We start from the raw sequence: 85,249 nt of genomic DNA on the forward strand, positions 1-85,249 counted from the left end.
ACGACGTTGATAGGTTGGGTGTGTAAGCGCTGTGAGGCGTTGAGCTAACCAATACTAATTGCCCGTGAGGCTTGACCATATAACACCCAAGCAATTTGATGCTCCTAGCTGAAAAGGCGAAAGAGACCAGATTGCGGTGTGTGAAGACGCAATGAACCGAAAGTTCGACGCTCACAAAACACCGAAAGCTGTCACATACCCAATTTGCTGAATCGTCGAAAGACGCTTCGGTACCCGAATTTCTTGACGACCATAGAGCATTGGAACCACCTGATCCCATCCCGAACTCAGCAGTGAAACGATGCATCGCCGATGGTAGTGTGGGGTTTCCCCATGTGAGAGTAGGTCATCGTCAAGATTAAATTCCAAAACCCCTATCTGCGCACGCAGGTAGGGGTTTTGTTTTTGTCCTTGGGAAATCGAAACTACTGCCCCAACCGCTCCAGCGTGTGCGTCAACGGTTCCAGCGACACACAGATAAACCCATCCGCGTCAGGCTGTTGGACCTGAGTCGGATAGACGGCAGTCGCGCCAGCTACCTAAACTGTCAGCAGGTTTGGACATCGGGGGCAGTGGATGAATCGCAACGAACTTCGCAAGGCGGATATCAACCTGATGGTGGTATTCGAAACACTGATGCTCGAGCGCAATGTCACTCGGGTGGCGGAGAAGCTGTTTCTCGGCCAGCCGACCATCAGTTCGGCGCTCAACCGCTTGCGTGCGATGTTCAATGATCCGCTGTTCATACGCGTTGGCCATCGCATGGAACCGACAGCGCGGGCAGAGGAGATCATCAAGCACCTGTCGCCGGCGCTGGACTCCTTGTCCGTGGCCTTGAGTCTGACCCATGATTTCGATCCGGCCAGCAGTACGATGTCGTTCCGCATCGGGCTGTCCGACGATGTCGAGTTCGGCCTGTTGCCGCCGTTGCTGCGGGCCTTGCGCCAGGAAGCGCCCAATGTGGTGTTTGTGGTGCAGCATGTCGATTACTGGCGGATCCCCGACTTGCTGGCGTCTGGTGATATCACGGTAGGTATCAGCCAGACCCGTGGCTTGCCGGCCAATGCCAAGCGCAAGTTGCTGCGGCACATCCAGCCCAGCATATTGCGCGCCGATGCTTCCGACACACCGCTGACCCTCGATGAATATTGCGCGCGACCACACGTGCTGGTGTCCCATACCGCCAACGTCAGTGGCTATGCCGACGAGTGGCTGGCAGATATCGGTCGCACGCGCCAGGTAGTGCTCTCGGTACCGCAATACAGTGCGTTGCCAGCCTTGCTCGCCGGGACGGACCTGATTGCCAGCCTGCCGGACTACACCGCCGAGGCGATGGCTGCATCGGGAATGCTGTTCAAGGAACCCTTTCCGTTCAAGACGCCGACCCTGGACCTGTCCATGGTCTGGCTCAGTCATGTCGACACCGACCCCGCCGAGCGTTGGTTACGCTCGCGCCTGGAGGCGTTCATGAGTGAGCGTGCCGTTTTGCCGCTGCCCGAATGAACAGGGCGACGCTGTGTTATATGTACGACCTGCCCCCCTACCTACAGGATCTGACTCATGCCTCACCTGCACATGGAATACACCGCCAACCTGACTGACTTGAATGCCGATGTGGCATTGATGCGGTTGAACAATACGTTGGTGGGCTCCGGTCAATTTTCTGCCGAATTTGACATCAAGAGCCGCGCGGTCATGGTCGAGACATTCAAGGTTGGCACGGCATTGGCTGAGCGGGCATTCGTGCATGTGAAGCTGGCGCTGCTGAGCGGTCGTTCCGCACAGATCAAGAAACAGCTCTCCGAAAGCCTGCTGGAGGTGGTTCAGGGCCTGTGTGAGTGGCCGACTGGCGTTGAAGTCCAGCTGTGCGTGGAAATTCTCGACATCGATCGCGATTCCTACAGCAAGACCGCCATCAGCAACTGAGTATCAGGCCGTTTCCTGCTCGACGCAGGCCTGGATCACTTGCTCTCGCAGCCAGGTGTTGGCGCTGTCCTGATCAACACCCTGGTTCCACTGCATGTCGAGGGTGAAACCCGGCAAGCCTTCGGGCGCTTCACAGTGATTGAAAGTGTCTGCACCGGCCAGCAATCGCTGGATGCGCCGGGGCAGGGTCAGGGCATAGTCGGTGCCGGTAATCAGCTTCAGCGCTGCACTGTAACTGTTGGCGCGTGCGACGATCTGGCGTTGTTGGCCCTGCTGCGCAAGCCAGCCGTCGACCATGTTGGTGGCGGACGTCCAGGGTGTCGGGAACACGTGTCGACGTTCGACATAGGTTTGCAGACTCAGGCGTGGTTCCGCCGGCGTGGCGCGTTTGTCGAAAACACACACCAGATCGTCTTCGAGCAGCGTCCGGGATTTGAAGTCGACATGACTGCGATGAAAGTGCGGGCCGAAGCACACCGCCAGGTCGAGGCTGCCGTCGCGCAACGCTTCGGCAGGGACATCGGCCTCGAGCTTGAACACATTGACCATCACTGGAAGCTCGGCGAGGTCGAAGCGTTTCAGCAGGCGCGGCAGGATCAACTGTTCGAAATATTCCGGTGCGCAGATGTTGAAGGTCACGGGTTTCAGGCCGGGGTCGAACGTGGGTGGGCCGGCGTGACACAGGTTGATGCTTTCGAGGACTTTCAGCGCGTGAGGGTACATCGCACCGGCCTTGCAGGTGGGCTGCATGCCGCCGGTACGGGTATTGATGAATAGCTCGTCCTCGAAACTGCGGCGCAGTTTTTTCAGGCAGTAACTCACCGTGGACTGGCTGATGCAAAGCGTCTCGGATACGCCGGTGACGCTGTTTTGCTCATACACGGCGACGAACACCATGAGGTCCTGCATGTCGAGTTTTCTGAGCGAATTACTGTTCAGCATCCATTGCGTCTCGCTGCGTCCCTTGCGCTGACCGTGCGCGAAGGTGAGCGAATGATCCTAGCGGAATGAGCGAGCAGGGAGAATGCCTTGCAGGACGTTTCGCCCAAGCCCGTGTCAGCCCTGGACCATCGCCGACACGGCGCGGCGGCTGGACATCAACAGCGCGAACATGCCGATGCCCACCAGCATTGCGCCGGCCAGTTCCAGCGGCAGGGGCATCTGGCGCCCCCATAGCCAGTGAAACAGGGTGATGAACAGCGTACTAAGGTAGATGTAGGAAATCACCGAGGACGGGGCGATCACGCCGATGGCCCGATGCAGCAGCCAAAACGTCGCCAGGGTGGCGAATACCGCCAGGTACATCAGCCAATAGAAATCGTTGAGCGTCAGCAATGATGCCGAGCGCCAACCGCCACTGAATCCACAGAACACCAGCAGAAACAGCGCCCCGAACAGCATGTTCCAGAACGTCATGGGCACCGGCCCACGCCCCTTGAGGCTGTTGGCTTTCAGGCGCTGGCTGAGGGGAGCGTAGAGCGCCATCGCCAGGCAACCGATGCCGTACACGGTCAACGCATACAGCGATGGCAACTCGCCGGGGCCGGTGCCTTTCATGATCAGCAAAACCGCCCCGGCAGCGGCGAGCAGCATCGGCACAATCCGTTGTTTCAGGCTGCTGTCAGGTGTCAGCACGGCCTCGAAAACCAGGGTCATCAGGGGCACCAGCGTGAACATCGTCCCGGTGTTGACGGCCGAGGTGTAGCGCAATGCTTCGAACAGCGAGCCGAAGTACAGCGCCAGCAGCAGGCCGAGCACCGCGTGACCGAGCAGCCCACGAGCGGTCATGATTGCATCGCCTTTTAGCAGCAACAGCGGCAGAAACACCAACGCACAAAACAGCAGGCGCAAACCGGTCAGCAGGATCGGGTCGATGGCCTGGCTGACTTGCGCCGCCGCGGAAAACGACGCGGCGATCAATAAGGCCCAAAGCAGCATGCTGGCGTGAGCGGCGGCGAAACCGATGGTTTTCATGGCAGGCTCCGGATCAATGGATGTGGCGGGTGTAGTGCCTTGGATTGAAGCGCAAAACCATCAACATCATCAGTGCCATGACCACTGTCAGCGACCACCAGGCCCATTCAAAGCTGCCGAGCCGGTCGCGGATTATCCCCGCCAGCAGCGGCGACAGGCCGGCGATCAAGTAGCCAATGCCTTGAACGAAGGCGGTCAGGCCACCAGCGCGCAAGGGATTGTCCAGGTGATCCAGCGATACGATCAGGCTCATCGGGAACAGGCCGCCAATGCCCAGCCCCAGCAGGCATGGCCACATCAGGCTCAAATATTGTGGACTCAGAATCAATCCGCAGAAGCCAGCGATGATCAGTGCAAGCAATACCATCAGCACGACACGGCGGTCGGGGCTGCGATTGGCGATGACGGGCGTCAGCAGACCCGACAGCACTTCCATGGCGGTTAGAAATCCGAGCAGCAATCCGGCGTGCTGTTCGCTCCAGCCCTTTTCCACGTAGTACGGCGCCAGCCAGGCCAGGACACAGGTGTAGGACGCAGTGCCCAGACCAAAGAAAATCGCGAGTAACCACGCGCGGGAATTGGTGAAGAACGAACCATTACTGGAGGCCTTTGAATCCCGTGTCGGCATCTCCGCCCGTTGGGTTCCCCAGAGCAGCAATGCCAGCACGGCGAGAACCGCCCAGATCGCCAGACCCGTACGCCAGCTGCCGGTACCCTCCATCACCAGTGGCGCAAAGGAAGCGGCAATGGCGGCGCCGCCCATGATCGACGTGACATAGAGACCCATGCACAGGGCAACGTGGTCGCTGAAGCGGGATTTGATCAACGCTGGCATCAGCGCCTGGATCAGGGCGATCCCGATACCTGCCAGCACTGCGCTGAGGATCAACTCCGCGGCTGAATCAAGGAACAACCGCGAAAGCGTGGCCACACAGATGATCAGCAACGAGAACACCACCGTGCGCTGGTCGCCGAGTCGCTGACTGACGCGCAGGCCGACAAACATCGCCAGCCCCATGGCCATCACCGGCAACATGGTCAGCAGTGAAGCCAGGCTGAAGCTCAGCGGGATGTCGTCGCGAATCGCCGAGAGCAGCGGCCCGACAGCGGCCATTGAAGGGCGCAGGTTCAGTGCAACCAGGACAATGCTGAACATGAACCAGACGGCAGGGCGGGAGGTGACTCGGGTGTTTTCCATGAGCGGACCTTGAAGAATATGCAGGCGATTAACGCGCGCTCGACCCGAAGGGCGCAAATCAGAAAGTCCGGGGTGGTATTTAGAAATCAAATACAAGCCGCTTCCACAGGGGGCCCCCTGACAGTCAAATGTTTAGTCACGCCTTATCCAAGGTTCTTCAAATCCCGATTTAACGACTCAACCCATCGTGTGACGCTGCGGGTCACCTGTTTTCTGCGGTTCTCTCTATGGACGGTTGGCCAGTCGCAATCCACTTCAAGGCATCCATCGACGCGCGAGCGTCGAGCCTTGGTCGTCGATTCACGCCCGCCACCGCGCCAAACCTCTCTGCGCTTCCATCTGAACTGGCCTTCTGGGCGCTATGGCATTGCCGCCATGCGCGCCCGCCGGACTCCTGCTTTTTCCGCTGATTGTTCCTGCCTGTTCCGGTTGATGCCGGGATAAAAGTTCGGGTGCTTTTGCGTACCCGTCTGACACGGAAAAAGAGAATTCCCATGAGTTGTGCCACGACCTCGTTTGCCACCAGGCTTGAAGCCCAGACATTTCTGGAGCAGAACCCGGACATTGAAATGTTCGAGCTGTTCATCCTCGACAACAACGCAGTACCGCGCGGCAAACTGCTGCATCGTGACGAGTTGCTGGCGGTATATGAAAGCGGGCGGCCATTGCCGAGCACCATCCTCGGCCTGACCATCAATGGCGATGACGTGGAGAACTCCGGGCTGGTCTGGGATGTCGGGGATATCGACTGCCGGGCCTACCCGATCAGCGGCAGCCTCACGCGTATGCCGTGGCGTCTGATACCGACCGCAGCCGTGCAGGTCAGCATGCACCCGACGCAAGGCATGCCCGCCACCGTTGCCGATCCCCGTCATTTGCTGGTGAAAGTCATCGAAGGCTTGCAGGTTGACGGTTATTACCCGGTCATGGCGGCGGAATTGGAGTTCTACCTGCTGGATCAGCAACGTGACAGCAATGGCCGACCGCAACCGGCACGGGATGTCGATGGCGGGCGTCCGCGCGGTACTCAGGTCTATGGTTTGCGCGAGCTTGAGCAGATCGAACCGTTCCTGGCTGATCTCTATAACGCCTGCAAGCTCCAGGGGATTCCAGCGCGCACGGCCATTTCCGAATACGCGCCGGGGCAAGTGGAAATCACCCTCGAACACCGCACCGACGCATTACAGGCAATGGACGAAGCGGTGCGTTACAAGCGTCTGGTCAAGGGGGTGGCGCACAAGCACGGCATGACCGCCTGTTTCATGGCCAAGCCTTTCGAAGACCTGGCCGGCACCGGGATGCACATGCACGTGAGCCTGGCCGACAAGGACGGCAACAACCTTTTCGCCAGCGAAGCTCCGGATGGCACGCCACTGCTCAAGCAGGCCGTCGCAGGCATGCTTGGCACCCTGCTCGATTCGCTGTTGCTGTTCTGCCCCAACGCCAACTCTTACCGTCGATTCCAGGCCAACAGCTATGCGCCTCTGGCGGCAACCTGGGGTGTGGACAATCGCACCGTGAGTTTGCGCGTACCGGGCGGGCCGGCGTATTCCCGGCACATCGAACATCGAATTTGTGGCGCCGACGCCAACCCCTATCTGGCGGCTGCGGCGATTCTGGCCGGTATTCATCGCGGTATCCGCGAACGACTCGACGCTGGTGCGCCAGTGGAGGGCAATGGCTACGCCCAGGCTGCGAAGCTGTTGCCGACAGACTGGCTGACCACATTGCGATCACTGGAAGGTTCGAGCTGGGCCAGGGAAGCGTTCGGCGAGGAATTCCTCGGTGTCTACCTGGCGGTGAAACGCGCCGAATATCGCCAATTCATGGGGGAGGTCGGTGAGCAGGACTGGCGCTGGTATTTGCACCAGGCTTGAGTCGATGCTGAACCGGAGCTGAAACCTTCTCAAATAGTCTGAAAGTCTCAGGCTGGTTTTATAAGCCAACTAATTGTTGGCTTCTTTTTCACAAAAAATTGATGGTTGGCTACCTAAAATTAGAGCTGTCTCGGTCAATGAAATTTTCACATTTACCGAAGGCACTTATTTACAGGACCCACCGAACCTCATGCTTAAGATTAAAGCCGTGCGCCCCGAATGGGTGACACTGATTGCCAGTGCACTTTTATTAGTTGGCTTCAATTTTGTGCTCTGGCAACACCTGTTCGAAATCACCACGTCCGATGGCAAAGGCATCGTCATGCGCGTGGCCTTTGGGATGATGATCTTCGCGGCCTTCAATATTGTGCTGACCCTGCTGGCGTTCCGGCCGGTGCTCAAGCCGGTCCTGACCCTGCTGTTCATGATCAGCGCAGGCGTGGCGTATTTCATGAGCCAGTATGGTGTTCTGATCGACACCGGCATGTTGCGTAACTTCGCTGAAACCAATGCCACGGAAGTGCGCGACTTACTGTCGCTAAAGATGTTTGTTTATATTGCACTGCTCGGCGTTTTACCGACTTGGTTGTTGTGGAAGACGCCGATTGATTATCGTCGTTGGCACCGTGAACTACTCAGTAAAGTCCTGGTGATTTTTTTCTCGGCAGCGGTCATTGGTGGTGTTGCACTGGTTAACTATCAAGGCCTGTCTTCGCTGTTTCGCAATCACCACGAGTTGCGCCTGATGGTGGTGCCAAGCAACTACATTGGTGCCTCGGCTGGTTTATTGCGCGAGAAAGTAGCGACTGCACGGCAACCCTTTGTCAAAATCGGTGAAGATGCCCAGCGCAATCCGGCCTGGCAAACTCACGGGCGCAAATCCCTGACGGTTCTTGTCGTGGGTGAAAGTGCCCGGGCGGAGAACTTCGGCATCCTTGGCTACAGCCGCGACACCACGCCGAAACTGAGTAAGGAAGATGGCCTGATCGCCTTCACCGATGTGCATTCCTGCGGGACTGAAACCGCCGTATCGGTGCCTTGCATGTTTTCCAATATGGGGCGCAAGGACTACAACGCCAGCAAGGCAAAGAACGAAGAAGGCCTGCTGGATGTGCTCAAGCATGCGGGTATCGACGTGATCTGGCGTGACAACCAGTCAGGCTGCAAAGGTACGTGCGATCGCGTCACTATTGAAGACGTCAGCAATCTGAAAGATCCGGCGCTGTGCGCCAACAGTGAATGCCGTGACGAAATCCTGCTGCAGGGACTGCAACATTTCATCGATACCCTGGACAAGGACACTGTATTGGTATTGCACCAGATGGGCAGCCACGGTCCGGAGTACTTCAAGCGTTATCCGAAAGCGTTCGAGCGCTTCACCCCGGTTTGCGAGAGTAATGCCCTGAACAATTGCAGTCGCGAAAGTATCGTCAACGGCTACGATAACACCCTGGTATATACCGACCATGTACTGTCGACCTTGATCGATCTGTTGCGCAGTAACCAGGACAAAGTGGATACCGCGATGCTGTATCTGTCGGACCACGGCGAGTCCCTGGGTGAATACAACTTGTTCCTCCACGGCACGCCTTACATGCTCGCACCCGAGCAGCAAAAGCATGTAGCCATGTTTGCGTGGTTCTCCGACAGCTATAAAAAGTCGTTTGCGGTAGATACCCGTTGCCTGCAACAGAGTCGTGAAAAGCCCCTGAGCCAGGACAACCTGTTTCATTCGATGCTTGGCCTGCTGGAGGTCAACAGCAAGGTCTACAACCAGGATCTGGACATGTTTGCCGGATGTCGTGGTCCAGTGGTCGACGGTGTGTTGGCCAAAGAATGAGTGCTCCGGCTTTGTTTCACGCGGCGGCCGCCGACTTGCGGCCTGTAGAACCTTCATCAAGAGCCATTGCACATGTCCGCTCAGCCTCCATCCGCCATCGAGCTTGAGATTGCCCGACGCTACGACCGGGAGCACGCGCGCGTCTGCCTTCAGCCGCAAGCGCCGGGCCTGGCCGGGCGTCTGGCGCTTTGGCGCGAGGAACGTCTGGTGCGCAATGCGCTCAAGGTCGCCGGCGAGCCGGGCCTGATCCTTGATGTGGCCTGCGGTGTGGGGCGTTTCTGGTCGGTGCTGGCCGAGCATGCGAATCGGGTGATTCTCGCGACAGATCCGTCTCAAGACATCCTTGATCACGCCCGCACCCATCACCCTCAGAGTCTATTGAAGCGGGTCAAGACCTTTCAAAGTTCCGCGTTCTCGATTGGCTTGTCCGAGAACGCGGTTGACTGCATTTTTTGCATGCAACTGTTTCAATACCTTACTAACCCGGAACATCGCCTGGCGATGCTTGGCGAGTTTTACCGGGTCAGTCGCGATACGGTGATTGTCGCGGTGCGCCTCGACGGTCGTTTCAAGGCCGCGCGCTCACGTGTGGAAGGGCCATTACCGGGCAAAACCGAGGTGGAAAGCGAGTTCAGGCAGGCGGGTTTCCGTTTGCTCAGCCATCAGGACTTTTTCCCCGGTTGCGCGCGGATGCGGATCTACGTGCTGGGTAAGACCAGCTAGCCCGGCTTTGTAGGACTATTCTGTATGTCACGCAGTAATTTTCGCTAACGCTCTTGTTCAGTGGATGCGCGGAAATCGCCGGGGGCGATATATACTGCGCGCCATTCTTCAAGGGAGAGCCGTGTGGCCATCGATATTCACTGGATTCGCGACAACGATAGCCTCGGACGGTTGTGTGCCGAGTGGCAGCAGTTGCCATTCGTTGCCCTCGACACCGAATTCATGCGGGTCGACACCTTCTACCCAATCGCCGGCCTGCTGCAGATCGGTGATGGCGTTCGCGCCTATCTGATCGACCCGCTGACCATCGACAACTGGCAACCATTGGCCGCGTTGCTGGAAAACCCGGCGGTGGTCAAAGTAGTCCACGCGTGCAGCGAAGACCTCGAAGTCCTGCTACGCCTGACCGGCAGCCTGCCGGCTCCACTGTTCGATACCCAACTGGCTGCCGCTTACCTGAACCTCGGTTTTTCCATGGGCTATTCGCGGCTGGTGCAGGAAGTGCTCGGCATTGACCTGCCCAAGGGTGAAACCCGTTCCGACTGGCTGCAACGTCCGCTTTCCGAAACCCAGATCAGCTATGCCGCCGAAGATGCCGTGCATTTGGCTGAAGTCTTCGTAAAGCTGCGTCCAAAGCTGTCAGACGACAAATACGCCTGGGTCCTGGAAGACGGCGCCGAACTGGTGGCCAACCTGCGCCGCGAGATCGATCCGTACGAGGTCTATCGCGATGCCAAGCTGGCCTGGAAGCTGTCTCGCGCCCAGCTCGCCGTTTTGCGTGAGCTCTGCGCCTGGCGCGAAAAGGAAGCCCGCGCCCGTGACCTGCCGCGCAACCGGATTATCCGCGAGCATTCGTTGTGGCCATTGGCGCGCACGCAACCGGACAACCTCGGTGCCCTGGCGAAAATCGAAGACATGCACCCGCGTACCGTGCGTCAGGACGGTGAGTTTCTGCTTGATCTGATCAAGCGCTCTGGCAGTGTGTCGCCTGATCAATGGCCACCAGCCGTGCCGGAGCCATTGCCGGTGGACGCTGCCGTACTACTCAAACAGATGAAAGCCATCGGCCAGGCCGAAGCCGAGCGCCTGAACATTGCGCCGGAACTGATGCTGCGCAAGAAAACCCTGGAAGCACTGCTCAAGAGCGGCTTTCCCAATGGTCCCTACCAATTGCCTGATTCGCTGCGTGGCTGGCGCCGCGAATTGATGGGCCAGGCGCTGCTCGACAGCCTGGCCACCGCCGGAGAACAGCCTTGAAACGTATTTGCTCCATCTACCGCAGCTCGAAGAGAAACGAAATGTACCTGTATGTGCTCAAGAGCGATGCTCTGGAGCGCGTGCCAGATCCCCTGATGGCAGCCTTCGGCAAGGCCATCCACGCGTTCGACCTGGTGCTGAGCCCCGAACGCAAGCTGTCGCGCGAGGACATCACGGTCGTGCTGGAAAACCTCGACAAACAGGGTTATCACCTGCAAATGCCGCCTGCCGAAGACGAGTACATCGAGCACCTGCCGGAAGAATTGTTGCGTCGCAACGATCCGATGTGAACGGCAGACAGGCTCTGTTAAGAGTGGTTATGAAACACTGATTGATTTTTGCGATGGCAGCATCGACGGAGCACCGCTCTGTCGGCGGCCGTCTGCACCGTTTTTGAAAGGTTTGAAGCATGCGCGTCCTGATTGCTGAACACGACCACCCCGTGTACGCCCAACTGTTGCGCGAGGCGGCACCGGACCTGGAGGTGCTGACCAGCGGTGATTCCGCCGAACTGGCCAGCCAGGCCGCCGATTGCCCGGTGTGGCTCGGCCAGCCAGATTTGCTGGCGACCCTGTTACGCCAGGGCCATCAGCCGCAATGGCTGCAATCGACCTGGGCCGGCATCACGCCGCTGCTGGCCGATGGCTTGCCGCGGCACTATCGCCTGACGCGTGCCGTCGGCATCTTCGGCCAGGTCATGGCCGAGTACGTGCTCACGTATATGCTCGGTCACGAACGCGAAGTGCTGGCGCGACTGGTCAGCCAGGTCGAGCGCAAATGGGACAGCCGCCATGGCCAGAGCCTGGCGGGGCGTAAGGTGCTGATCGTCGGTACGGGCGATATCGGTCAAAGTGTCGCGCAGTTCCTCGTGCCGTTCGGCGTCCAGTTGTATGGCGTTGCCAGCAGCGCGCGGGAACAGGCCCCGTTTATCGAAGTCGGTTCACTGGCGGATTTGCCGCGGCTGGTCGGTGAAGTCGATTACGTGGTCAATCTGCTGCCGAACACGCCGGACACCCACGATATCTACGACGCGGCGTTGTTCAAGCAATTCAAGCCGAGCGGATTGTTCATCAACGCCGGGCGCGGTGTGGCGGTGGTCGATGCGGATCTGGTGGATGCCTTGAAGGAAGGGCATCTGGCGGGTGCGGTGATCGACGTGTGCCGTCAGGAGCCGTTACCCCAGCGTCATCCATTCTGGACAGCCTGGGGCCTGCTGCTGACCGGCCACAGCTCGGCACCGACTTCGCCTTCGATGATGGTGAAGCTGTTTGTCGAGAACCTGCGGGCGTATCAGGCGGGAGAGGCGTTGCGCGGGGAAGTGGATTTCGATCGCGGTTACTGAAATCACCACTACCCAATGTGGGAGCGAGCCTGCTCGCGATAGCGGTGTGTCATTCGCATTAACGTTGACTGACACGACCTCATCGCGAGCAGGCTCGCTCCCACAGGGTTTTGTGGTGTGGCTTAGAGGGTGAAATCGCCTTCAGCCGCCAACTCGCTCAATGGGCGACGCGGGCTGGGTTCTTCACGGGCTTGCAGGTAATCCGCCAGGCTTGCCTTGTCCCCCAGCTTGCCCACCGCGACGGCGGCGTGCAGGGCGTAGCCTTCAGGAATGTTCAGCTCCTTGCGGGTCAGTTCCTGGTCGAAACCGGCCATGCCATGGGTGTGCCAGCCGCTCAGGCTTGCTTGCAAGGCCAGGTGACCCCAGGCGGAACCGGTGTCGAAGGTGTGCCACAGGGCCGGGGTTTCTTCACTGGCGCCAGGCGCGGTGAAGGTGGTTTTCGAAATCACGATCACCAGGGCCGAAGCATGTTGCGCCCAGCTGCGGTTGAATTCGTTCAGCAGGCCCAGGTAACGCTCCCAGTTCGGCGTGTCGCGACGTGCGTACAGGAAGCGCCAGGGTTGCGAGTTGTAGGCCGAGGGTGCCCAGCGGGCGGCTTCGAAGAAGCTCAGCAGGGTTTCCTCTGGAATCGTTTCGCCAGTGAAGGCGCGGGGCGACCAGCGATCGGTGAACTGAGGGTGAATGGCGTAATCGGCAACGCGTGGGTTGGCACTCATCAAGAGATTCCTTGCTACGTTTGAAAGTGGGAGCGACGCAAAACCCTACTTGGCAGCGCAAAAACTGACAAGCCCGTTCTACCGACAGTCGCCAATGCTTGGCCCGCGGGCGTTCGGGCACTAGACTGGCGGCCTTTTCACCACCTGATGTCGATACTCGAACCATGGCCGCCAAAGTAGAACCGTTCTGGATACGCAAGACCCTCGATCAACTCGATCGGGAGGAGTGGGAGTCGCTGTGCGACGGCTGTGGATTGTGCTGCCTGCAAAAGCTCGAAGACGAAGACGACAACAGCGTTTATTACACGCGCATCGCCTGTAAATTGCTGGACCTGAAAACCTGCCAGTGCACGGATTATCCCAACCGTCGTGACTCTGTGCCGGACTGTATCCAGCTCACGCCGGGCAAGGCCGACGAATTCAAATGGCTGCCGCCGACCTGCGGCTATCGCCTGGTCAGCGAAGGCAAGGACCTTCCGTTGTGGCATCACCTGGTGTGCGGTGATCGCGATGCTGTGCATCACGAGAGGATTTCCCAGTCCGGGCGCATGCTCGCCGAAGGCAGCGTGCCGGAAGATGATTGGGAAGATCACCTGATTTTCCGCGCCGGCTGATTGCCCAAGGTTCAACGTTTCACGAAGGAGTGTGTATGGCTGTGGGATGGCGGCAGGCGTGTGTCGTTGGACTACTGGTCGTGAATTCGCCTGTATGGGCAGCGAACAAGGTCAATCTGGATTATCACGTGCGCCTGTTACCCCAGAGCGATCAGGCCGAAGTGCGCCTGACGCTCGCCCAGGGTTCGGCGGTACGCAGCCTGGATTTCGACCTCGGCGACGGCAGCCACTACAGCGATTTCAAGGCCGACGGCCAATGGCAACTGACCCCTGGCAAAGCGGCGCGCGGCATCTGGCGTCCGACGGCCGACAAAGCCAGCCTGACTTACCGTGTGAATATCAACCACGGGCGCAAGAGCGGCAGCTTCGACACGCGCATGACACCAAAATGGGCGTTGATGCGCGGCGACGATCTGGTGCCGTCTGCCAGACTCGATCAACAGGACGGCATCGAACTGGTTTCGCGCCTTGAATTCGAGCTGCCCGGTGGCTGGAAAAGCGTTGAAACCGCTTGGCCACGAATCGGCCCGAATAAATTCCGTATCGACAACCCTTCCCGATTGTTCGACCGACCCACGGGCTGGATGCTCGCCGGCCAGCTCGGTAGCCGCCGTACTCGTCTGGGCGAGACTGAAGTGACCGTCGCCTCGCCACTGGGGCAGGGTATGCGCCGCATGGATGTGCTGACCCTGCTGACCTTCGTCTGGCCACAAGTGCAGGCGCTGTATCCGCGACACCCTGGCAAACTGCTGATCGTCGGGGCCAATGATCCGATGTGGCGCGGCAGCCGGTCGGCGCACGAGTCGATCTATCTCAACAGTCACCTGCCGTTGGTCAGCGAAAGCGGCACCAGTGCGCTGGTTCGTGAGTTGGCCCAGGTGTTCGGGCGGATCAACGGCACGCAGCGCAGTGACTGGATCAATGAAGGCTTTGCCGAGTATTACGCCATCGAACTGGTGCGCCGGGCGGGCGGCATGAGTGATGAACGCTACGAGAGCCTGCACGGCAGACTGGTCAAGAGCAGCCAGAAAGTCACCACGCTGCGCGGTGAACAGATCACAGCGGTTCAGGTGGCCAGGGCGGTGGTGTTGCTGCAGGAGCTGGATCGCGAGATTCGCCTGAAAACCCACAACAAGCGTTCGCTGGACGACGTATTGCGCGGGGCGATGCGGCTGGGGGATATCGATACCAAGGCATTTGTTCAGCTCAGCGAGAGCGTGATCGATGGTTCTTCCAAGGTGCTCAGTACCGAGTTGCTTCAGTAGCACCGCCATTCGCTGGCAAGCCAGCTCCTACATTGGTTTTGTGTACGGCACAGATCACATGTAGGAGCTGGCTTGCCAGCGAAGAGGCCGGTTGCCTCAGCACAATTCCAGGATCAAACCCCGGCTTTCGGCGACTTCAACGAATCATTGCCGGTAACGGTCGCAGTTTTGGTCGCCGCTTCGGCATTGGCCTTCAGCGTCTTCAAGTCTTCACCCGCCCGCTGGATTTTCGCCCGCACGTTGTTCATGTCCTGACGGCCTTTCTCCAGCAGGCTTTTCGCCGAGCTGTGGCCGGTAATGCCGCGCGCCAGGGCCACGCCGCCGATGGCCACCTGGATCAGGCCAAAGATCCCGCCACGACGCAGGCCCTTGCCCACCATCACCACGCCGCCGGCCAGGGAGCCGATGCGTTCCCAGCCCTGCACGTTTTGCTCGGAGGGGCTCTGGAACGGGGTGGATTCGATACGCTCGACGCGTTTGAGTTCGCTCATGGTCTGTCTCCAGGCTTGGGGGATCGATAGTCAAGCTGACCGCCTGGGCGGGCAGCTCGTTCAATCGGATGTGCGGCGATTCAGCGGAATTTTGGCCCCGATCGGGTATTGAGCCCCTTGGACATGCGGTCGTAGAGCACGACGTTGACCGTGGCGGCCAGGTTCATGCAACCGGTGGTAGGAATGTAGACCACGTCTTCGCACCAGTCGCGAATCTCTTTATCCAGCGATCCGTCTTCCGGGCCGAAGATGTAGAGCGCGCGATCCGGGTGAGTGTATTCCGGCAACGGGCGCGCGCCCTCGACCAGCTCCACGGCGACCGGCACGCAGTTGAGCGGCAGGATCTTCTTCAGGTCGTCGATGCCGATCAGCGGGATGTCGTAGTGCACGCGCTTGGTATCGGTGACGAAGTCGGCGGCGCGCTCATAGCGCTTGCCGGTGTAGAACACCGACGCCACGCCATAACAGCCAGCGGCGCGCATCACCGAACCGACGTTCTCCGGTGATTTGGGGTTATACAAACCAATGCAGCTGTACCGTTTGTCTGCCACGAGCGGGGTGCCTTTCGGGAAAAAAGCGCGATTATACGGGGATTGGGGCAGGGGTGGTCAGTTTGAGATTGGTGGTGTCTGAGCGATTGCTATCGCGAGCAGGCTCGCTCCCACAATTGACCGAGGTGTCCAGACGGACGCAGAACAATGTGGGAGCGAGCCTGCTCGCGAAGGGGCCGGTTCAGGTACCGAAGACTTCAGTCTTCTTTTTTCATGAGGCCCGCCAACGCCGCAAATGGATTATGCGTGGCCTTGGCGATTTTCGGTGTGCTCAACGAGCCTTCGTCGAAATACTGCTGGTCGGTATACCGCGAGTGTTCGTTATCGTGACAGTACAGGCACAACAACTCCCAGTTCGAGCCGTCCTGCGGGTTGTTGTCATGGTTGTGGTCGCGGTGGTGCACGGTCAGTTCGCTCAGGCGCTTGCCGGAGAACTCACGGGCGCAGCGGCCACAGACGTGCGGGTACATCTTCAGGGCTTTGTCGCGGTAGCCCATTTCCTTGTCGCGCTGGTTGTCGGCGAGGATGCGATCCAGCTTCGAAGTGTTGGTCGGGGTGGACGAACTCATGGGTTCACCTTTGTAAAATGACTAATGACGGTATTAAGCGAAGTTTAGCTCAGCCCTTGAGCTTCTCGGCAATCCAGATGGTGTGGCGGGTGCCCTTGTTGCCATGGGCGAAGACCTGCACTTCTTCGGCCTTGAAACCGGCTTTCTTCAGTTTGTCGGAAAAATGCCGGTCAGCGCTGGCCGACCAGACCGCCAGTACACCTTTGGGTCTCAGGGCCTTGGCGCAGGCACTGAGGCCGCCGGCAGAGTACAGCCAGCTGTTGGCTTTCTGAGTCAGGCCTTCGGGGCCGTTGTCGACGTCGAGCATGATCGCATCGAAACCCTGGGGCTCGGCCTGCAGGACTTTGGCCACGTCTTCCATGCGAATCACGGTCCGCGGGTCTTGAAGCGGGTTTCCGGCTTTCTCGCCAAGTGGCCCGCGATTCCATTCCACAACCCCAGGCACTAATTCGGCGACCACTACTTCGGCGGTCTTGCCCAGGTGCTTGAGCGCCGAAGCGAGGGTGAAGCCCATGCCCAGGCCGCCGATGAGCACCCGTGAATTCGGTCGACCGGCGACTTTGCGACACGGGATCTCGGCCAGGGCATCTTCGGAGCCATGCATGCGTGTGTTCATCAATTGTCCGCCATCGCCGCCCTGGATCTTGATGACAAAATCCTCGCCGTATTCGAACAGGCACAGGGCGCCGCCGTTTTCAGGAATGGCGGTGGTGTCCAGCAGAACGAAACGTTTCATGGGGCTCACTTGAAGAAAATTGGCAGAACACGGGAGGGCAAACAGGCGCAGTTGGGAGTAGCCTGTTTATGACGACAAGGTCAACGGAGCCATTGATGAAGCGCACCATTCTAACGGTCATTGCCCTGGCCGCGCTCTCGATAACTGCAGTGCAAGCTCAACAGCTGCAATCGATTCCCGTCAGCCCCGCACCGATACCCGGTTCGCCCGGCACCGCGACGCCCACGCCGTACCCGCAAATCAGCCCGGCGCCTTTGCCTAAAGTCGGCCCCGGCAGTAGCGGTCCGCCGTTGGTGCCCATTGAAATGCCGAGCCCGCCGACCAAGGACCAGCCGATACCGGGCCTTGCGCCCAATCCGCCGAAACCCAAGTCGCCGGGTGGCTAGACCTGCTGCGAAAGCAGTTGGCCGTCAGCCATGCGCAGGCGTTTGGACAGGGATACGGCGAGGGCGCGGATGATCTTGGCGGCGATTTTCGGTGCGTCGTTGAGCATCTTTTCCAGCGAGTCCTTGCCCAGGTTGAGCAACTGGCAGTTGCTTGCGGCCACACAACTGGCCGAGCGCCGTTCGCCGTCGAGTACGGCCATTTCACCGAACGAGCGACCGCTGCGCAACGTGGCGATGGTGACGCGTTGCCCGTCGGCGGTGGTTTTCTGCACGGCCACCTGACCTGTGTGGATGATGCACATGAAGGTGCCGGCATCGCCCTCCTGGAAGATCTCCTCGCCCTGGGCAATGGTGCTGATACTGAAGTAACCGGAAGCCGCGACGAAGTCCGCCGGCAGCAATTGATTGAACAGGCCGCAATCCATCAGCCAGTCGCGAATTTCGTTGTTCAGAAAGGTGGGTTCAGGCATGTCGTCACGGTCTTTAGTGTTGTGTCGGCTTCCTGTGTCCGGAACTATGACCCGCACACCCAGCCAGGTTCCTCAGGCAATGCCCAGAACCTTGAACAAAAATGCATATTCGAGTGCTACGTCACGCAATCCTTGATATCGACCGCTCATCCCGCCATGCCCGGCACCCAGTTCCGTCTTGAGCAGCAGGGGATTGCTGTCGGTCTTGGTCGCGCGCAATTTCGCCACCCACTTGGCGGCTTCCCAATACTGCACACGGCTGTCGTTGTAACCGGCGATCACCAGGGTCGCCGGATAAGCTTGCGCGGTAACGTTTTCGTACGGGGCGTAGGCCTTGATCCGGTCATGGACGTCCGGTTCTTCCGGGTTACCCCACTCGTCGTATTCCGTGACGGTCAATGGCAGGTCAGGGTCGAGCATGGTGTTGAGTACGTCGACGAACGGTACTTCGGCGATGGCGGCGCCAAACAGCTCCGGCCGTTGATTGAGCACCGCGCCGATCAGCAAGCCACCGGCGCTGCCGCCGCTGATCGCCAGCTGCGGTGCAGTGGTGAAGCTCTGGGCGATCAGGTGTTCGGCGCAGGCGATAAAGTCGCTGAAGGTGTTGTGCTTGTGTTCCTGCTTGCCGGCGCGATACCAGGCTTCCCCCAGTTCGCCACCGCCACGCACGTGGGCAATGGCAAAGGCCATGCCGCGATCCAGCAGGCTCAGGCGCGCGTGGGAAAACCACGGGTCGAGGCTTTCGCCATAGGCGCCATAGCCGTAGAGGTACAGCGGTACGGGTTTGCCCAGGTCTGCGCGCTTGATCACCAGGCTGATGGGCACTTGCGTACCGTCCGGCGCAGTGGCCCACAGGCGCTGGCTGACGTAGGCATCGGCATCGAACGGGCCGAGCACCGGAGTTTGCTTGAGCACTTTCTGCTCGCCAGAGGCCAGGTCCAGTTGGCGGATTTGCGCCGGACGGTTCAACGCTTCGTAGCGCAGGCGAATCCGCTCGCTTTCGAATTCCAGGCTGTTCTGCACGTGCAGACTATAGGCCGCATCCGGCAGTTGCACTCGATAAGGCGTCAGGCCCTGTGGGTGCACCTCGATGACCGGCAAGCCGCCGACCCGCAGGCTGAGGGTCATGGCCCCGGTGTTCAGGCTGATGCCGTCGATCATCACCGTGTCGCTGTGGGGGATCAGGTTCTGCCAGTCGGCTTCGGTCGGCGCGGCGCCGGTATCGGTGGCTGTGTACAGGGCGAAATTGATGCCGTCACGGTTGCTGCGAATGAACCAGGTCCATTGACCGTCGAGTACGCCGTGGTCGACGTCGTACTCATGCTCCTCGACCCGTGGCGCGATGCAGGTGAAGGATTGCTGCGGCTGGTTGGCATCGAGGGCCCAGACTTCGCTGGTGGTCTTGCTGCCCACGGACAGCAGCAATTGCTGCTCGGAGCTTGAACGGTAGCAATGCATGAAGAAGCGACCGTCCGGCTCATGGAACACCTCTTGCGCCGCCGTGCCGTCCAGGCGATAGCGATACAGCTTGTGCGGGCGATGGGTGTCGTCCAGTTCACCAAAGAACAGCGTCAGGCTGTCGTTGGCCCAGGTCATGCTGCCGTCGCAGTCTTGGAATTCCAGTTCACTGACACGGCCGTCGGACAGTTCCTTCACGAACAGCGTGTAAATCTCGTCGCCGCTGGAGTCGATGCTGTAGGCCAGACGCTGATGGTCCGGGCTGATGCTGAACGCCCCCAGGGAAAAGAAACCGCCATTGGCCAGCTCGTTGGGGTCCAGCAGCAGTTGTTCGCGGCTTTCGTCGAGGGTCAGGCTGTCGTCGGCCGGACGCGGGCAGCGGTAGTGCCGGGCATACTCGTCGCCCGCCATGGTGCGGGTGTAGTACAGATAGGGTCCCCACGGCGAGGGCAGGGACAAATCGGTCTCGAGAATCCGCCCTTTGATCTCCTCGAACAGGGTTTCACGCAGCCCGGCCTGGTCGGCAGTTTGCGCTTGCTGGTAGCTGTTTTCGGCTTTCAGGTAGTCGAGCACTGCGTCGGTGTCGCGCTCCTGCAGCCAGGCATACGGGTCGGAGCCTTCAGCCTTGTGGGCGATCGGGGCGTCGCAAAAGTTGGCGGATATGGGCATGAAGGGCTCTCGAACAATTTATTGAATAAGGATTGGCGACCTGTAGGAGCTGCCGAAGGCTGCGATCTTTTGATCTTGATTTATTAAGATCAAAAGATCGCAGCCTTCGGCAGCTCCTACATACCGCTTTCGCGAGCAAGCCCGCTCCCCACAGGGGTTGCGCGTTGCTGGCTGGATTTGAGCAGCCTGACGGGCGAAAAGCCGTTATCATAAGCGCCTCTTTGCCTGCCTTGCCATGGACACCATGACCGAGAACGACTATCTGATCGCTTGGGGCCTCTACGCCTTCGCCGCTTTGGGCTGCCTGTTGGTGTGGATGCGCTTGACCCGCTGGATGTGGCGCTGGCTGCGTGAGCCGCTGCGGCTGGCGATGGCCGTGCTGCTGTTCAGCCCGACCATCATCGACCCGGTCAAGGACAAAGTCGCGCCGGCCGTCGCCATTACCGCCCTCGACCTGCTGTTCAAGGTCGGCAACAACGCCTGGCGGGCGATTTCCGATCTGTTCATGTACGGCATGATCGCGTTCGGCCTCTATCTGGTGCTGGTGGCGATCCGTTTCCCTATCGAACGCGCCTCCAACGCCCGCAAGGAGCGTGAGGCTGCCACCAAAGCCGCCGTCCGCGCTGACGAGCCTGAGGACGATCAACCGTTTGGCGGTGCCGGCGATGATCGCTACGGTCGTCCTCCCGTGCCGAGCAGTCCTCAGCGGATGCGAGTCGAACCCCGTCTGTAACCTTGCCCCTGCGATTGAGCGAGAGTCCGAGCATGTGTGAGTTATTGGGCATGAGCGCCAATGTCCCGACCGATATCGTGTTCAGCTTTACCGGGCTGATGCAGCGCGGCGGTCGCACCGGCCCACACCGCGATGGCTGGGGCATTGCCTTCTATGAAGGCCGTGGGCTGCGACTGTTCCAGGACCCGGCGGCAAGCTGCGAGTCGGAAGTCGCGAACCTGGTGCAGCGCTATCCGATCAAGAGCGAAGTGGTGATCGGGCACATCCGCCAGGCCAACGTCGGCAAAGTCTGCCTGTCCAACACGCATCCGTTCGTCCGTGAGCTGTGGGGGCGCAACTGGTGTTTCGCCCATAACGGCCAGTTGGCGGATTTCCAGCCTGCGGCCAGTTTCTATCGCCCCGTGGGTGATACCGATAGCGAAGCGGCCTTCTGCGATTTGCTCAACCGTGTGCGTGCGGCGTTCCCCGAACCGGTCGAGGTCGAAGCGCTGCTGCCGGACCTGGTGGCCGCGTGCGCCGAATACCGCAGCAAAGGCGTATTCAACTGCCTGCTCAGCGATGGCGACTGGTTGTTCTGCTATTGCTCGACCAAACTGGCGCAAATCACCCGTCGCGCACCGTTTGGCCCGGCACGCTTGAAAGATGTCGACGTGATCGTCGACTTTCAGGCCGAAACCACGCCTAACGACGTGGTCACCGTCATCGCCACCGAACCCCTGACCGAAAACGAAACCTGGACCCGTTACGAACCGGGTCAATGGAGCCTGTGGCGGCGCGGCGAATGCGTCAGCCAGGGCAAGACCGAATAAGGACTCCTTGCATGTTGCTCAGTTATCTACGGCTGGTGTTGTTTGCGGCCGGCTTGTTGATCGGTGTACAGGTGCCGGGGTTCATCAGCGATTACGCCAAGCGGGTCGAAGCCCATCTGATCGAGGCGCAAGCCGGGTTGAGCGGGTTCCAGAACACGGCCAATCAGTTTTTCAAGGGTGACATGCAGGCTCTGGTCGCGCATTACCGCGCCAGCGAAGACCCGATCTTCCGCAGCGATGCCGACAGCCTGAGCAACCTGCTGACCCGCCAACTGGCGCTGGACAAGCAGTTCCAGGCGATGCAGGGGCCGTGGTACATCCGCTTCCTGCAAGTGGTGCTGGCTGCCGATCCGGACATCCGCAAGGAAACCTGGAATGGCTACAGCTACCAGATCCTGTTGACGCCCGAAGCGATGAGCTGGGGCATGAGCGGCGCATTGTTGCTGTCGTTGGGCCTCGAATGCCTGTTCCGGCTGATCGACTGGGTGGTGCTGGGCGGCAAGCGTCTGCGCCAGAGCCGGCCGATCGAAGAGCGGGATTTGCGCGGCTTGTAACACCGTCGAGCGTCAAGGAGCCGGCAAGCCGGCTCCTTGCTTGATTACCAATCGATCGAATAGGTCATGCTCAAGGTACGGCCTTCGGCGTTGGGGAATGGCGCTCTGGCGTTGGCCTGGGCGAACAGGTTGACGTACGTGCGGTTGGTCAGGTTGTACACACCGCCTTCCAGGCGACCGACCGGCAAGTACACGGAGCCGAGCAGGTCCACCAACGTATAACCATCGATGTCGCGCCCGTTGTTGTCCTTGGCGGCAGCGTCGTAACTGGACAGGTGCATGCCTTGCAGGCGCAGGGTGTAGTCGTCTTCGGCGTAGCCGACGAACAGCGTGGTTTTGGCCGGTGAAATGCGTGTCGCCGGCAGATCGATCCATTTCCCGTTCTGCTGGGTCTCGCCTTTGGCCCAGGCATAGGTGCCACCCACCGACCAGTGATCGGTCGCGAGGTAGGTCAGGCTGTTTTCGATGCCGCGAACCCGCTCCTTCTGGTTGATCAGACGCAAGACACGGTCATTGGCATCGTAGAACTGAGTCACGTCCGAGGTGTTTTCATAGACGGTGACGTCGGCCTGCCACCGGTCCCAGTTACCGCGCCAGCCCAGCTCGTAGCTGTCGACCTTGATGGCCTGGGCGTTGAGGCTCTGGATGTCGAAGGTGCTGTTCACGTCACGCAAGAAACGCTGGATGTCCGGCAGCGAAAAACCCTGGCTGTAATTGGCGAAGACGTCCTGATGTTCACTCAGGTGATAGACCGCGCCCAGGTTATAGAGCGTCGCGTCGTATTTGAGGGTGTCACCGGGCAGGATGGCGCGTACGCCGGTCTGGACGATCTGACCGTAAGCGATGCTGTCGGAGACCTCGCTTTCGATCCATTCGCGGCGCACACCGCCACGCAAGGTCCAGTCTCCGATGTCCCAGGACATCTGCCCGAACAGCGCCTTGGTGGTGGTTTCGATATCCGGGCCCAACTCGTAAGTGGTGCCGGTCTTGGTGTAGGTCAGCCCATTGAGGGTGTATTGGTCACCGCGCTGGCGGGAGCGTTCGTGATCATAGTCGGCGCCCCAGACCAGGTTGCCAGTGGCGCTGCCGATGGCCGGCAACGGCGTGTCGATGGCCGCACGCAGGCCGTAGACATCCTGCACGCTGTTGTTGTCGGAGATCCCGGCCTTGCCCCGCGACAGGTCCGGGAAGAACAGCGCGTCGGCCCGGCGCCAGTAGCTTTCCAGTTGCAGGCCCTGGCCGTAGAAGTCGTTGTCGGTGTAGTTGAGGTTGGCCGCCTGGTTATGGGTGTAGGGCTGGTCGTCGAGTTTCAGTCCTTTGACCGCCACGGCCTCTTGTCGGTTGTTCGGGTCTTTTGTGTAGCCAGTGTCCTGCTGGTCCTTGTAGTCCTGCAGTGACAGGCTGAGTTTTTTATCGGCATCCAGTTCGTAACCGAAACGACCTTGCAGGTCATAGGTGTCGGTGTCCATGTTGCTGCCCTGGGAGGTGTCCTGAGGGATGCGATTGCCGTTGCCGTCGTACTGATCGTTGCGCTGGGTCAGGTCGGCGGACACGTACCAGTCCAGGGCATCCTTGCGCCCGGTCGCACTCTGAAAAGCCTCGTAGGCGAAACCCTTGCTGTTGAGGTTGTTGCCGGTGGTCAGGCCCAGTTTGCTGCTGTAGGCAAGGTCCTGACCCTGGTTGCGCTTGGTGATGATGTTGATGATGCCGCCCGAAGCACCGGCGCCATAAATGCTGCTGGCGCCGGAAACCACCTCGATGCGTTCGATACTGGCCGGTGCGATGCTGTTGAGCTGGCGGAAGTTGTCACGCGTGGCGTTTTGCGACACGCCGTCGATCAACACCAGCATGTTGCGCCCGCGCAGGGTCTGGCCGAAGTTGCTCATCCCGCCGCTGGACGGCGCCAGGCCGGGAACCAGTTGCCCCAGGATGTCGGAGACTCGGCGCCCGGCGCCACTCTGTTGGCTGATCTGTTGTTCGTCGATCACCTGGACCGAGCCGGGAATCGAGGCAATGGTCGCTTCGCTGCGCGTCGCGGAAACGACGGTGGCTTGCATGTTCAATGTGCCGGGTTGCTGGTCGGTGTCCTCGGCCCAGGTTTGGGCGCTGAAGGAGCCGAGCAGCGGAATCATCAAGGAAAGTTTGGTTCGGGTCATGAGTTGGTCTTTTTTTTAGTCGTGATAAGTGTGGGTAGACAAGATTGCGGGGGCCGGTGTGGAGGTGAATGAGCGCACCCAGCGGATCCCGATGGCGGCCAGTGCGTAGGTCAACGCCACCAGCCAGAAACTGTGGGCCAGCCCGACCAGCCCCATGCCGATCCCGCCGAGGACGGCACCGAGCAGAGCGCCAGCCTTGGCCGCGCTGTTGCCCAGGCCGAGGGCAAAACCCTGCTGGCTTGAAGACACGGTGTTGGCGATCAGCGCATAGGCGACGGGGAGCAGCGCGCCTTGCCAGATGCCCCAGACCAACCGGCTGACGAGAAAACCCAGCCATTCGCTGGCCAGTGCCGTGGCCGCGAGCGTCAGGGCGCAGAGCCAGGCAACGCCTTCGATGACGCGCAGGGTGTAAGCCGGCTGCCAGCGGTCGAACAGACGCCCCCACAGGGGAGCGGAGATGGCCAGGGTCGCGGCGCTCGCCGCGTAAGTCGCACCGATCAGCCAGCCCGGCGCATGCAGAATGTCGGCGACATACAGGGCGTAGAAGGGTTGCGGCATCATCTTCGCGGCTTGAATCAATACGATCACCAACAGGATTCCACCGAGCCAGCCTTTAGGCAGGGCCACCGGTGCAACCGGTTTCTTCGTCGAGGCTCGCGCCTTGTCGGCCGGCAGGAATAAACTCCCCAGTGCGCACAGCAGGCAAATCGCCGTCGCGCCATAACAGAGCAGGGCAAACCCCGAGATGTCCATCAGCCAGCCGCCCAATACCGGGCCGATCAACGAGCCGACGGCGGTCGCCGATTGCAGACGGGCCAGGGTGTGACCGCGCCGGGAGCTGTCGCAGCAGGCCAGGGCATAGGCTTGCGCGGCGGCGATAAACCCGGCCAATGCGCCTTGCATCACGCGAATGCCCACCAGCAGCCACGGATCGAGGGTAATCGCCGCCAGCCCCTGGCACAGCGCAAGTGCCAGCAACGCCCGAACGATCATCGGCTTGTGCCCGGTGCGATCACCCAACCGTCCCCACGCCGGCGTCAGCAGCATGGCCGCCAGCATCGGGCCGGCATAGACCAGCGCCGATAGCAGTGCGGTGTAGCCAGCGCCCTCTGGCCCAAGCAGATGCTGGATCTGCAAGGGCCAGAACGGGCCGCTCATTTCCATGGCGCCCATGGAGACAAACTGGATGACGATCAGCAGTCGCAACGCACGACCATCAGCGAGCATCGGCGTTGGTTCGCAGCGGATTACTCAGGCGTCCGACGATGTCGGCGTGGCTGTCGTGCAAGCGCATGCGCATGAACGATTTGGCCGGCCAATCCTGCTCCAGCAGGGCCTGACGCTCGCTTTCCCAGCGTCCCGGTTCGACGTGCTCGCGCACGCTCTCGAAGCACTGTTCAACGTGCGTGGCCAAGCGCTCCCAAAGGCTGTTTTCCGGCACATTCCAGTGGCGGGCGCAGAGCAACGTCAACTCACCGAGGTGGCACATGAACGTGGTGTGCAGGAGCTTGTCGCGAACAAAACCGGCGTCGTCGTACAGGGTCATTTTCGGATCGTGCAGCTGGATATCCAGACCCTTGGCGTGCAGGGTTTTGCGATCGATGCGAATGTCGCCGAAGTCACGCAGCAGCAACCGATTCAACTGCCCGTCAGCGCCCATCACCATGAAGCTGTTTTGCTGGTGCGCTTCGAACGCCACGCCATACATCAGGTAGATGCCCAGCAGGCTCGGGACGGCAATCGACAGGTAATCGTCGAAGAACGCCAGCATGGCGTCGCTGTCGTCACGGCCCTGAGCCAGTTGCACCCAGTCACGCAGCAACGGTTGTTCGAATTCGTTGACGGCGAACAGGCTGCCGACCGGCACGGCCAGTTCGCCTTCTTGCAGCAGGGTCAGCGGGTTGTCGCGGTACAACACGGCGGCATGCCGGGACCGTTCGTCATTGGCCGGTTGTGGCGCGTAGTGTACGCCGATGCGTTCCGGCACGATGTTCAGCAGGCGCTGAATCTGCGGTTCGTGATCGAGAATCTGCAGTAGCAGTTGGCTGATGCGCGGTCCCATCCGGGCCGAGCGCGGCGACACGGTGCGCTGCACGCTGGTCAGGCGCAGGGCCACCGGCAACTTGACCATCGGCGCAACGCGGCTGGCCTCTGGTACGACGGTGCGGAAGGACATGGTCGGATGGCCAGTGAAGGCAACGATGTCGGTGATGATCAGCAGGTTGTCGGCGATCTCGCCGGCGAACGAATTGGGCAGCTCTTCATTGACTTGCCATGGGTGCGACGGCAGCGGGAGGTAGTCCGTTGCCTCCAGGCCCCGTTGCTGCAAATGCTGCCGCAATTGTTCGGCGGCCTGCGGGAAGTGGCCTTGCCACCAGTCCCAGTAATCGGCAGTGCCGGCCAGTGATTCGACGTGGGTGTACTGACGGTGCAGGGCGCACAGCACAATCGGAAAACTCGCTTCGAATTCCGGCGAGAAAGCGATGACCTGCGCAGCGCTCAAGCCCAGTTTGGTCTTGTAGTTAGGATGCCAGGGGTGGCCGAGCGTGCCCCACTGTTCGAGCAATGACGTCGGGTTCTGGTGGTCGGGGCTGGCTTTGAGCCAGGCGAACAGATTGTCGTTGTGCTCGCTGTCGATCTGCTCTCTCAGGCGCTCGGTCCATCCACGGTGGAACGCCAGGCACAGGGTGTCGTTGCTGTAGCTATCGTCCAGCTCGCGGGCCAGACGTTCCAGTACTTGCGGGGAGGCGGGCGGGTTGAGCTGAGTGCTGAGGTGGGCGAGCAGTTCGCTGGGCAACTGGATTTTATGTGGCAGGCTGTCGGGGGTGTGCAGGACGATGCTGCCACGCACGTCCCAGCTGTTCATTCTTCCGCCCCTCAGGTGGTCGAAGCAAAGTTGCGCACTGTCGCCAAGCGGCAGCCAGCAACGACTGTTGTCGTCGTACTCGCAGGCGTCGGGGTTGATCAGACCTTCGCGAAACAGCGCCTGGATCAGGCGTTGGAAGCAGCGCTGGGCGGCGGGCTCCAGGGCATTGCTCAAATGGTCGAGGGTGATGCGGTGGGACTGGAAGGCAGGAGTGCCGAGGGCTTCGCTCCAGTTTGAGAGCAATTGCTGCTGTTTTTGCGTGTAAGCGCGCATCGGGTCCGACTCCTTCTGGACGGTGGTTTAACTGAATGCGCGCAGAGAATACATTTTTCAAATTATAATGCAAATGATAGCAATTCCTACTTGTAGTGTGGAAAACTCCTTTTCAGAGGCCAGCCAGGGGTTTGCTCAAGACCATGTAGCGCTCTCCCACCTTCCGCGCATACTCCTCCAGCACCTGCTGACACAAGGCCACAATTTCCTCGACCCACTCAACACCCACCCGCCACGACACCACCACCTGCAAGTCGGGTGGTCGCTGATCGATATCCAGCAAGGTCAATTCGCCACGCGCCAGTTCCTCGGCCACCAGCACCGGCGGCAACGCGCCGATGCCAAAGCCATCGCGCAGCAGCCGGGTAATGGCCGACACCGAGTTCACGCAGTTCAACCGTGGCATCATCACGCCATTGGCCTGCATCAGGGCGAGCACTTCCTGATGCGGGTGGGAGTTTTTCGAGTAGGTGATGATCCGCTCTTTCGCCAGATCGGCGACGCCTGAATACTCACGGTTGTACAGGGAGTTGCTCGCGACAATCCAGCCCATGGGGTGGCTGGCCAGTTCCAGGCTGCGCACGCTTTCCTGGCGCAGCAGGTCGGTTTGCAGAATCACATCGAGAAAGCCTTTTTGCAGCTGATCGCAGAGGTTGAGCGAGGTATCGGCCACCAGCTCGATTTCCACCAGCGGGTAGTGATCAGTCATCTGCGCCACCAACGGGCTGAGCCAGGTGTGGATCACCGTATCCATCACGCCGATGCGCACCCGTCCGGCCTTGCTCGATCGGGTCTCGATCGACTGCTTGAGTGCCTGCATGGTGTCCATCATCTGCTCGGCGTAATCGAGCACTTTGAGGCCTTCGGGCGTCAGGCTCACGCCGCGCGAATCCCGCAGAAACAGCTTTACCCCGAGCTCGCCTTCAAGCACCGCAATTCGGCTGGAGATCGAGGCCTGGGTGGTGAAGAGCTTGTCGGCGGTCAGGCGAAAACTCTTGAGTCGGGCGACCCAGACGAAAGTCTCGAGAAACTTCAGGTTCATGGGATAAAGATTTCTTATGTCTAAGGCGGGTTTTTATTAGTTGGACGCAGCAGGGACGCGCGTCCAAGAATCGACGCATCCGGTTCCCCACGATAGGCGTCGTCGGGGCTCAGAACAATACCAATAAAATCAGCGCGGAGATTTGCCATGAGTGCGCCCGACACCCCCTTCATCCCGAAAGTCTCGGCCCGTCCGGGACCTTTCGACTGGTATCGCAACATCAATCAGCAGGAACGCCGCACCTTCTGGAGCTGCAAGATCGGCTATGGCCTGGACGGTATGGACACCCAGATGCTCAGCTTCGTGGTGCCGACCCTGATTGCCATGTGGGGCATCACCACCGGCCAGGCCGGGCTGATTCATACCAGCACCCTGATCGCTTCGGCCATCGGTGGCTGGGTGGCGGGGATTCTCTCCGACCGCATTGGTCGTGTGCGCACCTTGCAACTGACGGTGCTGTGGTTTGCCTTCTTCACCTTCCTCTGCGGCTTTGCCCAGAGCTACGAGCAACTGCTGATTGCACGGACCTTGATGGGCTTCGGTTTCGGCGGTGAGTGGACGGCCGGCGCGGTGCTGATCGGCGAAGTGATCCGTGCTCAGGACCGCGGCAAGGCAGTGGGCATGGTGCAGTCCGGCTGGGCGCTGGGTTGGGGGCTGACGGCGATTCTGTATGCGCTGCTGTTCTCGGTGTTGCCACCGGAAGACGCCTGGCGTGCGCTGTTCATCCTCGGCATCGTGCCGGCGATCTTCGTGATTTTCGTCCGCCGTCTGGTCAAGGACCCGGAAATCTATCGTGAAGCCAAAGCGAAACAGGAGCCGGGCAACCCGTCGAAGTTCTACGAGATCTTCGCCCCCGGCATGCTCTTCACCACGATTCGCGCTTCGTTGCTGACCACCGGTGCGCTGGGCGGTTACTACGCGATCACGTCCTGGCTACCGACTTTTCTGAAGAACGAACGCGGTTTGAGCGTACTCAATACCAGCGGTTATCTGGCAATGGTGATCATCGGTTCCTACGTGGGTTATGTCATCAGCGCCTATTTGACCGACATCCTGGGGCGTAAAAAGAACTTCATCCTGTTCGCCGTGGGCTCGTTCACCATTGTGTTGCTGTACACCCAACTGCCGGTCAGCAACGGCGTGATGCTGTGGCTGGGCTTCCCGCTGGGTTTCTTCGCCTCGGGGATCTTCAGCGGCATGGGCGCATTCCTGACCGAGTTGTTCCCTACACGCATTCGCGGTTCGGGCCAGGGTTTTTGCTACAACATCGGCCGGGCGCTGGCGGCGTTGTTCCCGCTGCTGATCGGCCTGCTCAGCCAGACCGTGCCGCTGAGTGTGGGCATTGGTGCCTTTGCGGCGGTTTCCTACGGAGTGGTGATCCTCGCGGCCCTGAGCCTGCCGGAAACCCGTGGCAAGCAACTCGACGCCCGGTAACTGATAACCTGCGGGCTTGTCTTACAGATATGTCCCGCAGCTAAAAAGATTAATGCCTACAGGAGTGTTCAGCGTGAGCCGCCTGCTATTGAACTGCGACATCGGCGAGAGTTTCGGCAACTGGACCATGGGTCTGGACGCAGAAATCATGCCCTTTATCGATTGCGCCAACATTGCCTGCGGTTTTCACGCCGGCGACCCGAGCGTCATGCGCAAGACCGTCAGCCTGGCCCTCAGCCACGGTGTGCAAGTTGGCGCGCATCCGGCCTATCAGGACCTGGTGGGGTTCGGCCGTCGCTCCATGGCGTATGCCACCCAGGAGCTTCAAGACATTCTGCATTACCAGATCGGCGCCCTCGACGGTATCTGCCAGGCCCAGGGTGGTCGGGTCAGTTACGTCAAACCCCATGGCGCGATGTACAACGACATGATGGCCAACCCGGCGCAGTTGCGCGCCGTGCTGCAAGCGGTGGCGTCCTATGACCGCAACCTGCCGCTGATGTTGATGGCAACCCGCGACAACAGCGCCGCCCAACAACTGGGTGATGAATACGGCGTGACGCTGTGGTTCGAGGCCTTCGCCGACCGCGTCTACGACAGCGCCGGCAGGCTGGTGTCGCGACAACTGCCGGGAGCGGTGCATCACGACCCGCAAACAATTATCGAGCAAGCGCTGACCATTGCCCGTGGTGACAACCTGACCGCCAGCGACGGCAGCGCCCTGTATTTGCGGGCCGACACCCTCTGCGTGCACGGCGACAACGCCAGTTCGGTCGCTGCCGTGCAACGCATCCGTGAAGCCTTGAACCGGCAGAGCGCGTCATGAAACTGCGGGTGGAAGTGGTGGCGCTGGATTGCCTGATGGTGCGCCTGTTCGATGAAATTGCCGAAACCAACATGCCGTGGATGCTGGCGGCCAGTGAAAGTCTGCGGGCGGCGTTCGCCGGGCATCTGATTGATCTGGTGCCGTCCTACACCACCTTGATGGTGCATTACGACTTGACCGCGCTGAATCCCGCCCGGGCCCGGGAGTTGATTGCCCAGGCGCTGATCGATCTGTCGCCCAACGCTCATGCCAGCGGTAAATGTCATGTGTTGCCGGTGTGGTACGACTTGAGCGTCGGACCGGAGCTGAACCTGTTGTCGCAACGCAGCGGGTTGGCGGTGGAGGAGGTGATCCGTCGTCACAGCGAGCGTGAATATCAGGTGTTCGCCCTGGGCTTTGCGCCGGGCTTCGCCTTCATGGGGCTGGTGGAAGAGATACTTGCCACGCCGCGTCTGAACACGCCACGCAAGAAAGTCGCGGCCGGCAGTGTCGGCATCGCCGAACGGCAGACGGCGGCTTACCCGGTGGTGTCGCCGGGCGGCTGGAACCTGATTGGCCGCACGCCGGCCAAACTGTTCGATCGCCACCGTGACGGCTACAGCCTGATGCAACCCGGTGACACCGTACGGTTCGAAGCGATCGGCCATGCCGAGTTCATTAACCTGGGCGGTGACGACACGCCACTGGAGGCCCGGGCATGAGTCGTCTGGCGATTGAAGCGAGTACGCCGCTGTGCCTGTTGCAGGATGCCGGTCGATTCGGCGTGCGGCATCTGGGCGTGACCCAGGGCGGAGCGGCCGATTGGCGTTCGATGTCCTGGGCCAACTGGCTGCTGGGCAACGGGCTGGATGCGACGGTGATTGAAATCACCCTCGGCGGATTCACCGTGGTGGCCGAGGAAGACTGCGTGCTGGCCTTGGCCGGAGCGGATCTGGGCGCGCTGGTGGACGGCGAGGCACTGGCACCGTGGCGCAGTTTCAGGCTGCACAAAGGTCAGCGTTTGCAATTCACTCGGCCGTTGCTCGGCGCCCGGGCCTATCTGGCGGCGCCGGGTGGGTTTGATGCACCGAAAGTGCTGGGCAGCAGCGCGACGGTGGTCCGTGAGGAACTCGGCGGCCTGGACGGTATGGGCCATGCGCTGGGTAAGGGCGCGTCATTGAGCTATTCCGGCAACTCGGTGATGTTGCTGCGCGAAATGACCGCAGACCAGCGGCCGGACTTGAACCTTGATGCCCCGTTGGACCTGGTCCTCGGTGCACAGATCGGTGAGTTCAGCGGGCAGAGCCTGTTCGACGCGTTCAATAGCGTGTGGAGCCTCGACAGCCGGGCCGACCGCATGGGCATTCGCCTGTTGGGTACGGCGCTGCAGTACCAGGGCAAACCGATGATTTCCGAAGGCATTCCGTTGGGGGCCGTGCAGGTACCGCCCGACGGGCAGCCGATCGTGTTACTCAATGATCGGCAGACCATTGGTGGTTACCCGCGTCTGGGAGCGTTGACGCCGTTGACGCTGGCGCGATTGGCGCAGTGTTTGCCAGGGGCGCGGGTGCGGTTGCGGCCGGTGGTGCAGGAGGTTGCGCACCGGGAGCATGTCGAATATTTGCTCCGTTTTACAGTTTGAAGATCAAAAGATCGCAGCCTGCGGCAGCTCCTACACCGATCTCTGTAGGAGCTGCCGCAGGCTGCGATCTTTCAGGGCCGTCACGCGGTCATTTGGACAAAAACCGCATCCCTTCCTCCAACCCGCGAAGGGTCAACGGATACATCTGGCCCTCGATCAAATCGCGCACGATGTTGGTCGAGGAGGTATAGCCCCAGGTGTCCTTCGGGTACGGGTTGATCCAGATGAGCTTCTTGTACTTCTCCTTGAACCGCTGCATCCACACGTAACCGGCTTCTTCGTTCCAATGCTCGACGCTGCCGCCCGGCTGGGTGATTTCGTAGGGCGCCATGGCGGCGTCGCCGATGAAGATCACTTTGTAGTCGGCGCCGTACTTGTGCAGCAGGTCCATGGTCGAGGTGCGCTCGGAAGTGCGGCGCATGTTGTTCTTCCACACCGATTCATAAATGAAGTTGTGGAAATAGAAGTACTCCAGGTGCTTGAACTCGGTCTTGCAGGCCGAGAACAGCTCCTCGCAAATCTTCACGTGGGCGTCCATCGAGCCGCCGATGTCAAACAGCAGCAACAGCTTGACGGTGTTGCGCCGCTCCGGCCGCATCTGGATGTTCAGCAACCCGGCATCCCTGGCGGTGTGGTCGATGGTGCCATCGATGTCCAGTTCTTCCGCCGCGCCCTGACGGGCGAATTTGCGCAAGCGGCGCAGGGCGACCTTGATGTTGCGCGTACCCAGCTCGACCGAGTCGTCGAGGTTCTTGTATTCGCGCTGGTCCCAGACCTTGGCCGCCTTGCCCTGGCGCTTGCCGGCATCGCCGACCCGAATGCCTTCCGGGTTGAAACCGCCGGAACCGAACGGGCTGGTGCCCCCGGTGCCGATCCACTTGTTGCCGCCGGCGTGGCGTTCCTTCTGTTCTTCGAGGCGTTTCTTGAACTCTTCGATCAGCTTGTCGAGGCCACCGAGGGACTGGATCGCCGCCCGCTCTTCATCGGTCAGCGAGCGTTCGAACTCCTTGCGCAGCCAGTCTTCGGGGATCAATGCCTGAAGATGATCGTCGAGCTTTTCCAGGCCATTGAAGTAGGCACCGAACGCCCGGTCGAATTTGTCGAAATGCTTTTCATCCTTTACCAGGATCGTCCTCGACAGGTAATAGAACTCGTCCATGTCGGCGAAGGTCACGCGCTGTTTCAGCGCGTTGATCAGGTCCAGCAGTTCACGCACCGAGACCGGCACCTTGGCTGCGCGCATTTCATTGAACAGGTTGAGCAACATGGCATCAGCCTCTTAGCGGGTGCCGCGACGGCTCATGAACGCCAGACGCTCCAGCAATTGCACGTCCTGTTCGTTTTTCACCAAAGCACCGGCCAGCGGCGGGATGGCCTTGGTCGGATCGCGCTCGCGCAGCACCGCTTCGCCGATGTTGTCGGCCATCAGCAGCTTCAACCAGTCCACCAGCTCGGAGGTCGAAGGCTTCTTCTTCAGGCCCGGCACTTTGCGCACGTCGAAGAACACGTCCAGCGCTTCGCTGACCAGGTCTTTCTTGATGTCCGGGTAGTGCACGTCGACGATCCGCTGCATGGTCACGCGGTCGGGGAAGGCGATGTAGTGGAAGAAGCAGCGACGCAGGAAGGCGTCCGGCAGCTCTTTCTCGTTGTTGGAGGTAATGATGATGATCGGGCGCTTCTTGGCCTTGATGGTCTCGTCGATCTCGTAAACGTAGAACTCCATCTTGTCGAGTTCTTGCAGCAGGTCGTTGGGGAATTCGATGTCGGCCTTGTCGATTTCATCGATCAGCAGGATGACCCGCTCTTCGGATTCGAAGGCTTCCCAGAGCTTGCCCTTTTTCAGGTAGTTGCGAACGTCGTGGACCTTTTCCGTGCCGAGCTGCGAATCGCGCAGGCGGCTGACCGCGTCGTACTCATAGAGGCCCTGGTGAGCCTTGGTGGTGGATTTGATGTGCCAGGTGATCAGCTTGGCGCCAAAGGATTCGGCCAGTTGCTCGGCGAGCATGGTCTTGCCGGTGCCCGGTTCGCCCTTGACCAGCAACGGCCGTTCCAGGGTGATGGCGGCGTTGATCGCCAGCTTCAGGTCATCGGTGGCGACGTAGGCCTGGGTGCCTTCGAACTTCATCTGCTAATCCTCGAACGGTAACGCCGACCTGTACGAGGCAGGGCGGGGGCGCAATAAAAGAGTCAGCCCCGACTATAACGCGGTGCCCGGTCGACTGTGAACGCAGACGGCTTATTCAGTCTCTGAATGGAGCGTCACATCTTGACTCGGTCTCGGTTGCTGGCCAGTATGGAGATATCGCCATTTTGGCGATAGCATGTCGGTCATGTCTACTAAATACCGATTTCGAGATACGTATCGCATTCAGTTGCGCGAAAAGGATCATCCACCGCCACACGTTCATCTGACGGGTGGCGGGCTGGACGTCATGCTGAGCCTGGAAACTGTCGAAGTGATGGTGGGCAAGGCGCCGCCGCTGATCATCAAGGAGGCGCTGGAGTGGGTCAGGGCTCATCAGGCGTAATTGCTGGAGGATTGGAAACGATGCTACCCATGAAACGACCACGGCTATCGGCAGTGCAAGCGTTGCCGGATTATCGTTTGGCACTGACGTTTATCGATGGGCAGCAACTGATGCTCGATTTGAGCCGCGACCTGCATGCCTATCCAGGCCTGCAACCTTTGCAGGGAGTCGCTTTTGAATATGCAGCGTTGGGTGATGATGGCTGGAGTGTCGAATGGCCTGAACTCGATATCCAGATGGGTGCAGATACCCTCTACCTGGATGCCCTGGCGCAAAATGCAGCCGACGAAAACACCCGGATCTTTATCGATTGGCGTGCTCGCACCGGGTTACCGCTCAATCAGGCCGCTGAAGCGCTGGGGGTCAGTACCCGCAGCATCACCCGATACAGCAGTGGCCGAGAAGCGGTGCCGCGATCGTTAGCCTTGGCCTGCCTGGGTTGGGATTTCCTGCAACAGCAATCGAATTCGTCCCGTGCGGCGCAGGATACTGGCCGGTACATCGTCACGCGCAAAAGTTAGCCTGCATACAGCTTGAGCCGTTCATATCGCGCATTGAACGCAGGGATGAAACCGTTGCGTAAAATCTGCAAAAAAGCCTGGAGCGCGGTTGTGTTCATGTTCGCTGGTGGTTTGGAATCGAGTGATAAATCTCTGGCAATCCAAAGCCACTGGCTGCACTGATAAGCGGGCGTTCAGCCCGACTGGACGCCTGCGGGCAAGAGGCTTACCTTGATGCCCTATTTCAATGCTGTCGTTAAGGACCCAGCCATGAGCCGCATTTTCGTTGACAACGCCCACTCCATCGGCAACACGCCGCTGGTGCAGATCAATCGCATTGCGCCACGTGGTGTGACCATCCTGGCCAAGATCGAAGGGCGCAACCCGGGTTACTCGGTCAAGTGCCGGATCGGCGCGAACATGATCTGGGATGCCGAGAGCAGCGGAAAACTCAAGCCGGGCATGACCATCGTCGAACCCACCTCCGGCAATACCGGCATCGGCCTGGCCTTTGTGGCCGCCGCCCGTGGCTACAAGCTGATGCTGACCATGCCGTCGTCCATGAGTATCGAACGCCGCAAGGTGCTCAAGGCACTGGGTGCCGAACTGGTGTTGACCGAGCCGGCCAAAGGCATGAAGGGCGCCATCGAGAAAGCCGGTGAAATTGTTGCCAGCGACCCGTCGAAGTACTTCATGCCAGCGCAATTCGACAACCCGGCCAACCCGGCCATCCACGAAAAAACCACGGGTCCGGAAATCTGGAACGATACCGACGGCGCGGTCGATGTGCTGGTGGCAGGCGTCGGAACCGGTGGAACCATCACCGGAGTTTCACGATATATCAAGAATACCCAGGGCAAGCCGATACTCTCGGTGGCGGTGGAGCCGGCGGTGTCACCGGTGATCACTCAGGCCCTGGCTGGTGAAGAGATCAAGCCGAGCCCGCACAAGATCCAGGGCATCGGTGCCGGTTTTGTGCCGAAGAACCTCGATTTGTCGATCGTCGATCGAGTGGAGTTGGTCAGTGACGAAGAGTCCAAGGCCATGGCCTTGCGTTTGATGCAGGAAGAGGGAATCTTGTGCGGGATTTCCTGCGGTGCCGCCATGGCGGTGGCCGTTCGGCTGGCCGAGACCCCGGAAATGCAGGGTAAGACCATCGTCGTCATCTTGCCGGATTCCGGTGAACGTTATCTGTCGAGCATGCTGTTCAGTGATCTGTTTACCGAACAGGAGAATCAGCAGTAAGCGCTAAGCATTCGCGGAGCGTGGCTGGTGGTGATGATTGAGGCGTTATCACGGGCTGCGATCTATTGATCGGGTCCGGTTGATGATGGATTTGCATCAGCCAATGTTCAGGCATCTCATGCTAAGAAATGCTTTGTTGCACATTCATTAATAATGAATGTTGAAAAGTGCAGGTTTTTCGCCGGATCGGTAGTGTTTATCATGCCAGCAGCCACGTCGGGCAATGGACGTGGCGCAGTGTCGCTTATCTTCAAAGGAGTTGTTGATGACCTTATCGTTTGCCGCGAAGGCCTCGTTGTTGTTGCTGTTTCTCGGCAGCACCCTCTATGTGCATTTGCGTGGCAAGGCACGTCTGCCGGTGTTGCGCCAGTTCGTTAACCATTCGGCACTGTTCGCACCCTATAACGCCTTGATGTACCTGTTTTCCAGTGTGCCCTCGAAACCGTATCTGGATCGCAGCAAGTTCCCGGAACTGGATGTGCTCAGGGACAACTGGGAAGTGATTCGCGATGAAGCGATGCACTTGTTCGACGAGGGCTATATCCGTGCGGCGGCAAAGAACAACGACGCCGGTTTTGGCTCGTTCTTCAAGAAGGGCTGGAAGCGTTTCTACCTCAAGTGGTATGACAAACCGCTGCCGTCTGCCGAAACCTTGTGTCCGAGAACCGTGGAACTGGTCAGCAGCATTCCCAATGTCAAGGGCGCCATGTTTGCGCTGCTGCCGGGCGGCAGCCACCTCAACCCGCATCGCGATCCGTTTGCCGGTTCCCTGCGTTATCACCTGGGGCTGTCGACACCGAACTCCGACGATTGCCGCATCTTTGTCGACGGTCAGGTTTACGCCTGGCGCGATGGGGAAGACGTGATGTTCGACGAAACCTACGTGCACTGGGTCAAGAATGAAACGCAAAAGACCCGCGTCATCCTGTTCTGCGATATCGAGCGTCCACTGAGCAACCGCCTCATGACCCGCATCAATCGCAGTATCAGCGCATGGCTGGGGCGCGCCACCGCCCCTCAGAATCTGGACGACGAACGTGTGGGCGGGATCAACAAGGTCTACGCCTGGAGCAAGAACTCCAGCGATAAATTCAGTGGTGTGGTCAAACAATGGAAGCGGCGCAATCCCAAGGCCTACCGTGTACTACGCCCGGTACTGGCGGTGATGGTGCTGACGTTGTTGGGGTATTGGTTGTTTGGCTGAAGCCGGATACAGAACAGAAAAACCGCTCGTTGTGAGCGGTTTTTTTATTTCCGGGGAATCCCGGGCAACCTCTCCAACCGCACAATGCTGATTCTGTGCCATCTGTCATTACTGGTCTTTTGACCGAGTCGTTGCAATCCATGTCATACGCTGGTTATAGTCGGCGCACGGTGAGTTTCGGACTCACTTTTTTATCCCTCGAGCAAAGATCAGCCCAATGCCTGCATCCCTCATCAACGCGGTAGTCGATTCAGCGGTCAACGCTGGCGTCGTGCTGTGCGGGAATCAGCAGCCCGGGCAGATCAGTCAATACCCCCCACCTGTCAGTAGCACGCTGGTGTGCGCAGTCGCATCACCGCCAGGCGTTGGCATTTCGGGCTGATCAGCTGCCTTCTGCTGTTCCCATGCCCGTCTGAAAAAGCGCCCGCCTGAAAAACTACTGGATTTCAGCTTCGGCTGAGTTGGCTTTTTGCCTGACTACAGGTGGTATTCATGTTTGTCCTTTCGAAAAAGTCCGCGCTCGCGGCGGCGTCCACGAGCCTGTTCGTTCTGCTGTGGAGCAGCGGGGCGATTTTCTCCAAATGGGGGCTGGCTCACGCGTCGCCCTTCGCCTTCCTGATGTTTCGTTTCGTCATTGCCCTATGCGGCCTGGTGCTGCTGGTGCCGTTGCTCAAGCTGAAGTTGCCCAAGGGCGGCAAACCGATGCTGTATGCGATGGCCACCGGCGTGGTGTTGTTGGGGGCGTATCAGATTTTCTATCTGCTGGCCCTGGACCTTAAAGTCACGCCCGGGGTGATGGCGACCATCATGGGCGTGCAGCCGATCCTCACCGTGGTGCTGATGGAGCGTCAGCGTTCCTGGAGCCGCATGTTCGGACTGGCCCTGGGGCTGACCGGGTTGATCATGGTGGTCTATCAGGGCATCGGTCTGGCCGGGATGTCGCTGGCCGGGATGCTTTTCGGTCTGCTGGCGCTGGCGAGCATGACGTTCGGTTCGATCATGCAGAAATGCATTACCGACAATCCCCTCGGCACGCTGCCGGTGCAGTACCTCGCGGGGCTATTGTTGTGCGCAGTGTTCGTACCCTTCCAGCCGTTTCACTTCGAACACGGCAGCGGTTTCATCCTGCCGGTGCTATGGATGGGGCTGGTGGTATCGGTGCTGGCGACGCTGTTGCTGTATCGCTTGATCGCCCGAGGCAATCTGGTGAACGTCACCAGCCTGTTTTACCTGGTGCCGGCGGTAACGGCGGTGATGGACTATCTGATCTTCGGCAATCGCCTGGCGATGTTGAGCCTGTTCGGCATGCTGTTGATCATCGTCGGTCTGGTGTTCGTGTTCCGTAAAACCGCGTAATTGCGTGCAAACCCGATAAGGCCTGGAGCATTGCTCCGGGTCTGTGGATTTTTGGCGTCTGATCAGCCGACTTGCCCGCGAAGGCGTCATCCGCAACGCAACAATTCTACTGGTCAGCCACCAAACCCGTTTTCACAGCAGCCGGCTTCAACACCAACCACAACGCCAGCGCAATCAACAACCCGCCATACAGATGCGCCATCGATAAGGGTTCATCGAGAAACATCGCACCCCATAACACCCCGAATGGCGGGATCATGAAGGTCACGGTCGACGACTTTACCGGGCCGATCGAACTGAGCAACCGGAAGTAGATGATGTAGGCAAACGCGGTACACGCCAGCCCCAACCCCAACAGTGACAACCAGACCTTCCAGCCGCCCCAGCTTTCCGGTGGCTGGCTGATCACGCTGTAGCCGAACAACGGCAATATGAACAGGGTCGCTCCCAGCATGCTGCCCAACGCCGACAGTCGACTGTCGAGCCCACCGGCCTGATCGAGCCAGCGCCGGGCGAGAAACCCGGCGAAGCCATAACAGGTGGTGGCGAGCAGGCAGGCGAGGGCGCCCATCAGCAGTTGCATGTCGAACGCCACGGGACCGGCGCGGGTCAGGACGCCGACGCCAAGCAGTCCGAGGAATACTCCGCCGAGCTTGGCGGCGCTGAGTCTTTCATGGAAGAACAAGCCGCCGATCAGCACACCCATCAACGGCGTGGTGGCGTTGAAAATCGCCGAGTAACCGGCCGGCAGCACTTGCGCCGCGACCGAGTAGAGCGTCGCCGGGATGCCGGAGTTGATCACCCCGAGCAGCATCACGGTCTTGAGTTTGCCTTTGAAATCCCAGCTGATGCGCATCAGGCCAAGCATCACCAACAGTCCGACCGCGGCAATCGACACACGGAAAAACGCCGTGGGAAGGGTGCCGATCACCGGAGCGATGATGCGCATGAACAGAAAACTCGCACCCCAAATGGCCGCCAGTGACAGTAAACGGAAAATATCGACGGGGTTCACAGCGCGTTCCTTCCTTGATGGAGGGGCGAAAGTGTTGCTGAGCGTGTGGTCGATGGCAACCGAAAACCGGACATTCAATTCGCCCGGAAAATTACGCTTCTCCTGCACCCGGTTCACTGGCTAAGCTCAAGCCTCCCGAATTCCCGCAGAGGTCTCACCATGCCGCAGCAATGGCCAGCCGCCGACATCGCCCGCTTGATCCTCGATGGCTTTGACGATTACCGCGAGCATTTCCGGCAGATCACCGACGGCGCCCGGGCCCGCTTCGAACAGGCCCGGTGGCAAGAGACGCAATCGGCGTCGGCGGCGCGGATCAATCTGTACGAAGAAAAAGTCGGTGAAACCGTGGAACGACTGCGCACCGCGTTTGACCCAGGCACCCTGGACGTCAGCTGCTGGCCGCTGGTCAAAAGCGCCTACATCAGCCTGATCGACCTGCGCTTCGACGACGAACTGTCCGAGACCTGGTACAACTCGATCTTCTGCGGGCTGTTCAGCCATGACCTGATCAGCGATGGCTGCATGTTCATCCACACCACCCGGCCGAGCCTGCGCCGTGCCCGGGCCGCGCAAACCCGCACCTACAAGCCGCAAGGACAGTTGTCGGCCATGCTCGCCAGCATCTTCGCCGACTACCGCTTCAGTGAGGATTACGCAGACCTGCCCGGTGACCTGAAGCGTCTCGAAGCGCAGTTGCGCGAGAACCTGCCGGATTGGGTATGCAAGGACCCGGAGCTGAGCGTCGAGCTGTTTTCCTCGGTGCTGTACCGCAACAAAGGCGCGTACCTGGTGGGGCGCATCTACACCGCCGACGAGCAGTGGCCGCTGGCGATTCCATTGCTGCACCTCGAAGGGCGCGGCATCCAGATCGATGCGCTGATCACCGACGAGGCGGACGTGTCGATCATTTTCTCGTTCACCCGCTCGTATTTCATGGTGGATGTGCCGGTGCCGGCGGAGTTCATTGGCTTCTTGCGGCGTATCCTGCCGGGCAAGCACATTGCCGAGCTGTACACTTCGATTGGCTTCTACAAGCACGGCAAGTCGGAGTTCTACCGGGCGCTGATCAATCACCTGGCCAACACCGACGACCAGTTCATCATGGCACCCGGTGTGCGCGGCATGGTCATGAGCGTGTTCACCCTGCCGGGTTTCAACACCGTGTTCAAAATCATCAAGGACCGTTTCTCGCCGTCGAAAAACGTCGACCGCGCCACGGTGATCGAGAAGTACCGTTTGGTGAAGAGTGTCGACCGCGTCGGACGCATGGCCGATACTCAGGAATTCGCCGACTTCCGTTTCCCGCTGAGCAAGTTCGACCCGGCGTGCCTGGAGGAACTGCTGGAAGTCGCGCCGTCGACGGTGTCGGTGGAAGGTGACACCGTGCTGATCCGCCACTGCTGGACCGAGCGCCGCATGACCCCGCTGAACCTCTACCTGGAAAACGCCAACGAGGCGCAGGTGCGCGAGGCCCTGGAGGACTACGGGCTGGCGATCAAGCAGCTGGCGGCGGCCAACATCTTTCCCGGCGACATGCTGCTGAAGAACTTCGGCGTCACCCGTCATGGTCGTGTGGTGTTCTACGACTATGACGAGATCTGCTTCCTCACCGAGGCCAACTTCCGCCACATCCCGGCACCGCGCACCCCCGAGGACGAAATGGCCTCTGAACCGTGGTACTCGATCGGGCCGCTGGACGTGTTCCCGGAAGAGTTTCCGCCATTCCTGTTTGCCGATTTCGGGCAACGCAAGTTGTTCGATCAGTTGCATGGCGAGTTGTACAACGCCGATTACTGGAAGAGTCTGCAGGAAGCGATTCGGGCGGGGAAGGTGATCGATGTGTTTCCGTATCGGCGCAAGGGCCTCGATAACGAGTAGAGACAGGGCGCTCCTCTAACCCCGTAGGAGCTGCCGAAGGCTGCGATCTTTTGATCTTGATCTTTTCGACGCGCCTGAAAAGCAAGATCAAAAGATCGCAGCCTTCGGCAGCTCCTACAGGGGAGCCAGCCACGAACACCCGCAATCCATGCCAAATCTGCGACAATCGGCACCCTGCGCCACTAGACGACTGAATTGCGTACCCGATGACCGACGAATCGCCCTCCATCGACAAACTGCTGAAAAACCTCGATCACGCCATGCTCGCCGACCGCCACCGGCTGCGGCGGCAGTTGCTTGAGCTGCGCAAGAAACCCGACGAGGCCAGGCTGGGCCAGTGGGTGACGCGGATGCAGGCGTCCTGCGATCAGGTGCTGGCGCGCAAGGCCAGCCTGCCGGTGATTCGTTACGACGACAGCCTGCCGATCGCCGCCAAGCGCGACGAAATCAAGAGGGCGCTGGAAAAGCACCAAGTGCTGATCATCGCCGGTGAGACCGGCTCGGGTAAGACCACCCAGTTGCCGAAGATCTGCCTGGAAATCGGTCGCGGCCAGCATGGCCTGATCGGTCACACCCAGCCGCGGCGGATCGCTGCGCGCAGTGTGGCCAGCCGGGTCGCCGAAGAGCTCGGCACGCCGTTGGGCGCACTGGTCGGCTATCAGGTGCGTTTCGAGGATCAGAGCGATTCCAACACCCTGATCAAACTGATGACCGACGGCATCCTGCTGGCCGAAACCCAGAACGACCGGTATCTGGAACGCTACGACACGATCATCGTCGACGAAGCCCACGAACGCAGCCTCAATATCGACTTTCTGCTCGGCTACTTGAAAACCCTGCTGCCGCGTCGTCCCGATCTGAAAGTCATCATTACTTCGGCGACTATCGACCTCGAACGCTTCTCCAAACACTTCGATGACGCGCCAATTGTCGAAGTCTCCGGCCGTACTTTCCCGGTGGACACCTGGTATCGCCCGCTGACGCTGGAGCAGGACGAAGAGGGTAACCGCGTCGAGGACGACCTGACGGTGGATCAGGCGATCCTCGCCACCCTCGACGAAATTGCCGCCTTTGAGCGCAGCGAACGCCGCAGTCCCGGTGACGTGCTGGTGTTCCTGCCGGGTGAGCGCGAGATTCGCGACGCCGCCGACATGCTGCGCAAGGCGCAGCTCAAGCACACTGAAATCCTGCCGTTGTACGCACGATTGTCGCCGGCCGAGCAGCAGCGGATTTTCCAGTCGCACCCGGGCCGTCGCGTGGTGCTGGCGACCAACGTCGCGGAAACTTCGCTGACCGTGCCGGGCATTCGTTACGTGATCGACAGCGGCACCGCGCGCATCAGCCGTTACAGCTACCGGGCCAAGGTCCAGCGCCTGCCTATTGAAGCCATTTCCCAGGCCAGCGCCAATCAGCGTAAAGGTCGTTGCGGGCGGGTCGAGCCGGGCATTTGCGTGCGTCTGTACAGCGAGGAGGATTTTCTCGGTCGCCCGGAATTTACTGATCCGGAAATCCTGCGGACCAACCTCGCGGCGGTCATTTTGCAGATGCTGCATCTGCGCCTCGGTGAGGTCAGCGCGTTTCCGTTCATCGAGCCGCCGGATGGCAAGGCCATCAGCGACGGTTACAACCTGCTGCAGGAACTCTCGGCGGTGGATCGCAACAGCCAGTTGACGCCGCTCGGCCGGCAATTGGCGCGCTTGCCGGTGGACCCGCGCATGGGCCGCATGTTGCTGGAGGCGGCGAAACTCGGCAGCTTGCAGGAAGTGTTGATCGTTGCCAGTGCCATGTCGATCCAGGACCCGCGCGAGCGCCCGCCGGAGCGTCAGCAAGCGGCGGATCAGGCTCACGCGCAATGGAAAGACGCCGACTCGGACTTCGCCGGGCTGGTCAATCTGTGGCGCGGTTTCGAAGAGCAGCGCCTGGCGCTGACTACCAATCCTTTGCGCAACTGGTGCCGCAAGAACTTCCTGAATTACCTGCGCCTGCGCGAATGGCGCGACTCCCATCGTCAGCTGAGCCTGATCTGCCGCGACATGCAGCTGAGCCTCAACAAAGAGCCGGCGGACTATCCGAAACTGCACAAGGCGGTGCTGGTGGGGTTGCTGAGCCAGATCGGCCAGAAAACGGAAGAAGGCGATTACCTCGGCGCGCGTCAGCGGCGGTTCTGGATTCATCCGTCGTCGGGTATCGGTAAAAAGCGTCCGCAGTGGCTGATGACCGCCGAACTGGTGGAAACCACCAAGCTTTATGCGCGCATGGTGGCGAAGATCGATGCCGACTGGATCGAGCCACTGGCCGGGCACCTGATCAAGAAAAACCATTTCGAACCCCACTGGGAGAAGAAGCGCGGCCAGGTCGTGGCGTTCGAACAGATCACCCTGTTCGGGTTGATCGTGGTCGGGCGTCGGCCGGTGCATTACGGCCCGGTGGATCCGGTGGTTTCGCGGGAACTGTTCATCCGTGAAGCGCTGGTACGCGGAGAGATTCAGTCCAAGGCCAAGTGTTTGTCGGCCAACGCGCAGTTGCTGGAGCAACTCGACGAACTGGAAGCCAAGGCCCGTCGCCGCGACATCCTCGCCGACGAAGAAACCCTGTACGCCTTCTATGACGCGCGATTGCCGGCGGAGATCCATCAGACGGCGACCTTCGACAGTTGGTATCGGATCAACAGCCAGAAAGACCCGCAACTGCTGATCATGCGCGAAGAAGACGTGCTGGCCCGCGAAGCCAGTGAAGTCACCGCCCAGCATTACCCGGATACGCTGCATCTCGGCGATCTGGAGTTGGCCCTCAGTTACCACTTCGAACCCAACCATCCACGGGACGGTGTGACCCTGCGCGTGCCGGCGCCGCTGTTGCCGATGCTGCCACCGGAACGCCTGGAATGGCTGGTGCCCGGTGTCATCGAAGCCAAGTGCATTGCCCTGGTACGCAACCTGCCCAAGGCCCTGCGCAAGAATTTCGTACCCGTGCCGGACTTCGTCAAAGCGGCCTTGCAACGCATGACATTTGCCGAGGGCTCACTGCCTCAGGCCCTGGGGCGCGAGCTGCTGCGCATGACCGGCGCGCGGGTCAGCGACGAAGCCTGGAGTGAGGCGACGCAGCAGGTCGAAAGCCATCTGCGGATGAATCTGGAAATCGTCGACGCCCAGGGCAAGTTCCTCGGTGAAGGTCGCGATCTGGCCGAACTGACGGCGCGTTTCGCCGAGGCCAGCCAGGCGGCATTGGCGGTGCCGCAAACCGCGAAGAGCCAGCAGCCGGTGGAGCCGAAAGTATTCGCCGCCGTGGCCGAGAAAACCCAGCAGAAGATCGCCGGGCTGTCGATGACGGTGTATCCGGCGCTGGTGGAGGAGAGCGGTACGGTCAAGGAAGGGCGTTTTTCGACGCCGGCCGAGGCCGAGTTCCAGCATCGCCGTGCCCTGCAACGCCTGCTGATGCAGCAACTGGCCGAGTCGGCCAAATTCCTGCGCGGCAAATTGCCGGGGCTGACCGAACTGGGCCTGCTGTACCGCGACATGGGGCGCGTCGATGCGCTGGTGGAAGACATTCTGCTGGCCAGCCTCGACAGCTGCATTCTTGAAGGCGAAGACCCGCTGCCACGCGATGGCGCTGGATTGGCGTCGCTGGCCGAGCGCAAACGTGGCGCCTGGACCGAGCACGCCGAACGTGTGGCGAAGCTGACCCTGGAAATCCTCAAGCTCTGGCACGGCTTGCAAAAGCGCTTCAAGGGCAAGATCGATCTGGCGCAAGCCGTGGCCCTGAACGATATCAAGCAACAGCTCAGCCACTTGGTCTATCCGGGGTTTGTCCGGGAAACACCGATGCAGTGGCTCAAGGAGTTGCCGCGTTACCTCAAGGCGATCGAGCAGCGCTTCGAAAAAATCGGCGCCCAGGTGCAGCGCGACCGGGTCTGGAGTGGTGAATTGTCCGGTCTATGGACGCAATACCAAACCCGCGCCAACAAACACGCCCAGGAAGGCAAGCGCGATCCGCAGCTGGAGTTGTATCGCTGGTGGCTGGAGGAGTACCGGGTTTCGCTGTTTGCGCAACAGTTGGGAACCCAGGTGCCTATTTCCGACAAGCGCCTGAACAAGCAGTGGAGCCAGGTCGAGCCTTGACCTGATCCCTGTAGGAGCGAGCTTGCTCGCGATGAGTTCAAGAACGCCGCGGGGTGTCAGGCACGAAGCGTTATCGTTGACGACCATCGCGAGCGAGCTCGCTCCTACAAGGTATGGCGTTGCTCTTGCAAAAAGGGGCCAAAACCCACGGTTTATGGCAAACTTCGCGCCTATAAACGCCGGCCCCGCGGTTTTGAGCCTTTACGGTCTCGGGCAGGTCGGAATAAAGCGATGCCAGGTTTGCGTCCCCCGGATGGGAATAGATCCTTTGTGTATTGGTACGTCGGTGCCAATGCTTTCTGCCTGAACAGATTAGAGACACGACCATGCATAACGTCGTCATCAGCGGCACCGGCCTGTACACCCCGGCCAACAGCATTTCCAATGAAGAGCTGGTGCAGTCTTTCAATACTTACGTCGCGCAATTCAACGCCGACAACGCCGATGCCATTGCGCGCGGTGAAGTGCAGGCATTGACCGAATCCAGCGTAGCGTTCATCGAAAAAGCTTCCGGCATCAAGAGCCGCTTTGTCATGGACAAGGAAGGCATCCTCGACCCGCAACGCATGGCTCCACGCCTGCCTGAGCGCTCCAACGACGAGTGGTCGGTGCTCTGCCAGATGGCCATCGGCGCGGCCGAACAAGCCTTGCAGCGTGCCGGCAAGACCGCAGCGGACATCGACGGCGTGATCGTCGCCTGCTCCAACCTGCAACGTGCTTACCCGGCCATTGCCATCGAAGTCCAGGAAGCGCTGGGCATCCAGGGTTTCGGTTTCGACATGAACGTGGCGTGTTCCTCGGCGACCTTCGGTATCCAGACCGCCGCCAACAGCGTGCAACTGGGCCAGGCGCGGGCAGTCCTGATGGTCAACCCGGAAGTCTGCACCGGACACCTGAACTTCCGCGACCGTGACAGCCACTTCATCTTCGGCGATGCCGCCACCGCGGTGATCATCGAACGTGCTGACCTTGCGACGTCCAGGTACCAGTTCGACATCGTCAGTACCAAGCTGCTGACCAAGTTCTCCAACAACATCCGCAACAACTTCGGCTTCCTCAACCGCGCGGCGGAAGAGGGCATCGGTGCCAGGGACAAACTGTTCGTGCAGGAAGGCCGCAAGGTGTTCCGTGACGTTTGCCCGATGGTGGCCGAGCTGGTCGCAACGCATCTGGAAGAGAACCAGCTCAACGTCAGCGACGTGAAGCGCTTCTGGCTGCACCAGGCCAACCTGAGCATGAACCACCTGATCGTCAAGAAACTGCTGGGCCGCGACGCTACCGAACAGGAAGCGCCGGTGATTCTCGATACCTACGCCAATACCAGCTCCGCCGGCTCCGTGATTGCGTTCCACAAGAACCAGGACGATCTGGCCGCCGGTTCGCTGGCCGTGCTCAGCTCGTTCGGCGCCGGTTATTCGATAGGTAGCGTGTTGCTGCGCAAATTGTAGGATGTAGGAGCGAGCTTGCTCGCGAAGAACTCAGAGACGCTGCGTTCATCCAGATTGCACGCGTTATCGTTGACGACCTTCGCGAGCAAGCTCGCTCCTACAAGGGAGGGTTGGCAAAAACGAACAGCCCGGCGTTGATGCATCGGAGGATGATGGGGACCGATGCACCAACGCCAGGCTGTAAAAGCGGCCCGGGCTTCCTTGTCCGGGTCGTGTAGCGGGGTGAATCAGAACTTGGCTTCGGCATCCAGTTGCAGGGTGTTGATGTCCGAATCCTTCTTGTTGATGTTGGCGTTGGTCTGGTCCGAGGTCGCCATGAAGTAGGTCGCGCCCAGGGCGAAGTTCTTGTCCAGATCGTAGCTCACTTTCAGCTTGCTGCCGCGCGAACCGGTGAATCCGTTGGCGAAGTCAGAGTCGGTGAAGGCGCCAACCACAGCGTTACGCTGCACGTCGCGGTAGTTGTAGTCCACGTTGAAGCCGTAGAGCCTGGACTTCACACCGGCCAGCCAGCCGGTGTCCTGGTCGTTGCTGGCATCGGTGTTGTTGACGTACTGACCGTAGATCGACAGCGGGACTGGCAGGTTGCTGAAGTCCAGTTGACCAAAGCCTTCGTACAGTTTGAAGGTTTCGCCCGGGCTGTTGCCGTTGACGGCCAGGGCGCATGGCGTGGTAACGGTGCCGGAGGTAGGGCAGGCACTGCTGCTGTCGTTGTCGTAGGAGTAGATACTGCCGCCCAGCGTCATTTTCATGCTGTCGGTGATGGCGAAGCGACCACCCAATTGACCCGCGTACAGACGCAGGTCGTGCTTGAACTGCACGCCTTCGCCGTCGACGTTGTCCTTGAGGGTGTAGTGACCGGCACTACCGAACAGCTCGGTGCTGCCGCTCAGCGGGTACTTGTAGGTGACGGCCAGGCCTTCCGGGTTGATGTCGCTATCCCAGATGATGTCGCCCATGCTCACCCATTGTTGCGGCATCTTGCCGCCAACCAGGTGAAGGTTCTTGATTGCGTCCGGGTGGTAGTCGATGTAACCCTGGTCCAGCCAGATCTGCTTCTTGTCGAAGTAGTTGTTCAGGTCCTGGTTGGTCGAGCGAGCGTCGTCGTTGCTGCCAGTGGCGATACGGATGCCGGTATCGACCTGCGGGTTGATTTCGCTGTAGGCACCCAGGCGGGCACGAATGCGCTGACGGTCCTGGTCCTTGTTGTTTGGCACGCCATCGTTGTGCACGGTTTCTTCACGGAAGCGCACGTCACCCTTGAACTGGGTCTTGGCGGCCCATGCCAGCTTCTGGTCAAAGGTGCTCAGTGCGTCGGTTTTCTTCGCGGTGGCCGCGATTTGTTCGTTAGTCTCTTGCTGAGCCTGACGGGCGATCTGCTGGTCTTTCTGATCCCTGGCCAGCTCGGCTTGCAGTTCGCTGTACTGCGCGTTGGTGATCGAGCCGTTAGCCTTGAGCATATCGAGCAGTTTGGCGTCGACTGCGGCACTGGCCGGAACACTCATGGCCAGCAGCAGGCCACCGCACAAGGCCGCCGCAGTTTTCGTGGAAGCAAGACGCATATCAATCTCCGAAGATGAGAGCGGATGACAGAGCCATCCGGGACACAACCGACCGTTAGGGGCGGAAAACAGTGACCGGGTATAACCCGGCGCTCTAAAAACAGGCGCCAGTATCGCGATGGTTTATGACAGAGCAGTGGCACTGTGATGTCATGTCGATGACGATACAAAGCCGTCGTGAACTATTGAGTTAGAGCGCTGTCGTCGGTTTGCTCGTGTGCAATGCAGAGCGATAGGCGATACTCGCGGGGCTTTCACGCCATGAAGAGTGAGGATGGTGATGCCGTTGCAACGTCTGCAAAAACTGTCAGAAATCGCCCCGCAAACGTGGGACGCACTGGTGCCCGAGACTCAGCCTTTTCTGCGTCACGCCTTTTTGAGCGCACTGGAAGACAGCGGCAGCGTCGGACCCCATACCGGCTGGCAGCCCGAGCATTTATTGCACGTCGAAGGGGATCGACTGATCGCCGCGCTCCCCGGATACCGCAAGTGGCATTCCTATGGCGAGTACGTGTTCGATCATGCCTGGGCCGATGCCTGCGAACGTGCAGGCATCGATTACTATCCCAAGCTGTTGACGGCTGTGCCGTTCAGTCCCGTCAGCGGGCCGCGGCTGTTGGCGGCCACGGTCGAAGACGGTTTCGAGTTATTGAAAAGCCTGCCGGGCTACCTTGAACTCGAAGGGCTCTCCAGCGCCCACATCAACTTCACCGATCCGTTCACCGACGCGGCACTGAGCGAGCAACCGGGCTGGCTGCAGCGCGTTGGCTGTCAATACCACTGGCAGAATCGCGGCTACCGGGATTTCCAAGACTTCCTCGATGCGCTCAGTTCGCGCAAGCGTAAACAGATGCGCAAGGAGCGCGAGCAGGTGGCCGGGCAGGGCTTCGAGTTTGAGTGGCTTGAAGGGCGGGAGCTGAGTCAGGCGCAATGGGATTTCGTCTATGCCTGCTACGCCAATACCTATGCGGTGCGCCGGCAAGCGCCGTATTTGACGCGGGGGTTTTTCAGCCTGTTGGCCGAACGCATGCCGGAGTCGATTCGCGTGGTGCTGGCCAAACAAGGTTCACGGCCAGTGGCGATGGCGTTCAGTCTGGTGGGGGGTGACCGCTTTTATGGCCGTTACTGGGGATGCCTGGCGGAGTTCGATCGCCTGCATTTCGAGACCTGTTTCTATCAAGGCATGGACTATGCCATCGCCAACGGTTTCCAGCGTTTCGATGCCGGAGCCCAGGGCGAGCACAAACTGATTCGTGGATTCGAGCCAGTCATTACCCATTCCTGGCACTACTTGCGGCATCCCGGATTGAAAGCGGCGGTGAACGACTTTCTGGAGCAGGAGCGCCTGGGAGTGTTGGCCTATGCAGAGGAGGCGAAGTCAGCCTTGCCTTATCGACAAGGCTGATCTTCAGCGTTTCAGTTTTCTTCTTTGCCCAGCCAGCGATACAACACCCCGCCGAGCACTGCGCCGAGCAGCGGTGCGACCCAGAACATCCACAATTGTTGAATCGCCCAGCCACCAACGATCAGCGCCGGGCCGGTGCTGCGTGCCGGGTTGACCGAGGTGTTGGTGACCGGGATCGAGATCAGGTGGATGAGCGTCAGCCCCAGGCCGATGGCAATCGGTGCCAGGCCTGCCGGTGCACGTTTGTCGGTGGCACCGAGGATGATCAGGATGAACATCGCCGTCATCACCAGTTCACAGACAAACCCTGCCGCCATCGAATAGCCGCCAGGCGAGTGTTCGCCATAGCCGTTGGACGCCAGGCCTCCTGCCAGTTCGAAACCGGGTTTACCGCTGGCAATGAAGTACAGCAGGGTAGCTGCAATCACGCCGCCAATGACCTGGGCGACGATGTAGGCCGGCAATTCCTTGGCCGCAAAGCGCCCACCCACCACTAGGCCGAGGGACACCGCAGGATTGAGATGACAGCCGGAAATATGGCCGATGGCGAAAGCCATGGTCAGCACGGTCAGGCCAAATGCGAAGGACACCCCGAGCAGGCCGATCCCGACATCCGGAAAAGCCGCCGCCAGCACCGCACTGCCGCAACCACCCAACACCAGCCAGAACGTACCTGCCAACTCAGTCGCCGAACGTTTTAACAGAGACATAAGAGAGTGTCCTTTCGAGATTATGCTGCCTTTAGCATCCAGCCGATGGACTGCAGAACCACCTCCAGAACGTCGAAGTCAGTACAGCACGGTTTTTTCAGAATTCCAGCAGGCATAAAAAACCGCCAGGCCCCGTTGTTGGCGGGGCCTGAGGTTTTCTAAAATCTTTCAGCTGTAGGAGCGAGCTTGCTCGCGATGGTCGTCAACGATAATGCTGAGAGCCTGACACCGCGCGGCGTTCTTTGATCCATCGCGAGCAAGCTCGCTCCTACAGGTAATGTAGCCATCCTGAGGATCAATCGATCCCGACAAACCCACCGGTCTGGTGTTGCCACAGCCGCGCATACAAACCGCCATGGGCCAGCAGTTCGGCATGGCTGCCGGTTTCGGCGATCTTGCCGTTTTCCAGCACCACCAGCCGGTCCATCCGGGCGATGGTCGAGAGCCGGTGAGCGATGGCGATCACGGTTTTGCCCTGCATCAGGGTTTCGAGGCTTTCCTGGATCGCCGCTTCGACTTCCGAATCCAGTGCCGAGGTGGCCTCGTCCATGATCAGGATCGGCGCGTCCTTGAGCAGCACTCGGGCAATGGCGATGCGCTGGCGCTGGCCGCCGGAGAGTTTCACCCCGCGCTCACCGACGTGGGCATCGAAACCGGTGCGGCCTTCGGCGTCCGACAGTGAAGGAATGAAGCCATCAGCCCGGGCCTTGTGCACCGCTTCCCAGAGTTGCGCGTCGGTGGCGTCGGGCTTGCCATACAGCAGGTTGTCGCGGATCGAGCGGTGCAGCAGCGACGTGTCCTGGGTGATCATGCCGATGCGTTCGCGCAGGCTTTCCTGGCTGACGTCGGCGATATTCTGGCCGTCGATCAGGATGCGTCCGCCTTCGACGTCGTACAGGCGCAGCAGCAGGTTCACCAGGGTCGATTTTCCGGCACCGGACGGGCCGATCAGGCCGATTTTTTCACCGGCCTTGATGGTCAGGTTGAGGTCACCGATGATCCCGCTCCGCTTGCCGTAGTGGAAGTCCACCTGTTCGAAGCGCACTTCGCCACGGGCCACCGCCAGGGGTTTGGCCTGGTCGCGGTCGGTAACGGAGACCGGTTGCGAAATGGTCTGCAGACCGTCCTGCACCATGCCGATGTTTTCGAAAATGCCGGTGACCACCCACATGATCCAGCCGGACATGTTGACGATGCGGATCACCAGGCCAGTGGCCAGGGCGATGGCACCCACGCTGATCAACGACTGGGTCCACAGCCACAGGGCCAGGCCGGTGGTGCAGACGATCAGCAAGCCGTTCATGCTGGTGATGGCCACGTCCATGCTGGTGACCACGCGGCCGGCCAGTTGCGCCTTCTCGGTCTGTTCCTTGATCGCTTCGCGGGCGTACTGCTGCTCGAAGTTGGTGTGGGCGAACAGCTTCAGGGTGGTGATGTTGGTGTAGCCGTCGACAATCCGCCCCATGAGTTTGGAGCGCGCATCGGACGCCACCACCGAGCGATCCTTGACCCGTGGCACGAAGTAGCAGAGGGCACCGATGAAGGCGAAGATCCAGGTCAGCAGCGGGATTATCAGGCGCCAGTCGGCTTCGGCGAACAGCACCAGGGAGCTGATGGCGTAGATCAACACATGCCACAACGCATCCACCGCTTGCACGGCGGAATCGCGCAGTGAGTTGCCGGTTTGCATGATGCGTTGGGCGATGCGCCCGGCGAAGTCGTTCTGGAAGAAATTCAGGCTCTGCTTGAGCACGTAGCTGTGGTTCTGCCAGCGGATCATGCTGGTCATGCTGGGACTCAGGGTCTGGTGCACCAGCAGGTCATGCAGGCCCACGAAAATGGGGCGCAGCACCAGAGCAACCACCACCATCCAGCTCAGTTCGAGGGCATGATCCTGGAACAGACTGACGTTCGGCGTGCCTTGGGCCAGGTCGATGATGCGGCTCAGGTAGCTGAACAATGCCACTTCGATCAAGGCACCCATCAGGCCGACGATCAGCAGGGCGGCGAAGCTCGGCCAGACCTGCTTGAGGTAATACGTGTAAAAGGGGAAAACCCGGTCCGGCGGAGACGCCGTCGGGGCTTCACGGAAAACATCGATCAGTTTTTCAAAACGGCGATAAAGCATGTTTTTTTCGCCCGCGAACGGGCTCTCCTTTAAACGGTTTGAGCGTTGCCGGCAAAGCCGGCAACGGCTCGGACATCCTTGTCCAGCTTAGTCTCAGTCGATGCGCTTGGCCGACTTGATGAACACCGGGTCGGCCGGTACGTCCTTCATGCCGCTACGAACGGTGGTTGGCGAATTGACGATGATATCGACCACGTCCATGCCTTTGACCACTTTGCCGAACACCGCGTAGCCGTCGCCCTGGTCAAGGAAGTCGTTGTCCTTGACGTTGATGAAGAACTGGCTGGTGGCCGAGTCAGGCACCGAGGTACGGGCCATGGACAAGGTGCCACGCACGTTGACCAGGCCGTTCTTGTGCTCGTTCTTGATCGGGTCCTTGGTGTCTTTTTGCTGCATGGCCTGGGTGAAGCCGCCGCCCTGGACCATGAAACCCGGAATCACCCGGTGGAAAATCGTGTTGTTGTAGAAGCCGCTGTCGACGTACTCAAGGAAGTTCCTGGTACTGATCGGGGCCTTGACCGGGTCCAGTTCGATTTCGATCTGGCCATTGGTGGTGTCCAGCAGCACATGCGGGGCCTTTTCCGGCGTCGCGGCCATCAGGTTGGCGGCAAACAGGACGGAGCCTGCGGCGAGGGCGATTTTTTTCAGCATGGGTCAGTGATCCTGAGTGGTGGTGTCGACTGTGGTCAGAAATTCCAGCAGCGTCTGGTTGAAGTGTTCCGGCTGGTCCAGCGGCGTGGCGTGGCGGGAATCGGCGATCACCACCAGCCGCGCGTCGGGCAGCAGTTTGACGTAGTTTTCCTTCAGCGCCACCGGTGTGTAGTCACGGTCGGCACTGACGATGAGGGTTGGACAGGTGACCTTCGAAAGTCGTTCCTGAACCCCCCAGCCGACAATGGCATTGAAGCTGGCGAGATAAGCATGTTTATCGTTTTTTGCCCAGCGTTCGGCCATCTTTTGTCGCAAGTCGGCCTGCTCGGGCTTGGGGAACAACTTGCCGCCCAGCGCCTTGCCGATGGTGCCCAGGCTAAGGGCGCGCATCAGGCTCCAGCGCTTGAACCACTGCCAGTAGTCATCGCGGCTGCGCAGTTTGACCTCGGGCGCGCTGTTGACGATGCACAGGCTCTTGAGCAGTTGCGGCTGATCCACGCCCAACTGGAAGCCGATCATGCCGCCCATCGACAGGCCGACATAATGTGCCGGGCCGAGATTGAGGTGCTCGATCAGTGCAATCAGGTCAGCGCTGAATCCGGCAATGCTGTAGCGCTCCCGGGGTTTGTCCGAACGACCGTGACCGCGCACATCCGGGACAATCACCCGGTAGCGGGTAGCCAGTGCCGGGATCTGTTTTTCCCAGTCCAGCGTGCTGGAACCCAGGCCGTGGACCAGCAGCAGCGGCGTGCCGTGGCCATATTCCTCATAGTGCAGGTTGCAACCTTCGTGTTCGAAATAGGCCATGCATACACTCCGTGTCAGGCTTGTTCGGGGGCGGCGAACGGTGCGTCCAGTGGTGCGGTGTCAAACGTACGCAGCAGTTCGATGAGAATCTGCGTAGCTGGCCCGAGCGGTTTGTCCTTGTTCGAATACAGGTAAAAACTCGGGTTGCGGCTACCGCCCTGATCCAACGGTAGCAGCTTGAGCGTACCTTCCTTGAGTTCCCGTTCGATCATGTGCCGGGGCAACCACGCAAACCCCAGACCGCTGCTGACGAAGGTTGCGGCGGTGGCCAGGCTGCCGACGGTCCAGCGCTGTTCGGCACCGAGCCAGCCGACGTCCCGTGGTTGCTGGCGCCCGGAGTCGCGGATCACCACTTGCATCTGGCTTTCCAGGTCCTGGAAGCTCAGTTCGCGGTTGAGGCGGTGCAGGGGATGCTCCGGATGGGCGACCGCCACGAACTCGACGTCGCTCAATTCCGCGCCCAGGTAACCGGGAATGCTGAACCCGGTGATGGCCAGGTCGGCCACGCCTTCGAGCAGGACTTCCTCCACGCCCGACAGCACTTCTTCACGCAGACGCACCCGGCAGCCACGGCTTTGCGGCATGAACGCGGTCAAGGCGCGGACGAGGCGGGCGCTTGGGTAAGCGGCATCGACCACCAGGCGCACTTCGGCTTCCCAGCCCTGCTCCATGTGATGGGCCAGGTCTTCCAGCTGACTGGCCTGTTTCACCAATTGCCGGGAACGGCGCAACAGCACGCCGCCGGCTTCGGTCAGCACGGCTTTGCGCCCGTCGATGCGCAGCAACGGCACGCCGAGCTGATCCTGCATGCGTGCCACGGTGTAGCTGACCGACGATTGCGAGCGATGCAGTGCCTCGGCGGCCTGGGCGAAACCACCGTGATCGACCACGGCTTGCAGCGTTCGCCATTGATCAAGGGTCACGCGGGGCGCTTTCATGTGGAGCTCCTCTTGTCCTAAGCTGGCAGCCCTTACTGGAGGCTGCTGAATGAAAAAATTCTGTTGTGTGCTGCTGGCGCTGCTGCCGCTGACGGCGATGGCTTACCCGATCGACGTGAAGAAAGACCTCAACGGCATGAAGATCGATTACCAGACCTACGACACGGATAGCGACATCGGCTCCATTCAGGTGGCCAACTACGGTGACGTCGATGCGAGCTGCAAGGCCGTTTTCATCAATGGCCCTGAAGCTCCGCGCACCCGCAAGATCGACGTACCGGCCGGCAAGCACAAAAATGCCACCGTCAAATTCACCCGCAGCATCATCAAGCTGCGCATCGAGCTGACCTGCACCCCGAAATGACCTCGATCTTCTGTGGGAGCGAGGCCCCTCGCCACAGGGCTCGCTCCCACAGGGGGCAATGTTTGCTTATAAACGAATTTATTGATGGGTTATAGCAATTATTTGCGCTTTTTCATCGATATGACTCTGTTTAACCTTCACTCCATCGACCTACAGCATTCTCAGATGGAGGCTACATCCCATGTCCCGCGTTCTGATCATCGAAAGCAGTGCCCGTCAGCAAGACTCGGTTTCCCGTCAACTGACCCAGACCTTCATCAGCCAGTGGAAAGCCGCTCACCCGAATGACCAGATCACCATCCGGGACCTGGCCGTCAAACCGGTGCCGCACCTGGACATCAACCTGCTGGGTGGCTGGATGAAACCCGCCGAGCAGCGCAGCGACATCGAACAGGCGTCCCTGGAACGCTCCAACCAGTTGACCGACGAATTGCTCGCCGCCGATGTACTGGTGATGGCCGCACCGATGTACAACTTCGCCATCCCCAGCACCCTGAAAGCCTGGCTCGACCATGTACTGCGGGCCGGCGTGACCTTCAAGTACACCGAAACCGGCCCGCAAGGCCTGCTCAGCGGCAAGCGTGCCTATGTGTTGACGGCCCGCGGCGGCATCTATGCCGGCAGCACCGCCGATCACCAGGAACCCTACCTGCGTCAGGTCATGGGCTTTATCGGCATCCACGACGTGACGTTCATCCACGCCGAAGGCATGAACCTGGGCGGTGACTTCCAGGAGAAAGGCCTGAACCAGGCGAACGCCAAGCTCTCGCAAGTGGCCTGACCGGTTAATCGCCAGATAATCGCTGGATGGTCTAGTGACCTGGCGCAACCCTTCAAGCCTGTACGCGCATCGAACCTCCCTTCGCACTTGTTGCTCCTGAGTGCTCTTGCCCGATTGAACGCTTTAGCGAGATCGGGCTTTTTTTTGCCTGCGATTTTATAGACACCCATGTAACCCTGTGGGAGCGAGCCCCCTCGCCACAGGGCTCGCTCTCACAGGTTTTGTGTTGGTTTAGCGATCGCGATAAAGGGCAAAAACCGCTATCGTCGCCGCCATTCGAAATGAGGCGAGCATGGGCTATCTACTTTTTGTCACGCTGATCCAGGCGTTTTCCTTCAGTTTGATTGGCGAATACCTGGCCGGTCATGTCGACAGCTATTTTGCAGTCTTGGTACGCGTACTGCTGGCGGGGCTGGTGTTCATCCCGCTGACCCGCTGGCGCTCGGTTGAGCCGGTATTCATGCGTGGCATGTTGCTGATCGGCGCGTTGCAGTTTGGCGTGACCTACGTCTGCCTGTACCTGAGCTTTCGTGTACTGACGGTGCCGGAAGTGTTGTTGTTCACTATCCTCACGCCGCTGCACGTGACCCTGATCGAAGATGCACTCAACCGTCGCTTCAATCCCTGGGCCCTGGTCGCGGCGCTGGTGGCGGTGGCGGGGGCGGCGGTGATTCGCTTTGACCGGATCAATCCGGACTTCCTCATGGGTTTCCTGTTGCTGCAACTGGCCAACTTCACCTACGCCGCTGGCCAGGTGCTGTACAAACACCTGGTCGCGCGCCACCCGAGCGACCTGCCGCATTACCGTCGCTTCGGCTACTTCTACCTCGGCGCGCTGGCGGTGGTGTTGCCGGCGTTTCTACTATTCGGCAAACAGAACTTCCTGCCTGAAGCGCCGCTGCAATGGGGCGTGCTGCTGTTCCTCGGCCTGGTCTCGACCGCTTTGGGGCTCTACTGGTGGAACAAGGGTGCATGTATGGTCAGCGGCGGGACTCTGGCGGTGATGAACAACCTGCATGTGCCGGTGGGGTTGCTGATCAATCTGCTGATCTGGAACCAGCATGAAGAACTGGGGCGGTTGTTTCTCGGCGGTTCGGTGATTTTGTTGGCGGTGTGGATCAGTCGGTTGGGTATGCGCAAACCTCTGGCCGCTCTCTGAACCCTGGATAAACCGATATCCCTGTAGGAGCGAGCCTGCTCGCGATTGCGGAGTATCAGCCGACGATGATGTTGCCTGATCCACCGCTATCGCGAGCAGGCTCGCTCCTACAAGGGATTGCGTGATCTCCGAAAATCACTTCGGCGCCAGTTGCCCTACCAGAAACTCGATAAACGCCCGGGTCTTCTGCGGCACCCGCCGCGCCGACGAATACACCGCGTTGATGGTGATCGCCGGAGCCTGCCATTCGCACAGCACCGGCACCAGCCGCCCGGCCGCCAGCGCATCTTCGACGATGAAGTCAGGCAGCAGGGCGATGCCCATGCCGGCTTCGGCAGCCTGGGCGAGCAGGTCGCCATTATTGGCGTGCAATGGACCGGTGACGTTCACACGCTGGGTTTCCTTGCCATTGCACAGTTGCAAGCTGACACCGCTCTGTAGATACCCGTAGTTCAGGCATTGATGGGCGCGCAGATCCTGCGGAGTCTGCGGAACGCCCGCGCGTTCGAGATAAGCCGGGGACGCCACCATGATGCGCGGTGCGGGCGCCAGTTGCCGGGCGATCATCGTCGAGTCGGGCATGCTGGCGATGCGGATGGTCACGTCAAACCCGCCCCGCACGGGATCGACCTGCTGGTCGCTGAGCACCAGTTGCAGCTCGATGTTCGGGTGCTGTTCATGAAACAGCGGAATCAACGGCCCCAGCCGCCGAAGACCGAACGACATCGGCGCATTGACCCGCAATACACCGCGTAACTCGCCGATGCCGTCACGGGCGCGTTGCTCGGCCTCGTCCAGTGCCGCCAACACTTCCCGTGCTGCATCGAAATACTCGGCCCCGGCCTCGGTCAGGTGCAGGCTGCGGGTGGTGCGTTGCAGCAATTGCACGCCAATGGCTTCTTCCAGCGCCTGAATCTGTTTACTGACTTTCGAGCGCGGCACGTCCATGGCCCGGGCGGCTGCGGCGAAGCCGTTCTCGCCGACCGTGACGACGAAGGCGCGCATGCATTCGATGCGGTCCATATTGTCCCTATTTTAGAATCAATGATTCTCTATTTTAGGTAATTGTCCCTTTTATCGCCAGCCCCTAAAGTGACATCCAAGCCGACAACAACGCCGCTGAAGGCAGCGTCGACTAACCCCTTACCCATTCGAAGTATCGACATCAAAAGGAACGCGCCATGTCTATTCGTGAACTGCTCAACCCAACCAACTCCGCCCTGATCCTGATCGACCACCAGCCGCAAATGGCATTCGGCGTTCAGTCCATCGATCGTCAGACCCTGAAGAACAACACTGTTGGCCTGGCCAAGGCGGCGAAGATCTTCAACGTACCGACGATCTACACCTCGGTCGAAACCGAAAGCTTCAGCGGCTACATCTGGCCCGAATTGCTGGCCGTGCACCCGGAGCAAAAACCGATCGAGCGCACCTCGATGAACTCCTGGGAAGACAAGGCACTGGTAGACGCGGTGAAAGCCACCGGGCGCAAAAAGCTGATCATCGCCGCGCTGTGGACCGAGGTCTGCCTGACTTTCCCGGCACTGGAAGCCCTGGCTGAAGGCTATGAGGTGTACATCGTCACCGACGCCTCCGGCGGCACCAGCAAGGAAGCCCACGACATGTCGGTGCAACGGATGATTCAGGCCGGCGCGGTACCGGTGACCTGGCAGCAAGTGTTGCTCGAATACCAACGTGACTGGGCGCACAAGGATACTTACGAGGCGGTGATGGAACTGGTGCTGGAACACAGCGGCGCGTACGGCATGGGCGTGGATTACGCCTACACCATGGTGCACAAGGCACCGCAGCGGCAGGTCAAGTAATCCGCAAATTCTGAAATGGATGTAGCCCCTGTAGGAGCGAGCCTGCTCGCGATAGCGGACTGTCAGACGACTCATATGTTGACTGACACGCCCTCATCGCGAGCAGGCTCGCTCCCACATTTGTTTTTGTGGTGTTACATCCTGCGTTTTTCGGCTTCGGGAAGATGGCTCACGCCCAGCACCGCCGGCAATATTCCCGCACGCAAATCCGATCCGCTCGGCTGCTGATAAAGACTCAACCCGAACTCCGGCAGCACCGCCAACAGGTAGTCGAAAATATCCCCCTGGATCCGCTCGTAGTCGGCCCACGCCGTGGTGCGGGTGAAACAGTAGATTTCCAGCGGAATACCCTGGGCCGTTGTCTGCATCTGACGCACCATGCAGGTCATGTTCGGCTGGATCTCCGCGTGACTCTTCAGATAGGCCAGCGCGTAGGCGCGCAAAGTGCCGATATTGGTCATCCGCCGGCGGTTGGCGGACATGGCCGCGACGTTGCCCTGGGCTTCGTTCCAGGCCTTGAGTTCGGCCTGTTTGCGGGTCATGTAGTCGGTGAGCAAGTGCACCTGGGACAGCTTCTGCTCTTCGTCGTCACGCAGAAAGCGTACGCCGCTGGCGTCGATGAACAGGCTGCGTTTGATCCGGCGACCACCGGAAGCCTGCATGCCGCGCCAGTTCTTGAATGACTCGGACATCAGGCGCCAGGTCGGGATCGAGACGATGGTCTTGTCGAAGTTCTGCACCTTGACCGTGTGCAGCGTGATGTCCACCACATCGCCATCGGCACCGACCTGGGGCATCTCGATCCAGTCGCCGACCCGCAGCATGTCGTTGCTGGTCAACTGCACGCTGGCGACGAACGACAGCAGGGTGTCCTTGTAGACCAGCAGAATCACCGCCGACATGGCACCCAGACCCGAGAGCAGCAACAGCGGAGAGCGGTCGATCAGCGTGGCGACGATGATGATCGCGCCAAACACGTACAACACCATTTTCGCCAATTGCACATAGCCTTTGATCGAACGGGTGCGGGCGTGCTCGGTGCGGGCGTAGATGTCCAGCAGGGCATTGAGCAGGGCGCTGACCGACAGCAGCAGAAACAGCAAGGTGAAGGACAGCGCGACGTTGCCGAGGAAATTCAGACTGGTCTTGCTCAGATCCGGCACCAGATTGAGACCGAACTGGATCACCAGCGAAGGCGTGATCTGCGCCAGGCGATGGAACACCTTGTTCTGCAGGAAATCATTGATCCAGTGCAAGGTCGGCTGGCGGCCGAGCATTTTCGTCGCGTGCAGAATGAGGTAGCGCGCCACCCGTCCGAGGAACAGGGCAATCGCCAACAGCAGCAACAGCGACAGGCTGGAGTGCACGAGCGGGTGCTGGTCGAGGGCACCCCAAAGGTCCAGGACGTTGGTCCAGAGCTGTTTGATATCCATGGTCGAAAACGATTCTTCTGTAAGGCGCGAGAGGGGGATTAGAGCATTTAAGACGCGTTGTATTACGTTTCGGGAAAAATCAGGCAACAAAAAACCAACTGTTTAGCGCCATTTGTATAAAGAAACTCGGCCTGAGCGCTCGAAACCGTTACCCTATGCAGCTGTTTTTTTGCATTTCTTCGAGGTAGCACCCGTGTTTTCCCAATTCGCCCTGCACGAACGCCTGCTCAAAGCCGTGGCCGAGCTGAAATTTGTCGAGCCAACGCCTGTGCAAGCCGCGGCCATCCCGCTGGCGCTCCAGGGGCGTGACCTGCGGGTGACGGCGCAAACCGGTAGCGGCAAAACCGCTGCATTCGTTTTGCCCATCCTCAACCGTCTGATCGGCCCGGCGAAAATCCGCGTCAGCATCAAGACCCTGATCCTGCTGCCGACCCGCGAACTGGCCCAGCAGACCCTGAAAGAAGTTGAACGCTTCTCGCAGTTCACCTTCATCAAGTCCGGCCTGATCACCGGCGGCGAAGACTTCAAAGTCCAGGCCGCGATGCTGCGCAAGGTGCCGGACATCCTGATCGGTACGCCGGGCCGGATGATCGAGCAACTGAACGCAGGCAACCTCGACTTGAAAGAAGTTGAAGTACTGGTGCTCGACGAAGCCGACCGCATGCTCGACATGGGCTTCGCCGAAGACGTTCAGCGTCTGGTGGAAGAGTGCACCAACCGTCAGCAGACCATGCTGTTCTCTGCTACCACCGGTGGTTCGGGTCTGCGCGAGATGATCGCCAAGGTCCTGAACAACCCCGAGCACTTGCAGCTCAATGCGGTCAGCCAGCTGAACGACACCACCCGCCAGCAAATCATTACCGCTGACCACAATCAGCACAAAGAACAGATCGTCAACTGGCTGCTGGCCAACGAGACCTACCAGAAGGCCATCGTCTTCACCAACACCCGAGCCATGGCCGACCGCATCTACGGTCGCTTGGTAGCGCAGGAATACAAAGCGTTCGTGCTGCACGGCGAGAAAGATCAGAAGGATCGCAAACTGGCGATCGACCGCCTGAAGCAGGGCGGCGTGAAAATCCTCGTGGCCACCGACGTCGCCGCCCGCGGTCTGGACGTGGACGGTCTGGACCTGGTGATCAACTTCGACATGCCGCGCAGCGGCGACGAATATGTGCACCGCATCGGTCGTACCGGTCGCGCCGGTAACGATGGCCTGGCGATCTCGCTGATCTGCCACGGCGACTGGAACCTGATGTCGAGCATCGAGCGCTACCTCAAGCAGAGCTTCGAGCGTCGTACCATCAAGGAAGTCAAAGGCACCTACGGCGGACCGAAAAAGGTCAAGGCCTCGGGCAAGGCCGTCGGCGTGAAGAAGAAAAAGACCGACGCCAAGGGCGACAAGAAGAAAACCGCCGCCAAGACCCCGACCAAGCGCAAGAGCGCCAACCGGCCGAAGAGCGATTCGCTGGTCAGCAAGGACGGCATGGCCCCGCTCAAGCGCCGCAAGCCGGAAGCACCGGCGGCTGAGTAAGCCGTTGTCGTGACTCAAAAAAAACCGGACTGATGTCCGGTTTTTTTATGTGCGCCCAGCCCGCTCCCACAGGTGCCTGGTGTGAACACATATCTTGTGTACGACACAATACCTGTGGGAGCGTGGCTTGCCCGCGAAGGTCGTGCCTCAGTGCCTGGGGCTAACCCCCATGACAGCAGCTCGACTGCTCCTGTTCCTCATATTTGTCGTGATGCCGCACCCACTCCATGATCTCCTCTTCGTTGCGGCCCTTGGGCGTCAGGTCAAGGTAGTTGTAGGCGCCGACCAGCATGTCCAGGCCCCGGGCATAGGTGGAGTAGGTATGGAAAACTTCCCCGGCGTCATTGCGATAAAACACGCTGAGGCCGGGGAGTTCTTCCTCGGATCCGTCGGTTTTTTCGTAGTTGTACATAGCGGTTCCGGCGGCGGCGTCTTCGGCTCGGGCACTGACGCCAAAGTCGTAATTGAAATCAGAACCTGCTGACGACACCCAGTCGAACTTCCAGCCCATGCGCCGCTTGAACGCCTGGAATTCAGCGAACGGTGCGTGGGAAACCGCCACGACCGCAATGTCGTGGTGGGCCAGGTGCTGGTTGGCGCCGTCGATGTGATCGGAGAGGAACGAGCAGCCAGAGCAACCTTCGTCCCAGCCTTTGCCAAACATGAAGTGGTAGATGACCAATTGACTGCGTCCGCCAAACAGGTCCGCCAGTTTCAGTTCGCCGTTGGGCCCCTGGAAGCGGTAGTCCTTGTCGATTTTCACCCAGGGCAGAGCGCGGCGTTCGGCGCTGAGTCTGTCCCTTTCCTTGGTAAAGGCTTTTTCGTGGGCAAGGTGCTGTTTGCGTGCGACGAGCCATTCTTCCCGCGACACGACGGGATGATTCTGAATGTTCATGATGTTTTCTCCTGCGTGGGGCGGGGAGGTGACTTACACAGCCTAGTCGTTTGGCTTGCGTGGAATTCGACATACCGCCGGTCAGTCGTCAGCAGAAGCCCGGCTGAAGGTTTCACCTCAACCATAGGATCGCCCACAGAGGAATTGTGTGGGGCTTAACTTTGTTTCAGCGTTTTTAAACACTTCAAGTCGCTGAAATCCTTCCTTACCCGCTCGATTTTTTTCAGCAAACGCTCACGCTGGTCCGGCGTGCTTTCAGCCATCAGATCCACGAACAGCGAGCGCGCCTGGGCTTCGGTGTTGGCGAAGGCCTGACGATAGGCGGGTGTCCACAAACTCTCGCGATTGACCAAAAGTGTCTCGATCCGTTGTGGGAATTGTGGACTCTGGCGTTGCGCAACGGCTGCGCTGAACTGCTTCTGCCAATGGATACGGTTGGCAATCCACTGGGAGTTCTGGTTGCCCAAGGCGTTGGACCAGGTGGCGACTCGCTGTTGCTGAGAAATGCTCAAAGGCCCGAGCCAGTCGTTCAGGCGCTTCTCCATGCGCGCGCCGCGCTCCTTGATCTGCTGGTCGAGGGAAGGCTTGAGGTATTCCTCCTGGCGTTTGCGCTGATCCCTGGCAAAGGCTTGGTTCATTTCGGCGACTTGTTTGTCATCCAGCCCTTGCAGCAACTCGATGGCCGACGGGGTGATTTCCCGTGCGATCTCGGCGATCGCCTGTTCGGCTTCACGGGCGCGGGCCTGCAAGGCGGCATCGGTGACCTGGTTGGTGGCGATCATGGTTTGCAGGCGGTCCAGCCAGTCGAGGTAGCCGGGCAATTGGGTGGTGCAGTGCCAGCTCAGGTGTTCCTTCAGGCGTTCGTTCAGCCAGCTCTTTTGCTCGCCGTTCATGTCCAGGTAGTCGCTGAGCGTCCACGGGATGATCACATCGAGATTGCGGTAGGCCAGGCCCACGCGGCTGCACGCGCCGAGGGCGAGGGCAATGGTCAACACAACCGCGATATATTTGAACCAGCGGGACATGGGCGAATCCTTGCGAAAGCCAGCTTTCGGGGGCTGATTCTCATGTGAACCCGGGAGGAGTCCGGCAGTTCAGCCGATCAATAGAACGCGTGTTCGGCCTTGAGCGTCACCAGCCCGTCGCACTGACTGTTGTGCCCGGCATAGGCCGAGCAACCGCTGCCGCTCAGGCTGGAGTCACTGTAGATCAGGTCGAGGTCGATGCCCATGAACGGGCGGGACAATTTCAGCGACCAATCGGTAAAACTGCCTACGTTCCCTCCATCCACCGCCACTGGCGTATTGAATTGGTGGGTGGTGTATTTCAGGCTGATGCCGACACCGAACGGTTGATTGCCGCTCAAGTCAGCGAACAGGGTGTTGTTCTGTTTGTCTGGGTCATTGCTGAAGGCGATACCGAAACGGCTGCCAAGCAAGGTCAGGCCGCCGAACAGTTCCTGGCTGTCAGGGGTCGTGACTTCGGGGTAGCTGTAGCGGATCAGGCCCACTTCGTAGCCGAGGGTTTGGTCGAAGGGTTGTTTAAAGCCCATGTAGGAATCGAGCTCGAGGTTTTTCCCCGGGCTGATGCCCATGCTGGGCGACCATTGGCCCACGTAGAAACCGCTGTCGTGGCTCAGGTCCAGGCCACCGTGGAACGAGCCGACAGCCGAAGGTTTGACCAGGCCCTGGGCCATGCTGCGGGTGGGGGTGGTGCCGAGCTTGAGGTCGAAGGTACCCAGTTCACGCTGAAAGATTTGTGCGTGTGCTACGGAGCATGCCAGCAGGCTGGCGAGTAATGCCGATAGATAGAAAGGTTTGAACATGCGTCACTCCATGAACAGCGAGGACAGGCTGGTGAGCCCGCTGAAACGCTTGATCCAGACGTGTGCAAGGATACCGGCGAATGATCGGCAATGAAGGCCGTTCGTCGATTTCTAAACGATTTGAAAGGGGGGGCGGGGGAGTATCGAGAGTTCCAGTCCAAGCGCTTCGAAGCTCAAAGCGCTTTGGGACCAGGTGACGCGAGGGAATTACTTTTTGCCCAGGGTGATCTGCTTGGACGGGCCGAATGTCTGGCCGCTGACGCCTTTGGCAATTTGCTGGATTTCACCGCCGGACTTGAGGAACGCAGCGATCTGGCTGTTGATCGATTCGCTGGTTTCGACGGCTGGAGCTGGCTTTGCTTTGCTGGTGGATGCTTTTACACGCATGGCGGCCATTAACCTGTAGAAAATTAACTTGGCCAGGCATCGTACAGGAATTACCTGATAATTGCTTGGCAAATATCCCCTCGCCATAATTGTGAGGTCGGGGTAATCAGGCATCGGCCAGTATTCGAAATAGGCGTCTAAGCCGCTGTTTTAACTAAGAACATTGCCTGAAAAAATACCACGTTACGCTGGCCTGGGCATGGCGTAAATCCCCGGATCGGTCTGACGAGCGGCCAGGTGCTCGATGCGAGCCCCGGAAAATCAAGGTCTTCAGAGGAATTTCTCGTACCACCGGGCCGGGTGCCGAACGCGGCGCCTAAAACCGGGTAGAATGCCGCCCACGCAATGAGGGTATTGGACATGGCTTTAGTCGGGCGTTACAACAGTTTGCAAGTGGTTAAACACACTAACTTCGGTTTATATCTGGACGGTGGTGCGGATGGCGAAATCCTTCTGCCTAATCGTTATATTCCAAAAGATACTCCTAGCGAAGATGAAGACTGGCTCAACGTTTTTATTTATCTGGACAGCGATGACAAACTCATCGCAACTACTGAAAAACCGAAAGTTCAAGTCGGTGAATTCGCCAGTTTGAAAGTTGTTGAAGTCAACAGCATCGGCGTATTCCTGGACTGGGGGTTGCCGAAAGACCTGTTGCTGCCGTTCTCCGAAGAGAAGCGTCAGATGACGGCAGGCGAGTATGTGGTGGTGCACGTCTATCTCGACAAGCACACCCGTCGCATCACCGCGACCGCGCGCCTGGATCGCTACCTGGACAAGACCCCGGCCAATTACACCGCGGGTCAGGAAGTGGATCTGCTGGTGGCCGAAGCGACGGACATGGGTTTCAAGGCCATCATCAACAACAAGCATTGGGGCCTGATCCACAAGAACGAAATCTTCAAGTTCATGCGCGCCGGTAAAGAAGAGAAGGGCTTCATCAAGGAAGTTCGCGCCGACGGCAAGATCAGCCTGAGCCTGCAGCCGGTCGGCCAGGAAGCGGCCACCAGCCTGAACTCGAAGATCCTCGCCAGGTTGCGTGAAAACAACGGCAGCCTGGCGGTCAGCGACAAGAGCGATCCAGCGTTGATCAGCAGTCTTTTTGGTGTCAGCAAGGGCAACTTCAAGAAGGCCATTGGTGCGTTGTACAAGAATGGCCAGATTGTCATTCATGCCGACCGCATCGAGCTCAGTTGATCCCACTTGCCATGGATTGTGTCTTCGAGGTGTTCCGGTGAGCGCTACCCGGCGTAGCGCCGACGGGTTTGCCCTGCAAGTGATGCTCGGGTTGTGCCTGGTCTGGGGCGTTCAACAAGTAATGATCAAGTGGGCGGCGGCCGATATCGCGCCGGTGATGCAGGCGGCCGGACGTTCCGGCATGTCGGCGTTGCTGGTCGGGCTGCTGATTTGCTGGAAGGGCGGCTGGAACCAGGTGGGTACGACATGGCGCGGCGGTCTGTTGGCCGGTGCCTTGTTCGGCCTGGAGTTCTTCTTCATTTCCGAAGGCCTGCAACTGACCACGGCGGCGCACATGTCGGTGTTCCTTTACACCGCGCCGATCTTCACCGCATTGGGTGTGCACTGGTTGCTGCCCAGTGAGCGTTTGCGCCCGTTGCAATGGCTGGGGATTGTCCTGGCCTTTGTCGGAATTGCCATCGCCTTTGCCGGCGGGGTGTCCTGGGACAACCTTGATTACCGCATGTTGATGGGCGATGCCCTGGGAGTGCTGGCGGGCGCGGCTTGGGGCGCGACCACGGTAGTGGTGCGCGCCTCGCGCCTGTCGGAAGCGCCGGTGACCCTGACGCTGTTCTATCAGTTGATTGTCGGCTTCTTCGGCTTGTTGTTGATTGCGCTGCTCAGCGGCCAGATCACCCATGTCAGCCTGACCAGCGTGGCGGTCGCCAGTGTGCTGTTTCAGGGCGTGGTCGTGTCGTTCTTCAGTTACCTGATCTGGTTCTGGCTGCTGCGCCGTTACCTGGCGGCCAACATCGCGGTGTTTTCGTTCATGACGCCATTGTTCGGCGTCACGTTCGGTGTGGTGCTGCTCGGCGAGGAACTGAGCCTGAACTTCGTCATCGGTGCAGTGCTGGTGTTGACGGGCATCACCTTTGTCAGTGCTGAGCAGTGGCTGCGCCGTCGTTTGCGCAAAGCCCTCGGTCAGCACTGACCGGCGCGAGCAACAGACCGCCGGCGATCAACAGACCGCAGCCGGCGACCACCAGTGCCGGCTGCAAACCGCCACTGAAATGACTGCTCAGCGCCGCCAGCAATGGCCCGCTCAGTTGGCCCACGGCGAAGCAGGCCGTCAGCAGGCCGGCATTGCGCTGGGTAGCGTGGGGCGCCAGTTCCCGGGAGCGTTGCATCACCAGTTGCATGCAAGCCAGGAATGGCGTGCCGCACAGGATCACACCCAACGCCAGACCTGGCCCGTTACCCAGCAGGCAGGCGAACACGCCAGCGGCTTGCAGCCATAACGTCGCCATCAACCAGTGGCGCGTTGCTCCCGGCCTTTGGCGACGCAGACTCACCAGCACCACACCCGTGGCAGCCGCCAGGCCAAAGCACGGCCAGAACAGATCGGCCTGCCATTGGCCATGGAATTGCGCGTTGGCCATCTGCGACAGAAAGGTCGCCGGGATGATGTAGCCCAATCCGTACAAGCCATAGATCCAGCCCAGACGACCGATGCCTTGGGTGTGCGATGCGTTGGCGCTGGGCGCAGCAGTCGCGGTGGCGCCCGGTTGTGGCAGCAATGGCAGGATCCCCAGCAGTATCGCCAGCCCTGTGGCGGCGTACACCAGCCATAAGGTAGCGGAGGTCTGGCCCAGCAGATTCGAGCCCAAGGCCAGTAAACCTGTCAGAAAAATCCCCAAACCTGGTCCGGCGAAGACCAGGGCGCCTAATCGTGGGCGACCGGCCGCTGCCGCGAGCGGCTGGCTCAGGGCAGTGATCATCACCAGCACCCAGGCGCTGGCCACACCGGTGCCGAAGCGCAGCAGCAGGTGCGACCAGAAACCATTGGCCCAGAACGACGCCAGGGTCAGCAGTACGCAGAGCCATAACCCGCCGAGCAAGCGCCGGCGCACTTGCGGTGGACGCCGGGAGAACATGGCGTCCACCGCACCAATGAAATACCCGAGGTAGTTGGCAGCGGCAATCAGCCCGGCGGCGGTCAGGTCGATCTGACCTTCGCTGAGCAGGTGCGGCAGTTGCGGTGTCAGGGCAAAGCGGCCGATGCCCATGGCCATCATCAGGGCAACGAAACTGGCGAATAAGCGAATCAAGGGAGACATGGTCTGGATTCCGTTCAGAGGATCGATGACCGTCAGGCTAGGACTGGTTGACTTTCTTTAAAAATGAATAATAGTGAGCAACTTGTTCTTTTTTGGAGAGTGTCGTGGAGTTCAGCCAATTGCGCATCTTCCAGGCGGTGGCGCAAGAAGGGTCCATAACCCGAGCCGCCGAACGGCTGCATCGAGTGCCGTCGAACCTGTCGACCCGGCTCAAACAGCTGGAGGAGCAACTGGGTGTCGAACTGTTCCTGCGCGAGCGTCAGCGCTTGCAGTTGTCGCCTGCGGGAAAAGTCCTGCTGGACTACACCGCCAAGCTGTTTGCCTTGCGCGACGAAGCCAGCGCGGCAGTGCAGGGCGGGCAACCGGCGGGCGACTTCGTGCTCGGCACCATGTACAGCACAGCGGCGATTCATCTTCCGCGGCTATTGGCGCGCTACCACCGCCTGTATCCGGCCGTGAACCTGCAAGTGCAATCCGGACCCAGCGGTGAATTGCTCGAAGGCCTGCTCACCGGCCGACTCGATGCGGCACTGGTGGATGGCCCCATGGAACTGGCCGGGCTCGACGGGGTGCCCTTGTGCGACGAGCGCCTGGTGCTGATCAGCGAGGCCGATCATCCGCCCGTGCGCAGCGCACTGGATGTGCAAGGTCGTTCGGTGTTCACCTTTCGCCAGGGCTGCTCCTACCGCATGCGCCTGGAGGCCTGGTTCGCCCATGACCACGCGGCCATGGGCCGGGCGATGGAGATCGAGTCCTATCCGGGGATGCTGGCGTGTGTGATTGCCGGTTCCGGTGTGGCGCTGATGTCGCAGGCGATGCTCGCCAGCCTGCCGGGCCGTGAGAGTGTGGCGGTGCATCCGCTGGCCGAGCCGTTCGCCAGCGCTACCACCTGGCTGATGTGGCGCAAGGGCATGGTCGGGGCCAACCTGAATGCCTGGATCGAGCAGCAGCAGGTGGTTTTTCCGCCGGCACCGGTGCAGGCGCAGGAAATTGCCTGAACACAGGCTGATTGTGATGGATTCAGTAACAGATCGTTGCGACTTTGCGCGAGCATTGCGTAGGACTTCGGACTATTATCTGTGCGAAGGGGCTACAGAATTTTGGCCGCTCGGCACTACCCTGAAGGGGGCACCATGAAAGAGAAAATTCAAAACTGGCTGCATGACCTGGGCGTGGCTCTCGGTTTGATCGAGCCGCCTCTGCAACCCGTGCCAGTTCGTACTGACGACGAACAGCGCCGACGCCAGCAGCGTCGCCGGTAACGGCTGATGTTATCTGACTGATGAGGGGCTTGCTGTGGCGAGGGAGCTTGTCGGATCGCCGCACCGTCCCGCTGGGCTGCGAAGCGGCCCCAAGGTGCACGTTTGCAGGTTTTTACGAGTGCTGCGCACTCGAGCGGGAGCAAGCTCCCTCGCCACATAGGTTGCGTCGTTGTTAGGGGCGCACCTGGCGATCAGTCTCAATACCGCCCAATCTCCAGCAAAAACCGGCTCAAATCATTCGCCGTCCTGGCGGTCTTGAGCATCCGGTCTTCCCTGGCGGTCAACGCCGTCACACCCAGTTCATCTTCCAGATGGAAGATCAGCTCTTCGATATCTTCTTTATCCAATCCCAATTGCGCCAGGCTGACGTTGTCGTCGAAGTCATCCCGGCCTTCCAGCAGGCGGCTGATGTAGCGGTGCACGACAGCACGAACGGCAGCTTTTTTCATGAGCGCTCTTCGAGGAGGAGGCGGTTTTATTCTCTGTGCCGGAGCAGTTACTGCCGTTGAGTACAGCAGGCTTTAGCCGTGTGAGCGCTGCCATTCGTCAATCATGTTGCGCAAATATTCCCCGGAAAAACTGCCGAAATGTCCACCATGCACCGTACGGATCGGCAGCGCGTGCAAGCGTTGCAGGCTGCGGGCGTAATCATCGAGGTTGGAATGGTAGGCGTCTTCGACCAGCGGGCCGTCGTAGATGATGTCGCCGCTGAACAAAGTCTCGGTGGCGGCTTCGTACAGGCAGATGCCACCCGGCGAGTGTCCCGGTGTGTGCACGACCTGCAACACCCGATTGCCCAGGTCCAGCACATCTCCATCTTCGATAAACCCTGTGGCCGGTGCCGCTTTGACCCGGTATTCGGCGTAGCACAACGGGCAATCGGGGTGGGCTTCGAACATGTCGTCGCCGACAAAGGCTTTGCTCAGGTCGTTGTCGCCATCCGGCGCGGCGAGAATGTCCGCCTCGGCCGGATGCACCAGGCGCTCGGTGAATTCGTGATGACCGGCGATGTGATCGAAATGGCAGTGGCTGGCCACCGCCACCAGCGGCCGCTCGGTGATCCACGGCAGTTGCTCGCGCAGGCTGACCAGGCCCGAGCCGCTGTCCAGCAGCAGGTCTTTGTCACTACCCTGGATGTGCCAGAGGTTGCAGCGGTAGAAGGGGCGGATGTACGGCTCGTGAATCAGACGGATGCCGTCACTGAGATGTTTCACTTCGAACCACTGGTCGCGAGAAACAATCTTCATAAATGTTTTCTCCAGACGAAAAAAAACGAGTATGGCAACCGACGCCACACTCGTCGAAGAAAAAGTCATTCCATTCTTTTCAGTTTAGGTAGCGCTGGCCACAGTCACCGGGCGACGGGACAGCAGGCTGACCAACACGAAGCTCACCAGGCTGACACCGAGACTGAAGTAGATCGGCGAGTTGGCATCCATTCCGTCCTTGAACATGAATATCAGGGCGGTAATGAAGCCCAATGCCATGGCGGCGATTGCACCGGCCGTGGTGGCGCGTTTCCAGAAGATCGCCCCCATCAGCGGGATCAGCATGCCGCCTACCAGCAGGTTGTAGGCCAGAGTCAGCGCGCTGATGACGTCATTGACCACCAATGCGATGCCCAGCACGACAATGCCGGTCAGCAGGGTAAACAAGCGGTTGGTAGCAATGTTCGACTCTTTGCCTCCGCGCAACTTTGGCAGCAGGTCTTCGGTCAAGGTGGTGGACGCAGCCAGCAAGCCGGCGCTGGCGGTGGACATCATGGCCGCCAGGGCCGCAGCGATCACCAGGCCACGGATGCCGTCCGGCAGCGAGACTTTGACGATAGCGGCGAAGGCATTGTTGACATTGTCCAGGTCCGGGATCAGCACGTGTGCAGCCATACCGATCAGTGCGCAAACCAGGCCATAGATGATGCAGTAGATACCGGCCGAAGTACCGGCGTACTTGGCAACTTTCTCGCTGCGCGCGGTGAATACCCGTTGCCAGATGTCCTGGCCGATCAGGATGCCGAAGAAGTAGATCATGAAGTAGGTGATGATGGTGTCCCAGCCAATGCTGGTGAAGCTGAAGCTCGCAGCCGGTAGTTGGGCAACCAGTTGATCCCAACCACCCACGCGGTACAGGCAGATCGGCAGTAGCAGGAACATCAGGCCGACGGTCTGGATACCGAACTGCACAATATCGGTCAGGGTCAGCGACCACATGCCGCCGATGGTCGAGTAGATGACGACGATACCGCCACCCACCAGTACAGAGACCCAGAATGGCAGGTCGAACAGTACTTGCAGTACGGTGCCAATGGCCAGGATTGAAACCACGCCGATCATCAGGGCGTAGGCCAGCATGATAGTCGCACTGGCGGTGCGGGCCATTGGGTTATAGCGTTTTTCCAGCACCTGGGTGACGGTGAACACCTTCAGTTTCAGCAATGGTTTGGCGAGGAACAGGTTCAGCGCAATGATCCCGCAACCCAGTGCGGCGCAGAGCCAGAAACCGGAGATGCCATGCACGTAACCCAGACGCACGGTGCCCACGGTGGACGCACCGCCCAGGACGGTGGCGGCCATGGTGCCCATGTACAGGCTCGGGCCGAGGTTACGACCGGCGACCAGGTAGTCCTCGTGGGTCTTGGCCTTGCGCATGCCGTAGTAGCCGAGTATCAGCATCGCGGCGGCGTAGATGAGTACGACGAATAAATCCAAAGCCATTATGGCGTTTCTCCGATTGTCTTTTTTATGGTGGAACTAAAACTGCAGTGATGGGAAAGAACCCCATTGTGGCGAGGGAGCTTGCTCCCGCCGGGCTGCGAAGCAGCCCCAAACCCTGCAAAGGCATTTCTTCAGGAGAAACCCATTAGCCTGTTTTGCGACTGCTTCGCAGTCGAGCGGGAGCAAGCTCCCTCGCCACAGAGGTCACCTCATGGCCCTGTCTTCAAAAAATCAGGCGGCTTGACGCATCGCCGGTTTAGCGAGCGAATCCGTGCTCTTGCTGCGTGAATCGTTCGGGCCGAACACTTCGCGCGCTTCCGGGAACAGGCTCAGCAGCGCCAGGTACACCACCGAGGCCAGGCCCAGGGTCACTGGCAGGCTGATGTCGATACCACCGGCCATTTCGCCCAGCGGCCCGACAAACTGCCCCGGCAGGTTCACAAAGCACAGGCCGACGGCCGCGCTCGGGATCCAGGCGCCCAGGCCACGCCAGTTCCAGCCGTGGGTGAACCAGTAACGGCCACCTTTCTCGCCGCGGGTGAACACTTGCAGGTCATCCGGGCAGTAGAAGCCGCGACGCACCAGCAGGCCGATGATCATGATCACCATCCACGGGGTGGTGCAGGTGATGATCAGCACGGCGAAGGTCGACACGCTCTGCACCAGGTTGGCCGCGAAGCGCCCGATGAAGATGAAGGCAATCGACATCACGCCGATCAGCAGCGTGGCCTTGACCCGTGACAGTACACGTGGGAACACGCTGGACATGTCCAGGCCAGTGCCGTAGAGCGATGTGGTGCCGGTGGACATGCCACCAATCACCGCGATCAGGCACACCGGCAGGAAGAACCAGCTCGGCGATACCGCCAGCAGGCCGCCGACATAGTTGTTGGCTGCGATGTAGTCCGGCGCCTTGATCGCCACGATGGTCGCGGTGGTCAGGCCGAACAGGAACGGGATGAACGTCGCGATCTGCGAAATCACCACCGCCGCCATGATGCGGCGCTTGGAGGTGTCACGCGGGATGTAGCGCGACCAGTCGCCGAGGAACGCACCGAAGGAAATCGGGTTGCTCATGGCCACCAGCGCAGCACCGATAAAGGCAGCCCAGAAACCGGGTTGGCCCATGTTGACGGTGCCGGCGTAGTTCGCATCGAAGGGACCGGCGAAAGCGAAGACACCCAGCAGGAACAGCAGGCTGGCGCTCCACACCGCGATCTTGTTGACCCACAGCAGAAAACGAAAGCCATAGATGCATACGGTCAGTACCAGAATCGCGAACAGACCATAGGCCAGGCCCAGGGTCAGGTCGGTTTCCGGCAGGCCGATCAGGCGTTTGGCGCCACCGATCAGCGCATCACCCGAACTCCACACCGAGAGCGAGAAGAAGGCGATGGCGGTTAACAGCGACAGGAACGAACCGACGATCCGCCCGTGCACGCCGAAGTGCGCACCGGAAGACACGGCGTTGTTCGTGCCATTGATCGGGCCGAACAGGCCCATTGGCGCGAGGATCAGCGAACCCAGCAATACGCCCAGCACAATCGCCCAGACGCCCGCCTGGAAAGACAGGCCGAACAGCACCGGGAAACTGCCAAGAACGGCGGTGGCGAAGGTGTTGGAACCACCGAAAATCATCCTGAACAAGTCCGTCGGGCTTGCGGTGCGTTCGTTGTCCGGGATCTGTTCGACCCCGTGGGTTTCAATTTGCGTAAGGCTTTGGTCTTTGTTGTTGTTATTCATGATCAGCTCCGATCATAAAGGCGCGCTCATCAAACGTGAGCGTCACCTGTGTTGGCTAAGGGGGTGGCAGCCCTTCCGGCATCTCGGACAAATGTTCGTGGCAGGCCAGCCATAGGCCTTGTTGTTCTTGGCCAGACGCTTGTTTCTTGAAAACAATCGTCTCGCGCTCCTGGCTAAAGTGCTGCTCCCCTTGCATGCGCAACTCGGTGGCTACGTCATGGATGAAAATCGCCACGTCACCCTGCAGGCTGACGAAAGCGTTGCTCGAGGTGCATGAGAGCACCTCGAAGCCATCCTCGGTGCGCCAGCCGTCCCACATCGCCTGATAGGCGTCGCGCGACAGCAGGGGCTGTTCGAGGGTGTAGAAGACAAAGCTGGCATCGGCACTGAACGCGCCGAAGTAGGCTTCCCGATCGTTACGGGCAAAAGCGGACACCAGATCGGCGGCGGCTTTCAGAACCTGATCACGTTCGTTCACGAGCATTCCTCAGCGGTGGACTACGCCAGGCAGTACACAGAGCATTTCGTACAGCAGGTTGGCGGCCAGCAGTGAGGTGTTACCGGTGGTGTCGTAAGCGGGCGAGACTTCTACCAGATCGCAACCGACCAGGTCGAGGCCTTGGCAGCCACGAACGATCTCGATCGCCTGAATGGTCGTCAGACCACCGATTTCCGGAGTGCCGGTGCCCGGTGCCCAGGCTGGGTCGATGCCGTCGATGTCAAAGCTGAGGTAGACAGGACCGCCGCCGACTTTCTCGCGGACTTCAGCCATCAAGGGCTCCAGCGATTTGTGCCAGCACTCTTCGGCCTGAACCACACGGAAGCCCTGTTTGCGGCTCCAGTTGAAGTCGTCAGCGGTGTAGCCCTGGGCGCGCAGGCCAATCTGCACGACACGGTCCGGATCCAGAAGGCCTTCTTCAACAGCGCGACGGAAGGTGGTGCCGTGGGCGATTTTCTCGCCAAACATGTGATCGTTCACGTCGGCGTGAGCGTCGATGTGCACCAGGCCGACCTTGCCGTGCTTCTTATGGATGGCACGCAGGATCGGCAGGGTGATGGTGTGGTCGCCGCCCAGGGTCAGGGGGATCACGTTGTGTTCGAGGATGTCGTCGTAGGCTTCTTCGATGATACGTACGGCGTCCAGCAGGTTGAAGGTGTTGATCGCCACATCGCCGATGTCGGCAACCGACAGCGAGTCGAACGGCGCAGCACCGGTGGCCATGTTGTAAGGACGGATCATCACCGATTCGGTGCGGATATCGCGAGGCCCGAAGCGGGTGCCAGGGCGCAGAGAGGTGCCGATGTCCAGTGGCACACCTACGAAGGCAGCGTCCAGGCCGGCAGCGGTGTTCAAATGGGGGAGTCGCATCATGGTGGCGATGCCGCCGAAGCGCGGCATTTCGTTGCCGCCCAGTGGCTGGTGAAGAATCTTGTCCACGGGTAGGACCTCATCGTCGTTGTTTTAATTATTCAGGTAAGCCGTACACGGGAGTACGGGCGAACCTTGTGGCGCCGATTCTGCGAAATGTAGTGGCCGGGAAGAATCGCTATGGGCAAATACTTAGTTCAGATTTTTCTAAACTAATGTGCGCGAGGTCGATAGACTTCACTGCAACACGAAAGCTGCAGATAAACCTGTAGGAGCTGCCGCAGGCTGCGATCTTTTGATTTTCAGCGGTCTTCAGCGATCTCAGACCGCACAGAGTCAAGATCAAAAGATCGCAGCCTGCGGCAGCTCCTACCTGGCTGTAGCCAGAGCCAGCTGAAATTCGAGCGGTGTTTGGAGAGCCCCAATGGCCAACGCTTTACCTGACCTGAAACTATTGCGCATCTTCGTCAGCGTGGTGCGCCATCAGGGCTTCGCCAATGCCCAGCAGGCGCTCAATCTCTCGACGTCGGCCATCAGCACCTACATGAGCCAGCTCGAAGCGGCTCTTGGCCTGGTGCTGTGCCATCGTGGTCGTGGCGGTTTCAGCCTGACCAGCAAGGGCGAGCTGTTCCATCAGGAAACCCTGCGCCTGTTGGGCGAGCTCGAAGGCTTCGAGCAGTACGCTGCCGCCCTCAAGGGTGAGTTGCGCGGTACCTTGAATCTCGGGGTAATCGATTCCACTGTCAGCGACAAGGCCCTGCCGTTCGCCGAAGCCATCGGCGCCTACAGCCAGGAACACCCGGCCGTGCACTTGCACCTGTCGGTGATGAGCCCTTACGAATTGCAACTCGGCGTGCAGGACAACCGTCTCGACCTGGCCATCGGCGCATTTTCCACGCGCATGAGCGGTCTGGTGTACATGCCGCTGTACCGTGAACAACACTGGTTGTATTGCAGCTCGCGGCATCCACTGTTCAACGAGCGGCGTATTCCCGAGCAAGTCATCACCCAGCAGCGCATGGTCGGCCGTGGCTACTGGAGCCAGGCTGAACTGGCGCGTCACGGCTTCAAACACAGCGCCGCGACCGTGGAAAGTATGGAAGCCCAGTTGATTCTGGTGCTGTCCGGCGCCTACATCGGTTACCTGCCGGAGCACTACGCCCAGGCCTGGGCCGACAAGGGGGACTTACGGGTGTTGCTGCCGGCGACCTTCGGTTATCAAGCGCCGTTCTCGATGATCGTGCGTCGGGGGCGTAGCCGCGAGCCGCTGATCCAGACGTTCCGCGACTTGCTTAAAGCCCAACTGAATCAGGCCTGAGAAGATGTCCAGAATCCAGTGCCCGCGCTGCCTGCGCCCGCAAAGCCACTGCCTGTGCCCATTGATCCCAAGCCTCGACAGCCGCACCCGGGTGTTGCTGTTGCAGCATCCGAGCGAAGTGAGCCATGCGCTGAATACGGCGCGGCTGGCGGCGTTGGGCTTGAACAATGCCGAGTTGATCGTGGGGGAAGTGTTCGAGGACTTGCCGACGTTGTTGAGTCAGCCGGGGTATCGGGCGCGGTTGTTGTTTCCCGGTGACGATGCGCAGCCGATGCAAGCCTGTGCCGCGACAGACGAACCGCTGTTGCTGGTGGTCCCGGACGGCACCTGGCGCAAAGCGCGCAAGATGTTGCACCTCAACCCGTTGCTGGCGGCGTTGCCGAGGGTGACGCTGGCCGAAGGCGGAGTGTCCCGTTATCGGCTGCGCAAGGCGCCGGGGCCGGGAGCGTTATCGACGGTGGAGGCGATTGTGCAAGCGCTGGAAACCCTCGAGGCGCCGACTTCGTTTGCGCCGTTGTTGAAGCCGTTCGAGGCGTTGATCGAGGGGCAGATCGCGGCGATGGGGGAGGAGGTTTACCAGCGTAATCACGGTGGTTAAAGATCAAAAGATCGCCCGAGCGCGAACCAAGCCTTCGGCAGCTCCTACAGGTAATACGCGATCCCCTGTAGGAGCTGCCGAAGGCTGCGATCATTTGATCTTACCTTTCCCGCATCGCCTCGGTCCGCGCCTTCAACACCGGTTTAAGCAAGTAATCCAGCACCGTTTTCTCCCCGGTAATGATGTCCACCGTTGCCACCATCCCCGGGATGATCAGCAGCGGTTTCACATCCCCGCCCAGATGGTTTTTATCGGTACGCACCTGAATCAGATAGAAGCTGTTGCCCTTGTCGTCGGTGATGGTGTCGGCGCCGATCAATTCCAGCTTGGCGCTCAGGCCGCCGTAAATGGTGTAGTCATAGGCACTGAACTTGACCATGGCTTTCTGGCCCGGATGCAGGAATGCAACGTCCTGCGGGCGGACCTTGGCTTCGATCAGCAGGTTGTCTTCCAGCGGCACGATTTCCACCATGTCACTGCCGGGCTGGACCACGCCGCCGATGGTGTTGACCTTCAACACCTTGATGATGCCGTGAACCGGGGAGACCACGGTGGTACGGGTCACGCGGTCGTCGATGGCGATGCTCGATGCCGTGATTTTCGACAGGTCGGTGCGTTTCTCGTTCAGTTCTTTGGCAGCTTCCGAGCGGAAGGTCTGTTCCGACTCATCGATCTTGCTTTTGATCTCGTTGATCGCCGATTCCGCCCGGGGAATCGCCAGGGTGGTGGCGTTCAACGAGCCACGTATTTCCACCGCGCTGCGCTTGAGGCGCAGGATTTCCACCGGTGACACCGCACCCGTGCCTACCAGCGGCGTGGACATGTTCATTTCCTGTTGCAGCAGCGCCAGGCTTGAACTGAATTGACCCTGCTTCGAGCGGAACTCCGCCAACTCCTGGGTTTTTTGCCGAAGTTGCTCGGTCAGGGTGCGCTGCTCGCTGGCCAGTCGGCGTTGCCGCTGCTCGTACAGCGAGCGCTCGTCTTCTGCCACTTGCGGAGCCTTGGCGATCACTTCTTCTGACAGCTTGAACGGCCGGCCTTCGGCTTCGGCCGAAAGCCGTTCGACCTGCGCGGTCAATGCATAGCGATCGGCTTCGCTTTCGCCCTTGTTCGACAGGTAGCGGGTGTCATCCAGGCGCAGCAAGGTGTCGCCCTTGTTCACCATTTGTCCTTCACGGACGAAAATTTCAGTGACGATGCCGCCCTCCAGGTTCTGGATCACCTGGACTTTGCTCGACGGAATCGCCTTGCCTTCGCCCATGGTCACTTCCTGCAACACGGCGAATCTGGCCCAGACCAGTGCGCTGATCACCAGCGCGGAGGCCAGCCACACGGTGATGCGCGACCAGCGCGGTGAGTCTTGCAACGAGGCGCCGACGGTTTCCGGCATGAACTCGGTTTCGGCACTTTTGTTGAAACTGTCAAAGTAGCCACGGGATCCTTGATCGGCAGACATGGACGACTCCTAGACGGCCGCAGAGCCGACACGGCCCTTGCGCAGTGCATCGATGACCGCTTCTTTCGGGCCGTCGGCGACGATCCGTCCGTTGTCCAGCACCACCAACCGGTCCACCAGGCTCAGCATCGAGGTGCGGTGGGTCACCAGCAGGAGAGTTTTACCCTGGACCCAGCCGTGAAGTTTTTGCCGCAGGACGTCTTCGCTGCTGTTGTCCATGGCGCTGGTGGGCTCGTCGAGCAGCATGATGGGCGGGTCGAGCAACATGGACCGGGCCATCAATACGGCTTGGCGCTGGCCGCCGGACAGCAGTTGCCCACGTTCGCCCACGGGCCGGTCGAAGCCTTGCGGGTGTTGCCGGGCCAGCTCGGTGACGCCGGTCATTTCCGCCACTTCGAGCATGCGTGAGTCGCTGATATAGCGCGCGCCGAGGGTCAGGTTGTCGCGCAGGCTGCCGGCCAGCAGCGGCAGGTCGTGGGCGACGTAACCGATTTGATGGCGCAGGTCGGCGACGTCCAGTTGTCGCAGGTCCAGGCCATCGAGCAGCAACTGGCCTTCATCCGGTTCATAGAAGCCCATCACCAGTCGCGCCAGGGTGCTTTTACCTGAGCCGCTGCGACCGATGATGCCGATACGCTCGCCGGGTTTCACACTGAAGCTGACATTGGCCAGGGCAGGAGAGCTCTGGCCGTTGTAGTGGAAGGTTACGCCGACAACATCCAGCGCGCCTTGCAGTTGGGTTCGTTCCAGAGGCCGTCGTTTGGCATCGCGTTCCTGGGGCAGGCCCATCAGCGCGTCGGTGCTTTTCATGGTCAGTTGCGCTTGCTGGTAGCGGGTGATCAGGCCGGCGATCTGCCCCAGCGGCGCCAGCACCCGACTGCCGAGCATGTAGCTGGCCACCAGGGCACCGACGCTGAGGTTGCCGGCGATGATGCTGTAGACCCCGGCGACGATGGTCGCCATGCCGGACAGTTGCTGGATGAACAGCGTGCCATTGGTAGCCAGGGCCGAGAGGTTGCGCGCGTGGCTGTCGAGGCGGGTGAGGGCGCCGTGGGTGCTTTCCCATTTGTGCTGGCGTTCGCTTTCGGCGCTGCAGGCCTTGAGGGTTTCCAGGCCGCTGAGGGTTTCGATCAACAGTGCCTGGCGTTCGGCGCCGAGGCTGAGGCTTTTCTGCACGGTATCGCGCAGGCGTACCTGGATCACCATGGCGAAAATGATTGTGATGGGAAACGCCAGTATCGGGATCACCACCAGCCAGCCACCGAGCAGGCCGATCACCAGCAGCATCAGCAGGCAGAAGGGCAGGTCGATCAGGCTGGTGAGGGTCACGGCGGTGAGAAACTCCCGCAGGCCCTGGAAGTCATGAATGCTTTGGGCGAAGCCACCGATGGTCGCCGGTCGCGCTTTCATCGCCATGCCGGTGATGCGCTCGAACAGGGTGGCCGACAGGATCACGTCGGTTTTCTTGCCGGCGGAATCCAGCAAGTGCGCGCGCACGACTCGCAGTACCAGCTCGAACGCGGTGCCGATCAGCAGACCGATCGTCAGCACCCACAAGGTCGAAGTGGCCTGGTTCGGCACTACGCGGTCGTAGGTCTGCATCACGAACAGCGGCACCATCAATCCCAGCAGGTTGATCAGGAAGCTCGCCAGGATCGCATCGCTGTACAACCATTTCGACAGCTTCAGCGTATCGCGAAACCAGGCCTGCACCCGTGGCACCAACGGCGAGCGCAGGTCTTCGAGTTCGTGGCGTGGCCGGGCAAACAATGCCTGGCCACTGTAGTGTTCGGCCAGTTCCTCAAGGCTGAGCCATTGTTCGCCGCCGTCGGCTTCGCTGGGAAGGATCAGCACCTTGCCGTCCTCGCCATACCGGCGCAGGACCGCCGTGCGGCCGTTGTCGAGCAATAGCAGTACGGGCAGATTGAGCGGGGAGATGTCTTTGAGGTCACGGCGCAGCAAGCGCGCCTGTAAACCGGCCCGGGCCGCTGCACGGGGCAGCAGGTCCAGGCTCAGGCGTTGGTGTGCCATGGGGAGCCCGGCACTCAGGCTGGCGCGACTGACCGTCGCGCCGTGGAGTTTGCAGAGGATCAGCAGACCGTCCAGAAGCGGGTCATCGAAGCTCAGGCGTGGATCGACACCGGTGTTGCCGGGTTCCATGCTGGTCATTGAATGCTCCCGTTGCTCTGCGGCAATCGACAGGTATCTGCATATCTCACTGTAGGAGCTGCCGCAGGCTGCGATCTTTTGATCTTGACTGCTCAAAAGCAAAGTCAAAAGATCGCAGCCTGCGGCAGCTCCTACACGGGTATTTCGGTTATTTCATTTCAGGCAGACGAGCTTCGTTTTTCACTTCGGTCTGGGCGATCGCGTCGGCGGGCAGTACGACCCGTTGTTTGCTCAACAACTGGCCCATGTTCGCCAGGACTCGGTACATCGAAAACTCTTCGGTGTAGCGCACTTCGGTGTAGCGACGGTTGGCATTGTAGAGTTCGTTTTCACTGTCCAGCAGGTCCAGCAGAGTCCGTTGACCGAGGCCGAATTGATCCTGGTAGGCGATGCGTACGCGTTTGCTGGTGTCGGCGTATTCACGGGCGGTCGGGGTTTGTTTCTTGGCATTGACCATGGCGTTCCAGGCCAGGTGAATGTTCTCGTTGAGCTGGCGCAGGGCATTGTTACGGATGTCCATGGCCTGGTTGATCTTGTGCGAGTCGGAGGCCAGGCGCGCCTTGTCACTGCCGCCGCGGAACAGGTTGTAGTTCATGATCACGCCGACCCGCCATTCATTGTCGTGGCCTTCGTCACCCTGCACGTTGTTGTTCGCGCCCACGGCAGCCTCGGCGTCGAGGCGTGGGTAGAACGGCGACTTGGCGACTTCGTACTGGCTTTCGGCCGATTGCACGTCGGCTTGGGCGGATTTCAGGTAAGGGTTGTTTTCCACCATGCTCTGCTGGGCTTCGGGCAAGGAGGTGGGGACTTCGCCGCGAATCGACGGCGGGGTTTCGAGTTCATCGGGCATGCGCCCCACAACGGCGTAGAAGTTCGACTCGGCGTCAGCCAGATCGACTTCGGCGGTGTCGAGGTTGTTTTCTGCCAGTGCCCGGCGAGCCGCGGACTGGTCGGCATCGGCGTTGCTGCCCACGCCGCGCTGGGTGCGCAGGCCGATCTGGTCGTTGACCCGCAAGTGCGCTTGCAGGTTGTTCTTGGCCAGTGTCACCAGTTCGCGGCGCTTGAGTACTTCGAGGTAAACCTCGGTGGTGCGCAGGGCCAGATCCTGAGCCGTCCCCTGAGCGTAATAGGCTCGCGAGTTGACCACATCCTGGGTGCGTCCGACCTCATTGGCGGTGTTGAACCCGTCAAAGAGCATTTGTCGCAGGCGCAATTCCGACTGGGTGTAGTTGAGGGTTTCGGTGTTGTGCCCGCTGGGGGTGAGCGCCCGGGTATTGGTGTTATCGCTATACGCGCGCCCGTAGGCAGCGTTCAAATCAACCGAAGGATAAAAGCCCCCTTTGGCGACCTTCACGTCCTCATCAGCCGACAGACGGCTGTCCACCCGTGATGCCAGCTCCGGGTGGGTCGCGATGGTGCTCTGGATCGCTTCAGTCAGCGTCATGGCCTGAACCTGGGACGAGCAGGCCATGGCCAAGAGAACCGCGCTGCAGAGGGGGGTTAATAGGCGCATGTTGCATCTCCCTGATTCCTGATGGTGCTTATCAGTCGCCAATTATTTGACGATATTTATAGTTAAGGTTGTTTCACATCTTTAACAAAAGAGCTAAGAACATTCTGGAGCGTAGCTAAGAAATTTTTTTCATAACCGCTATGCAAAAAAAAACTTATGCGCCCTGCAAAATCCAGCACATTGTTCAATGCGAAAGCCCTTGTTTTATGAGCTCTTGGGCGCTCTACGGGTTTTAAGGAAAGTTCCAATCCACTTATCGACATAGAGCGGAGAAGTGCTGGAGGGGAGGGAGGCGAGCGATCTGGTGGCGACGGTTTTTTGTCACTTGGATGATTCAAGATCGTTACGCATCGCTCACAGGCAACGTTGTTGCGCACAGGGATCCGATGCCGTTGATTGCAGAGGGTTTTCCCCAAAATCGTAAACAGCGCCGTGAGCGACTGGCTGGGCGAGATCGTTGCCGGGGCCTAGGCTTACTCACGTAAACCGGTACCTGGAACACGATTCGCCAGACAACCCGCTTGAGCCGTGAGCACGTTCTTCGCACAAACAAGCTGCCGACAGCGGTTGGCAGCGGAGGAAGTGCACATGGCTATGCTCATCGGTATCGTCAGTAAGGTCATCGGTCAGGTGTTCGCGGTTGCGAGCGATGGCACCCGGCGTGCTTTGGTCGAAGGGGACCGGTTGTTCGCCGGCGACCAACTGAGCACCGGCGTCGAGGGCGCGGTGGCGGTGCATCTGCAAAATGGCCAGGAACTGACCCTCGGGCGCGGCAGCAGCATGCAGATGACCTCGCAGCTGCTCGCCAATCAGATTCCCCATGTGGACTCGTCCGAGGCGGTGACGCCGAGCGAAGCGCAACTGACGGATGTCGCACAGCTGCAAAAAGCCATTGCGGTCGGCGACGACCCGACCCAGACCGCTGAAGCCACCGCTGCCGGGCCTGCCACGACTACCGGTGTACCGGGTGGCATCCCGGGCAGTGGCCATAGTTTCGTCCTGCTCGAAGAAGTGGGCGGGCGAGTCGATCCGATCATCGGCTTCCCCACTGCCGGTTTCAATGGCATTCCCGAACTTCCCGAAGAGCGCCTGAACGCTAATCCGGACAACAACGTTGTAGCGGACGATGCTCCTGTGGTGCCGCCGGTGGTTCCGCAAGTGCCGAACAATCCGGTCACCTTCGACGGCCTGTCGGAGCAGAACGGTGAGCGGACCGTTAATGAAGCCAACCTGGCCGACGGTTCGGCGAGGAACGAAGGCTCGCTGACGCGAAGCGGCACCTTCACCATCAATGCGCCAGACGGGCTGAGCAGCCTCAGCATCGGCGGGATCAACTTGATCAGCGGCGGCGTGGCGGCCGGCTTCCCGCAGTCGATCACCTCCCCGCTGGGCGGCACACTGACCGTCACCAGTTACAACCCGGCCACGGGCGTGGTCAGTTACAGCTACACCCTCAACCGTGCCGAAACCCACGCAAGCGGTGAGGGCGCCAATAGCCTTGCCGAACACGTCACCGTGGTGGCCAGCGACAGCAATGGCGACAGCATTACCGGTACGCTGGATATCAGCATCATCGACGACGTGCCCAAAGCAGTCGATGACAACAATGGCACCGCCTCGGAAACCCTGCTGACCCTCAACGGCAACGTACTGAGCAACGACGTGCAAGGCGCCGACCGCGTGACGCTCGGGGAAAACGCCGGCCCGATCACCCCCGGGACCTTCACCGGCACCTACGGCACCCTGG

General features: G+C 60.0%; 78 protein-coding genes and 2 rRNA genes. 41 read left to right on the forward strand and 39 right to left on the reverse strand.

Annotated elements, in window-relative coordinates; translation table 11 throughout:
• From C8K63_RS21445 to C8K63_RS21460, 4 genes are all read left to right on the forward strand, one after another.
• Nucleotides 1-79, forward strand: a 23S ribosomal RNA gene (locus C8K63_RS21445); the annotation flags it as partial.
• Between the two features lie 163 nt (nt 80-242).
• A 5S ribosomal RNA gene (gene rrf, locus C8K63_RS21450) occupies nt 243-358 on the forward strand.
• Between the two features lie 218 nt (nt 359-576).
• A complete protein-coding gene (locus C8K63_RS21455; protein WP_108218506.1) occupies nt 577-1,503 on the forward strand; it encodes a LysR substrate-binding domain-containing protein in 927 nt (308 codons plus the stop codon).
• Nucleotides 1,504-1,560: 57 nt separating this feature from the next.
• Nucleotides 1,561-1,926 (forward strand): 5-carboxymethyl-2-hydroxymuconate Delta-isomerase, encoded by a 366-nt coding sequence (locus C8K63_RS21460; RefSeq protein WP_108218507.1) that lies wholly within the window; start codon nt 1,561-1,563, stop codon nt 1,924-1,926.
• 3 nt (nt 1,927-1,929) lie between these two features.
• Here C8K63_RS21460 and C8K63_RS21465 read toward each other — a convergent pair whose 3' ends face one another.
• From C8K63_RS21465 to C8K63_RS21475, 3 genes are all read right to left on the reverse strand, one after another.
• Nucleotides 1,930-2,868, reverse strand: coding sequence for a LysR family transcriptional regulator (locus tag C8K63_RS21465; protein ID WP_108218508.1), 939 nt, complete (start codon nt 2,866-2,868; stop codon nt 1,930-1,932).
• A gap of 114 nt (nt 2,869-2,982) precedes the next feature.
• Complete coding sequence (locus C8K63_RS21470) at nt 2,983-3,900, reverse strand: DMT family transporter (RefSeq protein ID WP_108218509.1); 918 nt, start codon at nt 3,898-3,900, stop codon at nt 2,983-2,985.
• A gap of 13 nt (nt 3,901-3,913) precedes the next feature.
• A complete protein-coding gene (locus C8K63_RS21475) occupies nt 3,914-5,098 on the reverse strand; it encodes a cyanate transporter (RefSeq protein ID WP_108218510.1) in 1,185 nt (394 codons plus the stop codon).
• A 494-nt stretch (nt 5,099-5,592) separates the two neighbouring features.
• Between C8K63_RS21475 and C8K63_RS21485 the strand changes: the two genes are divergently transcribed.
• From C8K63_RS21485 to C8K63_RS21510, 6 genes are all read left to right on the forward strand, one after another.
• Nucleotides 5,593-6,975, forward strand: a complete 1,383-nt coding sequence (locus C8K63_RS21485) for a glutamine synthetase family protein (protein WP_108218511.1) — start codon at nt 5,593-5,595, stop codon at nt 6,973-6,975.
• A gap of 190 nt (nt 6,976-7,165) precedes the next feature.
• Nucleotides 7,166-8,815 carry a phosphoethanolamine transferase gene (locus C8K63_RS21490; protein ID WP_108218512.1) on the forward strand — a complete coding sequence of 550 codons (1,650 nt, stop codon included), beginning with the start codon at nt 7,166-7,168 and terminating at the stop codon, nt 8,813-8,815.
• A 72-nt stretch (nt 8,816-8,887) separates the two neighbouring features.
• Complete coding sequence (locus tag C8K63_RS21495) at nt 8,888-9,538, forward strand: class I SAM-dependent methyltransferase (protein WP_108218513.1); 651 nt, start codon at nt 8,888-8,890, stop codon at nt 9,536-9,538.
• A gap of 123 nt (nt 9,539-9,661) precedes the next feature.
• Nucleotides 9,662-10,795 carry a ribonuclease D gene (gene rnd, locus C8K63_RS21500; RefSeq protein WP_108218514.1) on the forward strand — a complete coding sequence of 378 codons (1,134 nt, stop codon included), beginning with the start codon at nt 9,662-9,664 and terminating at the stop codon, nt 10,793-10,795.
• A complete protein-coding gene (locus C8K63_RS21505; RefSeq protein WP_108218515.1) occupies nt 10,792-11,085 on the forward strand; it encodes a YcgL domain-containing protein in 294 nt (97 codons plus the stop codon). The genes rnd and C8K63_RS21505 overlap by 4 nt, the downstream gene beginning before the upstream one ends.
• 119 nt (nt 11,086-11,204) lie before the next feature.
• The gene (locus tag C8K63_RS21510) at nt 11,205-12,137 is read left to right on the forward strand and encodes a D-2-hydroxyacid dehydrogenase (RefSeq protein WP_108218516.1); all 933 of its coding nucleotides are present in this window, start codon (nt 11,205-11,207) and stop codon (nt 12,135-12,137) included.
• A gap of 122 nt (nt 12,138-12,259) precedes the next feature.
• On the opposite strand, the gene C8K63_RS21520 is transcribed toward C8K63_RS21510, so the two are convergent.
• A complete protein-coding gene (locus C8K63_RS21520; protein WP_095945370.1) occupies nt 12,260-12,853 on the reverse strand; it encodes a nitroreductase family protein in 594 nt (197 codons plus the stop codon).
• Between the two features lie 164 nt (nt 12,854-13,017).
• Here C8K63_RS21520 and C8K63_RS21525 point away from each other — a divergent pair, with 164 nt between their 5' ends.
• Nucleotides 13,018-13,467, forward strand: coding sequence for a YcgN family cysteine cluster protein (locus tag C8K63_RS21525; protein WP_108218518.1), 450 nt, complete (start codon nt 13,018-13,020; stop codon nt 13,465-13,467).
• 35 nt (nt 13,468-13,502) lie between these two features.
• Nucleotides 13,503-14,732 (forward strand): hypothetical protein, encoded by a 1,230-nt coding sequence (locus C8K63_RS21530; RefSeq protein ID WP_108218519.1) that lies wholly within the window; start codon nt 13,503-13,505, stop codon nt 14,730-14,732.
• 113 nt (nt 14,733-14,845) lie between these two features.
• Here the strand turns inward: C8K63_RS21530 and C8K63_RS21535 are convergent, their stop codons facing one another.
• The 4 genes from C8K63_RS21535 to C8K63_RS21550 form a co-directional block, all read right to left on the reverse strand.
• Nucleotides 14,846-15,223, reverse strand: coding sequence for a DUF2892 domain-containing protein (locus tag C8K63_RS21535; protein WP_108218520.1), 378 nt, complete (start codon nt 15,221-15,223; stop codon nt 14,846-14,848).
• Nucleotides 15,224-15,303: 80 nt separating this feature from the next.
• Nucleotides 15,304-15,774, reverse strand: coding sequence for an RNA methyltransferase (locus tag C8K63_RS21540; protein ID WP_007993783.1), 471 nt, complete (start codon nt 15,772-15,774; stop codon nt 15,304-15,306).
• A 197-nt stretch (nt 15,775-15,971) separates the two neighbouring features.
• Nucleotides 15,972-16,343 (reverse strand): YajD family HNH nuclease, encoded by a 372-nt coding sequence (locus tag C8K63_RS21545; RefSeq protein WP_007898702.1) that lies wholly within the window; start codon nt 16,341-16,343, stop codon nt 15,972-15,974.
• A 49-nt stretch (nt 16,344-16,392) separates the two neighbouring features.
• Nucleotides 16,393-17,079, reverse strand: coding sequence for a spermidine synthase (locus tag C8K63_RS21550; RefSeq protein ID WP_108218521.1), 687 nt, complete (start codon nt 17,077-17,079; stop codon nt 16,393-16,395).
• A gap of 95 nt (nt 17,080-17,174) precedes the next feature.
• Here C8K63_RS21550 and C8K63_RS21555 point away from each other — a divergent pair, with 95 nt between their 5' ends.
• Nucleotides 17,175-17,465: a hypothetical protein gene (locus C8K63_RS21555; protein WP_108218522.1), complete on the forward strand. Its 291-nt coding sequence runs from the start codon at nt 17,175-17,177 to the stop codon at nt 17,463-17,465.
• Here C8K63_RS21555 and C8K63_RS21560 read toward each other — a convergent pair.
• Both C8K63_RS21560 and C8K63_RS21565 read right to left on the reverse strand, forming a co-directional pair.
• Nucleotides 17,462-17,935 carry a cyclic nucleotide-binding domain-containing protein gene (locus C8K63_RS21560; RefSeq protein WP_108218523.1) on the reverse strand — a complete coding sequence of 158 codons (474 nt, stop codon included), beginning with the start codon at nt 17,933-17,935 and terminating at the stop codon, nt 17,462-17,464. The genes C8K63_RS21555 and C8K63_RS21560 overlap by 4 nt on opposite strands.
• A 72-nt stretch (nt 17,936-18,007) precedes the next feature.
• Nucleotides 18,008-20,062 (reverse strand): S9 family peptidase, encoded by a 2,055-nt coding sequence (locus tag C8K63_RS21565; protein WP_108218524.1) that lies wholly within the window; start codon nt 20,060-20,062, stop codon nt 18,008-18,010.
• Between the two features lie 235 nt (nt 20,063-20,297).
• On the opposite strand from C8K63_RS21565, the gene C8K63_RS21570 reads away from it, so the two are divergent.
• The 3 genes from C8K63_RS21570 to C8K63_RS21580 are packed head-to-tail and all read left to right on the forward strand — an operon-like array spanning nt 20,298 to nt 22,158.
• Nucleotides 20,298-20,795, forward strand: coding sequence for an MFS transporter (locus C8K63_RS21570; RefSeq protein WP_108218525.1), 498 nt, complete (start codon nt 20,298-20,300; stop codon nt 20,793-20,795).
• 32 nt (nt 20,796-20,827) lie between these two features.
• Nucleotides 20,828-21,604 carry a class II glutamine amidotransferase gene (locus C8K63_RS21575; protein WP_108218526.1) on the forward strand — a complete coding sequence of 259 codons (777 nt, stop codon included), beginning with the start codon at nt 20,828-20,830 and terminating at the stop codon, nt 21,602-21,604.
• 11 nt (nt 21,605-21,615) lie between these two features.
• Nucleotides 21,616-22,158, forward strand: a complete 543-nt coding sequence (locus tag C8K63_RS21580) for a DUF2937 family protein (protein ID WP_108218527.1) — start codon at nt 21,616-21,618, stop codon at nt 22,156-22,158.
• Between the two features lie 44 nt (nt 22,159-22,202).
• Here C8K63_RS21580 and C8K63_RS21585 read toward each other — a convergent pair whose 3' ends face one another.
• The 4 genes from C8K63_RS21585 to C8K63_RS21600 all read right to left on the reverse strand — a co-directional run bounded on the left by C8K63_RS21585 (nt 22,203) and on the right by C8K63_RS21600 (nt 28,495).
• Nucleotides 22,203-24,314: a TonB-dependent receptor gene (locus C8K63_RS21585; RefSeq protein ID WP_108218528.1), complete on the reverse strand. Its 2,112-nt coding sequence runs from the start codon at nt 24,312-24,314 to the stop codon at nt 22,203-22,205.
• Between the two features lie 15 nt (nt 24,315-24,329).
• On the reverse strand, nt 24,330-25,541 hold the full coding sequence (locus C8K63_RS21590; protein WP_108218529.1) for an MFS transporter: 1,212 nt from the start codon (nt 25,539-25,541) through the stop codon (nt 24,330-24,332).
• Nucleotides 25,531-27,453 carry an IucA/IucC family siderophore biosynthesis protein gene (locus C8K63_RS21595; protein ID WP_108218530.1) on the reverse strand — a complete coding sequence of 641 codons (1,923 nt, stop codon included), beginning with the start codon at nt 27,451-27,453 and terminating at the stop codon, nt 25,531-25,533. The genes C8K63_RS21590 and C8K63_RS21595 overlap by 11 nt, the downstream gene beginning before the upstream one ends.
• A gap of 112 nt (nt 27,454-27,565) precedes the next feature.
• A complete protein-coding gene (locus C8K63_RS21600; protein WP_108218531.1) occupies nt 27,566-28,495 on the reverse strand; it encodes a LysR family transcriptional regulator in 930 nt (309 codons plus the stop codon).
• Nucleotides 28,496-28,642: 147 nt separating this feature from the next.
• On the opposite strand from C8K63_RS21600, the gene C8K63_RS21605 reads away from it, so the two are divergent.
• From C8K63_RS21605 to C8K63_RS21620, 4 genes are all read left to right on the forward strand, one after another.
• A complete protein-coding gene (locus C8K63_RS21605; RefSeq protein WP_108218532.1) occupies nt 28,643-29,929 on the forward strand; it encodes an MFS transporter in 1,287 nt (428 codons plus the stop codon).
• 73 nt (nt 29,930-30,002) lie between these two features.
• Nucleotides 30,003-30,755: a 5-oxoprolinase subunit PxpA gene (locus tag C8K63_RS21610; protein WP_108218533.1), complete on the forward strand. Its 753-nt coding sequence runs from the start codon at nt 30,003-30,005 to the stop codon at nt 30,753-30,755.
• Nucleotides 30,752-31,456, forward strand: a complete 705-nt coding sequence (locus C8K63_RS21615; RefSeq protein WP_108218534.1) for an allophanate hydrolase subunit 1 — start codon at nt 30,752-30,754, stop codon at nt 31,454-31,456. The genes C8K63_RS21610 and C8K63_RS21615 overlap by 4 nt, the downstream gene beginning before the upstream one ends.
• A complete protein-coding gene (locus tag C8K63_RS21620; protein ID WP_108218535.1) occupies nt 31,453-32,376 on the forward strand; it encodes a biotin-dependent carboxyltransferase family protein in 924 nt (307 codons plus the stop codon). Before C8K63_RS21615 ends, C8K63_RS21620 begins: the two co-directional genes overlap by 4 nt.
• An 88-nt stretch (nt 32,377-32,464) precedes the next feature.
• Here the strand turns inward: C8K63_RS21620 and C8K63_RS21625 are convergent, their stop codons facing one another.
• Both C8K63_RS21625 and C8K63_RS21630 read right to left on the reverse strand, forming a co-directional pair.
• Nucleotides 32,465-33,643: a VWA domain-containing protein gene (locus C8K63_RS21625; RefSeq protein WP_108218536.1), complete on the reverse strand. Its 1,179-nt coding sequence runs from the start codon at nt 33,641-33,643 to the stop codon at nt 32,465-32,467.
• Between the two features lie 12 nt (nt 33,644-33,655).
• Nucleotides 33,656-34,501 (reverse strand): MoxR family ATPase, encoded by an 846-nt coding sequence (locus C8K63_RS21630; protein ID WP_108218537.1) that lies wholly within the window; start codon nt 34,499-34,501, stop codon nt 33,656-33,658.
• 205 nt (nt 34,502-34,706) lie between these two features.
• On the opposite strand from C8K63_RS21630, the gene C8K63_RS21635 reads away from it, so the two are divergent.
• From C8K63_RS21635 to C8K63_RS21655, 5 genes are all read left to right on the forward strand, one after another.
• Nucleotides 34,707-34,904 (forward strand): DUF4160 domain-containing protein, encoded by a 198-nt coding sequence (locus C8K63_RS21635; RefSeq protein ID WP_108218700.1) that lies wholly within the window; start codon nt 34,707-34,709, stop codon nt 34,902-34,904.
• 20 nt (nt 34,905-34,924) lie between these two features.
• Nucleotides 34,925-35,425 (forward strand): DUF2442 domain-containing protein, encoded by a 501-nt coding sequence (locus C8K63_RS21640; protein WP_108218538.1) that lies wholly within the window; start codon nt 34,925-34,927, stop codon nt 35,423-35,425.
• Between the two features lie 249 nt (nt 35,426-35,674).
• Nucleotides 35,675-36,649: a cysteine synthase A gene (gene cysK / locus C8K63_RS21645; protein WP_108218539.1), complete on the forward strand. Its 975-nt coding sequence runs from the start codon at nt 35,675-35,677 to the stop codon at nt 36,647-36,649.
• Nucleotides 36,650-36,914: 265 nt separating this feature from the next.
• Nucleotides 36,915-37,853, forward strand: coding sequence for an aspartyl/asparaginyl beta-hydroxylase domain-containing protein (locus C8K63_RS21650; RefSeq protein WP_108218540.1), 939 nt, complete (start codon nt 36,915-36,917; stop codon nt 37,851-37,853).
• A gap of 492 nt (nt 37,854-38,345) precedes the next feature.
• Nucleotides 38,346-39,209 carry a DMT family transporter gene (locus tag C8K63_RS21655; RefSeq protein ID WP_108218541.1) on the forward strand — a complete coding sequence of 288 codons (864 nt, stop codon included), beginning with the start codon at nt 38,346-38,348 and terminating at the stop codon, nt 39,207-39,209.
• A 106-nt stretch (nt 39,210-39,315) separates the two neighbouring features.
• Here C8K63_RS21655 and C8K63_RS21660 read toward each other — a convergent pair whose 3' ends face one another.
• The gene (locus C8K63_RS21660) at nt 39,316-40,224 is read right to left on the reverse strand and encodes a DMT family transporter (protein WP_108218542.1); all 909 of its coding nucleotides are present in this window, start codon (nt 40,222-40,224) and stop codon (nt 39,316-39,318) included.
• Between the two features lie 159 nt (nt 40,225-40,383).
• Between C8K63_RS21660 and aceK the strand changes: the two genes are divergently transcribed.
• The 3 genes from aceK (at nt 40,384) to C8K63_RS21680 (ending at nt 47,668) form a co-directional block, all read left to right on the forward strand.
• Nucleotides 40,384-42,102, forward strand: coding sequence for a bifunctional isocitrate dehydrogenase kinase/phosphatase (aceK, locus tag C8K63_RS21665; RefSeq protein WP_108218543.1), 1,719 nt, complete (start codon nt 40,384-40,386; stop codon nt 42,100-42,102).
• A 206-nt stretch (nt 42,103-42,308) separates the two neighbouring features.
• Nucleotides 42,309-46,220, forward strand: coding sequence for an ATP-dependent RNA helicase HrpA (gene hrpA / locus C8K63_RS21675; RefSeq protein ID WP_108218545.1), 3,912 nt, complete (start codon nt 42,309-42,311; stop codon nt 46,218-46,220).
• Between the two features lie 326 nt (nt 46,221-46,546).
• A complete protein-coding gene (locus tag C8K63_RS21680) occupies nt 46,547-47,668 on the forward strand; it encodes a beta-ketoacyl-ACP synthase III (protein WP_108218546.1) in 1,122 nt (373 codons plus the stop codon).
• Nucleotides 47,669-47,895: 227 nt separating this feature from the next.
• On the opposite strand, the gene C8K63_RS21685 is transcribed toward C8K63_RS21680, so the two are convergent.
• A complete protein-coding gene (locus C8K63_RS21685; protein ID WP_108218547.1) occupies nt 47,896-49,227 on the reverse strand; it encodes a putative porin in 1,332 nt (443 codons plus the stop codon).
• A gap of 280 nt (nt 49,228-49,507) precedes the next feature.
• Between C8K63_RS21685 and C8K63_RS21690 the strand changes: the two genes are divergently transcribed.
• Nucleotides 49,508-50,632, forward strand: a complete 1,125-nt coding sequence (locus tag C8K63_RS21690) for a GNAT family N-acetyltransferase (protein ID WP_108218701.1) — start codon at nt 49,508-49,510, stop codon at nt 50,630-50,632.
• Between the two features lie 11 nt (nt 50,633-50,643).
• Here the strand turns inward: C8K63_RS21690 and aqpZ are convergent, their stop codons facing one another.
• From aqpZ to C8K63_RS21715, 5 genes are all read right to left on the reverse strand, one after another.
• Nucleotides 50,644-51,342 (reverse strand): aquaporin Z, encoded by a 699-nt coding sequence (gene aqpZ / locus C8K63_RS21695; RefSeq protein ID WP_108218548.1) that lies wholly within the window; start codon nt 51,340-51,342, stop codon nt 50,644-50,646.
• A gap of 295 nt (nt 51,343-51,637) precedes the next feature.
• Nucleotides 51,638-53,470 carry an ABC transporter ATP-binding protein gene (locus tag C8K63_RS21700; RefSeq protein WP_108218549.1) on the reverse strand — a complete coding sequence of 611 codons (1,833 nt, stop codon included), beginning with the start codon at nt 53,468-53,470 and terminating at the stop codon, nt 51,638-51,640.
• A gap of 93 nt (nt 53,471-53,563) precedes the next feature.
• Entirely contained in the window at nt 53,564-54,121 is a 558-nt protein-coding gene (locus C8K63_RS21705; protein ID WP_108218550.1) for a peptidylprolyl isomerase, read from the reverse strand.
• 3 nt (nt 54,122-54,124) lie between these two features.
• Complete coding sequence (locus C8K63_RS21710) at nt 54,125-54,928, reverse strand: alpha/beta fold hydrolase (protein ID WP_108218551.1); 804 nt, start codon at nt 54,926-54,928, stop codon at nt 54,125-54,127.
• Nucleotides 54,929-54,942: 14 nt separating this feature from the next.
• A complete protein-coding gene (locus C8K63_RS21715; RefSeq protein WP_008018223.1) occupies nt 54,943-55,866 on the reverse strand; it encodes a LysR family transcriptional regulator in 924 nt (307 codons plus the stop codon).
• A 49-nt stretch (nt 55,867-55,915) separates the two neighbouring features.
• On the opposite strand from C8K63_RS21715, the gene C8K63_RS21720 reads away from it, so the two are divergent.
• From C8K63_RS21720 to C8K63_RS21730, 3 genes are all read left to right on the forward strand, one after another.
• On the forward strand, nt 55,916-56,230 hold the full coding sequence (locus C8K63_RS21720; protein ID WP_108218552.1) for a 3-phosphoglycerate kinase: 315 nt from the start codon (nt 55,916-55,918) through the stop codon (nt 56,228-56,230).
• A 181-nt stretch (nt 56,231-56,411) separates the two neighbouring features.
• The gene (locus C8K63_RS21725) at nt 56,412-57,011 is read left to right on the forward strand and encodes an FMN-dependent NADH-azoreductase (RefSeq protein ID WP_108218553.1); all 600 of its coding nucleotides are present in this window, start codon (nt 56,412-56,414) and stop codon (nt 57,009-57,011) included.
• Nucleotides 57,012-57,303: 292 nt separating this feature from the next.
• Complete coding sequence (locus C8K63_RS21730) at nt 57,304-58,170, forward strand: carboxylate/amino acid/amine transporter (RefSeq protein WP_108218554.1); 867 nt, start codon at nt 57,304-57,306, stop codon at nt 58,168-58,170.
• Nucleotides 58,171-58,305: 135 nt separating this feature from the next.
• Here the strand turns inward: C8K63_RS21730 and C8K63_RS21740 are convergent, their stop codons facing one another.
• On the reverse strand, nt 58,306-59,193 hold the full coding sequence (locus C8K63_RS21740; RefSeq protein WP_108218555.1) for a LysR family transcriptional regulator: 888 nt from the start codon (nt 59,191-59,193) through the stop codon (nt 58,306-58,308).
• Nucleotides 59,194-59,351: 158 nt separating this feature from the next.
• On the opposite strand from C8K63_RS21740, the gene C8K63_RS21745 reads away from it, so the two are divergent.
• Nucleotides 59,352-59,996 (forward strand): hydrolase, encoded by a 645-nt coding sequence (locus C8K63_RS21745; protein ID WP_108218556.1) that lies wholly within the window; start codon nt 59,352-59,354, stop codon nt 59,994-59,996.
• A 134-nt stretch (nt 59,997-60,130) separates the two neighbouring features.
• Here the strand turns inward: C8K63_RS21745 and C8K63_RS21750 are convergent, their stop codons facing one another.
• A complete protein-coding gene (locus tag C8K63_RS21750; protein ID WP_108218557.1) occupies nt 60,131-61,429 on the reverse strand; it encodes a mechanosensitive ion channel family protein in 1,299 nt (432 codons plus the stop codon).
• Between the two features lie 193 nt (nt 61,430-61,622).
• On the opposite strand from C8K63_RS21750, the gene C8K63_RS21755 reads away from it, so the two are divergent.
• Nucleotides 61,623-62,963, forward strand: coding sequence for a DEAD/DEAH box helicase (locus C8K63_RS21755; protein ID WP_108218558.1), 1,341 nt, complete (start codon nt 61,623-61,625; stop codon nt 62,961-62,963).
• Between the two features lie 160 nt (nt 62,964-63,123).
• Here the strand turns inward: C8K63_RS21755 and C8K63_RS21760 are convergent, their stop codons facing one another.
• From C8K63_RS21760 to C8K63_RS21775, 4 genes are all read right to left on the reverse strand, one after another.
• Entirely contained in the window at nt 63,124-63,858 is a 735-nt protein-coding gene (locus tag C8K63_RS21760) for a thioredoxin family protein (RefSeq protein WP_108218559.1), read from the reverse strand.
• Between the two features lie 155 nt (nt 63,859-64,013).
• Nucleotides 64,014-64,883: a DUF6279 family lipoprotein gene (locus tag C8K63_RS21765; protein ID WP_108218560.1), complete on the reverse strand. Its 870-nt coding sequence runs from the start codon at nt 64,881-64,883 to the stop codon at nt 64,014-64,016.
• A 77-nt stretch (nt 64,884-64,960) separates the two neighbouring features.
• On the reverse strand, nt 64,961-65,683 hold the full coding sequence (locus C8K63_RS21770) for a TorF family putative porin (RefSeq protein WP_108218561.1): 723 nt from the start codon (nt 65,681-65,683) through the stop codon (nt 64,961-64,963).
• 207 nt (nt 65,684-65,890) lie between these two features.
• Entirely contained in the window at nt 65,891-66,079 is a 189-nt protein-coding gene (locus C8K63_RS21775) for a hypothetical protein (protein ID WP_015096330.1), read from the reverse strand.
• A 351-nt stretch (nt 66,080-66,430) separates the two neighbouring features.
• Here C8K63_RS21775 and C8K63_RS21780 point away from each other — a divergent pair, with 351 nt between their 5' ends.
• Entirely contained in the window at nt 66,431-67,267 is an 837-nt protein-coding gene (locus tag C8K63_RS21780; protein ID WP_108218562.1) for a S1 RNA-binding domain-containing protein, read from the forward strand.
• Nucleotides 67,268-67,304: 37 nt separating this feature from the next.
• On the forward strand, nt 67,305-68,237 hold the full coding sequence (locus C8K63_RS21785; RefSeq protein WP_108218563.1) for a DMT family transporter: 933 nt from the start codon (nt 67,305-67,307) through the stop codon (nt 68,235-68,237).
• On the opposite strand, the gene C8K63_RS21790 is transcribed toward C8K63_RS21785, so the two are convergent.
• Nucleotides 68,182-69,363 carry an MFS transporter gene (locus C8K63_RS21790; protein ID WP_108218564.1) on the reverse strand — a complete coding sequence of 394 codons (1,182 nt, stop codon included), beginning with the start codon at nt 69,361-69,363 and terminating at the stop codon, nt 68,182-68,184. The genes C8K63_RS21785 and C8K63_RS21790 overlap by 56 nt on opposite strands.
• Nucleotides 69,364-69,467: 104 nt before the next feature.
• Here C8K63_RS21790 and C8K63_RS21795 point away from each other — a divergent pair, with 104 nt between their 5' ends.
• Nucleotides 69,468-70,361 carry a LysR family transcriptional regulator gene (locus C8K63_RS21795; RefSeq protein WP_108218565.1) on the forward strand — a complete coding sequence of 298 codons (894 nt, stop codon included), beginning with the start codon at nt 69,468-69,470 and terminating at the stop codon, nt 70,359-70,361.
• 135 nt (nt 70,362-70,496) lie between these two features.
• The gene (locus tag C8K63_RS30960; RefSeq protein ID WP_007972508.1) at nt 70,497-70,625 is read left to right on the forward strand and encodes a PA1414 family protein; all 129 of its coding nucleotides are present in this window, start codon (nt 70,497-70,499) and stop codon (nt 70,623-70,625) included.
• 197 nt (nt 70,626-70,822) lie between these two features.
• Here C8K63_RS30960 and C8K63_RS21800 read toward each other — a convergent pair whose 3' ends face one another.
• The 6 genes from C8K63_RS21800 to speB all read right to left on the reverse strand — a co-directional run bounded on the left by C8K63_RS21800 (nt 70,823) and on the right by speB (nt 76,517).
• Nucleotides 70,823-71,074, reverse strand: coding sequence for a phosphopantetheine-containing protein (locus C8K63_RS21800; protein WP_108218566.1), 252 nt, complete (start codon nt 71,072-71,074; stop codon nt 70,823-70,825).
• Nucleotides 71,075-71,146: 72 nt separating this feature from the next.
• Entirely contained in the window at nt 71,147-71,872 is a 726-nt protein-coding gene (locus C8K63_RS21805; RefSeq protein WP_108218567.1) for an MBL fold metallo-hydrolase, read from the reverse strand.
• A gap of 84 nt (nt 71,873-71,956) precedes the next feature.
• The gene (locus tag C8K63_RS21810; RefSeq protein ID WP_108218568.1) at nt 71,957-73,336 is read right to left on the reverse strand and encodes a sodium:solute symporter; all 1,380 of its coding nucleotides are present in this window, start codon (nt 73,334-73,336) and stop codon (nt 71,957-71,959) included.
• 231 nt (nt 73,337-73,567) lie between these two features.
• Nucleotides 73,568-75,079 (reverse strand): cytosine permease, encoded by a 1,512-nt coding sequence (locus C8K63_RS21815; RefSeq protein WP_108218569.1) that lies wholly within the window; start codon nt 75,077-75,079, stop codon nt 73,568-73,570.
• Between the two features lie 55 nt (nt 75,080-75,134).
• Entirely contained in the window at nt 75,135-75,557 is a 423-nt protein-coding gene (locus tag C8K63_RS21820; protein WP_108218702.1) for a nuclear transport factor 2 family protein, read from the reverse strand.
• A 9-nt stretch (nt 75,558-75,566) separates the two neighbouring features.
• Entirely contained in the window at nt 75,567-76,517 is a 951-nt protein-coding gene (gene speB, locus C8K63_RS21825; protein ID WP_108218570.1) for an agmatinase, read from the reverse strand.
• Nucleotides 76,518-76,872: 355 nt separating this feature from the next.
• On the opposite strand from speB, the gene C8K63_RS21830 reads away from it, so the two are divergent.
• Together C8K63_RS21830 and C8K63_RS21835 are read left to right on the forward strand one after the other, a co-directional pair.
• A complete protein-coding gene (locus C8K63_RS21830; protein WP_108218571.1) occupies nt 76,873-77,766 on the forward strand; it encodes a LysR family transcriptional regulator in 894 nt (297 codons plus the stop codon).
• 4 nt (nt 77,767-77,770) lie between these two features.
• Nucleotides 77,771-78,364 carry a tRNA-uridine aminocarboxypropyltransferase gene (locus tag C8K63_RS21835; protein ID WP_108218572.1) on the forward strand — a complete coding sequence of 198 codons (594 nt, stop codon included), beginning with the start codon at nt 77,771-77,773 and terminating at the stop codon, nt 78,362-78,364.
• Nucleotides 78,365-78,464: 100 nt separating this feature from the next.
• Here the strand turns inward: C8K63_RS21835 and C8K63_RS21840 are convergent, their stop codons facing one another.
• From C8K63_RS21840 to C8K63_RS21850, 3 genes are all read right to left on the reverse strand, one after another.
• Nucleotides 78,465-79,820 (reverse strand): HlyD family type I secretion periplasmic adaptor subunit, encoded by a 1,356-nt coding sequence (locus tag C8K63_RS21840; RefSeq protein WP_108218573.1) that lies wholly within the window; start codon nt 79,818-79,820, stop codon nt 78,465-78,467.
• 9 nt (nt 79,821-79,829) lie between these two features.
• Nucleotides 79,830-81,989, reverse strand: a complete 2,160-nt coding sequence (locus C8K63_RS21845; RefSeq protein ID WP_108218574.1) for a type I secretion system permease/ATPase — start codon at nt 81,987-81,989, stop codon at nt 79,830-79,832.
• A 148-nt stretch (nt 81,990-82,137) separates the two neighbouring features.
• Entirely contained in the window at nt 82,138-83,502 is a 1,365-nt protein-coding gene (locus tag C8K63_RS21850; RefSeq protein WP_108218575.1) for a TolC family outer membrane protein, read from the reverse strand.
• 588 nt (nt 83,503-84,090) lie between these two features.
• Between C8K63_RS21850 and C8K63_RS30965 the strand changes: the two genes are divergently transcribed.
• On the forward strand, nt 84,091-85,249 hold a 1,159-nt coding region (locus C8K63_RS30965; protein WP_256594980.1), incomplete at its 3' end, for a retention module-containing protein.

It is taken from the genome of Pseudomonas sp. GV085, assembly GCF_003050925.1.
Lineage (GTDB): Bacteria > Pseudomonadota > Gammaproteobacteria > Pseudomonadales > Pseudomonadaceae > Aquipseudomonas.

Excerpts from the sequence above, each read along its gene's own strand:
- C8K63_RS21570 (WP_108218525.1), top strand. The coding sequence starts at position 20,298 with ATGGACACCATGACCGAGAACGACTATCTGATCGCTTGGGGCCTCTAC.
- C8K63_RS21840 (WP_108218573.1), bottom strand. The coding sequence starts at position 79,820 with ATGTCTGCCGATCAAGGATCCCGTGGCTACTTTGACAGTTTCAACAAA.
- aqpZ (WP_108218548.1), bottom strand. The coding sequence starts at position 51,342 with ATGTCTCTGTTAAAACGTTCGGCGACTGAGTTGGCAGGTACGTTCTGG.
- C8K63_RS21640 (WP_108218538.1), top strand. The coding sequence starts at position 34,925 with ATGCTACCCATGAAACGACCACGGCTATCGGCAGTGCAAGCGTTGCCG.
- C8K63_RS21760 (WP_108218559.1), bottom strand. The coding sequence starts at position 63,858 with ATGAACATTCAGAATCATCCCGTCGTGTCGCGGGAAGAATGGCTCGTC.
- C8K63_RS21520 (WP_095945370.1), bottom strand. The coding sequence starts at position 12,853 with ATGAGTGCCAACCCACGCGTTGCCGATTACGCCATTCACCCTCAGTTC.
- C8K63_RS21565 (WP_108218524.1), bottom strand. The coding sequence starts at position 20,062 with ATGCCCATATCCGCCAACTTTTGCGACGCCCCGATCGCCCACAAGGCT.
- C8K63_RS21730 (WP_108218554.1), top strand. The coding sequence starts at position 57,304 with ATGGGCTATCTACTTTTTGTCACGCTGATCCAGGCGTTTTCCTTCAGT.
- C8K63_RS21700 (WP_108218549.1), bottom strand. The coding sequence starts at position 53,470 with ATGCTTTATCGCCGTTTTGAAAAACTGATCGATGTTTTCCGTGAAGCC.
- C8K63_RS21605 (WP_108218532.1), top strand. The coding sequence starts at position 28,643 with ATGAGTGCGCCCGACACCCCCTTCATCCCGAAAGTCTCGGCCCGTCCG.
- aceK (WP_108218543.1), top strand. The coding sequence starts at position 40,384 with ATGCCGCAGCAATGGCCAGCCGCCGACATCGCCCGCTTGATCCTCGAT.
- C8K63_RS21830 (WP_108218571.1), top strand. The coding sequence starts at position 76,873 with ATGGCCAACGCTTTACCTGACCTGAAACTATTGCGCATCTTCGTCAGC.
- C8K63_RS21750 (WP_108218557.1), bottom strand. The coding sequence starts at position 61,429 with ATGGATATCAAACAGCTCTGGACCAACGTCCTGGACCTTTGGGGTGCC.
- C8K63_RS21470 (WP_108218509.1), bottom strand. The coding sequence starts at position 3,900 with ATGAAAACCATCGGTTTCGCCGCCGCTCACGCCAGCATGCTGCTTTGG.
- C8K63_RS21465 (WP_108218508.1), bottom strand. The coding sequence starts at position 2,868 with ATGCTGAACAGTAATTCGCTCAGAAAACTCGACATGCAGGACCTCATG.
- C8K63_RS21590 (WP_108218529.1), bottom strand. The coding sequence starts at position 25,541 with ATGCTCGCTGATGGTCGTGCGTTGCGACTGCTGATCGTCATCCAGTTT.
- C8K63_RS21815 (WP_108218569.1), bottom strand. The coding sequence starts at position 75,079 with ATGAATAACAACAACAAAGACCAAAGCCTTACGCAAATTGAAACCCAC.
- C8K63_RS21495 (WP_108218513.1), top strand. The coding sequence starts at position 8,888 with ATGTCCGCTCAGCCTCCATCCGCCATCGAGCTTGAGATTGCCCGACGC.
- C8K63_RS21845 (WP_108218574.1), bottom strand. The coding sequence starts at position 81,989 with ATGACCAGCATGGAACCCGGCAACACCGGTGTCGATCCACGCCTGAGC.
- C8K63_RS21725 (WP_108218553.1), top strand. The coding sequence starts at position 56,412 with ATGTCCCGCGTTCTGATCATCGAAAGCAGTGCCCGTCAGCAAGACTCG.
- C8K63_RS21555 (WP_108218522.1), top strand. The coding sequence starts at position 17,175 with ATGAAGCGCACCATTCTAACGGTCATTGCCCTGGCCGCGCTCTCGATA.
- C8K63_RS21685 (WP_108218547.1), bottom strand. The coding sequence starts at position 49,227 with ATGCGTCTTGCTTCCACGAAAACTGCGGCGGCCTTGTGCGGTGGCCTG.
- C8K63_RS21585 (WP_108218528.1), bottom strand. The coding sequence starts at position 24,314 with ATGACCCGAACCAAACTTTCCTTGATGATTCCGCTGCTCGGCTCCTTC.
- C8K63_RS21530 (WP_108218519.1), top strand. The coding sequence starts at position 13,503 with ATGGCTGTGGGATGGCGGCAGGCGTGTGTCGTTGGACTACTGGTCGTG.
- C8K63_RS21620 (WP_108218535.1), top strand. The coding sequence starts at position 31,453 with ATGAGTCGTCTGGCGATTGAAGCGAGTACGCCGCTGTGCCTGTTGCAG.
- C8K63_RS21535 (WP_108218520.1), bottom strand. The coding sequence starts at position 15,223 with ATGAGCGAACTCAAACGCGTCGAGCGTATCGAATCCACCCCGTTCCAG.
- C8K63_RS21765 (WP_108218560.1), bottom strand. The coding sequence starts at position 64,883 with ATGTCCCGCTGGTTCAAATATATCGCGGTTGTGTTGACCATTGCCCTC.
- C8K63_RS21780 (WP_108218562.1), top strand. The coding sequence starts at position 66,431 with ATGGCTTTAGTCGGGCGTTACAACAGTTTGCAAGTGGTTAAACACACT.
- C8K63_RS21550 (WP_108218521.1), bottom strand. The coding sequence starts at position 17,079 with ATGAAACGTTTCGTTCTGCTGGACACCACCGCCATTCCTGAAAACGGC.
- C8K63_RS21475 (WP_108218510.1), bottom strand. The coding sequence starts at position 5,098 with ATGGAAAACACCCGAGTCACCTCCCGCCCTGCCGTCTGGTTCATGTTC.
- C8K63_RS21595 (WP_108218530.1), bottom strand. The coding sequence starts at position 27,453 with ATGCGCGCTTACACGCAAAAACAGCAGCAATTGCTCTCAAACTGGAGC.
- C8K63_RS21485 (WP_108218511.1), top strand. The coding sequence starts at position 5,593 with ATGAGTTGTGCCACGACCTCGTTTGCCACCAGGCTTGAAGCCCAGACA.
- C8K63_RS21740 (WP_108218555.1), bottom strand. The coding sequence starts at position 59,193 with ATGGACCGCATCGAATGCATGCGCGCCTTCGTCGTCACGGTCGGCGAG.
- C8K63_RS21545 (WP_007898702.1), bottom strand. The coding sequence starts at position 16,343 with ATGAGTTCGTCCACCCCGACCAACACTTCGAAGCTGGATCGCATCCTC.
- C8K63_RS21715 (WP_008018223.1), bottom strand. The coding sequence starts at position 55,866 with ATGAAAGCGCCCCGCGTGACCCTTGATCAATGGCGAACGCTGCAAGCC.
- C8K63_RS21455 (WP_108218506.1), top strand. The coding sequence starts at position 577 with ATGAATCGCAACGAACTTCGCAAGGCGGATATCAACCTGATGGTGGTA.
- C8K63_RS21680 (WP_108218546.1), top strand. The coding sequence starts at position 46,547 with ATGCATAACGTCGTCATCAGCGGCACCGGCCTGTACACCCCGGCCAAC.
- C8K63_RS21600 (WP_108218531.1), bottom strand. The coding sequence starts at position 28,495 with ATGAACCTGAAGTTTCTCGAGACTTTCGTCTGGGTCGCCCGACTCAAG.
- C8K63_RS21720 (WP_108218552.1), top strand. The coding sequence starts at position 55,916 with ATGAAAAAATTCTGTTGTGTGCTGCTGGCGCTGCTGCCGCTGACGGCG.
- C8K63_RS30960 (WP_007972508.1), top strand. The coding sequence starts at position 70,497 with ATGAAAGAGAAAATTCAAAACTGGCTGCATGACCTGGGCGTGGCTCTC.
- C8K63_RS21580 (WP_108218527.1), top strand. The coding sequence starts at position 21,616 with ATGTTGCTCAGTTATCTACGGCTGGTGTTGTTTGCGGCCGGCTTGTTG.
- C8K63_RS21745 (WP_108218556.1), top strand. The coding sequence starts at position 59,352 with ATGTCTATTCGTGAACTGCTCAACCCAACCAACTCCGCCCTGATCCTG.
- C8K63_RS21705 (WP_108218550.1), bottom strand. The coding sequence starts at position 54,121 with ATGCTGAAAAAAATCGCCCTCGCCGCAGGCTCCGTCCTGTTTGCCGCC.
- C8K63_RS21770 (WP_108218561.1), bottom strand. The coding sequence starts at position 65,683 with ATGTTCAAACCTTTCTATCTATCGGCATTACTCGCCAGCCTGCTGGCA.
- C8K63_RS21835 (WP_108218572.1), top strand. The coding sequence starts at position 77,771 with ATGTCCAGAATCCAGTGCCCGCGCTGCCTGCGCCCGCAAAGCCACTGC.
- C8K63_RS21490 (WP_108218512.1), top strand. The coding sequence starts at position 7,166 with ATGCTTAAGATTAAAGCCGTGCGCCCCGAATGGGTGACACTGATTGCC.
- C8K63_RS21650 (WP_108218540.1), top strand. The coding sequence starts at position 36,915 with ATGACCTTATCGTTTGCCGCGAAGGCCTCGTTGTTGTTGCTGTTTCTC.
- C8K63_RS21790 (WP_108218564.1), bottom strand. The coding sequence starts at position 69,363 with ATGTCTCCCTTGATTCGCTTATTCGCCAGTTTCGTTGCCCTGATGATG.
- C8K63_RS21655 (WP_108218541.1), top strand. The coding sequence starts at position 38,346 with ATGTTTGTCCTTTCGAAAAAGTCCGCGCTCGCGGCGGCGTCCACGAGC.
- C8K63_RS21850 (WP_108218575.1), bottom strand. The coding sequence starts at position 83,502 with ATGCGCCTATTAACCCCCCTCTGCAGCGCGGTTCTCTTGGCCATGGCC.
- C8K63_RS21810 (WP_108218568.1), bottom strand. The coding sequence starts at position 73,336 with ATGGCTTTGGATTTATTCGTCGTACTCATCTACGCCGCCGCGATGCTG.
- C8K63_RS21510 (WP_108218516.1), top strand. The coding sequence starts at position 11,205 with ATGCGCGTCCTGATTGCTGAACACGACCACCCCGTGTACGCCCAACTG.
- C8K63_RS21690 (WP_108218701.1), top strand. The coding sequence starts at position 49,508 with ATGCCGTTGCAACGTCTGCAAAAACTGTCAGAAATCGCCCCGCAAACG.
- C8K63_RS21525 (WP_108218518.1), top strand. The coding sequence starts at position 13,018 with ATGGCCGCCAAAGTAGAACCGTTCTGGATACGCAAGACCCTCGATCAA.
- C8K63_RS21560 (WP_108218523.1), bottom strand. The coding sequence starts at position 17,935 with ATGCCTGAACCCACCTTTCTGAACAACGAAATTCGCGACTGGCTGATG.
- C8K63_RS21635 (WP_108218700.1), top strand. The coding sequence starts at position 34,707 with ATGTCTACTAAATACCGATTTCGAGATACGTATCGCATTCAGTTGCGC.
- hrpA (WP_108218545.1), top strand. The coding sequence starts at position 42,309 with ATGACCGACGAATCGCCCTCCATCGACAAACTGCTGAAAAACCTCGAT.
- C8K63_RS21805 (WP_108218567.1), bottom strand. The coding sequence starts at position 71,872 with ATGAAGATTGTTTCTCGCGACCAGTGGTTCGAAGTGAAACATCTCAGT.
- C8K63_RS21775 (WP_015096330.1), bottom strand. The coding sequence starts at position 66,079 with ATGGCCGCCATGCGTGTAAAAGCATCCACCAGCAAAGCAAAGCCAGCT.
- C8K63_RS21625 (WP_108218536.1), bottom strand. The coding sequence starts at position 33,643 with ATGTTGCTCAACCTGTTCAATGAAATGCGCGCAGCCAAGGTGCCGGTC.
- C8K63_RS21710 (WP_108218551.1), bottom strand. The coding sequence starts at position 54,928 with ATGGCCTATTTCGAACACGAAGGTTGCAACCTGCACTATGAGGAATAT.
- C8K63_RS21800 (WP_108218566.1), bottom strand. The coding sequence starts at position 71,074 with ATGAAAAAAGCTGCCGTTCGTGCTGTCGTGCACCGCTACATCAGCCGC.
- C8K63_RS21460 (WP_108218507.1), top strand. The coding sequence starts at position 1,561 with ATGCCTCACCTGCACATGGAATACACCGCCAACCTGACTGACTTGAAT.
- cysK (WP_108218539.1), top strand. The coding sequence starts at position 35,675 with ATGAGCCGCATTTTCGTTGACAACGCCCACTCCATCGGCAACACGCCG.
- C8K63_RS21615 (WP_108218534.1), top strand. The coding sequence starts at position 30,752 with ATGAAACTGCGGGTGGAAGTGGTGGCGCTGGATTGCCTGATGGTGCGC.
- C8K63_RS21630 (WP_108218537.1), bottom strand. The coding sequence starts at position 34,501 with ATGAAGTTCGAAGGCACCCAGGCCTACGTCGCCACCGATGACCTGAAG.
- C8K63_RS21575 (WP_108218526.1), top strand. The coding sequence starts at position 20,828 with ATGTGTGAGTTATTGGGCATGAGCGCCAATGTCCCGACCGATATCGTG.